This window comes from Mycobacterium sp., assembly GCF_004298145.1.
GTDB lineage: Bacteria > Actinomycetota > Actinomycetes > Mycobacteriales > Mycobacteriaceae > Mycobacterium.
Window position 1 is genome coordinate 57,672 of the sequence record NZ_SCRH01000053.1, and the last position, 109,695, is coordinate 167,366.

Genomic DNA, 109,695 nt, shown 5'->3' on the forward strand with positions numbered 1-109,695 from the left:
TCGGTCAGCCCGGAGCGTTCCTGTCTTTCCCGATAACCCAGTGGACGCGGTGGCGCCAGCCGGTGATCGGCATGCCCACGACGCCGCGGTTCCTGGGGAATGGCGAGCTGCTCGTCGCCACGCACCTGGGGCAGGTGCTGGTTTTCGACGCCCATCGCGGCCAGGTGGTGAGCAGCCCACTCGACCTGGTGGACGGTATCGATCCCACCGATGCGCTGCGCGGGCTGGCCGATTGCGCACCGGCCCGCCAGGGCTGCCCGGTGGCGGCGGCCCCCGCCTTCTCGGCGGCCAACGGGGTGGCGGTGCTCGGCGTCTGGCAGCCGGGGGCTCCCGCCGCGGTTCTGGTGGGGCTGAAGTACCACCCGGGGCAGAGCCCGCTGCTGACCAAGGAGTGGACCAGCGACGCCGTGGGCGCCGGCGTGATCGCCAGCCCGGTGCTGTCGGCCGACGGGTCGACCGTCTATGTCAACGGCCGCGACCAGCGCCTGTGGGCACTACGCGCCGCGGACGCGAAGGTGAAGTGGTCGGCGCCGCTGGGATTCCTGGCGCAGACTCCCCCCGCCGTCACGCCGCAGGGGCTGATCGTGTCGGGCGGTGGGCCCGACACCCGGCTGGTCGCGTTCAAGGACGCCGGTGACCACGCCGATCAGGTGTGGCGCCGCGACGACGTCGTCCCCCTGTCGTCCTCCAGCCTGGCCGGGGCCGGTGTCGGCTACACGGTGGTCAGCGGGCCGCCGGCCAATGGCGCACCCGGGATGTCGGTGCTGGTCTTCGATCCGGGTGACGGCCACACGCTGAACAGCTATGAGCTGCCGGCGGCCACCGGGTACCCCCTGGGGGCCGCGGTCGGCACCGACCGCCGGGTGGTGGCCGCCACCAGCGACGGCCAGATCTACGGTTTCGCGCCGGCCTGACCGGGACACACTCCCGTGGTGCCGATCGACGACCCAACAGCGCAGGGCGCCGAGACCACCAACACAGCGGCGGGCCGCCGCACCAACACGGCCGACATCGTGGCGACACTCGTCTTGCTGGTCATCCACGGAGGCCTGTTCGGGGCGACCTTCGTCGTGCTTGGCCTGCTCGTGATGAGCACCGACCCGTGCGGCTATCAGACGTGCGGCGATCCCGCCTGGATCGACCGGGCCATGGACCTGGGCACCTGGGGCGGTGCCACCGTGTTAGTCGTCGACGTCGTGGTCGCCGTGTATCTGCTGGTGCGCAAGAGAACGGCCTTCTTCGTCCCGATCATCGGTTGCGTCGCGCAGGTGGCGTTGGCGGCCGTGGCCGTGGCGATCGAGTTGCGGGCCGGGCCGGTCTGAGCCCAGGTCCGAAGGTGGCGACCCGCTGTACCCGACTACGCCGCGCTTGCGATCGCCACTCAGATGGCCAGCGGTGGGATGGCGTTACGTGGTACCTGCGCCTGTGCCGGCCCGCCGAACGCCGGCAGCATCTCGCCGGGGGCGAAGTAGAAGATCAGCTGATCATCGGTGATGGCGAAGTTCTGATAGTGCGACGGGTCATGGCCCGTGGACGGCAAAATCGCGGCACCCAAAGGGGTTTGACGTTCCAAGTCGCGCTGGACGATCGGGAAGATGGCATCCAGCGGCGTAGCGCCCGGGGGGAACAGGTTGTCGAAGGTGATGGGCTGCTTCGTGCCGAGGTTGTAGTTGAACGCCTTGTACCAGATCGACGAACGCGTACCCCCGACATCCTGGAAGAACTTGAGCACAACGCTGCGGGTGTTGTGTGGCGGCTGGCCGGCGCTGTGCTGGTCGGTGGTGGCCTCTAATTGGTAGGGCTGGTCACGGCCCCCGGAACTCTGCGCGACGTTGACGAAGCCGTCCCGGTTTTGGGTGATGTAGTCGGTCAGGGCTTGCTGGTCCGGGTAGTCGGTGGGAAACGTCATGTTGAGCATGTAGTTGACCCCGGTGGCGTGCACGCGACACATCTGGCCGGCCTCGACGCTGCCGCCCAAGCTGGCACACGACGCTGGCGCGGCCGCGGCGGGCCAACCCAACAACGCCGCCGGTACCAGCAGCGCAGCGGCTATCAGATAACGCATCGTGGAATTGTCCTCGCAAACTAACCGGGGCGGGGGTGACCGGAAAAGTAACCGCCGCCAGCGTACCCGGCGCTACCGGGAGGGTCGGCAAACGAACGCCATCGCGCGGCTGGAGGCCCGCGCACCGATGCGGGTGATGACCACCGACAGCGGCCGGCCGCCCCGCAGCCGCATCCGTTTCCGCAGCGCGTCGGGGTCGACCCGCACCCCGCGGACCAAAACCTCCAGCGACGCGCAGTCCAGCGCCGACAACGCCTGCCGAAGCCGTCGTTCATCGAAGACCAGCTGCTCGAGCACCTCGAAACCCCGCACCGCGGCCGGCAGCCGATCACCCGAGAGGTAGGCGATGTCGGGATCGAGCTGCCACAGGCCGTGCCGCGCGCCGTAGTGGCGCACCAGCCCGGCCCGGACCACGGCGCCGTCGGGGTCGACGATCCAGCGCCCCACCGGCCGGACCGGGCAGTCATCCGGGTCGGCGTCGGTGAGCTGCTCGCCGCGATCGAGGACGTTCGCCCGGCGGGTGACGCCGGGCTGCGCCAATCCCGCCGACCACAGGCATGCTTCCCGCACCGAACCCCGATAGGATGTCACCTCGATTTCCCCGTCCAGGCGGAGGCGGCGCACCTCATCGAAATCGATTCCCGGAGCGCACTTTACGGCGAAATCTCGGCCCCGGTAGGCGTCGAGCAACGCGGCCAGGCCGGGCTGATAGTCATCGGTGCGCAGGCGCCGCCGGCCCTCAACGCGGCGCGCCGGATCGGCGACGAGCACGGCGTCGCGGGTGACCGGGTGCAGCGCGTCGGCGCGGCAGAGCCCGGCCGCCCCCACGTTGTGGCGCGCCATGGCCAGCCGCACCGGATCGAGGTCGCTGCCCACGGCCGTGATCCCGCGGGCGCGCAGCGCGGCCAGCTCGGTGCCGATCGAACAGGTCACGTCGTGCACGACGACGTTCGGGCCGCCCGGCCCCTGGGCCAGCCGCCCGGCGCGGTGCAACGCCACCGGCGCCGCGGTGGCTTGCTGCAGCGCCTCGTCGGTGAACAGCCAGTCCGACACCGTGACCCCCGGGCCCAGCCCGCCTAGCTTTTCCGAGGCGCGGCGGCGCAACAGGACCGTCTCCACCAGCACCGCCGCCCGGTCACCGAATTGGGCGCGGGTGGCGGCGACGTCGGCGACCCGGGTGGCATCGGTCAGCGCGAGTTCGGCGACCGCCGCCAGCGCCGCGGCGCCCGCTTGCGAGCGCAGGTACCCGACGTCGTTTGTGCTGAACCTGATTGCCCGGCTCCTCCTCACGCCGCCGCGCGGCCTGCATCGTCGCCGCGCTGAACCTGATTGCCCGGCTCCTCCTCACGCCGCCGCGCGGCCTGCATCGTCGCCGCGCTGAAACGCAGCCCAGGATTCAGGAGGGTTTGACCCCGGTCACCATCACGTTGTAGAACCAGCCCTTCGGAACCACGCGCCGCCACACATTGGCATCCGCCCAGCTCAGCGCCTTCCAGCCGGTGAAGGCGAATTTCGCCCAGCCCCAGCCCAGCCGACCGGCCGGCACCGACGCCTCGAACGTGCGCACCGGCCAACCGAACATCGCGGCGGTGAACTCTTCACTGACGGTCCGCACCTCGGTGGCGCCCGCGCCGGCGGCCATCCGCTCGAGGTCGCCCGGCGTGAAGGTGTGCAGGTCGACGATGGCCTCCAGCGCGGCGGCCCGGGAGGATTCGTCGAGCTCGGCCTGCGGGCGCCGCCAGCTACCCAGGCCGGGCAGCTTGGTGACGCTGGTGGCGATCCGCCAGGTCAGCGTCGACAGCTCGCGGGCGTAGACGTCGCCGGCGCTGGTCGGTTCGCCGGCAAACACGAACCGGCCGCCCGGGCGCAGCACCCGGATCACCTCCCGCAGCGAAAGCTCGACGTCGGGAATGTGGTGCAGCACGGCGTGCCCCACGACCAAGTCGAAGGTGTTGTCTTCGTACGGGATGCCTTCGGCGTCGGCGACCCGGCCGTCGATGTCCAGGCCCAGCGACTGTCCGTTGCGGGTGGCGACCTTGACCATGCCCGGCGACAGGTCGGTCACCGACCCGCGGCGCGCGACCCCGGACTGAATCAGGTTCAGAAGGAAAAACCCTGTGCCACAGCCTAATTCGAGGGCTCGATCGTAGGGCAACTCTCGCAATACCTCGTCCGGCACGATCCCGTCGAAACGGCCACGCGCATAGTCGATGCAGCGCTGGTCATAGGAGATCGACCACTTCTCGTCGTAGGTTTCGGCTTCCCAGTCGTGGTAGAGCACCTGGGCCAGCTTGCTGTCGTGCCGGGCGGCCTCCACCTGCTCGGCGGTGGCGTGGGGCGTCGGAACGGCGTCGGTCGAACTCGTCATGAAGGGCAGCCTAACCGCCGCCGGGGTCCGCCCTATCGCCACCGCCCTGACCAGCGGAGAACACCTCCGCGTAGCGGCGGCGCTCGGCGGCGAGCCGCTCGGCCGGCTCCAGGTCGAACACATCGTTGATGCCGGCCTTGGCCGCGGCCAGCGCGTGCCGCGGACCGTCGAGGAAACGGCGCGCCCATCCCGCGGCGGCGTCATACACGTCGTCGGGGGCCACCATTTCGTCGATGAGGTCCAGCGCCAGGGCTTCTTCGGCGTCGAAGAACCGCCCGCTGAACACCAGCTCCTTGGCCTTGCTGGCCCCCGCCGCCCGGGTCAGGCGGGCCATCGCATCGCCGCCGGGCACCAGGCCGGCCAGGATTTCGGTCGCGCCGAACCTCACGTTGTCACCGGCGATCCGCCAATCGGCGGCCAGGGCCAGCGTGAGCCCGGCGCCCAGGGCGTATCCCGTGATCGCGGCCACGGTCGGCTTGGGGATGGCCGCCACCGCGTCGATGGCCTCCTGCCGGACCCGGGCCGCGGTCTCGGCTTCGGGGCCCCGCAGCGTCCGCAGCTCGGGCATGTCGTCGCCGGCGGAGAAGATCTCGTGACCGCCGAACAGGATCACGACGGCGACGTCGTCGCGCCGCCCCAATTCCTCGGCCGCGGCGATGACCTCCCGGTAGACCTGGCGGGTCATCGCGTTCGTCGGGGGGCGCGACAGCAGCAGCATGGCGAGGCCGGCGTCCTGCGAACCGTCGCTGACCACGACGCTGACGAACTCGCTCACAGCGGCCACTTCATGGAACCGCCCGATTCGCGCGCACGGTGATAGCGGTCGGAGTCAAAGAACTCGAAAACCCAGTTGTCGCCGCGCTTTTCGAGGAGAGGCTGCACGGTCACGATCTGGCGCTCCACGGCCAGCACCTCGGGGACGCTACGGCCGGCCAGCGAGTCCAGCTGGGTCCAGGTCGGCGGCAGCAGGATGTTGCGGCCGGCCTCGAAGTCGTCGATGGCGTCCTGCGGCAACGCCCAGCCCGCCCGGTCGGATTCGGTGTTCTCGCCGTCGGCGCGCTGCCCCTGGGGCAGGGCACCCACGAAGAAATAGGTGTCGTAACGGCGGGTGCGCTCGGCCTCCGGGGTGACCCAGTTGGCCCACGGCCGCAACAGGTCCGAGCGCAGCTCCAGGTTTTCCCGCCGCAGGAAGTCCGCGAACGACAACGTCCCGTCGGCCAGCGCCCGGCGCGCGTCGCCGTACACCGACGCATCGCCGACGATGCCGTCCGGGTCCCCCGCCGGGCCGGCGAACAGCACCCCGGATTCCTCGAACGTCTCGCGGGCCGCGGCGCAGACCAGCGCCTCGGCCAGGTCGGGTTCGATGCCGAAGCGCTGGGCCCACCACTCCGGCGTCGGGCCGGCCCACGCGATGTCGGCGTTGCGGTCGCGGTCGTCGACGCCGCCGCCGGGAAACACCATCGTCCCCGCGGCGAACTCCATCTTGGCGTGCCGGCGCATCAGGAAGACGCTCAGGCCGGGGGCGTCATCGCGGACCAGCATCACGGTCGCCGCCGGCCGGGGAACGAGCGGGGTTTCCTCGGGTGATGTCATAACTGCCTCCGGTGGGCTGCGCGGGTACGGACTCGCCGCGCGAAGTAGCGCCCGTCGACCACGTCGAGGGCGATCGCTTGGCCGAATGCGGTGGACAGATTCTCGGCGGTCAGCACGTCGGTGAGCAGTCCCGCGGCCACCACCTGGCCTTCCGCAAGCAGCATGCAGTGGCTGAACCCGGGCGGGATCTCCTCGACGTGATGGGTGACCAGCACCAGGGCGGGCGCGTCGGGGTCGGCGGCCAGGTCGGCCAGCCGCGCCACCAGCTCCTCGCGGCCGCCCAGGTCCAGGCCGGCGGCCGGTTCGTCGAGCAGCAGCAGTTCGGGGTCGGTCATCAGCGCGCGGGCGATCAGCACCCGCTTGCGCTCGCCTTCCGAGAGCGTGCCGTAGGTGCGGTCCGCCAGATGCTCGGCGCCGAGGCTCTCCAGCATGTCGATCGCCCGGCGGTAGTCGACGTCTTCGTAGCGCTCGCGCCACCTGCCCAGCACCGCGTAGCCGGCCGAGACGACGAGATCGCGCACCACTTCATCGCCGGGCACGCGCTGCGCCAAAGCGGACGAACTGAGCCCGATGCGCGAACGCAACTCCGTCACGTCGACCCGGCCCAGCCGCTCACCGAGCACGAAAGCCACACCGGACGACGGATGTTCGGCCGCCGCGGCGATCCGCAACAGCGACGTTTTGCCGGCCCCGTTGGGCCCGACGATCACCCAACGCTCGTCGAGTTCGACAGCCCAATCGAGCGGCCCGACCAGGACGTTGCCGCCGCGCTGCAGCACCACCTCGCGCAACTCGATCAGCAGATCGGGGTCGGCTGCCTCGCTGGTCTGGTCGGCTGCGCCGTCGGATTCTCTCGAATCCTCGGGCTTCACCTCCGGCTTCCGTTTTCCGGCACCCGACCATCGTGCCGTACCGCGACGCTCGAATACCTGCCGGGTTCCACCAGCGGCGCGTCGCCGGGCCCCGCCCGGTCACCAGACGCGGAATCGCATGAAAATGGCCGAGATCGTGCGCTTATCCGTCCGCTCGCGACGAGGAGGCCGCCTACTCCGGCGGGATTTCCACCCGGCGGATCTCGCCGTCGATCGCGTCGGCGGCCTCGATTTCGCCGCGGGTGATGCCCAGCAGAAACAACACCGTGTCCAGGTACGGGTGGCTCAGCGACGCGTCCGCCACTTCCCGCAGCGCGGGCTTGGCGTTGAACGCGATCCCCAGCCCGGCCGCGGCCAGCATGTCGATGTCGTTGGCGCCGTCGCCCACGGCGACCGTCTGCGCCATCGGGACCCCGGCATGCTGCGCGAATTCCCTTAGCGCCGTTGCCTTTCCGGCGCGATCGACGATAGGTCCGATCACACGGCCGGTAAGGGTGCCGTCGACGATCTCGAGCTCGTTGGCCGCGACGTAGTCCAGCATCAGCTCCTCGGCCAACGGCTCGATGATCCGCCGGAAGCCCCCGGACACCACGCCGCACGCGTAACCCAGCCGCCGCAGGGTCCGCAGCGTGGTCCGCGCGCCCGGCATCAGCTCCAGCTGGTCGGCGACCTCGTCGATCACCGTGGCCGGCAACCCCGCCAGCGTCGCCACCCGCTGCTCGAGCGATTGGGCGAAGTCCAGCTCGCCCCGCATCGCGGCGTCGGTGATCGCGGCGACCTTGCCCTCGGCGCCCGCCCGCGCCGCCAGCATCTCGATGACCTCGCCCTGCACCAGCGTCGAGTCCACGTCGAACACGATGAGCCGTTTGGCCCGCCGCTCGAGCGTGTAGTCCTCGACGGCGACATCGATGTGCTCTTCGCCGGACACCCGGTTCAGGGCGGTCCGCAACCGGCCGTCGGCTCCGGGCGGGACCGAGACCCGCAGCTCGAGCCCGGTCACCGGATAGTCGGAGACGCCGCGGATCAGGTCGATGTTGACGCCCAGCGCGGCCACCTCGCGGGCGACCGCGCCGAACGCGCCGGCGGTAATCGGCCGGCCCAGCACGAAAATGGTGTGCGTCGAGGGTTCCCGAATGATCGGCACCTCGTCGCTGCGCTCGATGCTGACGTCGAGGCCCACCTTGCGGATGGCCGACTCGACGTCGTGGCGCAGCGCGGAACCGTCGGCGACGTCCGGCGGGCAGCGCACCAGCACGCCGAGCGTCAGGCGGTGCCGGATCACCACCTGTTCGACGTTGAGCAGCTCGACGCCATGCCGCGACAACGCCTCGAAGAGGGTCGCGGTCACGCCCGGTTGGTCCACGCCGGTGACGGTGATCAGCACCGACACCTTGGGTGGTGGTGAGTTCACTCCCGACAGCCGCCCGTCAGGCCATCAGCTGCGAACCTGGACGTCGTCCAGCCTGGTGACGTCCTTGTCCGCGGGCCCGTGGGCCCGACCCACATGGGCCTCGGCGCGCAGCCGCTCCACCATGTGCGGGTAGTGCAACTCGAATGCCGGCCGCTCCGAACGGATTCGGGGCAGCTCGGTGAAGTTGTGCCGCGGCGGCGGGCAACTGGTCGCCCACTCCAGCGAGTTGCCGTAGCCCCACGGGTCGTCGACCGTGACGACCTCGCCGTAGCGCCAGCTCTTGAAGACGTTCCAGACGAACGGGAACATCGACGCGCCCAGGATGAAGGCGCCCACCGTCGACGCGATGTTGTAGGGCTGGAAGCCGTCGCTGGCCAGGTAGTCGGCGTAGCGGCGGGGCATACCCAGGTTTCCCAGCCAGTGCTGCACCAGGAAGGTGGTGTGGAACCCGATGAACGTCAGCCAGAAGTGCAGCTTGCCCAGCCGCTCGTCGAGCAGCCGGCCGGTCACCTTCGGGAACCAGAAGTAGATGCCGGCGAAGGTGGAGAACACGATGGTGCCGAACAGCACGTAGTGGAAGTGCGCGACGACGAAATAGCTGTCGGTGACGTGGAAGTCGATCGGCGGGCTGGCCAGCATCACGCCGGTCAGACCACCGAGCAGGAAGGTGAGCATGAAGCCGAGCGAAAACAGCATCGGCGTCTCGAACGTCAACTGGCCCTTCCACATGGTGCCGATCCAGTTGAAGAACTTGATCCCGGTCGGCACCGCGATCAGGTACGTCATGAACGAGAAGAACGGCAGCAGAACGGCTCCGGTGGCGAACATGTGGTGCGCCCACACCGCGACCGACAGGCCCGCGATCGACAGGGTCGCGTAGACCAGCGTGGTGTAGCCGAAGATCGGTTTCCGCGAGAACACCGGGATGATCTCGCTGACGATGCCGAAGAACGGCAGCGCGATGATGTAGACCTCGGGATGGCCGAAGAACCAGAACAGGTGCTGCCACAACAGAACCCCGCCGTTGGCGGCGTCGTAGATGTGGGCGCCCAGATGGCGGTCGGCGGCCAGGCCGAACAGCGCGGCCGTCAGCAGCGGGAACACGATCAGGATCAGGATCGAGGTCACCAGGATGTTCCAGGTGAAGATCGGCATCCGGAACATCGTCATGCCGGGTGCGCGCATGCACGCCACGGTGGTGATCATGTTGACCGCACCCAGGATGGTGCCCAGACCCGCGAGGATCAGGCCGGTGATCCACAGGTCTCCCCCGGCGCCGGGCGAGTGGATGGCGTCAGACAGCGGCGTGTAGGCGGTCCAGCCGAAGTCGGCGGCCCCACCCGGGACGAGGAAACCGGACGCCGCGATCAGCCCGCCGAACAGGAACAGCCAGTACGAGAAGGCGTTCAGCCGCGGGAACGCCACGTCGGGCGCTCCGATCTGCAGCGGCAGCACCAGGTTGGCGAAACCGAACACCACCGGTGTGGCGTACAGCAGCAGCATGATCGTGCCGTGCATGGTGAACAGCTGGTTGAACTGCTCGTTGGACAGGAACTGCAGCCCCGGAGCGGCCAGCTCGGTGCGCATCAGCAACGCCATCAGCCCGCCTATGAAGAAGAAGGCGAAGCAGGTGACGGTGTACATCACGCCGATCAGCTTGTGATCGGTGGTGGTGATCAGTTTGTAGATAAGGTTCCCTTTGGGGCCCGTGCGGTCCGGGTACGGACGAACGGCCTCGAGTTCTCCCAAGGGGGGCGCTTCGGCTGTCAACAGCTTCTCCAAACATCCGGATCGGATACTGGCCCAACATCACTATTGAGACGAATCTTAGCCGTCGATCATGGCGACGTCAGGGCTGGTCCTACAAACTGTCGTAAATGGGTCGGCGGGGTGGCTTGTCCTTCGGCGCGGCGCCGGGCGGGGCCGATCGTGGCGACCCGCTTCGCCCGGCTCCGCCGCGCTCGCGATCGCCACGAGCCCGATCGTGGCGACCCGCTTCGCCCGGCTCCGCCGCGCTCGCGATCGCCACGCTGGCCGGATGTTAGCGTCTGACGCGTGTTGTTCGGCGTGATCAGACCCGCCCGACTCGCCGCGGCCACCGCGGTGACGGCGGCGCTCGTCGCGGCATGCGCCGGCTGCGGGTCCGACACGCCCGCCGCCCGGACACCGACCCGCTCGCTGGTCACGCCCACCACCCAAATCGCGGGGGCCGGCGTGCTCGGAAACGACCGCCGGCCCGACGATTCGTGTGCCCGAGACGCCGCCGAGGCCGATTCGGGGGCCTCGAGGCGGCGCGTCCACAACGCCGCGGGGGTCGAGCCGGACGTGGTGCAGGTGGCCGCCGACCCGCAGCGCATCGTGGTGCTCTCCGGCGACCAGCTCGACGCGTTGTGCGCGCTGGGCCTGCAATCGCGGGTGGTCGCCGCCGCGTTGCCGGACGGCTCGTCGGGCCAGCCGGCCTATCTGGGCGGCGCGCTGCACGGTGTGCCCGGCGCCGGCGCGCGCTCGCACCCGGACCTGAAGGCGGTCGCGGCGGCCCACCCCGATCTCATCCTGGGATCGCAGGGGCTGACGCCCACGTTGTATGCGCAGCTGGCGGCGATCGCCCCGACCGTGTTCACGGGCGCACCGGGCGCGGCGTGGGAAGACAACCTGCGCACCGTCGGCGCAGCCACCGCGCGCGGTGGCGCGGTGGACGCATTGCTCAGCGGGTTTTCCCAGCGGGCGACCGACGTCGGCGCGCGGCATGACGCCTCCCACTTTCAGGCGTCCATCGTGCAGCTGACCACCGGATCGATCCGGGTGTACGGCGCCCACAACTTCCCGGCCAGCGTGCTCGGGGCGGTCGGGGTGGACCGGCCGGCGGCGCAGCGGTTCACCGACAAGCCCTACATCGAGATCGGCGCCACCGACGCGGACCTCGCGAAGAACCCAGATCTGTCCATCGCCGACGCGGACGTGGTGTACCTGTCGTGCGCCACCCCGGCCGCCGCCGATCGGGCCGCCACGGTCCTGGACAGCGGCCCGTGGCGCAAGCTGGCCGCCAACCGGGACAACCGGGTCTATGTCGTTAACGACGAGATCTGGCAAACCGGCGAGGGCCTGATCGCGGCCCGCGGCATCGTCGACGACCTGCGCCTGGTGAACGCCCCGATCAACTGACGGCGGGCAGCCGCTACGCAGGCATCGTCATAACGTGATGTTCGCCCCGTCAGTTGGCGGAAGAACGTTACCCTAGCTAAAATTTTGTTCGAAGCCATCACATCGAAGAGGGATATCCATGAGCACTGTTTCGGCATACGCCGCCACGTCGGCGACCGAACCGCTGACCAAGACCACCATCGAGCGGCGCGACCCGGGCCCGCGGGACGTGGCGATCGACATCAAGTTTGCCGGCATCTGCCACTCCGACATCCACACGGCCAAAAGCGAATGGGGCACACCGAAATACCCCGTGGTCGTGGGCCACGAGATTGCCGGCGTCGTCACCGAGGTCGGCTCCGAGGTCACCAGGTTCAAGGCGGGCGACCACGTCGGCGTGGGCTGCATGGTGAATTCCTGCGGTCAGTGCAGCAGCTGTCAGGCCGGGCTCGAGCAGTACTGCAAGAAGGGCGCGACCTTCACCTACAACGGCACGGATAAAGACGGCACGACGACGCAGGGCGGCTACAGCCAGGCGATCGTCGTCGACGAAAACTTCGTCTTGCGCATCCCCGACTCGCTGCCGCTGGACAAGGCGGCGCCGCTGCTGTGTGCGGGGGTCACGCTGTTCTCCCCGCTGCGGCACTGGAAGGCCGGGCCGCGCACCCGGCTGGCGATCATCGGCCTGGGTGGCCTGGGGCACATGGGCGTCAAGCTGGGCGCGGCGATGGGCGCCGAGGTGACGGTGCTGTCACAGTCGTTGAAGAAAATGGAAGACGGGCTGCGCCTCGGCGCCAAGCATTACTACGCCACCTCCGACCGCGACACCTTCAAGAAGCTGCGCAGCAGCTTCGACCTGATGCTGAACACCGTCTCGGCAAACCTGAACCTCAACGACTACCTGAGCCTGCTCGACGTCGACGGCACCCTTGTCGAATTGGGCATCCCCGAGCACCCCATGGAGGTGGGCGCGTTCTCGCTGGCGCTGGCCCGCCGCAGCCTGTCCGGGTCGAACATCGGTGGGATCGCCGAGACCCAGGAGATGTTGGACTTCTGCGCCGAGCACAACGTGACGCCCGAGATCGAGGTCATCGACCCCGACTACATCAACGAGGCCTACGAGCGCGTGCTGGCCAGCGACGTCCGCTACCGCTTCGTCATCGACATCTCGAAGCTGTAGCGGCTCAAGCGCTTTCGGATGCGGACCCGCGTGCGGCGATTTCCGCCGCCTCCCCCCACTCGTCACCGGGGATGGCTTGGCTGACGTCGATTCCGGCCAGCGGCCACCCGACGGCGGCCAACGTGGCGGCCACCCGGATCACGTTCTCGGGCCCCGCGTCGTAGTGGGTCATGTCGGAGATGAATTCGGCGATCTCGTCTCGGTCGATCACACCGTCAGCGAGCGCCGGTGATCCGTCCTTGGTGATTTCGCGCACCACGTCTTTAATCTGCGCTTCGGTCAGCGGCGTGCTGCGCAGCAGCGCGAGCAAAGGCACCCGGTCAGGTCCGGGGACACCCTCGGGGTAGCCGGCGCGCAGCCAGCGCAGCACTGAGCGGCAGAAATTGGCGGTGTGAGACGCGGCGGTATTGGTCACCTCAACAGTGTCGGGGCAGCGGTATCAACACTGCCACCGGGCCGTCGCGCCCCGGCGACAATTCACGCGGCGTTCACAAACCGCTTGGCTGAATTGCCCCGCTCCCCCGCGCCCTGCATGGTCGCAGCGCTAAAAGTCCCAGTCCTCGTCCTCGGTGTTGACGGCCTTGCCGATCACGTACGACGAGCCCGAGCCGGAGAAGAAGTCATGGTTCTCGTCGGCGTTGGGTGACAGGGCCGACAGGATCGCCGGGTTCACGTCCGTCTCGTCGCGCGGGAACAGCGCCTCGTAGCCGAGGTTCATCAGCGCCTTGTTGGCGTTGTAGCGCAGGAACTTCTTGACGTCCTCGGTCAGCCCGACCTCGTCGTAGAGGTCCTGGGTGTACTCCACCTCGTTGTCGTAGAGCTCGAAGAGCAATTCGTAGGTGTAGTCCTTGAGCTCCTGCCTGCGTGCCTCGTCGACCAGCGCCAGGCCGCGCTGGAATTTGTAGCCGATGTAGTAGCCGTGCACCGCCTCGTCGCGGATGATCAGCCGGATCACGTCGGCGGTGTTGGTCAGCTTGGCCCGGCTGCTCCAGTACATCGGCAGGTAGAACCCGGAGTAGAACAGGAAGCTCTCCAGCAGCGTGGAGGCCACCTTGCGTTTGAGCGGCTCGTCGCCGCGGTAGTACTGCATGACGATCTCGGCCTTGCGCTGCAGGTTGGGATTTTCCTCCGACCAGCGGAACGCGTCGTCGATCTCGACCGTCGAGCACAGCGTGGAGAAGATCTGGCTGTAGCTCTTGGCGTGGACCGACTCCATGAAGGCGATGTTGGTGTAGACGGCCTCCTCGTGCGGGGTCAGCGCGTCGGGAATCAGGCTGACCGCGCCGACGGTGCCCTGGATGGTGTCCAGCAGCGTCAGGCCGGTGAACACCCGCATGGTCAGCTGTTTTTCGTGGGCGGTCAGGGTGCCCCAGGACGGGATGTCGTTGGATACCGGCACCTTCTCGGGCAGCCAGAAGTTTCCGGTCAGCCGGTCCCAGACCTCGGCGTCCTTCTCGTCTTGCACCCGGTTCCAGTTGATCGCTGAAACCCGGTCGATCAGCTTCATGTTTCCGGTCACCAGAACCCCACTTCACACGCCGTTTGCCTGAGGGATGTCAGGCTCCAGACACTACCCCTGGGGTACGACAACACTGCGGAACACAAGAACTTGTGTTTGCGTGTCGCGCACGCCCGTAGGCCGCCAGATTTTTCTTCCTTATCCAGTATTGCGCGTTCGCCGGCATGACGTAGGCAAAACCCGCGCCACGATGTACCATTTGGTACATGATTACCGAGGACAGCGTCGAGATCGACGCACCGCCGCAACTGGTCTGGGAAGTCTTCAACGACGTCGAGCGCTGGCCGGAGTGGACCGCCTCGGTGACCTCCCTGACCGGGCTGGACGGCCCCGGCCTCGCCGTCGGCAAGCGGTTCGCGATCAAGCAGCCACGCATGTCGAAGCTGGTCTGGCGGGTCACCGAGATCGACCCGGGCACGTCCTGGACGTGGGTGCAACGCGCTCCCGGTGCCACGGCCAGCGCCCGCCACGACGTGATCGCCCAACCGGGCGGCGGCACCCTGGTGCGCCAGCGGATCGACCAGAACGGCGTATTCGGCGCTCTTGTCGGGCGGCTCATGGGATCGATGACCAAGCGCTACCTCAAACTCGAGGCCCAAGGCCTCAAGGCCCGCTCCGAGCAGCTCAGCCGCGCCGATGGCACGCACTCCTGACACCGAGCGGCGCCGACAACTGCTCGATGCACTCGTCGCCGAGTTCGCCGCCGGCGGCATCGGTGACCGACCGCTGCGCGCGGTGGCCGACGCGGTCGGTACAAGCCACCGAATGCTGTTGCACCACTTCGGGTCTCGGGAAGACATGCTTGTGGCGATCGTCGAGGAGGTCGAGCGCCGCCAGATGGGGCTGCTGGCCGAATTGCCCGCCGATCCCGCCGACGGCTTTGCCGCCATGTGGGCCGACCTCCGTCGGCCCGAACTGCGCCAGTCCGAGCGTCTGTTCTTCGAGTGTTACGCCCGCGCCGTACAGGGCGAAAAGCCTTTTGCCCGAATGGTTCCCGGTGCCGTCGAGGGCTGGCTGACCGAGGTCGAGGCGCTGCAGAACCCCACCGGCGGTCCGGTCGACCCCGCCGCCGTGCGGCTTGGTCTGGCCGTCATCCGGGGCCTGCTGCTGGATCTGGTCGCCACCGGCGACGATGCCGGCGTGGACGCGGCCGCGACGGCCTTCGTCGAACTCCTCAGGCGCTAGCGGTGATTCGATGTGCGGCCGTCACGAGGCGGCAGCGTGCCCGCCCGTGCTCACGCCGTAGAACTGGTATTCGGAGGGCTTGACCGAGCGGGTCGCGCGCCAATACTCCCAGGTGTAACCGCCCCACAGCACGGTGTTTTTACCATGCTCGTCCAAATACCAGCTGCTGCAGCCGCCGCTGTTCCACACCGACGGGCCCAGCCTGCGCTGCAGCTCGTCGTTGAACTCGTCCTGGGCGGCTCGGGTCGGGGCGAGCCCCTGCGCGCCCAGCTTGTCGCAGGTGGCGATCGCATCGGCGACGTAACGGATTTGGGACTCGATCATGAACACCACCGAGTTGTGCCCCAGCCCGGTGTTGGGACCCAGCAAGAAGAACAGGTTGGGCACATCGGCGACGGTGATCCCGCGGTGGGCGCCGATTCCCTCGCGGTTCCAGCGGTCCACCAGATCCTCGCCGTGCAGTCCCTTGATCTGGACGTAGGTGTAGGAGTCGGTGACGTGAAACCCGGTGGCGTACACGATCACATCGGCTTGCCGGTGCGTTCCGTCGGCGGTGACGATGCCGTCGGGTGTGATCCGCGTAATGTGGTCGGTGATCAGTTCTGTCTTCGGGTCGGCCACCGCGCCGTAATAGGTGGAGGAGTTCAGGATTCGCTTGCACCCGATGCGGTAGTTGGGAATCAGCTTGCGCCGCAACTCCCGATCCTTGACCGATCGGCGAATGTTGTATTTGCAGTAGGCCTCGATGAACTTCAGCAGGTTGGGCCGCTTGGTCATGCCGATGGCCAGCGCCTCCTGGCCCCAGTAGATGACCAGGCGCACCAGTGCGCGCAAGCCGGGCACGTTCTCCATCGCCCCGCGCACCGCCGTCGGGATCTCGGGGTTGGAGCGCGGCACCACCCACGGCGGGGTGCGTTGGTAGAGCTGAAGTTCGGCGACCTGCCCGACGATCTCGGGCACGATCTGGATCGCGCTGGCGCCGGTCCCGATCACCGCCACCCGCTTGCCGGTCAGGTCGACGCTGTGGTCCCACTGCGCGGAATGGAAAGCGGGGCCGGTGAATTCGTCGCGTCCCTCGATGTCGGGCATGGACGGGATGTGCAGCGCACCGGCACCCGAGATCAGGAACTGCGCGATGTATTCGCGACCGTCGGCGGTGAACACGTGCCAACGGTGCTCGTCATCGTCCCAGTGCGCCCGGTCCACCAACGAGTTGAACTCCATGTAGCGGCGCAGCCCGTACTTTTCGGTGACTCCCTCGAGGTAGTCCCAGATCTCGGGCTGATATGAGAACGGGTTCTTCCAGTCGGGCTTGGGCTCGAACGAAAACGAATACAGGTGCGACGGGATGTCGCAGGCGCATCCGGGATAGGTGTTGTCCCGCCAGGTGCCGCCGATGTCGTCGGCCTTTTCCAGGATGACGAAGCCCACGCCCTGCTTCTGCAGCGCGATGGCCATCCCCAGCCCGGAGAACCCGGTCCCGATGATGACGGCCCGGGTATGGACGGGCTTCGGGGCCTTGATCCCCGGCAGTGTCTCGGTTTGTGTCACGACATCGGTCACGGTCGATCGGTCTTTCTATTCAGGCCAGTGTCGGGTCGGCGCTCGCCGGCATCCTCGGCCGTAGCCACCCGGCTGGCGCAAATACCCAGTACCCAGGGTATCGGTTTGGATGAGTGTTATCGATGGCCCCGGGCGGTGTCAACGCCGCGGCTCGCTCAGCCCGCGGCCGGCTTTCTGACCACCGCGTCGTGGATCGGCTGGTCGGGATTCATCGTGATGCCCAGCGTCTCCGCGGTGCCGACGATCACCGCCATCATGATGGTCGTCAGGTGCGCGACGAACTGCGCACGGGACATCAGCCGCGGGGTCTCGGGTTCGGGGCCCAGCCACCACTCGGTGGCCGACGCGGCCGATCCGAAGGCGGCGTGCGCCGCCAGTTCGACCGCTGCGTGGTCCAACTCCATCTCGCGCAGCTCGCTGTCGAACAGGTCGGCCATGGCCAGGGTGATTTCCCGGCCTTCGTTGAGGATGGTGACCGTCGACTGCGGGGTGGCCGCCGAGCGGCCCTGGATGAACACCCGCAGGACGTTGGGGTGCTTGTCGACCAGGGTGACGTACTCCTCGACGCTGCGCCGGATCACCTCGCGGGCCGAATCGGTTTTCAGGTCGATGGACGGGAAGATCGCCGTCCACAACATGTCGCGCAGCCGCTCGCCGATCGCCTGGAACAGGTCGGACTTGTCGTGAAAATGCCGGTAGATCTTCGGTTTGGCGGTGCCGGCCTCTTCGGCGATTTCCCGCACGGACAGTTCAGGCCCCAGGCGGTCGATGGCGCGGAACGCCGCGTCGACGATTTCGCTGCGCACCTTCTTGCGGTGCTCGCGCCACCGTTCGCTGCGCGCGTCGACCTTGGCCCCCGGCTTGACAGCCGGATGGGGTCTAGCAGGTCGAGGCATTCTCACCACCTCACGCACTTTACCCCGTCGCGGCTTCTGACCTGGGCAGACTGGGTAACCTACTGCGAGTGTGAATTTCGCGGCGCGAATCCGTCGCGCAATTCACACCCGCGCAGAGGCGTCAATAAGCGGGAATTCCGGGAGAGCATGAGCGAGAACGACACGGCCACCGATCCACTGCTGTACACGGTGGACGAGGCCCCCTAACGGCCGGGCCGCGAATACCTACAGCGGATGCGCCAGTACGGGCCAATCAACCGGCCGGTCTTAACGCGAGTCTTCAATGCAGTATTGACACGTGTCCTTCTTGACTCCCCGATTTGTGTGGTGCCGCGTATGCGCACTACGTCTGCTAGAGGGCATCGGCCGTCCCTTACGCACTCCCGACATCTTCGCGCGGGTCTCCTCGCTTGCCCGCTGCCCATAATTCGGATTGCCGGGGCCTCGTCGCTGTTCAGCCAACCTTTGGCGAGCCTCTTCCGACATGGAATGCCCGAAGCTCGGATGATCCTCACCAAACTTTCCATAATTGGGATTCTCGGTTCGGGTATTCTTTCCTTTGCGTAATTTCGACCATTGCGCGCGCCGCTCGGGGCTGTGACTCCGGCCGTAAAACGGGTTGTTTTCAGCGAATCTGCTCACGCCTTTCCGACCGGTCGATCGAATGCTTGCGGCCTCCCGCATTTCGGCCGTCCACTCGACCCCCATCGGACCCAGACCCCCCTGAGACAGATTGAGCAACGGGTGCCCGTACCTCCTGAGTAGCTCGATCCAGTCGATCTCTGCCTGCCCGAGTTCTTCAATGCCTTTAACCGAATCAAGTTCGTCGGCAATGACGTCGTCGAGGTCATGCGTTCGGAGCCAATCGTAAAGCGGAGTCTTCCTTCCCGATCGGGCAATTTTGAAATGCTGCTTGAGGCGGATTTCAACCGATTTGGTCGTGAGACCGACATAGCGATAGTCGAACTCCGATCGGAGCCTGACCCCATATATGAAGCCTTCTGTCGGTAGTTCGGCGGTCACAGAATCTGCGCCGTTAGCGACGAGTCGTCATAACATGCAACTCACGCAATTTTCCACCTGGGTTCCCTCCAACGCCATCTGACGCAGCCGGATGTAGTACAGCGTCTTGATTCCCTTGCGCCAGGCGTAGATCTGCGCCTTGTTCACCTCGCGGGTGGTGGCGGTGTCCTTGAAGAACAGCGTCAGCGACAGTCCCTGATCGACGTGCTGGGTGGCGGCGGCGTAGGTGTCGATGATCTTCTCGTAGCCGATCTCGTAGGCGTCGGCGTAGTACTCCAGGTTGTCGTTGGTCATGTAGGGCGCCGGGTAGTAGACCCGCCCGATCTTGCCCTCCTTGCGGATCTCGACCTTGGACACGATGGGGTGGATCGACGACGTCGAGTGGTTGATGTAGGAGATGGACCCCGTCGGCGGCACCGCCTGCAGGTTCTGGTTGTAGATGCCGTGCGCCTGCACCGATTCCTTCAGCCGCTTCCAGTCGTCTTGCGTCGGGATGCGGATATCCGCGTCCGCGAACAACTGACGTACCTTGTCGGTCGCCGGCTCCCACACCTCGTCGGTGTATTTGTCGAAGAACTCTCCCGACGCGTACTTGGAGCGCTCGAAACCCTTGAAGTGCGTGCCGCGTTCGATCGCGATGCGGTTGGAGGCGCGCAGCGCGTGATAGAGCACCGTGTAGAAGTAGATGTTGGTGAAGTCGATGCCTTCCTCGGAGCCGTAGAAGATGCCCTCGCGCGCCAGGTATCCGTGCAGGTTCATCTGCCCGAGCCCGATCGCGTGGGAATCGTTGTTGCCCTGCTCGATTGAGGGCACCGAGGTGATGCTCGTCTGGTCGCTGACCGCGGTCAGCGCGCGGATCGCCACCTCGATCGACTGAGCGAAGTCGGGCGAGTCCATCGTCTTGGCGATGTTCAGCGAACCCAGGTTGCACGAAATATCTTTGCCCACTTTGGCATAGGACAAGTCGTCGTTGAACAATGACGGCGTCGACACCTGCAGGATCTCCGAGCACAGGTTCGAGTGGGTGATCTTTCCGTCGATCGGATTGGCCCGGTTCACCGTGTCCTCGAACATGATGTACGGGTAGCCGGATTCGAACTGCAGCTCGGCCAGCGTCTGGAAGAACTCCCGCGCCTTGATCTTGGTCTTGCGGATCCGCGCGTCGTCGACCATCTCGTAGTACTTCTCGGTCACCGAGATGTCGGCGAAGGGCACGCCGTAGACCCGCTCCACGTCGTAGGGCGAGAACAGGTACATGTCCTCGTTCTTCTTGGCCAGCTCGAAGGTGATGTCGGGGATCACCACGCCCAGACTCAGCGTCTTGATCCGGATCTTCTCGTCGGCGTTCTCCCGCTTGGTGTCCAGGAAGCGGTAGATGTCGGGGTGATGCGCGTGCAGATACACCGCGCCGGCGCCCTGACGCGCACCGAGCTGATTGGCGTAGGAGAACGAGTCCTCGAGCAGCTTCATGATCGGGATGACACCCGAGGACTGGTTCTCGATGTTCTTGATCGGGGCGCCGTGCTCACGAATATTGGTCAGCAGCAACGCAACTCCCCCGCCGCGCTTGGACAGCTGCAGCGCTGAGTTGATCGAGCGCCCGATGGACTCCATGTTGTCCTCGATGCGCAGCAAAAAGCAGCTCACCGGCTCGCCGCGCTGCGCCTTGCCCGAGTTCAAAAAGGTCGGGGTGGCCGGCTGGAAGCGGCCGTCGATGATCTCGTCGACCAGCTTCTCCGCCAGCCCGGTGTCACCGGCCGCCAACGTCAGCGCCACCATGACCACGCGGTCCTCGAAGCGCTCCAGGTAGCGCTTCCCGTCGAAGGTCTTCAGCGTGTAGGAGGTGTAGTACTTGAACGCACCCAGAAAGGTCGGGAACCGGAATTTCTTGGCGTAGGCGCGGTCCAGCAGCGCCTTGACGAAGTTGCGCGAGTACTGGTCGAGAACCTCACGCTCGTAATAGTTCTCGCGGATCAGGTAGTCGAGTTTCTCGTCCTGATTGTGGAAGAAGACGGTGTTCTGGTTGACATGCTGCAGGAAGTACTGACGCGCAGCCAGCACGTCCCGATCGAACTGAATCTTGCCGTCGGCGTCGTACAGATTCAGCATCGCGTTCAGCGCGTGGTAATCCGTTTCATCGGGCAACCCATGAGTGCCGGCGATTACAGGCTCTGCAGTGACGGTTGGTGACACGTCTGTTCCTTCCAGAAATCGGCTAAGCCCGCGCGGACGGCATCCACGTCGTCCTGGGTTCCCATTAGTTCGAAGCGGTAAAGGTACGGAACGCCGCACTTGTGCGAGATCACGTCGCCCGCGTAGGCGAATTCGGCGCCGAAGTTGTTGTTGCCCGCGGCGATGACGCCGCGGATCAACGAACGGTTGTGCTCATTGTTCAAAAAGGCGATGACCTGTTTGGGGACATAGCCGCCGGCGTTGAGGTCAGGAGTGGACCGGCCGCCGCCGTAGGTGGGCAGCACCAGCACGTACGGCTCGTCTACCTCGATACGGCCGTGTAGCGGTATCCGCGTGGCAGGAATCCCCAGCTTCTCCACGAAGCGGTGGGTGTTCTCCGACACGGAGGAGAAATAGACCAGTGGCGATCGCAAGCGCGGCGCACCCGCGCGCGACGGGTCGCCGCTCATCCGACCTGGGTTGCGCCCCGTGGTGTCCATGGTGCCGCAACCTCCTTACCTAACGTCTTGCCTTACGCGCTGAGTTCCACCCCGGCGAGCGCCTTGATGCGGTCGGGGCGGAAACCCGACCAGTGGTCGTTCCCCGCCACCACGACGGGAGCCTGCAGATAGCCCAGTGCCATCACGTAGTCACGCGCCTCGGAGTCCAGCGTGATGTCGACCTTGTCGTAGGCGATGCCCTGCTTGTCCAGCGCCTTGTAGGTGGCGCTGCACTGCACGCATGCCGGCTTGGTGTACACGGTGATGCTCATAGAATGCCGCTCCTTTGCGGAAGAGGGGGACCCAATGGACTGGCAACTACTTGTGGACTGCTTGCTTTCTAGGTTCAGCGATCCGTCCGGGCCCCAGATTCCCGTCGTGCGGCGGCCGGTGTCGAAGACCTGTCTCCGACCACTTCGCGCCGATTCCGGGGGGTTCACCGAGCCTGGCTGGCTTGGTGAACCTGGGGTCTGCCGGTGCATCGAAACACTACACCTAGTGGCTGACAAGATGTCGAGATACAAGATGTTCTGAATAACATTTCTGAAATTCCCTGGTCGTAAGGCCTGTGTCGAATAATTTCGGACACCCGCCTCGGCGTGTCGCAGATCACAGGCCAAGACGAAGGCGCCTCTGGGTATCGGTATAGCAGCGACCACCGACACTGCCGTTTTGAGCCGGTTTTGAGCGGCTGACCGCGGCGGGTCAGCCCGCGGCCAGCAAAGCCGCCAGATCAAGCTGGCGGCTTTGGCTACCCGTTGGCGACAACCTCGCTGGTCGCCTCCCGGCCGGCTTGTCGGCTTCCGCCAATCAGCCGGCTTCGGCGGCGAGCTTGCCCACCACATCACGCACGTTCGCCGACAGCTCGGCGTGCTCGGCGGGCGCCCTGCCTTCCAGCGTTGTGAACGGCACGGACAGTTTGATCGACTCGACGACCCGCGCACCGGCGATGCCGAAGGACTTGCGGGCCTCGTCGTGCGCCCACACCCCGCCGTACCGGCCGAACGATCCCCCGATGACGACCAGCGGCTTGCCTTTCAGCGCGCCGTCGCCGAATGGGCGCGACAACCAGTCGATCGCGTTCTTGAGCACCGCCGGGATGCTGCCGTTGTATTCGGGGGTGACCACCAGGGCGGCGTCGGCGTGGGCCGCCGCGGCACGCAGCGCGGCCACCGGAGCCCGGGGCGGCGCGTCGGCGGTCATCGCGTCGTCGATCTCCTCGTTGTAGAACGGCAGCTCGCCGAGTCCTTCGAAGATCGTGACGGTGACGTCGTCGGCGGCGAGCGTCCCCGCCAATTCCGCGATCTGACGGTTGATCGACGCCGCCCGCAGGCTTCCCACTAGCGCCAAGATTTTGATTGCCACTCTCGCGGTTCCCTTCGGTCGTTGGTTTACATCCTCGCATGACCTAAGCGGACTATGGTCCGATTTATTCCGGCAGCGTTAAAGTGCAGGAGTGAGCGACGTCGAGCGGTTGACTGACCTGCCCATGTGCGTCCCGCAACTGCCCGCGCAGGAGCGTGGTGACGCCGTCCGCAACCGCGCGCTGTTGCTGGACGCGGCGCGCCGCCTGGTCGCCGAGCGCGGCGCCGATGCCGTCACCATGGACGATGTCGCCGCGGCGGCCGGCGTCGGCAAGGGCACCCTGTTCCGCCGGTTCGGCAGCCGCGCCCGCCTGATGATGGTGTTGCTGGACGAGGACGAACGGGCCAGCCAGCAGGCGTTCCTGTTCGGGCCGCCGCCCCTGGGACCAGGCGCGCCGCCGGCCGACCGGCTGGTCGCGTTCGGCCGGGAGCGGATCCGGTTCGCTCACGACCATTGCGAACTGCTGTCCGCCGCCAACCGCGACCCACGAAACCGGCACAACGCACCGGCCATGGTGCTGCGCACGCATGTGCGGGTGCTGCTCAAGGCGGCCGACTCCACCGGCGACCTCGACGCCCAGACCGACGCGTTGCTCGCGTTGCTCGACACCGACTATGTGGAGCATCAGCTGCACGAGCGCGGTCACACCTTGACAACGTTGGGCGACGCGTGGGAAAGCCTGGCGCGCAAGCTCTGCGGGCGATGAACACCGGCATGCCCGCGCCGGCGCCGGATTGGATCCTGCACGTGGACCTCGACCAGTTCCTGGCGTCGGTCGAGTTGCGCCGTCGCCCCGAATTGGCCGGGCTGCCCGTCATCGTCGGCGGCAACGGCGATCCGAGCGAACCGCGCAAGGTGGTCACCTGTGCCTCCTATGAGGCCCGGGAATTCGGTGTGCGTGCGGGCATGCCGCTACGCGCCGCGGCGCGCCGCTGCCCGCCAAACTCGGGGGTGACCTTCCTTCCCTCCGACCCGGCCGCCTACGACGCGGCGTCCGAGCAGGTGATGGGCGTGCTGCGGGATCTGGGGCATGCGGTTGAAGTGTGGGGCTGGGACGAGGCCTACGTCGCCGTCAACGCGGAGGACCCCAGCAGGGCCGCACAGCAGATCCGCAGCGTCATCTCCGCGGAAACCGGGCTGTCGTGCTCGGTCGGCATCAGCGACAACAAGCAGCGCGCCAAGGTCGCCACCGGTTTCGCCAAGCCGGCCGGTATTTTCGTGCTCACCGATGCCAATTGGATGGCGCTGATGGCCGACCGGCCGGTCGACGCGCTGTGGGGTGTGGGACCCAAGACAACGGAAAAACTTGCGGCTCTTGATATTACGACGGTCTGGCAGCTGGCCCACAGCGACGCGGAGTTGTTGACGGCCACGTTCGGTGCGCGCACCGGGCTGTGGCTGCTGCTGCTGGCCAAGGGCGGCGGCGATAGCGGTGTCAGCGCCGAGCCATGGGTGCCGCGCTCGCGCAGCCACGTCGTCACCTTTCCCCGCGACCTCACCGATCGCGCCGAGATGAACACGGCCATAACGGATTTGGCCGAACAAGCCCTGGACGACGTGCTGGCCCAAGCGCGGGTGGTGACCCGGGTGGCGGTCACCGTGCGAACCGCAACGTTCTACACGCGCACCAAGATTCGCAAGCTCGACGCGCCCACCACCGATCGCGACACGATCGTCGCCGCGGCCCTGCGCGTCTTGGACTTATTCCCCCTCGACCGGCCGGTCCGCTTGCTCGGGGTGCGGCTCGAGCTCGTCATGCCGGACTGACGGCGCCGGGCTGGGCTGATTGCCCGGCTCCTCCGCAGGCCGCGCAACGGCCTGCATCGTCGGCGGGCCGGGCCGCAGCGCGCGGGTGAAGATCACGTTCACCTGGCGCATCGCGACGCTATAAGGCCACCACGCAAGCCTTTTGAAGGCGTACAGCGCCCGGATGTCGGCCGACGTGTAGATCAGGTAGCGGTTCTTGGCCACCCCGGCCAGGATCTTCTCGGCGGCCTTCTCCGGCGACACGGCGTGGCCGGCGAATCGCCCTATCCACCGGGCGACGCTGGGGTCCTCGCGGTCCACGCCGGCGATCTCCACGGTGCCCACCAGCGGGGTGTTCACCGCGCCCGGCACCACGACCGATACCCCGATGCGGTGCCGGGCCAGGTCGAAGCGCAGCACCTCCGAGACGCCGCGCAATCCGTACTTGCTGGCGCTGTAGGCGGCATGCCAGGGCAGGGCGACCAGCCCGGCCGCGGAGGACACGTTGACCAGATGGCCGCCCCGCTTCGCCGCCACCATCGGCGGCACGAAGGTCTCGATGACGTGGATCGGCCCCATCAGGTTGATGGCGATCATCTTGCTCCACTGCTCGTGGGTCAGCCGGTCGACGGTGCCCCAGGCCGAGACGCCGGCGATGTTGAGCACCAGGTCCATGGCCGGATGCGCGGCATGGATGTCGGCGGCGAACGCGGCCACCTGGTCGTAGTCGGCGATATCCAGCGCCCGATGCTTCGGGACCTGCGCGCCCAGGGCGCGGGCGTCGGCCACGGTCAGTTCCAGACCGTCGGAGTCGCGGTCGGTCAGATAGAGCTCGGCGCCCTGCGCGGCGAGCCGCAATGCCGTGGCACGGCCGATGCCGCTGGCCGCGCCGGTGACGAAACACCGTTTTCCTGCGAAATACCGTCCGGATGCCTTCTGCGCCATGGCGGTGACGATACCGCCGGTACCACCCAGTCCAGCCCTAGGGACGGCCGGCCCACAGCGCGTGCAGCCACAACCGCTCGAGCACGCGCACCCGTCGGTCACGATCGCTGTCGGATCCGGTCAGGACCGGGTCGCCGGTCAAGACCAGCGCGGTGGTACCGGTCAGGGTGCGGATCAGTGTCGGAAGGTCGTCGCTGATCGGCCTGGCGGTGCCGGCCTTCATCTCGGCCTCGACGATGGCGACGATCTGCGCCAGCACCACCTCGAACTGCTGGTCGAGCAGGTCGCGGATCTCGACGTCGGTGTGGCGGGCCTCGTTGCAGGCGGTCACCACGGGGTCGTTGTGCGCGTAGACGGCCGCGGCGCTGCCGACCATCCGCTTGGCGAACTCCTCGGGCGACTCGCCCGGCTGGCGGGGGGCGAAATACTGCGTGAGTTCTTCGAGTTCCTCGGTGGCCTCGGCCATCAGCTGCGCCAGCACCGCGTACTTGGAGTCGAAATAGAAGTAGAAGCCGGATCGGGCGACCCCGGCCCGCAGGCTGATGGTGCTGACCGACAACTCGGCGAACGGCTTTTCCTGCAGCAGTTCGCGCACCGCCTGCACGATCGCCTGGCGTTGCTTGTCGCCACGCCGTCGTGCGCCCGGCTCCGGATTGGCGGGGTGGCTGGTCACTCCCTGACCTTGCACCACGCCACGCAAAAAGCAAACTTGACAGCCGTCAAGTTTTTCAGCGAAGGTTATGGATCAGTGACTGTTGTCACCCGAGGGCACGCAAAGGAGCGTCTATGACCGCCACCATCAGCACTCCCCAGTACCTGCTGGACCAGGCGCGGCGCCGGTTCACCCCGACGCTGAACACCATCCCGGGCATGGGGGCGATCGAGAAGCGTCTGCTCACCCACGAGTGGGAGCCGAAGGTCCTGGCAGAACCGCCCGCCGGCAGCGGCCTCAAACCCGTGGTCGGCGACGCCGGCCTCCCGGTCCTCGGGCACATCATCGAGATGTTCCGGGGCGGACCGGACTACGCGCTGCATCTCTATCGCACCCGGGGCCCGCTGAGCTACCTCGATTCGCCGATCATGCCGGCGGTCACCGCACTGGGCCCCGACGCCACCCAGGCCGTGTTCTCCAACCGCAACAAGGACTTCTCGCAGAAGGGCTGGCACCCGGTGATCGGGCCGTTCTTCAACCGCGGCCTGATGATGCTGGACTTCGACGAGCACATGTACCACCGCCGCATCATGCAGGAGGCCTTCACCCGCGGCCGCCTGACCGGCTACGTCGAGCACATCGACAGGGTGGCGAGCGACATCGTCGCCAATTGGCCGACCAACGACGCGCGGTTCCTGTTCCACCCGGCGATGAAGGAACTCACGCTCGATGTCGCGTCCCTGGTGTTCATGGGACACGAGCCGGGCACCGACCACGACCTGGTCACCAAGGTCAATCAGGCCTTCACGATCACGACGCGTGCGGGCGGCGCGATCATCCGGCAGCCGGTCCCGCCGTTCAAGTGGTGGCGCGGGCTGCAGGCCCGCCAGCTGCTCGAGGACTACTTCACCGAGCGCGTCCGGGAACGTCGCAAGGCCACCGGCAACGACATGCTCACGGTGTTGTGCCACACCGAGGATGACGACGGCAACAGCTTCACCGACGAAGACATCGTCAATCACATGATCTTCCTGATGATGGCCGCCCACGACACGTCCACGTCGATCACCACCACGATGGTCTACAACATGGCCGCGAACCCCCAGTGGCAGGAGCGGGCGCGCGACGAGTCGGACCGGCTCGGCGACGGGCCGCTGGACATCGAGTCGCTGGAGAAGCTGGAAACGCTCGAACTGATCATGAACGAGTCGCTGCGCATGGTGACGCCGTTGCCGTTCAACATGCGGCAGGCCGTTCGGGACACCGAGCTGCTGGGTTACTACATCCCGGCCGGCACCAACATCACCATCTGGCCCGGCATGAACCATCGGCTGCCCGAATTGTGGACGGAGCCAGACAAATTCGACCCGGAGCGGTTCGCCGAACCGCGCTCGGAGCACAAGAGTCACCGGTATGCGTTCGCGCCGTTCGGCGGTGGTGCGCACAAGTGCATCGGCATGCTGTTCGGTCAGCTGGAGGTCAAGACCGTGTTGCACCGGCTGCTGCGCCGCTACCGCATCGAGCTGGCCCGGCCGGGCTATCAGCCGCGGTGGGACTACGGCGGCATGCCGATTCCGATGGACGGCATGCCGATCGTGCTGCGCCCGCTCTAGTTGCGTTCCCTGCGCGAGATCAGGCGATCAGCCGGTTGGCGCAGGCGATGACCGCGCGCAGTGCCGACTGCGTCGGATCGTCCGAGAGGCCCATCGCCCACTCGGTGCGGGCGCCGTTGCTGCCCCGGATGAAGGTGGCGATGTCGCTTTCCGATCGCATCTGATGGAACCTCACGATCTCGACGGCGATCCCGCGCTCGTGCAGCATCGCGGTCAAGGCCGCGACCGGCCCGCCGGCAGCCGCGGTTGCGGTGCTGATGCGGTCGCCGACGGCGATCGCGGCCTGGAAGTTGCGGGCCTGCGGGCCCGGTCGCGAGGCGTCGGTGCACCCCCACTGGCCTAGCCGCAGCGGGCCGCTGGTGCGTGCGTAAGTCGCGACGAAGGTCTCCCAGGACATGGGGTCGGCCTGCTCCCGCAGGCCGCGGGGCAACGAGACACCGAAGCGATTACCGAACCACACGGTGGCCGGGTCGACATTGGGGAGCTGATTCCGTTCGGGAAAAGTCATCGTGCCGGTCTTCTCTAGTCAACTGGAACGACCGACGGCAGTAGCTTCCGACCCACAGCGGGGGGTCGGTCAGGATCAGACCCCGCTGCGGGTGCTGGCTACTACGAAACGCGCGAGAAGACGCATGAGCGTCGACACTAGACCCCTGCCGTCGGCTCCTGCAACTTCGGCTGACCGCACAAACGGGCCGTACAAAATAATATAGAAAATAATACGAAAGGTTTGGTTTAAGTACGCTCCGCGGGGGGTATGAGCCGAGCTACAGTCAATTAGACGACTGTTGAACTACCCTCACCCGAAAGGCACGTTCATGAAGGCGGAGAGCACCAAGAAGACCCTCAAAGTTGCCGTCGCGGCCGTCGGGCTGGCCGCGACGTTGACACTACCGACCGGATGTGCGACTTCTGCAGCCACCGGCGGTACCGGGCTCGGTACGGGCGGGTGCACCGTGAGCGCGCTAGGTATCTGCATTTAAACGGTCGAACACAAGCGACCAGCCGGACCGCTGCGTGGGGGGCGGTCCCCGGCGGGCCTCTTGTTGTTATCCCGCCGGGCCCGGCGCCGGCTCGAACCGCAGATACGCCTGAATAGTCGTGCCGGTCGTGGTGGTGTGCGTGCGCACCAGGTCCGAAATGGCGTTGACCAGGTACAGGCCACGACTCGCGGGGCCGCGGGGGCCCGGGTCGAGGCGGCCCACCAGCGGATCGTCGAACTGTCCGGTGTCTCGTGCCTCGCACACCAAATGCTCGTCGTCCTTCCAGAAGGCCAACCGGCAGGCGCCCCCCGTGTACATCAGGCTGTTGGTGGCCAGCTCGGTGGCGACCAATTGCAGATCCTCAATGCTCTCCTGGGAGAGCCCCATCCAGCCCGCGTAGTCGAGGGCGAAAGACCGCGCGGGCCGAAGGTCCGCCGACTTGCGGACCATGTAGGTGACGGCCCCGGGATTGGCAGCCAACGGTTGGTTGCAACGCTGCAGGACTTGACCCGGCGCGTAGTCCGGGCTGTGCTGCAGCGCACCGCGTTTCCACAGCAGCGGGTGTGTCGCTCGCGCATCGGCCAGGACCTCATCGCCGAGCGCACTCGCGTCGTAGAGGCACAGGCTTGTCGCGGGGTACGCATCCATACCCGTGTTGACCAGCGCTTCGTGCTCGATGCAGGCGACGAACTCCTCCTCGGTGCGGCCCGGCCAAGCGAGTTGGCTGACGATCCGCACCCGCCGATCCGGGTACTCGTCGATGAACGCGCCCTCCATCGCCATCAAACGGCTCGGGTTCCGTGCGACCACGGTGATGTCGGCCAGGTGCACGTCGGCGGGCAACGCGCCACCGGCGTACAACCCGCCTTGCAGCAGGGCCAGCGTCTCGGGGGGCACGGCAAGCAGCACCGCCTCGCCCGCTGCCAAACCGTCGCCGACGAAGCGGCCCACCACGTCCAAAAACTCCTGCTGAGAGTGATAAATCAATGCGGAGTGGACGAAACCGTATTGTCTGGTTTCGGTATCCGCCGTCACTTCAGCGCTCTCGCTTTCGATCACTTACGCCAACCCCCTGCTGGATCGGCCGTCGCCTTTCCCCCCTTCCAATACCCCGGATGGGCCTTCCCTATGCGGCGCAACAGGTCACATTTGGGCACAACCGTGCGGACGGGACACTTCGATCGCGCTCGCTCGCGCGTCTAAAGCCACCAGGAGGCGGCGGCGTCGAGGTGACGACGGAGGCGATAGCAGGCGACGCTCTCGTCGGCGGCCTCGAGCGCCTCGACAATCCGCAGGTGAGCGTGGTGGACGGCCAGCGCATCCGGCCAGGTCGGTGGCGCCTGCCCCGTGGTCGACCAGTGCCGGCGGAACAACTCGACGATGATCCGAAGGAACAGATCCAGCAGCGCGTTGCCGGCGAGTTGTGCCAATCCGACGTGGAAGTTGAACTCCTCCGCGATGGCCTGCCGCACTTCTTCGGGCGTGTGTTGCGAGTTTTCCGGCAACCCGAGCCGATGCGCGGCAAGGAATGCCGCCACTTCGGGCTCGCCGAGCCGCTTGACGACCTTGGTGACGTTGTCGATCTCGATGGCGTCGCGGACGCGCCGCAAGTCTTCGCGGCTCGGGGCGCGGTACTGCAGGTACAAGGCGATCGTGTCGATGCTGGCCTGGGCCGCGGGTTCGGCGATGACGAGTCCGCCGCCGGGTCCGCGGCGCATGCGGGCGATCGAATGGTATTCGAGCAGGCGCACCGCCTCGCGGAGCACCGCGCGGCTCACCCGGTAGCGCTCCAGCAGGGCCGTCTCGGTGCCGAAAACCGACCCCACGTGCCAGCCGCCGGCGGCGATGTCGTCGCCGATGGTGACGGCCAGCAGTTCGGCCAGCTTGCCCCGGGGCGCCTCGACATCGACCCGGCGCCGCCGCTTGCGCCCCCGGCTCTTGTCGCCGGGGTGATGCTGCTGCAGCCAGGCGGTGACCGACTCGACGTGCCGCTCGGACAGCGTCTTGGCGCGCGCCGAATCGCCGGCCGTGACGGCCGCGACGATCTCGGAGTGGTGGGCGTGCAGGTGGTCGACCGCCTCGATGGCCTCGGTCGCCGAGTCCGTTCGCGACGCCAGCGCGTAGCGCGTGGTGAGCCTCATCAAGACTTTGATAAACAGTTGCAGCACCGGGTTTTTGGATTGCTCGGCCAGCGCGATGTGGAATTCGTCGCGCGGAGCCGGTAGACCGGGCTTCCACTGTTTCTCGGCGTCCAACACCGCTCGCAGCCGCGCGATGCCGGCTTCGTCGATGCGCTCGGCGGCGAGCGAGGCCGCCAACGGCTCGAGCACGAGTCGCGCGTTGAGCAGATCGCCCAGTGTCGTGCCCCGGTATTCGAGATAGATGACGACGGCGCGGGTGGCGGGCCCGGCGTCGGGCTCACAGATGTACAAGCCCCCGCCCCGGCCGCGGCGCATCCGGGCGACCTGGTGGTGTTCGACCAGGCGAACGGCCTCGCGCAGCACCGACCGGCTCACACCGAAGCGCTGTTGCAGAGCGGGTTCGGATCCCAGCGACTCGCCGACGGCCCAGCCGCGGCGGACGATGTCCGCTTCGATGTCCCGCGCGAGGATCGAAGCCAGTTTGTCCGCGCGGCCGGTTTTCGGCTCCCCACTCATTTGAGCTCAACCACGCTCTGGCTCAACAGGTGAGCAGCATGCACCCCGCGACGGGCCCACCGCCGACGGACACCACACCGACCTCCGGGCGGCGCGACACCTGACGCTCCCCCGCGTCACCGCGCAATTGCAGGCACCCTTCGTGCAGTGCCCAGTAGCCGTGCATGCGCCCCGCCGAGAGTTGACCGCCGTAGGTGTTCAGCGGCAGCACGCCGTCGCGGGCGATCCGCTCCCCGCCCTCGACGAAGGGTCCGGCCTCGCCGTCGCCGCAGACCCCGAGGGCTTCCAGCCACGCCAGCGTGAGAAACGTGAATCCGTCGTACAACTGGGCGACGTCGAGGTCGGCCGGTTTCAGCTCGGTCCGTGACCACATCTGCGCCGCGGCATCCGACATCGCCATCTTCGGGTAGTCGGCGCGGTGAAACCAGCCACCGGCGCCGTCGGATCCGCCGATCGCCGCCACTTTCACCGCGCGGTGCGGACAGTCGGCGGCGTACTCCGCATGGGACACCACCACCGCGATCGAGCCGTCGATCGGGACATCGCAGTCCAGCAGCCCCAGTGGGGTGGATACCAGTCGCGCGCCCAGGTAGTCGGCCATCGTCATCGGGTCGCGGTACACCGCACGGGAATTCAACGCGGCGTTGCGCCTGCCGTTCAGTGCCACCCACCCGAGCTGCTCTTTGGTGGTCCCGTACAGCTCCATGTGGCGACGGCAATTGAGCGCCAGCCAGTTGGCGGCGGAGTAGGCGTGGGCCGCCACCAGATCGTTGACGTCGTCCATCGCGCCGACGGCGGGCTTCGGCTCGCCTTCGGGTGTCTCGAACATCCGCGCCAGCGGCGGGGCGGGGGCGTTCTCGTCCTGCTTGACCGGGACGGTGCCGCCGAGCATCTGGATCGTCCGATACACCACCACGTGCCGGGCGCGGCGTTCGGCGACCGCGCGACATGCCGACATCACCGGGGAAAGCAGGCCGCCGGTGCCGAAACCAGACCCGCAGTCGGCGGCCTCGATGCGCAGCCGGGCGTTGACGTCTTCGGCGGGTGTGTCGCCCAGCGTCGCGATGCCATCGATGTCGGTCGCGGTCAGTCCGGCGTCCTCGATGGCCGCGCGCACCGCCTCCATCGTCAGCTCCACACCCGGGATGCCGGTGCGACGGCCGATCCGGGAGATCCCGATGCCGGACAAGATCGCGTCCTTTTCGAAATGCGTCATGTACACCGCCCGTCAGACCACACCGTCGCCGTGTCGAATCTATTGAGTGTACTGTATTCGTCGTGTCAGACGGGCCGCTGCTCATCGAGTACTGCGACGACTGTGCGCGCTGGGTGCACCCGGCGAGCGGCGAATGCCGCGAGTGCGGGAGATCGCTGGTCGCGCGAGAGGTCTCCGGGCGCGGCACGGTATTCACCTACACCGTCAACCATCACCCGTACAACCCGGAGATCCCCACCCCCTACGTCATCGCCATCGTCGAACTCGCCGAACAGAACGGCCTGCGAGTAGCCGCCAATATCGTTGGCTGCGAACCGGATTCGGTGACCTGCGGGATGCCGGTCACGCTCCGTCCGGAGCGGGACGGCGGCGGCGCACCGCAGTTCGCGCCGGTTTGATCTGCGCGGGCAGCCAGGAACCGGAAGTTAGTTGATCAGCGGGTCACGCGGCATACCGAGAATCCGCTCGGCGATCTGATTGCGGGTCACCTCCGAGGTGCCGCCGGCGATCGCCATGCCGCGGGCCCCCATCATCAGCCGGCCGGCCAGGGCGCCCGGCCCGTCGAGCAGTGCGACCTCGGGGCCCAGCAGCGCCGCCATGATCGCGGCGCCTTCCACCATGTGATCGGCCAGCTTCAGCTTGGTGACGTTGCCCTCCGGCCCGGGGCCCGCTCCCTCGACACTCCGCGCGACGCGACGCAGATTCAGCAGGCGCAGTGCGGATTCCCCGGCGAGGTACGCCCCCACCCGAACTTCCCCGCCCGCCAACCGATCCGGTCGTTCCCGGGTCAGCTGCACCAGTTGCGCGGCCAGCCCTTCGTAGAACGACCCGCTACCACCGATGCTGACCCGCTCGTTGCCCAGCGTCGCGCGTGCGACCGTCCAACCGGAGTTGGGCGTTCCGACGACGTCTTCGTCGGGCACGAACAGGTCGTTGAAGAAGACCTCGTTGAAGTCCGAACCGCCGGTGATCTGTCGCAGCGGCCGCACCTCGACCTCGGGCGCCTTCATGTCGACGATCACCGTGGTGATGCCGGCATGCTTGGGGGCGTCGGGGTCGGTGCGCACCGTGGCCAGACCGCGCGCGCAGTAGTGCGCACCGCTGGTCCACACCTTCTGGCCGTTGATCTTCCAGCCACCGTCGACCCGGGTGGCACGCGTCTTGATGGACGCCGCGTCCGAGCCGGCGTCGGGCTCGGAGAACAGCTGGCACCAGATCTCGTCCTTGCGCAGCGCCTTCTCCACGAATCGTTCTATCTGCCAAGGCGTTCCGTGCTGGATCAGGGTCAGGATCACCCAGCTGGTGATCCCGTAGTCGGGCCGCTTGATACCGGCCGCGCGGAACTCCTCCTCGATCACCAGCTGCTCGACGGCGTCGGCCGCGCGCCCCCATGGCTTGGGCCAGTGCGGCATCACGTAGCCGGTCTCGATCAGCTTGTCGCGCTGGGCATCCTTGTCCAGGGCGGCGATCTCGGTGGCGTCGGCGCGGACGCGGGTGCGCAATTCTTCAGCCTCGGGCGGCAGGTCGAGGCTGTTCTCGCGGACGGCGCCGGCGGCGGTGCGCTCGAAGACGTCGCGGGCCGGGGCCTGAGGGCCACTGCCACCGAACAGCGCCGTGGTCACCACCGCGCGGCGCAGGTGCAGATGCGCGTCGTGTTCCCAGGTGAAGCCGATGCCGCCGTGCACCTGAATGTTCAGTTCGGCGTTGCGGACGTAGGCCGGCAACGCCAGCGCCGCGGCCACCGCGGCGCTGAGGCGGAATTGCGCCTCCTCCTCCGAGGTGTCCTCGCCCGCCGCGCGGGCGGCGTCCCAGACGGCGGCGATCCCGGACTCCGCGCCCACCAGCATGTTCGCGCAGTGATGCTTGACCGCTTGGAATGTGGCGATGGTGCGCCCGAATTGCTGCCGCACCTTGGCGTAGTCGACGGCGGCGTCGACGCAGTCCGATGCGCCGCCCACCGCCTCGGCGGCCAGCAAGGTTCGGGCCCGGGCCAGCGCCGATTGCCGCGCCCCCGCCAGGATGTCGTCGTCGGACACCCGCACGTTCTGCAGACGAACCCGCCCGGATCGCCGTGTCGGATCGAAGTTTTCCGGCACGTCGACCGAGACGCCCTCGCGGCCGCGTTCGAGCACCAGCACGTCGTCGCCCGCGGCGATCAGCAGCAGCTCGGCAAGCCCGGCGCCCAACACGATTCCGGCCTCGCCGTTCGCGACACCGTCGGCGATCTGTACCTGGCCGTCCAGGCCGGTGCCCGCGGTGACGGTTCCGTCGACCAGGCCGGGCAGCAGTCGCGACTTCTGTTCGGCCGTACCGTCTTTGGCGATCACGGCGGAGGCGATCACGGTGGGCACGAACGGTCCCGGCGCTACCGCGCGACCGAGCTCTTCGATCACGACCACGAGTTCGGGCAGCCCGAACCCTGAGCCGCCGTACTCCTCGTCGACGTGCAGGCCGAGCCACCCCAGCTCGACGAGGTTCTGCCAGAATCCGGGGCGGGGCTCGTCGGTGGCGTCGAGCAGCGCTCGCGCCGCCCAGCGCGCCTTCTGCGCGGTCAAGAACCCGCGAGCCACCTCGGCGAGTTCACGATGGTCGTCGGTTAATGCGATACCCATGAGGGCCCTCCTCGCGCCGCATGCCAGCCGGGTGTGATCGCCCCGCTCCCCCTCGAACCGCTGCGCGGTCCGCGGAGCCGAAGCTGGGTGCCTGCCCCGCTTCGAGGGGAAGCGGGGCGGCTGCCTAAAGAGTGTACTTAATGCGGGGAGGGCCCCAACGGGGGGCGGCTACTTGGGCGCGAACCGCTGCCCGGCGTCCAGCCGCAGGCATTGGCCGTTGAGCATCGGGTTGTCCACGATGGCGGCCACCAGCTTGGCGTACTCCTCGGGACGGCCCAGGCGCTTCGGGAAGGCCGCGTCCTTGGTCAGCGCCGCCGCGAATTCGTCCGGAATGCCCTGGGTCAGACCCGTCGCGAAAAGGCTCGGGGCGATCCCCAGCACCCTGATGCCCACCGAACCCAGGTCACGCGCCATGGTCAGGCACATCCCGGCGATCCCCGCCTTGGCGGCGGTGTAGGCGACCTGCCCGATCTGCCCTTCGAAGGCCGCGATCGAAGCGGTGTTGATGATGACGCCACGCTCCCCCGTGTCGGGGTCCTCGGGCTCGTTCTTCGCCATGTGCGCGGCGGCCAGCCGGCTGATGTTGAAGGTGGCGATCAGGTTGAGGTCGATCACCGACTGGAAGGATTCGAGGTCGTGCGGGCCGGACTTGGTCAGCGTCCGCTTGGCGATGCCGCCACCCGCGGTGGTGATCACGACATGCAGGCCGCCGAGCTTGTCGACCGCGGCCTGCAGCGTCTCCTCGGTGCCGGTGAAGTCGGTGACGTCGACGGGGTAGAAGGTACCGCCGATGCCCTCGGCAACCGTCTTGCCGTCGGAGCCCTCGCGGTCGAGCACCGCGACGTCCGCGCCGCGTTCGTGCAGCAGCTCGGCGCTGGCACGACCCATTCCCGACGCGCCGCCGATGACGACGACCTTCTTCCCGTTGATCTCCATCCGGACCTCCCATTTTTAGGCTTGTCAGATTCCATGCAATCTGTAACGTTACGTAGGCACGCTAGCGCGTCCGCTCCGGACGCTTGTCACCGAGCCATGCCAAGCTGGCAAACGTGCTCCTTCTCGACGTGGCGACGACGTCAATCGACGTCGGGAGCACGTCGTCGCGACTGAAAAAGGTCGCCCGCATCGCCGACCTGCTCGGGCGGGCCGCCCCCGATGCCAGTCTGGTCACGATCGTCGTGTCCTGGCTTTCCGGCGAGTTGCGGCAACGTCAAATCGGTGTCGGCTGGGCGGCGTTGCGTTCGCGCCCGCCGCCGGCCGCGAACGCCGCGTTGACCGTCGCCGGCGTCGACGCCACCTTCTCCGGGATCGGCGCCGTGTCCGGCAAAGGCGCACAGGCTCGCCGCGCCACACTCCTGGCCGCCCTGTTCGCCGCCGCCACCGAAACCGAGCAGACGTTTCTGGTCCGACTGCTGGGCGGCGAACTGCGCCAGGGCGCGCTGGCCGGAATCATGGCCGACGCCGTAGCCACGGCCGCCGGTATCCCCGCCGCCGAGGTGCAGCGGGCCGCGATGCTGGGCGGGGACCTGCCGGCGGTGGCGGCGGCGGCGCTGTCCGGCCCCTTGTCCGGCTCCGCGACCGCCCTGCACACCTTCACCCTGCGGGTCGGCCGGCCGGTCGGCCCGATGCTGGCGCAGACCGCGGCCAGTGTGGCCGATGCGCTCGAACGCCACGGCGGGCAGGCGATTTTCGAAGCAAAGCTGGACGGGGCGCGCGTACAGATTCACCGCGCCGGTGACGAGGTCACCGTCTACACCAGAAGCCTCGACGACGTCACCGCCCGGCTGCCCGAAGTGGTGCAGGCGACGCGGGCACTACCGGTCACCGACCTCATCGCCGACGGCGAGGCGATCGCGCTGCGCCCGGACAACCGGCCACAGCGCTTCCAGGTCACCGCATCGCGGTTCGGCCGCTCAGTCGATGTCGCCGCAGCCGTTGCCGCGCAGCCACTTTCGGTGTTCTTCTTCGACATTCTGCACCGCGACGGCGTTGACCTGATCGACGCGCCGACCACCGACCGGCTGGCCGCCCTGGACGCGTTGGTCCCACCCGCGCAGCGCGTCGATCGGCTGCTCACCTCCGACCCGGTCGAAGCGGGCGGGTTCCTGGACGCGACGCTGGCCGCCGGCCACGAGGGCGTGCTGGCGAAGGCGCCGGACGCGCCGTATCAGGCGGGTCGCCGCGGCGCGGGCTGGCTGAAGATCAAGCCGGTGCACACGCTGGACCTGGTGGTGCTCGCCGTGGAGTGGGGATCGGGGCGCCGCCGCGGCAAACTCTCCAATATCCATCTGGGCGCCCGGGACCCGGCCACCGGCGAATTCATCATGGTGGGAAAGACTTTCAAGGGTATGACCGACGCCATGCTGGACTGGCAGACCGCCCGGTTCGGCGAACTGGCCGTCGGCGGCACAGACGATTACGTGGTGCGCGTGCGACCCGAGCAGGTGGTCGAGGTGGCCCTGGACGGCGTGCAGAAGTCGTCGCGCTACCCCGGCGGGCTGGCGCTGCGGTTCGCCCGCGTCGTGCGGTATCGCGACGACAAGAGCCCCGCCGAAGCCGACACGATCGACGCCGTGCGCGCGCTGTATTGATCCACTCGGGGACTACACTCTTGCGAATCGTGCTTTGTCGTCGGTGAATTCGGCCAGGATCGCAGCGGTCAGCGTCGGCCGGATGTCGCCGATGGCCGCCAGATGATCTGCCGTGGTCGGAGGCTCTCCCGTGCCATGCCGCATTTCACGATCGAACGCCACCTGCGCGCCCTTGCGGGCGGCGAACTCGATGTCGGCGGGGGTGAACAGCTCGGTCGCCGCGACCAACTGGTCGACATCAATGCCCGAATCACCCTCGCCGAGATAGCGTTTCCATACAGCCGCGCGAGCCGGCTCATCCGGAGGACCGACCGGAATGACGTAGTCGAAGCGCCCGGGCCGCAAGAATGCCGAGTCCAGCGACCGGACCGAATTGGTGGCGCACACCAGCAGACACCGGTCGTGCTCACGAAACGACGGGATGAGTTTCAACAGTTCATTGGTGACGCCGGTTTCGGTGGTGCTGGCACCGGCGCGCGCGATCGCGATTTCCTCGACTTCGTCAATGAACAGCACCAGCTCATCGAGCTCGGCCAGATCTGAGAACACTTCGCGAAGCGACGCCGCCAGTCCGCCATCTGCCACCGCCGCCAGCCGGGACGGAAAGAGCTCGATGAACGGCCAGCCGAGCCGCGACGAAATGCCTTTTGCGAAGCTGGTTTTCCCCGTCCCGGGCGGGCCGAACAAGATGACCGCCTTAGGGGGGCGGACCCTATAGCGGTTCGCGATGTCGGGGTGGGCCAGCGGGGCGATGATGCACTGTTCGATCAATCGCTTCTCTCGCTCCATGCCGGCCAGTTCCTGCCACAGCCCCGGCGGCAGCAGCCGCCCGCCGAGTTCGGCGAGCAGATTGGCTTGATCGGGCCGCAGGTGTTCGACCATCTCGTAGTACACCAGCCCGTCACGGCGGGTGTAGCCGGAGTTTTCCAGCGCCGCCGAACCGGTTGCACCCTCGGGAAGGAGGGTGCAGATTTTGCGCACCCCAACCGACCGCAGCCGTCGTTCGAGATCGGCCAGCAGTGCGCTGCCGATACCGCGATGACGCCACCGTGCCGCCAGGGCGACCAGCAACACCCACGCCCGCTCGCCGTCGGTCCGCGCGACGGCCATGCCGACCACTTCGTCGCCGATCTGGGCGACCACCGCCGGCTGCCCGCCCCGGGCGGCCGCCATCACTTCGGCGACCGCGAACACCGGCTCCGCCGATCCCGGAGTACGACTTTGATCCCAGATCTGAATCGCCTGATCCAGGTCGTCGTCGTCGTAATCACGCAGTCGCCATAACGACATCAGACAACGGTAATGCCCTCGTCCCGTTATGGCCATCGACGTTCTGCGGCCCGCTCCACCAAAACAGGCGTCATTGGTTTTGCGCGCGTAGGGTTTCCGCCGTGGCTCTCAAAGAGGACGGCAGAGACGTCAGCTACATCCGCACCGACGAAGACCTGCCACCCGTCGCCATCGTCGACCGCTCCCCCATCACGCCGCGGCACAAGGTCATGTTCGCGATCATCGCGGTGATCGGCGCCGTCGCCTGGGCGATCATCGCGTTCGCACGGGGCGAGACGGTGAACGCGGTGTGGTTCGTGGTCGCGGCGATCTGCACCTACCTCATCGGATTCCGCTTCTATGCCCGGCTGATCGAACGCAAGATCGTCCGTCCGCGCGACGACCACGCCACGCCGGCCGAAGTTCTCGACGACGGCACCGACTACGTGCCGACCGACCGCCGGGTGCTGTTCGGCCATCACTTCGCCGCGATCGCCGGGGCCGGACCACTGGTCGGTCCGGTGCTGGCCACCCAGATGGGCTATCTGCCGTGCAGCATCTGGATCGTCATCGGCGCGGTGTTCGCCGGCGCCGTGCAGGACTACTTGGTCTTGTGGATCTCTACCCGGCGCCGCGGCCGTTCGCTGGGCCAGATGGCCCGCGACGAGCTCGGCGCCACCGGCGGCGTGGCCGCACTGCTCGGGGCGTTCGTCATCATGGTGATCATCATCGCGGTGCTCGCACTCGTGGTGGTGCGAGGACTGGCCCAAAGCCCCTGGGGCATCTTTTCCATCGCCATGACGATTCCCATCGCCCTGTTCATGGGCTGCTATCTGCGGTTCCTGCGTCCGGGCCGGGTGGCCGAGGTGTCGCTCATCGGCGTCGCGCTACTGCTGGTCGCCGTGGCCTCCGGCGCGTGGGTCGGCGAAACCTCTTGGGGCACATCCTGGTTGAGCTTATCCGCGGTGACGGTGTCCTGGTTGATCATCATCTACGGTTTTGTCGCGTCGGTGCTGCCGGTGTGGTTGCTGCTGGCGCCGCGTGACTACCTGTCGACGTTCATGAAGGTCGGTGCCGTCGCGCTACTCGCCGTCGGTATCTGCATCGCGCGGCCGGTCATGCAGGCGCCCGCAGTGTCGCAATTCGCGTCCCGCGGCGACGGGCCGGTGTTCCCCGGCGCGCTGTTCCCGTTCCTGTTCATCACCATCGCCTGCGGCGCGCTGTCCGGGTTTCACGCGCTGATCTCGTCGGGGACGACGCCCAAGCTGCTGGAGAAGGAAAGCCAGATGCGGCTGATCGGCTACGGCGGCATGCTGACCGAGTCGTTCGTCGCCGTCATGGCGCTGGTCAGCGCGGCGATCCTCGACCAGCACCTCTACTTCACCCTCAACGCCCCGGCCGCGCGGACCGACGGCACCGCGGCCACCGCCGCGCACTACGTCAATGGACTCGGGTTGAGCGGGGCCCCGGCGACCGCGGAGCAGCTCAATCAGGCCGCCGCCGGGGTGGGCGAGAAGTCGATCGTGTCGCGCACCGGCGGAGCGCCGACGCTGGCGGTCGGGATGTCCGAGGTGCTGTACCGGGTGTTCGGCGGCGCCGGCCTCAAGGCGTTCTGGTACCACTTCGCGATCATGTTCGAGGCGCTGTTCATCCTCACCGCCGTCGATGCGGGCACCCGCGTCGCACGGTTCATGCTCTCCGACACGCTGGGCAACTTGGGTGCTCCGCTGGTCAAGCTACGCAACCCGAGCTGGCGCCCGGGCGTCTGGTTGTGCAGCCTGGCCGTGGCCGCAGCGTGGGGCAGCATCCTGCTGATGGGCGTGACCGATCCGCTGGGCGGGATCAACACGCTGTACCCGCTGTTCGGCATCGCCAACCAGCTGCTCGCCGCGATCGCGCTGACCGTCATCACCGTGATCGTCATCAAGAAGGGCCTCCTGAAGTGGGCGTGGATTCCCGGGGTTCCGCTGCTGTGGGATCTGGTCGTCACGATGACCGCGTCCTGGCAGAAGATCTTCTCCGCGGATCCGGCCGTCGGCTACTGGACCCAGCATTTCGGATACCTGGCCGCCAGAAGCGCCGGTAAGACGTCGTTCGGATCGGCCAAAAACGCCCACCAACTCGACGACGTCATCAGGAACACCTTCATCCAAGGCACGCTGTCCATCCTCTTCGCGGTCGCCGTCGTCATCGTGGTGATCACCGGAATCGTCGTCGCGCTCGGGGTAATTCGCGGGCCAGGCCGGCCATTGACCGAGGACGAGCCGGTGCCCTCGAAGTTCTTCGCGCCGTCGGGTCTGATCGCCACCGCCGCCGAGCGAGAGTTGCAACGGCGATGGGACGCGCCGGGGAAAAAGGTTGTGCCCAAGGCCACGGCGCGGTCCTAAACTTGCGCGATGAGGGTCGGTATCGACTTTGGCACTACCCACACCGTGGTCGCAGCCGTCGACCGAGGCAATTATCCCGTCGTCTCCTTCGACGGCGTGGACGCGTGGCCGTCGATCATCGCCGCCAACACCGCCGGGGAGCTGCGGTTCGGCGCGGACGCTGCCGCCGTCCGCCACGAGCCGGGGTGGTCGGTGCTGCGCTCGTTCAAACGTCTGCTCAACGACGCCGGCCCCCAGACCGAAGTAAACATCGCCGGCCGTGACCATCGACTGGCCGACCTGCTCACCGGGTTTCTGGCCCAGCTGAAAACCGATCTGCAGCGTCATTCGAACGTCACGCTCGCCACCGGAGAAGCCATCGAAGCCGCGGTCAGCGTGCCGGCCAATGCCTCGAGCGCCCAGCGCCTGCTGACCCTGGATGCCTACGTGGCCGCCGGGTTTCACGTCGTCGCGCTGCTCAACGAGCCGTCGGCCGCGAGCCTGGAATACGCCCATCGGTATCGCTCGACCATCACCGCCAAACGCGAATACGTCCTCATCTACGACCTCGGCGGGGGAACGTTCGACGCGTCGCTGCTGAAGATGACCGGGCACGCGAACGAGGTCGTCATCAGCGAGGGTATCCAGCGCCTCGGTGGTGACGACTTCGATGAGGCGATCGTCGGGCTCGTGCTGGCCGGCGCGAACCTGCCCGGCCTCGACGCCGCCACCCGCGACGCGCTGGCCGAAGAATGCGCCGCCCGCAAGGAGGCCGTCGGGCCGCAGACGCGCCGCTTTCTGGTGGACCTGTCCCCGTTCGATCGGCCGCCGTTCTCCTGCCCCATCGACGACGTCTACTCGGTGTGCGCGCCGCTGGTCGATCAGACGATGGAGCCGCTCAACCGGGTCCTGCGCGACCCGGCCCGCCGCCGCGACGACGTGGACCTCTCGGAGGTGGCAGGCATCTACGTCGTCGGCGGTGCCGGTGGTTTCCCGCTGGTATCCCGGATGCTGCGCGGCAACTTCGGCGACAAGCGGGTGAAACGCTCACCGCACCCCTTCGCCGCCACGGCCATCGGTCTTGCCGTTTTCCTCGACAAGGAGTCCGGTTTCGCGCTGTCCGAACGCTTTTCGAGGAATTTCGGGGTTTTCCGGGAAGCCGAAGCCGGCGCCGGGGTCGTCTTCGACCCGATCGTGTGCAAAGACGTTTCACTGCCCGCCGACGGGCAATCCCCGCTAGTGGTGAAGCGGAAATATCGAGCGGCACACAACATCGGACACTTCCGGTTCGTGGAATGCAGCCGCCTGGTCAACGGGCGGCCCGACGGCGACGTCACGCCGTATGACCCGGTGCTGTTTCCGTTCGACCCGGCCCTCCACGACCGCGACGACCTCGGGCGCCAGCCGGTCGGCCGCTGGAAGGACGGACCCGATGTCGAGGAGCACTACGTCATCGCGCCCAGCGGTGCGGTGGAAGTGACCCTGACGACGCAGCCGGCCGGGTTCAAACGCACCTTCCGGCTGGAGCGGTGCGCGCCGGCGAGTTGATGAGCCCTCCTGACATGCAGCTGTATGACGTGATGCGAACCTCTTTCGCGGCACGGGAATTCACCGACGATCCCCTGCCCGACGAGGTGCTGGCGCGCATCTTCGACAACGCCCGGTTCGCTCCCAGCGGGGGCAACAGGCAGGGCGCTCACGTCACCGTGGTGCGCGATCCGACGGTGCGCCGCCAGTTGGCCGAGCTCGGGGTGCCCGCGGCGCGCCGCTACTTCGCCCAGCTGCAGGCGGGTGAAAACCCCTGGAACTCAATTTATCCCAGTCGGGTGCCGCGAGAGGTCATCGACGAGACGGAGATCCCCGACACGTTCATGGCCCCGATCGCGAAAGCGCCTGTGGTACTTGTGGTCTCGGTTGACCTGACCGTTGTCGCCGCCCTCGATCAGCATCTCGACCGCGTCGGGATCGCCGGCGGGGCGTCGGTATATCCGCTGATTTGGAACATCTTGCTCGCCGCGCGAAGCGAGGGCTACGGCGGCACCATCACGACGATGGCCATCGCGGCCGAACCTCAAGTCCGCCGACTGCTCGGCATCCCCGAGCTGCACGCGGTGGCCGCCGTCGTGCCTCTCGGTAAACCGGTGCGGCAGCTGAGCAAGCTGCGCCGCAGGCCGGTCGCCGAGTTCATCACCCGTGATCGATTCGACGGCCCGGCTTTTGACGGGTAACGGATCTTATGACCGATATCGATCTGGACGCTCTGTCGACCCCCGAACACGGATACACCGTCGACGACCGGGATGACGACGATCCGATCCTGCTCGACCGGCAGACGTGAAGGGAGACATTCTGATGTCCACGTGGCTCATCACCGGCTGTTCGACCGGACTCGGTCGCGCATTGGCCGAGGCTGTCGTCGCCGCCGGCCACAACGCCGTCGTCACCGCGCGTGACGTCACCGCGGTCGGCGACCTGGCCGAGTCCGCCCCCGAGCGGATGCTCGCCGTAGCCCTCGATGTCACCAAACCGGCGCAGGTCGCCTCCGCCGTGCAGCAGGCACAGGTGCGGTTCGGCCATGTCGACGTGTTGGTCAACAACGCCGGTTACGGTTATCGCGCCGCGGTCGAGGAAGGCGTTGACGCCGATGTCCGCACGCTGTTCGAGACGCACTTCTTCGGCACGGTCGCCATGATCAAGGCCGTCCTGCCCGACATGCGGGCACGCCGCCGCGGTGCGATCGTGAACATCTCTTCGATCGGCGCCCAGTTGACCCCGGTGGGGTCCGGCTACTATGCGGCGGCCAAGGCCGCGATCGAAGGCATGAGCGGAGCCCTTCGCGGTGAGCTTGTCCCGCTGGGTATTTCGGTGACCATCGTCGAGCCCGGTGCGTTCCGCACCGACTTCGCCGGACGCTCGTTGAGCCAGTCGGCCGCCGTCATCGACGACTATGCCGCAACCGCCGGGCGGCGTCGCAAGGAGAACGACACCATGGATGGCAACCAGCCCGGCGATCCCGCCAAGGCCGCCACCGCGATCATCGCGGCCGTCGAGTCGCCCGAGCCGCCGTCGTTTCTGTTGCTGGGGCCCGATGCGCTGGCCGCCTATCGCTACGCCGCGGAGGTGCGGGCAGCCGAGATCAACAAGTGGGAAGAGCTGACGAGCGGCACTAATTTCGGGCCGTAACCGCCTGCCGCAGCTTGTTTTTCGCGAGTTTGCCGGTCGGTGTCCGGGGCAGGTCGTCGACGAACTCGACCGAGCGGGGCGCCTTGTAATGGGCGATCCTGTCGCGAACGTAGTCGATGAGCTCTGCTGCGAGGGCATCGGTTCCACTCACCCCCGGTGCCGCCTGCACGAAAGCTTTGACCTCCTCGCCCATTTCGGGGTGGGGAACGCCGATGACAGCGACATCGAACACCGCGGGGTGCAGCGCTAGGGCGTTCTCCACTTCCTGCGGGTAGATGTTGACCCCGCCGGAGATAATCATGAACGACTTCCGGTCCGTCAGGTACAGGAAGCCATCAGGGTCGAGATAGCCGAGATCGCCGACGGTCGTCCAGAACGGATGTTTCGGGTGGCAGGCCGCGGCGGTCTTGTCGGGATCATTGTGGTACTCGAACGGAAGGTGATCGCGTTCGAAGTACACGGTGCCGACGGCACCCGCGGGTACCTCGTCCCCGTCGTCGTCGCAGATATGCAGCGCCCCGAGCACGCTTCGCCCGACCGACCCCGGATGGGCGAGCCATTGCTGCGAGTCGATGAACGTCAGGCCGTGCGCCTCGGTGGAGCCGTAGAACTCGTAGAGAATCGGGCCGAGCCACTCGATCATCGCCCGTTTGACATCCGCGGGGCAGGGCGCGGCGGAATGCATCAGCATCCGCAGGCTCGACAAGTCATGGCGTCGGCGGACGGTTTCGTCGAGTCTGAGCAACCGTACGAACATGGTGGGAACCAGCTGCGCGACGGTGACCCGGTACTGCTCGACGTAGCGCAGGGTGGCTTCGGCGTCGAACTTCTTGGCCAGCACCACCGTGCCCCCGAGCGCCTGCACCATGCCGCACCATCGCAGGGGTGCGGCATGGTAGACGGGCGCGGGAGACAGATAGATGTCGGTGGCTTTGATTCCGTAGAACTGGCTGGCCATCGCGACGATCGGATCACCCGGTTCGTCGATACGGCGGCTCGGCAGCGGGGGCTTGATGCCCTTCGGGAATCCCGTTGTGCCAGAGGAGTACAGCATGACGGCGCCTGATGGCTCCGCGGGCAGGCGGGGGCCGGCCTCGGCGATGGCGGTTTCATAGCAGGCGAAGCCGGGAACGTCGCCGCCGAATGCCAGCCGCAGCGCGGGGTTGCCGGCCTGCGCGGCGGCTTCGGCTGCCAGGTCGGCCAGTGCGGCCGAGACGATCACCGCGCGCGCACCCGAGTCGCGCACGATGTAGGCGGCCTCCCGCGCCGTGAGGTGGTGATTGACGGCGGTGATGTACAGGCCCGATCGCTGCGTGGCCCAGTAGACCTCCAACACCTCGGCGGCGTTGTCGGACAGCAGGGCGACGACATCGCCGGGGCGGAGTCCGGCGTCGTACAGCACCCGCGCCAGCGCAGCGGAGTTGTCGTCGAGTTGCCGGTAGGTCAACGCATGTCCGGATTCCGCAAGGATCACCGCGGGGCGGTCAGGCCCATTCTCGGCGTGGGTGGCCGGATACACCGATCAGGTCGCTTCCGCGGCGGCGGCCGACACGACTACGGCATAGACCCGCTTGGCGCGGTCATTGGTCATGTCGACATGGACGAACTTCTGCTCGGTGTACTCGTCGAGGGCGCCGGGTCCGAGCTCACGCCCGAGACCGCTTTGCTTCATACCGCCGAAGGGGAACATCGCGTTGACCATGTGCCAGTCGTTGATCCACACCGTGCCGGACTCCAATTCGCGCGCGATCGCCAACGCGCGTTCGTTATCCGCGGTCCACACGCCCGCGGACAATCCGTACTCGCTGTCGTTGGCGATCGCGACCGCCTCGGCGTCGTCGGCGCATTTGATCACGACGAGCACCGGCCCGAAGATCTCCTCCCTGGCCACCCGCATGTCGTTGGTGGCCCCGGTCAGGATCGTCGGCGCGACCCAATGACCATCGGCGAACCGGGCTTCGGCGGGGACGGTGCCCTGGAAGGCGATCTGGCATCCCTCCTCCTGCCCGAGCGCGACGTACTTCTCCACCCGCGCTTGCTGTTTGGCGGATATCAGCGGTCCGATGTCCGTGGCCGGGTCCATCGGATCGCCCACGACGAGGGTGGACGCGCGGGCCACCAGCCGTCGCACGAACTCGTCGTGAATCGATACATGCAGCAGCAGCCGCGTTCCGGATTCGCAGGCCTGACCGGCCATCAGCAAGAATCCGAACAGCGTGCCGTCGACGGCCAGATCCAGGTCGGCGTCATCGCAGACGATGTTCGCGCCCTTGCCGCCCAGCTCGAGGGTGACCTTCTTGACGTTGCCGGCGGCGGCGCGCATCACGGTCTTGCCGACTTCCGTCGAGCCGGTGAAGGCCACCTTGCGAACATCGGGGTGTTCGGCGAGCCGGGCGCCGACGACCGGGCCGGGTCCGGTGACCACGTTCAGCACCCCCGCCGGCAGCCCGGCTTCGTCTGCCGCCCTGGCCAATTCGAGTAACGTCAGCGGCGTCTGGTCATCGGGCTTGAGCACTATCGTGTTGCCTGCCGCTAACGCGGGACCCAGCTTCCACACCGCCAGCAGCAACGGGAAGTTCCACGGCACGATGCCGGCGCAGACGCCGACCGGCTCACGGCGAAGCACCCCGGCGGCCAGCGTGGGCGCTTGGATCAATGGTCCGGTTTCCTCGAAAGCATATGAGCGCGCCAACGAGGCGAAGTATTTCAGGTGGGCGATCGAGTAGCCCAGCAGGAACGCGCCCGCCGACCTTGCGGTCGCGCCGTTTTCGCGCACCTGCAGGGCGGTCAACTCGTCGAGCCGCGCGGCGAGGTTGTCGGCGATCGCGTCGAGGATGCGGGCGCGTTCGGTGGCGGGCGTCGACCGCCAGACACCGGAGGCATGTGCCGCGTGCGCCGCGGCGACGGCCTCGTCGGCCACGGTTACGTCGCCCTGGGCGACGGTCGCGACCACTTCATTGGTCGCGGGATCGCGCACCTCTAACCTGCTCGAGGCGTCGCGCCACCGCCCGTCGATGTACATCGGATAGTGCGCAATGCCGGTCATGTCGTCCTCGCTCTTGTTCATCGGATCCGTCGGCGCCATCGCGCGGAGCTCCTGAATCGGCCGGCGGCGTGGTGCGCCACGCTGACCCCGGCCGGGATGCCCAGCGGAGCAGCAAGAATGGCCACGATGGTGATGAGATTCATGGGCGGTTCAGAACCGGATCAGTCCGCGGAGATTCACGCCGGCGTGCATGTCGGCGTAGCCCGTGTTGATCTCCTCCAGGGTGTACTCGCGGGTGACGAGTTCGTCGAGCTTCAATCGACCGGCGCGGTACAGGTCGAGCATCCGGGGTATGTCGTGGCGGGGATTGGACGATCCGAAAAGTGATCCGCGGACCTGCTTTTCGTACAGGGTCAGGTCGAACAGCGACATGTCGACGCGGGTGTCGGCCGGGTGCGGGATCGCGGTCATCACCACCCTGCCGCGCTTGCCGACCAGGCTCAGCGCCTGCGCGACATAGGTTCCCTCGGCCGAATCGGTGCTGACCACGCAGACGTCGGCCAGCTGGCCGCGCGTCAGGTCGGTGATCAGGGCCTGCGCCTCGTCCACCGTCGCCGCCGTGTGGGTGGCGCCGAACTCGACCGAACGATTCCGTTTGTACTCCACGGGATCGAGGGCGACGATGACGCGTGCGCCCGCGATCCGCGCGCCCTGCACCGCGTTCATCCCGATCCCGCCCACACCCATGACCACCACCGTGTCGCCGTCCCGGGCCTCGCCGGTGCGCACCATGCTGCCGTAGCCGGTGGTGACCCCGCAGCCGACCAGCGCGGCGGTGTCCAGCGCGGTGGCGGGGTCCACCTTGATCACCGACGCCAGCGGCACCACCGTGTATTCGGAAAAGGTTCCCAGCACGCACATTTGGCCCAACCCCTGGCCTTTGGCGTGGAACCGGAAGGTGCCGTCGAGCTGCGGTCCGGCGATGATGGCGGCGCCGAGTACGCACAGGTTGCTCATGCCCCGCGAACACGGTCCGCAACGACCGCAGGCCGGAATGAAACTCAACGCCACCGAATCCCCCTCGGCGACGTCGGTGACACCCGGTCCGACGTCGACGACGACGCCGGCGCCCTCGTGCCCACCGACCACCGGTAGCTGCATCGGCATGTCGCCGGTGATCAGGTGGTCATCGGAATGACACAGCCCGGCCGCGGCGATCTTGACCAGGACCTCGTTCTCCTTGGGCCCGTCGAGGTCGACCTCTTCGATCTCCCACTTCTGGTGCAGCCCCCACAGCACCGCCGCTTTGGTCTTCATCCGAAACTCCTTCGGGTCAGCGCTTCTCGGGTGTCCAGGTCGCCGGCAGGCTGTTGACGCCGTTGATGAAGTTGGCCAGCGCGTAGTGCGGCTCCGGTGCCGAGATGTCCGGAATGCGTGTGTAGACCTCGGTCAGCAACGCCTTGAGCATGGTGCGGGCCAGCGCCGCGCCCAGGCAGAAGTGCGGGCCGCCCCCGCCGAAGGCCATGTGCGGGTTCGGGTTTCGCAGGATGTCGAACGAATGGGGATTTTCGAAGACGTCCTCGTCGCGGTTGCCCGAGTAGTACCACAGCACGACCTTGTCGCCCGCCTTGATCTCCGAGCCGCGCACGGTGATGTCCTGGGTGGCGGTGCGGCGCATGTGCAGCAACGGCGATCCCCAGCGCAACACCTCCTCGAGCGCGGTGCCGACCCGGCCGTCGACGTCCTCGACCAGCAGTGCGCGCTGCTCGGGGAACTTCGAGAGGGCCGCGATGGCGTGGGCCGAGGCGTGCCGCGTGGTGTCGTTGGACGCGACGCCCATCAACACGAAGAACGCCTTCAGCTCGTCGTCGGTCATCTTCTTGCCGTCGAACTCGGCCTGCACCATCCAGGTCATCAGATCGTCACCGGGGTTGGCCCGCCGCTCGGGGATCAGCACCGTCGCGACCTCGTGCAGGTCCATCACGGCGCCCATGAACAGTTCGAGTTCGCTCTGCTCACCGCGGATGTTCGGGTCTGTCCAACCCACCAGCCGTTGGGCGGCGCGAACGGCCGTGTCACGCAGCTCACCGTCGGGCAACCCGAAGAAGCTGCCGAAGATGCGACCGGGCAGCTTGACCGACACGAGCTGGACGAAGTCGCCTTCACCGAGGTGCGCCATCTCGCTGACCAGGTCGTGGGCGTGGCCGCGGATCCAGCCTTCCAAGCGGCGCACGTTCCTGGTCTTGAAGGCTTCCGTCGTGATCCCGCGCAGCTGGGTGTGGCGCGGGGCGTCCATGGCGATGAACGACTGCGCGATCGCCACCGCCTCGGGGGCGAAGTCCTCCATCGTGATGCCCTGCGCGGAGGAGAAGATCTCCGGGTGGCGGCTGGCCATGCGGATGTCGTCTTGTTTGGTCAGCGACCAGAATCCCCTGGTGTTGAGCTCGGGGGGCAGCAGATCAGACTCCGCGGGGCGGCTCCACGGCACGGGGTTCTCCGCGCGCAGGACGGCGAAGCCGGCGTCGCGCTCTTCCGGGGGTCTCGCCCAGAACTCGCGGGCACTGAGATCGATGTCTTTGTGGGTGGGCGCGGTCGTGGATGCGGTCATCGGGGGCCCTTTCTGGCAATGTGCGGTGGCGCGCGTCACCGCGGCGTTGCACCCATGCTGGCCAGCGCGGCGGCGGTACGGCACAGGCGCGAGTGCCATCCACTGGCCTGCGCGGGCCAGCGCGTGGAACCGGCGATCAGGCGATCGGGGCGCGGAAGGTGGCGACCAACCCACCGCCGTCGCGCGCACTGAAGCCCACCCGGCCACCCATCGCCTCGGCGATCTGCTGCACGATCCACAGGCCCAGCCCGGCGGTGCCGCGTTGCCCGCCGACGCTGACGTACTTGGTGGTCAGCTCGCCAAGACTCTCGGGCGGGATGCCCGGACCCCGGTCGGCCACCGTGAGGACCAACTCCTCGCCGTCCCGGGAGCAGGTCATGTCGACCGGTTCGCCCCGGCCATGCCGGGAGGCATTCTCCAGCAGGTTGGTCAGCACGCGGCGCAGCCCCTGAGCGTTCACGGCCACGGCCCCGACGTCGTCGCTCACGGACAGCCGCAACCGCGGTGGTGCCAGGCCGACCGCGTCGGCGGCGGCAACGATGAGGTCGGCCACGTCGACGCGGCGGACCCGGCCCGCCGAGAATGTCGGGCGGCGACTGAGCGCGACGTCGGACAGGGCGTCGAGCATGTCGGCGAGGTGGTGCACGTGCCGGGCCACCAGCTGCAGACTGGTGTCCCGGTCGGCCTGCGACATCGGCTGGGTCGACGTCAGCGCCTCGGTCAGCGCCTCCAAGGACGTGACGGGAGTGCGGAATTCGTGCACCAGCACCTGGAGTCCATCCTGTTGCGACTGGTAGGACCGCAGCAGGCGCGCCCGCAGGTCTCGCTCCTCTTCGGCGGCGGCGTGTTCGGCCTCGGCATCTACCAGCGCCCGCAGCCGCGAGCGGTGTTCGCGTTCGGCGAGCGCGGACAGCCCCGCGGTGATGATCGCGATGAAGATCAGATACAGCGCCGACCAGCCGGCCTGCAGCGCCGGAGCCGCCGGGCTGACCGGATGTTCTGGCGACGAGATCAGCGCCACGGGGATGTAGGCGGCGCCCAAAAGGATTGCGACCAGCAGGGTTTCGTTGAACGACAGCCGCGCCGCCGAGGCGATGACCGCGAGCGCCAACACGGCGACCACGGGGCTGTAGACGCCCCCGCTCAGCGCGATGAGCGCCAGCGTGAATGCCGAGTCGAAGCCGGTGACCAGCCACGCGTACCGGGTGCGCCGGACCTCCAGCTGGGGATAGGCCATCGCGACGGCCGCGTAGACGATCGCGCCCCCCAGCACCGCCACAGTGGCCGGCGCGTGCTGGCGGACCCACTGGGGTCCGATGGCCAGCAGCACGCCGATCGAGATAACCACAGCGACCCGCACCGCGACGACGGTGCGGGCCAGCCCGTAGTCCTCGCCGTCGAAGTCCACCGTGGTTCGGAGCTGATCGAGCGGTCTCACCCAGCTGACCATAGGGTTGGGGCTAGCATCGCGGCAATGACTCGCTCGCCGTATGTCGTGGTGATCGTGGACGACCATGAGCTGTTCGCGCAGGGCCTGGCCCTGTTGCTCACCCGCGAATGGGGCGAACTGTTCACCGTCGGCGGCCAGACGACGTACGTCGAAGAGGCCGCCGACCTGGTGGCCCGCTGCGCCGCCGATGTCGCGATCATCGACCTGTCGATGCCCCCGCTGGGCGGCGTCGCCGCCATCCGGCACATCAAGGCGCGCCACCCGAAAACCCGGATCCTGGCGCTGTCGGGGACCGACGACCTGGCGCTGGCCGAAGAGGCGTTGCGGGCCGGCGCCGACGGCTTTCTGCCCAAGACCGCGCGGCCCGAGGCGCTGGCGGGGCCACTATGGACGATCGCGGAGGGCCTGCGCGTCATCGACAGTGCGCTGCTCGATGCGCTGCTGAGCAACACCCGCAAGCCGCCGTCCGAGCTGCTGGACAACCTCAGCGCCCAGGATCTCCAGCTATGGACCCTGCTCGCGACCGGCATGGAGACCGGCGACATCGCCCAGCGGATGCTGGTGTCGGAGCGCACCGCCAAACGCATGGTGGCCGCGCTGCTGCACAAACTCGGGGTCGGCAACCGCATCGCCGCTGCCGCGCTGGCCGGACGCTACCGGTTGCTCGACGATGTCGCCGAAACCGGCCGCATCAGTTGAGGATTCGGATCGCTTGCGCGGGACACATTGCGGCTGCCCGAATCACCGCTTCACGGTCGGCTTCGGGCGGGTCCGGCTCGAGCACCACCACTTGTTCGGCGCCGTCGGGAATGTCGAAGACGTCGGGAGCGGCCAGTAGGCACTGCCCGTGCCCCTCGCACAGGTTGTAGTCGACGGTGATGTGCATGAGCGCCAGTATCGGCGCCGGCCGCCCCCGGCCGGGCGGCCCCGCTGCGCCAGATTTGGCCTGCCCGGGCCAGCAGCAGGTCGATGCGGCGTTTTCAGTCCGGCCTCGGGCATCGCCAGGACATACCCGGCTCCGATGCGCCCGGCCGGCTCGGCGCCCCGCTGCCAGCCATGGTGGCTCACGTCGTCACCGCGGTGCAGCAACCGTCCCGCGCCCACCCCCCAAGCGAGAACAGCTTCGCTATTTTAGAGAAGGTAGTTCTTCGCTGCCGAGAGACGAATTACGATCGCTGGTGACCTGTGCCGGGTCCCGCGTGGCCCCTGACGATCGGAGTCCATCATCGACGCCTGGATTCTCGACGCGGTACGCACGCCCCGCGGGCGAGGCCGCCCCGACGGCGGACTGCACGCCGTTCACCCACAGGCCCTGCTCGCCCGCTGCCTCACCGCGCTGGCCGAGCGGATCGACTTCGATCCGGTCGACGTCGATGACGTGATCGCCGGCAACGGCATCCTCAGCGGGGACCATGGCGACGACATCGCTCGCTTGACGGTGTTGTTGGCCGGCTGGCCGGAGACCGTTCCCGGGATGACGTTGAGCCGGTTCTGCGGCTCGGGCCAGCAGGCCGTCACCGTTGCGGCGGCGGGCATTGCCGCCGGCACCGAGGATTTGGTGATCGCCGGCGGCGTCGAGTCGATGTCGCGGTGGGGCGTCACGGCGGGAGTCCCGACGATCGACGGCAACAACCCCGACCTTCGCGCCATGTATCCCACTGTCCCGCAGGGTATTTCGGCCGATCTGATCGCCACCCTGGAGGGGTTCGGCCGCGAGGCCGTCGACGCCTACGCCGCACTGAGCCAGAGCCGCGCCGCCGCGGCCATCGAGGAGCGCCGCTTCGATCGCTCCCTCGTCGACGTGCCGACGCCGCACGGCCGGGTGGAACGCGACGAGCATCCCCGCCCGGGCACCACCGCCGAGACGCTGTCCCGCCTCAAGCCGGCCTTCGAGGCGATGGGAGCGACGTGCGCCGACGGCGAGCAACGCACATTCGACCAGATATGCCTCGAGCGTTATCCGGGCATCGACCACATCGATCACGTGCACCACGCGGGCAATTCCTCCGGCGTGGTCGACGGCGCGGCGGCCGTGCTACTGGCCTCCTCCAACTGGATGCACACCCACCGGGTAACCCCACGCGCGCAGATCCGGGCCACCGCGGCCATCGGCAGCGAACCGATCATCATGCTCACCGCGCCCGGCCCCGCGGCTCAGCGATGCCTGCGACGCGCGGGCATGACGGTGGCCGACATCGACCTCTGGGAGATCAACGAGGCCTTCGCCGCCGTCCCGCTCAAGACGATGCGCGATCTCGACATCGATCCCGACGTGGTCAACGTCAACGGCGGCGCGATTGCCCTCGGACACCCGATCGGCGCCACCGGCGCCATGCTGATCGGCACCGTGCTCGACGAACTTGAACGCCGTGATCTGACAACGGGACTGGTAACCATGTGCACGGGCGGCGGGATGGGCACCGCAACGATCATCGAGCGGGTATGACCATGCCGAGCACCCTCGAGCTCGACCGGCCCTGCGACGGTGTCGCGGTGCTGCGGCTGAACCGCCCGCAGCGGCTCAACGCCATCAACGAGGCGATGCAGGCCGAATTGCGCCAAGTATTCGGCGATTTGGCCGTCGACGCCGCGGTGCGCGCCGTCGTGCTGACCGGTGCCGGACGCGGGTTCTGCGCCGGCATCGACGTGCGCGACTTCGGGCCCTCGATGCTCGAGGCCGGCGCGCCTGCGCTGGACCGGATGCGCTTCCAGGAGAGGATGGCCGCCCTCGCCGGGGCGGTGCGCGCCTTGCCGCAGCCCGTCATCGCCGCCGTCAACGGGCCCTGTGTCGGGGCTGGACTCGCCCTGTGTCTGGCCGCGGACATCCGAATCTGCTCGGCCGCCGCATCATTCGGCAACGCCGCCATCCTGCTGGGGCTCTCGGGTGCCGAGATGGGCATGAGCTATCACCTGCCGCGCATCGTCGGCACCAGCGTGGCCGCCGATTGGATGCTCACCGGCCGCACGGTGCCGGCCACCGAAGCCGACCGGCGCGGTCTGGTCAGCGAGGTCGTCGAGCCGGACCGGCTGGCCGACCGCGCGGTGGAGTTGGCCTCGCTGGTCGCAAGCCATGCCCCGCTCGGTGCGCAACTGACCAAGCGCGCCCTGCAGGTCAACACCGACGCCCCGAGCCTGACGTCGGCGATGGAACTGGAGAACCGCAACCAGGTGATCTCCCACGCGACCGACGAGGCGGCGCAGCGCCGCAAGAAGTGGTCTTCATGACCGGAGTGACCGGAGTGGCCGGACCCCTGCGCGGCGTCCGCATCGTCATGATGGGCGGGCTGGGGCCGGCACCGTTTTGCGGAATACTGTTGGGCGACTTGGGTGCCGAAGTTATCCGCGTCGATGCCCTGACCGGCGTCGACGGACCGCTCCCGATCGACTACACGGTCCGGCGCAGTCAGCGGTCGCTCGCCGCGGACGTCAAGGATCCCCGTGGCCGGGACCTGGTTCACCGTCTGGCCGCGGGCGCGGACGCCTTCGTCGACGTGTACCGCCCGGGGGTGGCCGAACGCCTGGGCATCGGGCCGGACGCGCTGACCGAGCGCAATACTCGCCTGGTCTACGCCCGCATGACCGGCTACGGGCAAGACGGACCACTGGCCGGCCACGCCGGTCATGACATCAACTACCTTGCGCTCACGGGCGCCCTGCACGCCATCGGCACCGCCGAATCACCGGTACCGCCGCTGAATCTGATCGGCGACTACGGCGGCGGCGGAATGCTTTTGGCGGTCGGCCTGCTCAGCGCGATCCTCGAGGCCCGCGAGTCCGGTGTGGGTCAGGTGCTCGACGTCGCGATGGTCGACGGAGTGGCGGCGCTGCTGGCACCCTATTTCGGGATGCTCCCGGCGGGTACCTGGCGCGACCAACGCGAAGCCAATCTCCTCGACGGCGGCGCGCACTTCTACGGCGCATACGCCACCGCCGACGGCGGCCATATCGCCGTCGGCGCCATGGAGCCGAAGTTCTACGCCGAACTGTGCGATCGCCTTGGCGTCACCGTGCCCCAGGACGATGACGCGCCGGCCGCCTGGGCCGCGCACCGCGCCTCGGTGGCCGCCCGTTTCGCCGAGAAGCGCCGCGACGAGTGGGAGCGGATCCTCGACACGCCGGGATGCTGTGCAACACCGGTGCTTTCGCTGACCGAAGCACCGCGGCATCCGCACCACGTCGCGCGGCGGACATTCGTCGAGCTCGACGGCATCACCCAGCCCGCACCGGCGCCACGCTTCTCCCGAACTCGTCCGGCGACGCCCGCGTCACCGTCGCTACCGGGCGATCACACGCGCGCAGTGCTACGCGACATGGGACTGGACGCCACCGCCGTCACCGCGCTCGAGGACGCCGGCGTGGTGGCCCAAAGCAGTTCGTAGATAACGACTTTAGAGAGGATAGCGTATGTCGTGGGACTTCTCCACCGACCCGCAGTGGGCGCAACAGCTGGACTGGGTCGAAGACTTCGTCCGCGAAGAGTGCGAGCCGATCGACCTGATCGTCAAGGAATCCCACGATCTCGGTGACCCGGTGCGTCAGGCGCTGATCCCGCCGCTGCAGGAGATCGTGAAACAGCGCGGGCTGTGGGCCACCCACCTCGGTCAGCACCTGGGCGGTCCGGGGTACGGCCAGGTGAAGCTGGCGCTGCTCAACGAGATTCTGGGCCGCTCGGAGTGCGCGCCGATCGTCTTCGGCTCCCAGGCGCCCGACTCCGGCAACAGCGAAATCCTGGCGCACTACGGCACACCCGAGCTCAAGGCCCGTTACCTCGAGCCGCTGCTGGACAACCGCATCATTTCCTGTTTCTCGATGACCGAGCCGCAGGGCGGCGCCGACCCGAAGGTGTTTCGCACCACCGCGGTGCAAGACGGTGATCACTGGGTCATCAACGGGGAGAAGTGGTTCTCGTCGTTTGCCTCCATGGCGTCGTTCCTCATCGTGATGGCGATGACCGATCCCGAGGCAGCGCCCTATGAGCGCTACTCCATGTTCGTCGTTCCGGGCGACACCCCCGGCATCAACGTGCTGCGCGACGTGGGACTCGGCTACCAGCCGACGGGCGGTGGACGCGAGGGTTATGTCCGCTACGAAAACGTCCGCGTGCCGGCGGATCACATGCTGGGCCCGCGCGGTGGGGCGTTCGTGGTCGCCCAGACCCGCCTGGGCGGCGGTCGCATTCACCACGCGATGCGCACCGTGGGCCTGGTCCGCCGGATCTTCGACATGATCTGCGAACGGGCGGTGTCCCGCCACACCCAGGGCGAGGTGCTGGCCAACAAGCAACTCGTGCAGGAGATGGTCGCCGACTCGTGGATGGAGGTCGAGGCGTTCCGGCTGCTGACTCTGCAAACCGCTTGGAAGATCGACCAATTCAACGACTACAAGGCCGTTCGGGCCGACATCTCGGCGGTGAAGGCGATGATGCAGAAGGTGCTGCACGACGTGTCCTCACGGGCGCTTCAGCTGCACGGGTCGTTGGGCACCACCCACGAGATGCCCTTCGTGCAATACCTGGTGGAGTCGTTCGTGCTCGGGTTGGCCGACGGTCCCACCGAAGTGCACAAGGTGACGCTGGCCCGGCTGTTGCTGAAGGACCGTGCGCCCGCGCCCGACCTGTTTCCCTCCGAGCATTTGCTGCGGCTGCGCGCGGCGGCGGAGGCGAAGTTCGCCGACAAGCTGGCGGGTATCCCGCGCGGCTAGACCGATTTCGTGACGCCGACGTAGGACAGCACCACGTCGGACAGGTCGGTCACCCGGGTCAGCACCGCGTAGGAGCGGATGAACGACTGGCCCACGCATCCGTCGATCTTGACGTGGAAGTTGCTGATCATCACCCAGGGGTTGGCACCCTTGAACTGCTTCTTGATCACCGGCACCACGATCACCAGGCCGGGCTTGAGTCCCACGCTCATCACGCCGTTGATGGGCGTCGAAACGAACGGCAGCAGGGCCGGCAGCGTGCCGGTGGTGTCGAACGTCGGGGTGACACCCGGGATGACGCCGACGCCACCCTCCATGATCACGCCGTTGGAGGTGCTCATATCGATCCCGCAGCCGATCTGGTAGCCGACTTCCAGGACGCCGCGGGGCTCTTCGGATCCGCTGAGTGACCCGACGTAGATGCCGCTGGATATGTATTCGCGCGACGAGATCGCGGTGGTCAACGGTGCCACCGGAACCTGCATCTCGTCCCGTGCGCCCAGCCCCAGAGTCCAGCCGTCAGGGGTGTTGATTGTCACGGGGGGATTCGAGGGCACCGCGCCCCCGCCCGGGGCCGCCGCATCGGGAGGCGCGGGACCCAACTGGGGTTCGGAATCGGCCGAGGGCGCCATGATCACCGACGTGGCGAGGCAAACGGCGATAGCCACGGCACGACGAACGACGACGGCTACCGGCCTCACGGCCAAAACGGTACGCAGGATCCGGTTCGGCGCGTGAAATTTGCTGGCCGGCAAACCAAATTTGTTGTTCGTTCGTGACTGTTGTGCAATGTAGAATCGGCATTAGCGTTTCGACAATCTCCAGTATTCGCCTGAATTGCGGAGAGGGTGGCGATGATATTTCGCAGGTGCGCTCGCCTACTGGTCGCGGGTTCGACGATCCTTGCAGCTTTGACCGGCGGCACCGGCACAGCGCTCGCGTCTCCGGATCCTGGCCAGCAGCCCGACATCCCGACGATCGACGAATGGCAGATACAGTTCCCAGCAACGTTGACGAATCCGCTCGATGAGAGCCGCCTAACAGACGACTGGGGTGGTGTCGGTATGTGGTGCGAAAATCTCCACGCCAATTGCAGCTGACCACCTACGCCGTTAATCCAGCCGTGACCGTGTCCGATCCAGCAATCTCGGCAAAGCGGCTGCCATGGCCTCCAATTCGGCTCGCGGCGAATTCCTCCGGCGGTTGTGCTTGACGATCAGCGACCACGTCGCCACCGATTTGAAGCACGCCAGCGCGGTGAACCAGGCCAAATCGGTGACCTCGCAACCCAACTCGCGCCGGTAGACCTCGGTGAGTTCGGCGGTCGGCGGCGCCATCACCTCCGGCTCCGGGACCCTCCGGTAGGTTTCCGGGTCGCAGTTGATCAGGAACCAGCCGGCATCGATGCGCGGATCGCCGATCGACCAGATCTCCCAATCGATGATCGCGTTGACGTGCGACCCGGTGGCGAGCAGGTTACCCAACCGGAAGTCACCGTGCACCACGCGGGGCGCCATCGCGCCTGGCGCGCAATCCAATAGGGCGTCGCGCACCGCCGGCCAGCCGGGCGCCAGCGCCGGATCGACGGTGCGCAGGGTGTCGGACCACCGGTGAACTTCGGCGACCGGATCGACGACCGGCTCACAGCCCAGCCCGAGGTCGGCTGGTGAGAGGCGGTGCAGCGCGGCCATGGCGCGGCACGCGTTCCGGTACCGGTCGGGCAGCCAGTGGGTCGGCGGGCACCCGTCGAATAAGGGCTCGACACAGTCGCCGTCGACGTGCGACATGACATACAGCGGGGGCGTGCCCGGCGGATTCCCCGGGTCCTCCGCGAGCACATCGGGAACCGGAACGCTGGTCGCGGCAAGCGCCTTGAGGATGCGGGCCTGGCGCAGCACGTCGCGATGTGCGACCGGTTCGACACCCGGTGGAGCGACCTTGATCACCACGCGCCGGCCATCCAGGACGCCCGCGAACGTCAGGCTGGAGGCGCCCCCGGACACCGCGGCGACGGCGGTGACGCCCGCGCCGGCGAGGCGGTTGCGCAGCTCGCTCAGATCGAGCTCGGCTCGGCTCATCCAGTCAGCCCGCCGGCGCGGTCCAGCCGACTTCGGCGAGGAAGGGCTGGGTGTGCGCGATGCGCCCGGTCAGGGTCTTCGGATCACCCGTGCACAACCGGAACGCCGTTTCGGTGATCAGTGCGATGTCTTCGGTGTCGGTCTTGGCCAAATCGAGGGTGCCGGCGCCGGGTGTGGCCACGGGATTGGACGGAGCGGCCGCGTTCACCGCGATCCCGTCGTCGTACAGTTCGGCCGCAAGGCTTTTCGTCAACCGATTGAGCGCGGCTTTGGCCGTCCCGTAGATGCCGAAGCCCGCGGTCCGGTCGAACTCGGAGAAGGGCGGCCCGGGCGGCAGGTCGCCGCCCACCGAGGTGAGGTTCAGGATCCAGCCGCGCCCGCGCTCGCGCATCGCGGGGATCGCCAACTGGCACAGGTGCAGCGGGCCGAGGACGTGCATCTCCATCATCAGGCGGGCCCGCCGTTCGGGAAACCCGTCCAGGGGCCGCAGGAAGGTCACGGCGGCGTTGTTCACCAGGATGTCCGGTGCGCCGACGGCGCCGGCCACCTCGGCGAAAAGCCGTTCCCTGTCTTCGGATTGGGACAGATCCGCTTGGACCGCAATGGCTTTCCCGCCGGCGGCCACGATCTCCTCGCGCGTCTGGCGCAGCGACCCATGGTATTTGGGGTCGGGGTCCATCGTGCGGGCGGTCAGCGCCACGGTGGCTCCGCGTTCGGCGAGCCGCGCGGCGATTGCCTTGCCCAGGCCCCGGCTGCTTCCGGTGACGAGAGCCACCATCCCGTCGCACCGTGCAGCGCTCATCGTCGACCTCCTCCGGAGCCGCCCACCGCTGGAAACGGCTTCTCCGTATCAGAGAATGCCATTATCGCCGGTCGAGGGGAAGCCTCATCCGGCGTAGCGCGTCGATCGAGAGGCTGCCCCCGCCGGTGAAGACGAGCAGGAAGAACGCGAAGCAGAACAGGATCGACAGCGCTCCGCCGTTGCCCGACGGTGGATCGGCGACCGGCCACAGCGCCTGGGGTTGATGCATCCAGAAGTAGGCGACCGCCATCTGCCCCGAGGCGATGAACGCGGCGGCGCGGGTGAACAATCCGACCGCGATGAGCAGGCCCGCGACGATCTCGAACAATCCGGCATACCAACCGGGCCACGATCCGAACTCGACGAAAACCGGCGAGGGGACCGGCCAACCGAAAAGGCTCCTCGACCCGTACGCGGCGAACAGCAAACCATAGACCAGGCGAAACACGCTCAACACGGCGGGAGCGTGCCGGGCCAGGCGGCGGTCGAGCTCCTTCGTCACGTTCGACACGTTACGGTCGCGGTCCAGTCGAGCAGTCGCCGCCACAGGCGGTGCCGGCTCGACGCCATGTTGTGGCAGTGCGCGCTGTCGGCCACAACCACGGTGGTGATGTCGGGGCTACTCCGGTACAGGCCCGCCTCGGCGCGGGGATCCGGTGAGACGTCGACGATGCCGAAGCCGACGAGCACCGGGACGTCGATCCGCGCCGCGTGCTCGGCCACCACGCCGGGGATCATCGCCGTGCCGAACACGCGCGGCACGACCGACTTGGCGGTGACGGAGTCGGCCGCGACGACGTCGGCGGGAACGTCGGCAAGGTGAAACCAGCTCTGCAGGTGCTCGCGGGGGCCCTCGAAATACGGCTCCGGAAGCGCGGAAAGGATCTCCCCGGCGAGCTCGGCGCGGCCTTGCGGGGTCGCGGCGCGCGCGAGGAACGCCGCGTCCAGGTTCAACGGCGCGACGTGTTGATGGGTGCACCCGAGAATCGCCATGCCGGCGTAACCACCGAACAGCGCTTGCTGGGTGATGGCGAGGTATCCGCCCAGCGAATGCGCCACGGCCACCGGCGGCGCGTGGATGCCGATGGTGTCCGGCAGCCCGGCGACGGCGCGGGCCAGCGCGGCGCCGATGTCGGTGAAATCGAAATCACGAGCCGGTTGCGAGCTTTCGCCGGTGCCCAAGGGATCGATCGTCACGACGGCGTAGCCGTCCTCGGTGGCGAAGTCGGCGAAGCTGTACCCGTCGTGGCCGGCAATGTTGAGGTCCCAGTACTCGCGGCTGTAGGTGCCGCCCGGCAAGCAGACGAGCACGGCGGCCGCAGCGCTGGTGCGCGCGGGGTAATACGTCGCCGCCAGCGATGCCCGCTCACCGACCACGTCGCTGACGTCGAGGCGCAACACGTGAGCGGGAAAGGCCATCGCACACAACTCCTTTCCGACTCGCCGCCGCACCAGGGTGATCAGTCTGTCAGGTCCGGCTCGCCCGCGGCTAGCGTTGTCGGGCATGTTGACCTACCTGTATCTGCTCGGCGCGATCTTCGCGGAGGTGGTGGCGACCAGCCTGCTCAGGAGCACCGAGGGTTTCTCCCGACTGTGGCCGACCGTGGTTTGCCTGATCGGTTACGCCATCTCCTTCGCGCTGCTGGCGGTGTCGATTTCGCGCGGTATGCAGACCGAAGTCGCCTACGCGCTGTGGTCGGCCATCGGTACGGCCCTCATCGTGTTGATCGCCGTGTTGTTCCTGGGTTCGTCGATATCGCTGACCAAGGTCGTCGGCGTCGGTCTGATCATCGCCGGTGTGGTCACGCTGAACTTGACTGGCGCCCATTGAGCGCCGTAGCCGGAGACCCCACGACCCGTGGTAGGAAGCGTCGATGAAATGATGAATCAGTCGGCCAACGATCACGGAACCGGTCCCTACGCCGCGGTCAGTGCGTTCGTCGGCAACCGGCCGGGGTCAATGTGGCCTCCACCGGGCCGGTGATCACCCCTCCCGCCGACCACGAGAAGCACGACGACTTGGCCTGGCTGAAGGTGACGCCGGCGTTGCGCTGGCGATGGCCGTCCGCTCTGGTTCGCCGTGAGCCGAAATCGCAAGCACCGCAAGGCCCATCGAGAAGTGAGGTTTGCCGAATGAGTACGGACAAGATCAATCGCGGCATCCTGCTCGCCATGGTGCTGATCGGTGGGATCGCCTATGGCTTGCTGTACAGCCACGCGTCCATCATCTTCAAAGTGCTCGTGCCGCTAGCGCTGCTCGTCCTGTTGGGGCTGGTCATCCGCGACGTGATCAAGGGCCGGGACTCCGGAAAGCGCTGAGCCTCGACGCAATGATTGCGGTAGCGTTCTCCCAGAGTTTTCGTGAGTCCGACGCCCGAGCAAGGACTGGAGAATGAGTTCAAGTTTATATGGCCTTCTGACCGTAATTTTTCTCGCGCTGGTGCTGGTGTTCGCCTCCGTTGCTGCCGTATTCGTAAAACGGCTGGGCGATCGAGAGACCACTCCGATAGGCGAGGAAATCCGGAGTGCCAAAGTGGTTGTCGCCAAAGTACGTAAACGCCAACCGATGTCGGAAGACGAATTCTCTTATGCGAAGCGCATATTGACGGACCGTAGCTCGCCGATGGCGTTCTGCATCCCCGGCGCTTTGTTCTCGGTGGGCTGCTTCTATGTGTTCGGCAGCCTTTACCACTTGCACGGAGCCACACCTTCCGAGCGGACATTTCTCGGGGTATTTCCCATGCTGGCCTCCCTGAACTTCACGACACAGCTGCTCCGCCACGCACGGCTGAAACGGCGCCTGCAGAATTCCGGGTGACGCAGGCCAGGCGTCCGGCGCGGGCGGGTGGGTAGGCACTGTCCATTGGGCACATGAGCGTCTACTATTTGCGTTGGCGTGAGGCCGGGAGCGGGGGCGAGAAGGCGATGTCCGGACGGGGTTCGGCAAAGGTGGTCGGGTGAGCCCTCGTTCAGTGGGCAGGACTCTCTTGGCGCGAGCCTGGATGCCGCTGGTCGCGGTCGTCGCGCTCACGTTGGGTGCGGTCGGCATGTGGAAGGTGCACCAGTTCTCCGCTCCCCCGCCGGTCATCACGGTCAACGGCCCGGCGGCCCCCGAGCAATCCACTCCCAAATACCTCACCTACGAGGTGTTCGGGTCCATCGGCGGCAGCGGGATGCTCGTCTACCTGGACATCGACGGACACCCGCATCAGGTCGATCTGACGGCGCTGCCGTGGTCCCACACCGAGACGACGACGCTCACCGTGGTGTCCGGCAGCGTCTCGGCGCAGGTCCATGGCGGTCACGTCGGCTGCCGGATGCTGGTGAATGGCGTTGTTCGTGACGAACAGTCCGATACCCACGGGGATGCGCACGTCATGTGCAGGGTGAAGTCCGCATGAGCGAGCCTCTCGACGAGCCCCTGCGCGAGCATCGGCCGAAACGGCCCTTCGTTCCCAGGATGGTCCGCGTCCTGGCAATACCGATCATCGCCTTCTGGGCCCTCCTCGCCGTGTCGACGACCACCTTCATGCCGCAGGTCGAGCGGGTTGCAGAAGAACTCGCCGGGCCGATGGTCCCGCACTATGCGCCGTCGCAGCGGGCGTTGCTGCACATCGGCGAGAAGTTCCACGAGTCCGATTCGACCAACCTGACCATGCTCGTGCTGGAAGCGAACCGGCCGTTGGGCGACGCGGACCATCGGTACTACGACGACTTGGTGCGCCGGCTCAAGCAAGACCGCACGCACGTGCAGTACGTGATGGATCTGTGGGGGAAGCCGATCACCGCGGCGGGGGCGCAGAGCGTCGACGGCAAGGCCGCGTACGTGCTGTTGCGTCTCGCGGGCGACATCGGCCAGATGCAGGCGAACGAGTCCGTCAACGCCGTTCGGGACATCGCCGCCAAGGTCTCGCCGCCGCCCGGGCTCAAGGTCTATGTCAGCGGCGCCGCGCCGCTCGCCTCGGACACCCTGGCCATCGCGAATTCCAGCTTGAACGACATCACAATCGTGACGATCTTCCTCATCGTCGGGATGTTGCTGCTGGTGTACCGCTCCATCAGCAACCTGCTGGTGCCCCTGCTCGGAGTTCTGATCGAGATGCTGGTCGCGAAGGGGGTCATCTCCACCCTCGGGCATTTCGGGTATATCGAGCTCTCGTCCTTCGCCGTCAATATCGTTGTCGCGCTGACCCTGGGGGCGGGGACGGATTACGGCATCTTCCTGATGGGGCGCTATCACGAGGCGCGACAGGCCGGCGAAAGCAGGGAGGACGCTTTCTACATCGCGTACAAGGGTGTCACGCCCATCATCATCGGCTCGGGGCTGACGATCGCGGGGGCCTGTTACTGCTTGACCTTTGCGCGACTCAACTACTTCCACACCATGGGGCCGGCGGTCGGCATCGCCATGCTGTTCACGATCGCCGCGGCGTTGACGCTCGGCCCGGCCATCTTGACCGTGGGCAGCCTGCTGGGACTCTTCGACCCGAGACGGGCCGCCAAGGCGCATCTGTATCGGCGGATCGGGGCAAGCGTGGTGCGCTGGCCGGTGCCGATCCTCGCGGCCAGCGCCACCGCCGTCGTACTCGGGGCGGTCTTCGTGCCGACCTACCGGCAGAACTACGACGACCGCTCCTACCAACCGCACAATGCCCCCGCCAATCAGGGTTTCGCGGCGGCGGATCGGCATTTCCCGAAGAGCAAATTGTTTTCCGAGATGCTGATGATCGAGACGGATCATGACATGCGGAACTCCGCGGATTTCATCTCATTGGACCGGGTGGCCAAGAGTCTCATTCGCCTTCCCGGCGTCGCCATGGTGCAGAGCATCACCAGGCCTTTGGGTCGGCCACTGGAACATGCCACCCTGCCCTATTTGTTCACCACGCAGGGCAGTGGGAACGGTCAACAGCTCCCGTTCAACAAGCAGCAAAACGCCAATACGGACCAGCAGGCACAGATCACGGAGCACACCGTCGCGGTCTTGCGAAAAGAGATCGGCTTCTTTCAAAGGATGTCGGATGAGATGCATAAGACGGTCCTCACCATGGAGGACATGCAAAAGGTCACCGATGAGTTGAGGACGGATCTGTCGAATCTCGAAGATTTCTTCCGACCGATCCGCAGCTATTTCTATTGGGAAAAGCACTGTTTCGATATTCCCGTGTGCTGGGCATTCCGGTCGTTGTTCGAGGCGGTCGACGGCCTCGACAAGATGGCCGACGACATCACGGACGCCGTGACGTCCCTCGAGGTGATCGACAAGACCTTGCCGCAAATCATCACGCAGCTGAAACTCACGGCCGACGACTCGGAGGCCCTGGCCGCTCTTTTGGTCGGTACCTACGGCCAGTCTTCCCTGCAGTCCACGCAGACCGACCAGACGTTCGACGACCTGATCAACGTGGGCCTGGACTTCGACCGGTCCCGCAGCGATGACTTCTTCTACATCCCCCGCGAAGGTTTCGACAACGACGACGTCAAGACGGGCATGCAGCTCCTGATGTCGCCGGACGGCAAGGCCGCTCGCTTCATCGTCACCCACGAGGGGAACGCCATGGGCCCCGAAGGCGTGGAACATGTCGAAAGGTTCCCCGGGGCGATCACCACGATCCTGAAAGAGACGTCGTTGGCCGGTGCGAGGGTCTACATCGGTGGCTCGGGGTCGAACGACAAGGACATCAAGGAATATGCGGCATCCGATCTGCTGATCGTGGCGATCGCCGCCTTCGTGCTGATCTTCCTGATCATGCTGTTCCTGACCCGAAGTCTGATGGCCGCCTTGGTGATTCCCGGCACGGTGGCCTTCTCGTACGCGGGGGCATTCGGGCTTTCCATCCTGGTCTGGCAGCACCTGATCGGCCTGCCCCTGCACTGGCTGGTGTTGCCGCTGACGTTCATCATCCTGGTGGCGGTGGGTTCGGACTACAACCTCCTGTTGATCGTCCGTGTCAAGGAGGAGCTGCACGCCGGGTTGCACACGGGCCTCATCCGGGCGCTCGGTAGCACGGGTGGGGTCGTGACGTCCGCGGGTTTGGTGTTCGCGTTCACCATGCTGGCCATGCTCACCAGCGATCTGCGCACCATCGGTCAGGTGGGTTCCACCGTGTGCATCGGCCTGCTGCTCGACACGCTGATCGTGCGTTCGTTCGTCGTGCCGTGCATCCTGCGCATCCTCGGGCCGTGGTTCTGGTGGCCGACGCTGGTGCGTTCCCGCCCCTTGCCGCCACACAAATTCCCGCTGACAAGGGCTACCTGAAGATCTGATGAGAGAGAGCATCGCCGCCGACGGGCATAATCGTGTCGTGAGGGGGCCAGGCGCGGCGATGCCGAAACTGCGGGGTGGATCCCTGCGACCCAGTGAACTGGCGCAGGCATCGGTGATGGGCGCCCTGTGCGCGGCGATCGCGATCATTGCGGTCGCCCTGCCGCATGCAGGGGGCCTGGGATTGCTGGGCGCCGTGCCGATGGGCCTGCTCGCCTATCGCTACCAGGTCCGCGTGCTGATCACCGCGGCGGTCGCCGCCGGTGTGATCGGCTTCCTGGTAGTCGGCTTGAGCGGTTTCATGACGGTCCTGCTCTGCGCCTATGTCGGCGGGCTGGCTGGAATCGTGAAACGCCGCAACCGCGGCACGCCGACCGTGATCGCCGTGTCCTTTGTCGCCGGTGTCACCGTCGGTGCCGCGGTGGTCATCGCGCTGACCGTCCTGGTGCGGTTCCGGAAGCTGGTGTTCGGCGCGATCACCGCCACCGCGGACGGAGTCGCGGCAGTCATGGCGCGGGTGCCGCACCTGCAGGCGCCGGCGCAGGAGTTCAAGCGGTTGTTCGCCGAAGCGTTGAATTACTGGCAGTGGCTCGTCCTCGGATACGCCGCCATTGCGATCACGGTCGCATCGGTGATCGGTTGGTGGGCGCTGTCGCGGGTGCTGCAGCGGCTCCGCGGCGTTCCCGATGTGCACAAACTGGACGCGCTGACCGAAAGCGGGCCGATCGGACCGGTGCCGGTGCGGCTGGACGAGGTGCGCTTCCGCTACCCGCAGGCCGACCATGATGCGCTGCGTGCGGTCAGCCTTGACGTGCGGGCAGGCGAATACGTCGCGGTCACCGGCGCCAACGGCTCCGGGAAAACCACACTGATGCTGATCCTGACCGGCCGCGAACCGACATCGGGCACTGTTGAACGCCCCGGTGCGGTGGGGCTCGGTCAGGTCGGTGGCACCGCGATCGTGATGCAGCACTCGGAAAGCCAGGTGCTGGGCACGCGGGTCGCCGACGATGTGGTCTGGGGGCTGCCCCCCGGCAAGACCACGGACGTCGACCGGCTGCTTGGTGAGGTCGGCCTCGACGGCCTCGCCGAACGCGACACCGGTGGCCTGTCCGGCGGTGAACTGCAGCGACTGTCGGTGGCCGCGGCGCTGGCGCGGGAACCGTCGCTGATCATCGCCGACGAGGTCACCGCCATGGTCGACCAGAAGGGCCGGGACGCACTGCTGGCCGTGCTGTCCGGTCTGACCGACCGGTACGGCACCACCCTGGTGCACGTCACCCACTACAACGACGAGGCCGAAGCCGCCGACCGCACGATCAACCTCAGCGCTTCGCTGGACAACACCGCGATGGTCGAGACCGCGGCCGCGCCGACGCCGACGGTCGCGGCAGGCGACCATTCCCACGCGCCGGTGCTCGAACTCGTAGGTGTCGGCCACGAATACGCCAGTGGCACCCCCTGGGCGAACACCGCGCTCCGCGATGTCAGCTTCAGGGTGTATGAGGGCGACGGGCTGCTGATCCACGGCGGCAACGGCTCCGGAAAGTCGACGCTGGCGTGGATCATGGCCGGATTGACGAAGCCGACCACCGGTACCTGTCTGCTTGACGGGCGCCCCGTCGCTGAGCAGGTCGGCGTGGTCGCACTCAAGTTCCAGGCGGCCCGGCTGCAATTGATGCGCAGCCGGGTAGACCTGGAAGTGGCTTCTGCGGGTGGCTTTTCACCTAACGATCACGCCCGGGTGACCGCGGCGCTGGCGGTCGTCGGCTTGGATGCCGCGCTGGCGAAGCGGCGCATCGACCAGCTCAGCGGCGGCCAGATGCGCCGCGTGGTCCTGGCCGGGTTGCTGGCGCGGTCGCCGCGGGTATTGATCCTCGACGAGCCACTGGCGGGGCTGGACGCCGCCAGCCAGCGCGGCCTTGTTCAGCTGCTCGCGGACCGGCGCCGGGACACGGGCCTGACCGTGGTGGTCATTTCGCATGACTTCGCCGGGCTGGAAGAGCTGTGCCCGCGCATCCTGCACCTGCGCGACGGTCTGCTGGAACCGGCGTTGGCAGCGACCCCCGAGGATGGTGTGACTGCGACCTCGCCGGCGAAGCGCCCGACCCGCCGCCCACCTCGCCCCGTTGTCATGCTGCGCCCGGTGCCCGGACGATCCGCCATACACGAGCTGTGGGCCGGCACCAAACTGATTACCGTTTTTGGTATTTCGGTGTTGTTGGCGGTGTACCCAGGATGGGTGGCGATCGGACTGGCGGCCGCGCTGATGCTGGCGGGAGTGTGGGTAGCACATATTCCCCGAGGCGTGCTGCCGTCGGTACCGCGCTGGCTATGGATCCTGCTGGCCATCGTCGGTCTCACTACGACATTTGCCGGCGGGAGTCCGGTGATCCACGTGGGCACCGTCTCCATCGGCGTCGGCGGTCTGTTGGACTTCCTGCGCGTCACCACGATGTCGGTCGTGTTGCTCGGCCTCGGCGCGATGGTGTCGTGGACCACCAATGTCGCCGAAATCGCGCCCGCGGTGGCCGCGTTGGGTCGCCGGCTGCGACTATTGCGGATCCCGATCGACGACTGGTCGGCCGCCTTGGGGCTCGCACTGCGCACCTTCCCGATGCTGATCGACGAATTTCGGGTGCTCCAAGCCGCTCGCCGGTTGCGGCCCAAACACACACCGCGGACCCGCAGGGCCCGTGTGCGGCGACGGGTGGCAGACGTGACCGACCTGGTCGTCGCGGTCATCACCGTCACGCTGCGCCGCGCCGACGAGATGGGCGATGCGATCACCGCCCGGGGTGGCACCGGCCAGATCTCGGCGGCGCCGTCGCGCCCGAAACTGAATGATTGGATTGCACTTTCGATCGTGTCGGCGGTCTGCGGGGCTGCCGTGGCGATGGAGCTGGCGGTGTTCGCCGGCCGCTGATCCGGATGTGCTCAGAACCGCACCAGTGCCGGCACGTCCGCCAGCGCGCAGTCCGGGATACCTTCCGCCGCACGCAGCAGGAAGTTGAGCTTCTCGATGCGCTCACCCGACCGCGGTGCACCGTTCTTCTGGAACGGCGCTCCCAGTCCCACCGCCAGGTCCATCACTACGTCGTCGATCACACCACCCGCCCGGCCCGACGGGATCGCCAGAATAGCGTGCCGCGTGGCGTATTCGAAGCAGTCCAGCGCCTCGGCGATGGTCCCGACCTGGTTGGGCTTCAGGATGAAACCGTCTACGGCCGACGTCTCGACCGCCCGCTGTAAACGATCGCGGTTGGTGACGATCAGATCGTCGCCCAGTATGAGCGAACGGCTCACGGTCCGCACCGTTTTGGAGAATCCGGCCCAGTCATCGCCGTCGAGCAGGTCCTCGATGAACACCATCGGAAACTCCCGCGACAGTCCCCGCGCATAGTCGATCAACGCCTCCGCGTCCACCCGCGCGCCGTTGAATGCGTAGGTCGCAGAGCCTTTGTCGTACACCTCGCTCGACGCGCAGTCGAGCGCGAACGCGACAACGTCGGCGTACCCGGTGCGCTCGACGGCCTCGGCCAGCACCTCCATGACGACATGCGGGTCACTGGACGGCGCGATGTATCCGTATGACGACGCCAGCATCGGCGCGCGGCCGAGCCGCGCGGCCAGCACCTCGCCCAGCGCTTCGAACAAAGTCACACCCGTTTCGACCGCCGATTGGATGGAGTCCGCCCGATACGGCACGACGAGGAACTCGCTGAACGTCTGGCAGACATCCCCGTAGTGACCACCGTTGATCATGTTGAAGCTGGGCACCGGGACCGTGGTCGCGGGTTTGAGCCCGAGCAGGGCACCGACGTAGGTGTAGGTGGGCATGCCCGCCGCCGCGGCCGCCGCGCGCAGCAGCGCGACCGACGTGGAGTAGATCGCATTGCCGCCAAGCCGGTGTTTGTCCGACGTGCCGTCGAGTTCGATCATGATCCTGTCGAGGGACCGTGGGTCGTCGAGCTCCGCGCCGACCAGGACGGGGGAGATTTCGTCGGTCACGGCGGCGATGGCGCGATGCACACCGAGCCCGTTGTAGTGGCTTTCGTCTCCGTCACGCAAGACGAACGCCTCGTGCGTGCCGACCGAAGTGCCGGTCGGTGACGCACCGCGGCCAACATGGCCGGTGTCAGTGGTGATTTCAACCTCAACCAGCGGCCGGGCCTTGCAGTCCAGCAGTTGGCGGGCGATGACGGATGCGATCTTCATCATCAACCTCCCGAAACCATAAGAAATGTTGAGGTCTATTCGAGAACGCCAGCGTAAGCCAGTGGCCGCTGAAAAATCGCTGAGAAGAAGACAGCGGGAGCCGCACGGCTCCGGGAGTCACACCAACACCATGGGCCCGACCCCGGGATGGGTCGGTCGTCGAGACACCTCAGTGGCGCGTCTCGTCCTGGACGCCGAACGTGTTGACGGCCAGGGCCAGCAACAGGTAACCGCCGATGGTGAAGGTCAGGTCCATGCATTGCTCATGCGTGAACAGCCCGCACAGTTCATCCCAGGTTGCTTGGCTGATCGTGCTGGCGCTGGTGAGGTCATCGACGGCCCGGATCACGGCACGGTCGGTCCGGTCGGCGCAGCGGCCGGACCGAATGTCGTCGATTTCGGATTCGGACAGGCCGGCTCGCAGGGCGATGGGGATGTGGTGCGACCACAGGTAGCCGCAATTGCTGCGATGCACCACGCGAAGCAGCGCGACTTCTCGTACCCGCGGCGACAGCGTCGACCGGGTGAGCAGGTACGCATTGAACGGCAGGTAGGCCGCGGTCAGATCGGGATGGCGGACCAGGGTCGACAAAACATTGCCTGCGCCAACGGGATTCGCCCGCTCGGTGGGGATCAGGGACGCGATCGCGGCGCGGGCGCGCTCGTCCCACTCGTCAGCGGGCAGCGGCGTCAGGCGCAGCGGACGTTGGTCGGCGGTGGTCATTCGATCGGCTCGTCGCCGAGCACCGTGGTGCGCAGCATCTCGCGTTGTGAGTCCGGATCGTACGGGGCGGCGCGGTGCAGCACCCCCCGGTTATCCCAGATGACGGTGTCCCCGACCGACCAGCTGTGGCTGTAGATCTTCTCGGACACCGTCGCGCGCTCCAGGAGCTCCTGCAAAAGGGCACGGCCCTTGTCGAGATCCATGCCGACGACGTAGTCGGCGGAGGCACCCAACACGAGTGATTTGCGGCCGCTGCGGTGTGTCCACACCAGAGGATGTTCATGTGTGCGCCGAGATCGCCAGCGCTGCACCTGTTCCGGCGAGGGATCGGGGTACACGCGGCGCTGCGAGGCTTCCAGCGAGTGCACCACACGCAAGGTACCGAACCGCTCCTGCTCCGCATCGGTCAGAGCGTCGTACGCGGCGTAAGAGTTGGCGAACTCGGTCTCCCCGCCCCATTCGGCGACCTGCACCGCCGACAACACCGTGGCCTTCTGGGGGCATTCGTCGCCCAGCGGTGTGCAGCCGTCGATGTGCCAGTCGAAGGTGGCCTTCAGGTAGGCGGCCGAGGCGTTCTTGGACTTGTCCAGGGTGATCGGGTAAATACCGGGCACCGGGTGGTGGCCGTCGGAGGAGTGATCGACCTCGCCGAGGCGGCGGCAGAAGCCGACCTGGGCCGCCGGGCCGAGTCGCAGGCCTCGGAAGACCAGAACTCCGTTGTCTTCCAACGCATCCAACACCGCCGCACCGACCGAGTCGTCACCGGCCAGCGCGGTTGGCTCCAGGCCCGCGACCTCGGCGCCGACGGACTCGGTGAGTTTCGTGATGGTGAGCAGACCCATGGTCGCTCCTTTCCGGGGAGGGGTGAAAGAGGTTTCAGGGCAACGGCCAGCCGGTCCGGGTCATGACCGCGTCGGCGGCGTCGACCGGGGCCGGTTGATGCATGATCTCCACCGCCATGGCGACCATGATCAGCGAATAGATCATGTGCAACAGGTTGAGTGCGTCGTCGGGCAGGCTGTCGAGCGGAAACTTGTCGCAGTAGTCGATCGCCTCTTCGAGGCGCGGGAAGAACGCGCCGTAGAAGTCGCGCAGCTCCGGCATCGATGCGCTGACCCGGGCATTCCAGCGTTCGGTTTCGGTAGCCAGGCACCAGGTTTGGGCGTAGTCCTCCAGCTCGGCGAATGCGCTGGGCAACCGGCTCTGCATGGTCACACTCCCACCGGGTCCTGTTCGCGGCGATAGGCTTCGACCCAGTCCACAACGACCTTGTGCAGATGGCGCACCAGGATCTCCTGGTCGCCCAGGGGAAAGTCGTCGACGATCCCGTATTCCAGTGCCGCCTGTGTTCCGCCGAGCATCCCGGCGTCTTGCAGCGCAAACTCTTTCAGCACCACCGAGGCGACTTCGTGTTCGATGCGCTCCCGCACGGTGCGCGCCGGGTGGAAGTAGGTGTAGGCCTCGAATCGGTGCGTGTTGTGCGAGGTGGGCCAGTACCGGTACAGCAGATACCACCCGCCGTAGATCAGAATCTCGATGTTCGGGAAGATCTGGAAATTGCTGATACCCCAGGGCTCGATCCCTCCCGGGTTGAGCCCGGCCGGCAACTCGCCGATGTCGGGGGTCCGCCAGGGTCCCACGAGCCCGCTGCGGGTGGCCCGCTCGATCGGATACATGTATTCCGGTGGCAGCAGCCAGCGGCGGCGCCCGGCGGTCGAGACCAACCGGTGCGGGCCGTCGAGTTGGAAGTGCCCACACGTGAATCCGGCGTTGGGGTCGCGGACCTCCGAGGGCACTTGTTGTGAGTGCAGTGAGGGTACGTGGTAGTACTCCTGGAAGGCGTCGGCGAAGATCTTCCAGTTGCTGTTGTTGTGGGCCACCCAGTCGTAGCGTTCGGTCAGCTTCGCGAACGGATAGTCGTCGAGTCCGGTGATCATCGGACCGAGGAACTCGCGCAGGGTCTGGCGCGGTTCGGCGTCGAAGTTGATGAAAATGAAGCCGTTCCACACGTCGCAGTGCACCGGACGCAACCCGTATTCGGCCCGATCGAGGTCGAAGAACTCCGATTCCTGCTGAACGAATGTCAAGGCACCCTGCAGGTCGTAGCGCCAACCGTGGTACTTGCAGGTGAACTGCCGGCACGTCCCGCGGGTCTCACCACCGGGAAAGTCGTTCCACACCAACTTGTTCCCGCGATGTCGGCACACGTTGTAGAAGGCACGGATCTGCTCGTCTTTGCCTTTGACCACGATCACCGAAGCGCCGACGACTTCGATCTCCTTGGTCAGATAGCTGCCGACTCTAGGCAGCTCCTCCACCCGGGCGACGTTGAGCCAGGCCCGTTTGAAGATCGCCTCACGCTCGAGTTGGTAGAACTCCCGAGACGTCGAATCTCTGAAAGAGACTGGACCGGTTCCCAATTCGGGGTAGTGCTCGGTCCAGGAGCCCTCCGGGGGCCGGCCTGTTCGCGTCATCGCATCCTCACTTTCACATCACCGCTCCGCCGTTGACACCCAAGACCTGACCGGTGATGTACCGGGCTTCTTCCGAACATAAAAACCCCACCGCTGCAGCGATATCGGCCCCGGTACCCAGGTAGCCCAACGGGATATTGCTGGCGATCTGCTCGTTGGAGGGCAGGTAGCCCGCCGCCTGGCCCTGATGCTGCATGGGGGTCTCGATGCCCGAGGGCGGAATGTTGTTGACCGTGATTGCGTGCGGCGCGTATTCGCGGGCCAGCGACTTGGTCAGCGTGATCACCGCGCCTTTCGACGCCGCATAGTGGGCGGCGAACGGAGATCCACGCTGGGCGCTCGACGACGAGATCATCACGATCCGGCCCCAGTTCGCCTCCACCATGTCCGGCAGCGCGACCTGGCAGCAATGAAAGGTACCCGTGAGATTGACGTCGATGATCCGCGACCAGGATTCGGCGGTGATATCCAAAAAGGCCGAAAAGTCGAACATGCCGGCGCTGGTCACCAGCACCGTCACCGGGCCCAGCTCGCCGCGCACCTTCGCGAAGGCCTGTTCGACGGCGGGCCGATCGGTGACGTCGGCGCCCACCGCGAGCGCGGTCACACCCTTGGCGCGCAGGTCGTCGGTGACGCGTTGCGCCGCATGCTCGTTGGCATCGAGGACCGCTACTTTCAGACCGCGGCGGCCCAATTCATGGCACGTCGCTTCGCCCATGCCCGAAGCGCCGCCGGTCACCACTGCCACCCTGGTCATCGAATCCGCTCCACCGTGGACCGCCTTATCGCTCACTCGTAGACCACCCGCAGCGTGGGGGTGGTGGGCAGGGCCTGACACGTCAGCACCCAGCCGTCCTCGACCTCGTCCGGATCGAGCGCGTCGTTGTTGATCATCCGGGCGCCACCCTCGGTCAGGCGGGCCATACACGTTCCGCAGGAACCGATTTCACACGAGGACGGCGCCCGCAGGCCCGCCATACGGGCCGTCTGCAGCAAGGTATTGCCCGCATAGTACGGCGCCGTGGTCGTCGATCCGTCCAACACGATGGTCACCTCATCGGTGACCACGTCGGTATCGGGCGGCGCCACCGCGGCTACGTCGTTCACGTCGAAGTGCTCAATATGCAGGCGGCCGGTCGGCACGCCCGCCGCGCACAGGGCGGTCCGCACGGTGTCCATGAACTCGTTCGGACCGCAGATGTAAAAGTCGGCGTCATCGACGTTGTGGACGAACGCGGCGATGTCCGCCGGGGTGGCGAAGCCGTTTTGGTCGTCGAGATGGTGGTGCCGGACGAAGCGGTCAGTGTGTCGCCTTTCCAGCGACTCCAGCGCCCCGTCGAAAATCACCGCCTCGCGGTTTCGGTTGGCGTAGAACAGTCGTGCGCTGCGCGTGCCAGACGCTAGCGCGGTACACAACAGCGAAAACACCGGTGTGATGCCGCTTCCGCCGGCGAACGCGACCAGATGCCGATCGCTGTCGTTCAAGACGAAGCGGCCCTGCGGCGGCAAGGCGTACAGCTGGTCGCCGGGTGCGGCGGTGTCGTTGAGCCAGTTCGACACCAGGCCGTTGCGGTCGCGTTTGACCGTGATGCGCAGATCTTCGTCCACCGCGGGTGAAGACGACATCGAGTAGCAGCGCCGGTACTCGCGTCCGTCGACGCAGACCAGCAGCGTCAGGAATTGCCCGGCTTGGTAGCCGAACTGTCCCGCGCTGCTCTGCGGGACATCGAGAACGATCGACACGGCGTCGCGGGTCTCGGGTACCACGCGCTGGATCCGAAGCGGCACAAAGCCATCCGGTAGATCAGCCATGTCGACAGCGCCCGCTGCATCGCCGGTCACCGGCACCGGACCGACATTCGTTGCCATGCGGTTTTCACCCATCCCCGCCAGAGTATCAACTACTTGCGATTGGTCTCAAGTACTAGACACAGCCCGTGGCACGGTGTCACGCCGAAGGCGGTGTCAGCCGTCGATGTGATCGGCGAACAGTTCATGGCCGGTGCCCTTTTCGACCACGCGGCCCAGCAATTCGCGCAGCGTCTGTTGCTCGTGGTCGGTCAGCACACCGAACACTTCCTGGTGTGCGGCGATCGCGTCATTGACGACCGTCTCGGCGACCTTGCGGCCTTCGCCGGTCAGGTAGGCCCGCAGGATCCGGGCGTGCCGGGGGTCTTGTTTTCTTTCCACGAGGCCGCGGCGTTCCAGGGCGGTGAGCGCGAGCTGAACGCCTTGCGGGCTGATCAGCAGGCGCCGGGCCAATTCGGCACCGGACAGGCCGGGTTCGTTGGTCAATTGGCGCAGCACACCGATCTGGGCGGTGCTCACACCGTGTTGCCGCATCGCCTCGTTAATGGTGGTCAGCGAGTAGTAGAAGGCCTGCTTGAGCAGCCACAGGATGTTATCGGTGAGTTCCATGACTGCCTCCGTCAGGCCGCGGGGGTCTTGTAGATCTGTCCATTCTTCATGACGAAGCGGACGTCGAGGGTCGCAGCGATGTCGTCGAAGGGATCTCCCGGCACGGCGATGATGTCCGCAAGGTAGCCCGGCGCCAGCCTGCCCAACTCGTCGTCGGCGTCGATCAGCTCGGCGGCCACCACCGTGGCCGCCCGGATTGCCTGTGCGGGAGTCATGCCCCGCTCCACCAGCGCGCCCAGTTCTTTGGCGTTCTGGCCATGCGGGATGGCCGGCGCGTCGGTACCGCACGCGATCCGGACGCCTGCGTTAATCGCCTTGGGCAGCATGGCTTTTGCGCGTGGGAACACCTCGAGCGCCTTCTTGCGCAGCTCCGGTGCGATGCGGTCGATGGCCATGGCGTCGGTCAAATACGTCGTCGAGACCAGGAAGGTGCCGTGGTCGACCATCATCTGAATTGTCTCGTCGCTGGCCAAAAAGCCGTGTTCGATACAGTCGATCCCGGCGCGAATGCAGGCTTGTATCGCGGTGTCGCCGACGGCGTGTGCGGCCACCCGGACTCCGGCCCGGTGGGCTTCGTCCGCGATCGCGGCGAACTCGGCATCGGAGTACTGCTGCGCACCGGGTGCGGTGCTGTGCGACATCACCCCGCCGGAGGCGGACACCTTGATCAGCTTGGCGCCGTGCCGGATCTGGTAACGCACGCAGGCGATCACGTCGGGCACACCGTTGGCGATGCCTTCGGCCACCGACAGCGGCATGACGCCGGGAGCCAAGCGCTGGAATACCGTCGGGTCCAGATGACCGCCGTACGGGGTGACGGCATGGCCGGCGGGATAGATGCGGGGTCCGATGTGCCAACCCTGGTCGATGGCGCGCTGCAGCGCTACGTCGAGCAGATATCCCCCGGTCTTGACCATCAGCCCGAGGTTGCGCACCGTGGTGAACCCCGCTTCCAGGGTGGTCCGCGCGTTGACCGCGCCGCGCAGCGTGCGGTAGGCCGGGTCGTCCTGCACGCCATGCATGGGCGACGGCAAACCCTCCGGACCGCCGGGCCCGCCGATGAGCAGGTTGAGTTCCATGTCCATCAAACCCGGCAGCAGCGTGACGTCGCCGAGGTCGACGATGGTGGCCGAATCCGGTAGTGGCTCTTTGGGATTGACCGCGGTGATGCGCTCGCCGTCGACCACCACCACGGCCGGCGCGTGGATCTGGCCGGTCACGGCGTCGGCCCATCGCGCCGCCCGCAGGACGGTTACATCGGTCACGGAACCGGCTCGGATACGCAGTCCAGGGTGGAAGCACCCGAATCCGGGACGCGGGGCTGCTTCCAGCATTCCACCGGGAACGACACCATGATCATCGAATAGAGCAGGTGCATCAGGTTCGCGACGTCGTCGGGTAACTCGTCGAGAGAGAACTTGTCGCAGAACGACAGCGCTTCCTCGGCCCGCGGGGTGATCGCGTCGTAGAAGGCCTTCATCTCGACCATGGAACTGGCCAGCCTCTTGGCATACCGTTCGGGTTCGCTGGGCAGGCACCAATCGGTGAACGGTTCGAGGTCGGCGAACTCGGCGGGCAGCATCGTGGGCATCGTGTTCACACTCCCGCCGTGGACGTCCGGCGATAATCATCGATCCAGGCGGCGGTCTCCTTATGCAGATGCCGGATCAAGATCTCCTGGTCGCAGAGCAAGAATCCGTCGATCACCTGGGATTCGATCATGCTCTGGGTCGCCTCCAGCGTGTTGGCGTCCTGCAGCCCGTATTCCTTGAACGACACCGCCGCCAGTTCCTGCGCCACCCGCTCGCGGGGGGAGCGCGGCGCCGGGAAGTACAGCGTGCCCTCGAAGATGTGACTGTTGTACGACGTCGGCCAGTAGTGGTAGGTCAGATACCAGCCCTGACCCCAGAACAGGATGACGAAGTTGGGGAACAGCTGGAACGAATCCAGGCCCCACGGGTCACATTTCGCGGGGTTGAGCCCGTCGGGCATCGGCCCGAGATCGGGCTTGTCCCACGGGCCGAACAGGCCGCTCTGACAGATGTCCTCCATGGGTTTGCGCATCTCGGCCGCCATCTCCCAGGCCCGCACCCCCGAGGTGCTCACGAGCCGGTGCGGCCCGTCCAACCGGTAGTGCGGGGCTTCAAAACCCGCCTCGGCGGCCGCCTTCGAGTACGCGGTCGGCGACTGGTTCGCGTGTAACACCGGCGCGTGGTAGAACTCCTGGAACGCGTCCATGTAGAGCTTCCAATTCGCCTTGACTTCCGAGCGATAGGACCAGCGAGACGTCATCTTGTCGAAGGGATAACCTTCCAGCCCGGTGATCATGGGCCCCAGGAACTCTCGCAACGGCTGTTCGGGCGTCTTGGCGAAGTTGACGAAAATGAAGCCTTCCCAGACGTCGCAGTGCACCGACACGAGCCCGTAGCGACTCTTGTCGAGGTTGAAGAACTCCTCCTCTTGCTGCACGAAGGTGAGGTTGCCGTCCAGGTCGTAGCGCCAGCCGTGGTACTTGCACGTGAACTGCCGACACACTCCCCGCGTTTCTTCCTCCGGCATGTCGTTCCACACCAACTTGTTGCCCCGATGACGGCACACGTTGTGATAGGCCTTGATATCGCCAGATCCCGTGCGGACCAAAATGATTGAGGTCTTGACGACCTTCAGCTCCCGGGTGAGGTAGCTTCCCTTGCGCGGAAGCTGTTCAACGCGACCGACATTGAGCCAGGCCCGTTTGAAGATGGCGTCACGTTCCAATTCATGGATCTCGGGACTGATGGAGTCCTCGTACGACACCGGTTCGGTGCCCAATTCTGGGTAGTGCTCGGTCCAGCTACCCTCCGGCGGTTTGGGGAATCGAGCCATCATCGCTCCTTAAGCAGTCCAACGTCGGGAAAATCCCTGGGCGCCCAGCCACTCACTACGGCGTTGCCCGCGCGAAACAACCACCTGCGCACCGGTTTCACCGATCCCTGAGAGCTCCGTCACGGCCGACGGTATATCCTCGAACCATCAATAGCAAGTAGTTGATATTGGTCGCAGGAGGCGCGGATGGACCACAACCCCGCAGCACAAACCACCGGGAGCGACGGGGCACGGCCACAGGCCGGCGTCATGCAGGTCATCTCGCCGCATACGGAGGAACCCATCGCCGAGGTCAACGCGGCCGGGCCCGACGACGTCGACTCGGCTGTGGCCGCGGCGCGTGCAGCCTTCGAACCCTGGGGCCGCAGCGAGCCGGCACAACGGATCGCCACGATCCTGCGCCTGGCCGACATCTACGACCGACGTCGCGCCGAGATGGCCACCACCATCACGGCCGAGATCGGCGCCCCGATCAGCTTCGCCCAGCGCGCCCAAGTCGGCCTGCCGGCATTCATGATGCGCGCGTTCTGCGACCTGGCTGAAAGACATCCGTGGCAGGAGACGAGGCCCGGCTTCTTCGGGAGCGACGTGCACGTCCGCAGGGAGCCCGTCGGCGTCGTCGCGGCGATCGTGCCCTGGAACATGCCCCAGTTCCTGATCGTCACCAAACTCGTGCCCGCGCTGTTGGCCGGCTGCACCGTCGTACTCAAGCCCGCACCCGAAAGCCCTTTGGACGCACTGCTTTTAGCCGAGATGATCGCCGAGGCCGGCCTGCCACCCGGCGCGGTCAGCATCCTCCCGGGCGACGGCACGCTCGGCGCCTACCTCGTCGCCCACCGTGGCGTGGACAAAGTGTCGTTCACCGGGTCCACCACCGCGGGGCGCGCCGTGGCCGCATCCTGCGCGCCCAACCTCACCAAAGTCAGCCTCGAACTCGGGGGGAAATCCGCGGCCCTGGTGCTCGACGACGCATCGCCGGACAAGGTGGCCGCCGGGGTGCGATCCGCGAGCCTGTCCAACAGCGGCCAGATCTGCAACGCGCTCACCCGCGTTCTGGTGCCCCAAGCGCGCCACGACGAATACGTGGACGCGCTCGCGGCGGAAATGAGCGGCCTTCGCGTCGGCGATCCCAACGACCCCGACACCCAGCTCGGCCCGCTGGTGTCCCGGCGCCAGCAGCAACGCGTTCGCGACTACATCCAGATCGGGCAAGACGAGGGGGCGCGCGTCATCGTCGGCGGCACCGACATGCCCGACGGACTCGACCGGGGCTGGTATGTCCGGCCCACCCTGTTCGCGTCGGCCAACAACACCATGCGCATCGCCCGGGAAGAGATCTTCGGGCCCGTCATCACCGTCATCCCCTACCGCGATGACGAGGAGGCGCTGGCGATCGCCAACGATTCCGATTACGGCCTGGCCGGATCGGTGTGGAGCAACGACGCCGACCGCGCGCTGGCAGTCGCCACCCACATCCACACCGGCACCGTCGGCGTCAACCAGGGCTACACGATGGATCCCTTCGCGCCCTTCGGCGGCGTCAAAGCCAGCGGCTACGGCCGCGAGCTCGGGCCCGAAGGGCTCGACAGCTACCTGGACACGAAATCGATCGCGATCGCGCCGAAATCCTAAATCCCTTGCCGCTCTTAACATTCAGTGGTTGTGATGGTGGCTCCCGGCTGCCATGCTGTAGGGTTGCCGGTAGTTCCCCGGGTTTCTGTAGAAGCCACTTGGGGATCTAGAGGCCGGGCTGCTACAGCGGCGCCGGCCTTGTCCATACCCAGCGGTTGACCCGGGCCTGGGCCGTTGTCATGACGCTTTGGCGTATCTGCGAACCAGGTCGTCCTCGCCGAACGTGCTCGTGCGCTGCTGGCCGTTGTCGTCGCGGCTGAAGAATGTCCACTGCCGCGGACCGCTCTGCGGACCACTGATCATCTTGACGGTCAGGCGTAATTCGGTGGGGCGCCGCGTGCCGATGACGTCGCCGACTTGGATCTTCGACGGGTGGATCTCGGGTGCGTCGCACCAGTTCTGTGTGGACATGACTCCCATCCTCCTCTTGTTCGCGCCGAATGCGATTTCCAGGGCGCGTCGGGCAGGCGGCGGCTGGGTTCCGCGGTGTCTCCCTCTCGCATGGCGGGCAAGAACCGCTGGTGGAGTAGCCTTGAGCGTGAGCCGTTTCGTTGTCAGCGGTGTTCCACCGCGATCTGTGCGGACGGCACTCCGGGCAATGTGATCCTCCACTCGCCACGCGGCCGCGGACGAGCGATGCCGAACTGAAGGAACGATCTGTGTATCGCACAGCGCTGACGGTGGCGTTGATCCCGACCCGATTTGTCACGCGATGACTTATCTGCGGGCGGGCCGGCGCCCGGCCGTTCCCGTACGGCTCTGCGTGGCTCACCAGTTGGGTGGCGACATCGACGGGGCGTGGTGGCCACGCGCGGACCGCATAACCAACGAATTGCCCGGCCTTGTCGCCGCACTGACACCCCTGCTGGGCGGCATCTCCTCTATCAACGTCAACTGGCCGCCCCTACAACGACCGCCCGACTTCAACTGGCACGGATGGGAACATAGGCGCCAGCACGTGATGACGTTCAACGGCGGCGAGGCGCGGGTGAACCTCTTGATCGTCCCTTATGCGACGTACAGTGCGCTTGCGCTGATGGTGCTGCGCCGCGCGGCGAGTCTGCCCGTCGCCCCCGGGGACCGCGACAAACCCGCGTTTCTGACCGCCGGGTCGATCCTGCAGGCCGCCCGGGAACAACGCGCGGCCGACTGCCACTGATACGAGATTCGCCGTTAGCGCGTCTCGCTCACGACGAAAACGGCGACATAGCCGATGGGGATGCCGGTCCAGGTCGCGATGCATTCCCGCGCGGCCAGTTCCACAGTGGCCCGGCTGGTGGCGCGGGTGGAGCCGCCGGTCTCGGGGATCCGGACCATCCATCCGTCCCCGTCGCGAGTGATTTCGATATCGAAGCACTGACCGACCATCGGACGCTTCACGCGGGGTGCGACGCGCTGTCGACGGGCACCGCGCAACGCTCGTCGGCGCAGCAAAGTGGGCTGAACAGGCATGGCTGCTTTCCTGAGTCGCAATCGAACCGCGGGCTAGAGTAATGCGCCTCGAGACGAAAACCTAATCGGCGGGTCTCCGCCAGGTAACGATGTCGTCGCCGATCAGTGCGTATCGCGCCTCGCTGTGTTGCCGAACCCGGTGCGGCGGCGGATCAGGGGCAGGTCTGCCCTCGTCGCGAAGCCCGCAGGCGCGGCGCACACCGCCTGCGCCGCGTTGAGAACAGAAGTGGGCGCGCATCGACGGATCGCCGTCGATGGTCAACGTCCAGCCGTTGCGTCGAAATCCACCTTGGCGCGAAGAAGCGCCAGTTAACTGCACGCTCGCGTCGATTCGGCGGCCAGGCAATGGACCATCGGTTTACGCCGGTCGGGTCTGGGCCGAGTTCGGGTCGCCGTAAAAGCAATATGCCGCGTAGCTGTCCTCGGGATCACGGCCCTCGTAGGCCAATTTGCGGATTTCCCGCATCGCCTCGCTGAACGGCAGGGTGGGATCGCCCTTGATTTGTGCATAGAACTTGCGCGCGACCTGGGCGGCAACGGAGTCGCGCACACCCCAGATCGGGGCGACGACCGCCCGTGCTCCCAGGTTGGTGAATACGGCCGGAAACCCGGCGGGGCCAACGAGAGCGGGAATGATCTGCCCCACCGCACAGGCGTTGAGGAAAACAAACGGCTTGTGCTTGTCCAAAGCCGTCACCAGTCCTGGGAGGCCCTCGACTTGGATGTCCGTCAACTCCTCGTCGGGATCCAACTGCAAAATCTGAATGGCGTCATCGCTACTGCCGTGGCAGATGAAGTGCAGCAGCGAAGCGCCGCGGGCACCCAGCTCCTGGTCGATGGTGTCAACCAGTGCGGGCTTGAGTTGTTCGCCATTGAAAGCGTCCTTCACGAAACGGGCTTCCTCAGCGGAGAAATTCAGCGGTGGCAGGTATTCCGGTGCGATGACCCAGCTGTCGTCGAACCGAATGGTCTGTTCGGGCGACACCAAGTTCGGGTGCACCCAGCGGCCCATCGCAAATTCCACACCGAGTGCCGGACGGAATTTCCCGTTGCGGACGTCGGGGACCATCAGCTCCCACGGGATGTACGGTTCGTCGGTAACGACCAAGAGCGTTTTGGTTCGCTGCGGCTGGGACGCGAAGTGATCGACCAATTCCCAGTACGCGTCGCGGAATTCTTGTGGTGTCGCGTCGAACAGCCGCCTGCCAGCGCCGATCAACGCGGACAGTCGTCCACCGCGAGTTTTCAGGAACCTACCCACCATCGTTTGCACCATCTCTTTGGTGGCTGACGGGAGGTTCCATCGCACGGTGATGCCGTCGATGAAGCGGGCCAAATGAGGCGAGGCAACGGTGACGTCGAACTTGCGTTCATCGCCACCCGGTGCTTGTCGGACGGTGACCGTCAGGTCGGGGGGGATCGCGGCTGGGTCGATGGCGACCTCGCCCGCAACCGGCTCCATGCGGCCCAGCGGTTGTGACGAGATCACTTCCGCGCCTTCGACTTCGAGTTGCCGAGCAACCCTGCCCACGGGACGCCAGCCGTGGTAAAAGGTCGCCGCGATGCCCGGGTTGGGCGCATCCGCCGGCACGCATCTGAGGGTGAACCGGGCAAGCGTCGACTGCGGCTCGGCGGATGTCACCAGGATTTCACCGCGCCCGTCACCCTCGATCACGAAATGCGGCGACGACGTCAGTACCACGCCCAGGCGCAGTTCGCTGACTTCGGACATGACGATCGGCTCGCCGACTTCGCCCATCTCGAAGGGTTGCTCGTTGAGAAACACCGACACCACAAATGTCGCACCGACGTGAATCGGGGTGTGTTCTCCGACGGTGATATGTGGGATGCGGTGGATTGTCGCGGGCGCGGCCGGAGGAGCTGTGGGCTCTGCGCCGTCGTAGGGCGCCCACTGCTCGGGATGCCCATATTCGACCGGCTGACCGTAGCCGCCGTACTCGTCCGTCTCGGCGTAGCCGCCGTACCCGCCCGGGTACGCGACACCCACCGGCTGGCCGTAGCCGCCGTATTGGCCGTACTGGCCGTATTGGCCGTACTGGCCCGGCGGCCAGGGCTCCGCGCCCCACCGGCGCAACCTGCGGGTGCGCAAGCGCGGTAACCCAAGCCGACGCCACCTACGGATTCGGCCGACGAATACATCTGCTCGTGTTCGCTGAGGAAACGGCGGAGCGCTCCGAACGGCCGGCGAATCACTGGGTGGGCCCCAGCTGCGCACCCGTGGGGCCTTCAGCCCCAGCCGCAGAACCTGTGGCCTCCCCGCCGTTGTCACCTTCACTTTGATCAAGCGGCTGTTTTGTGAGTCCGGACCGGGTAGGACGTCGACGACCCACCCGACCCAGACACCCGGCCGGTCATCAGGAATTGCGCTCAACTCGATCCACTGGCCATCGCCCGTCGCGACGTCCAGATCGACGTCCGGCAGACCCGCGATCTGAGGCCTCAGATCACCGGCCTCGAGCATCACCAGCAACTCACGGACCAGGGGATGGGAAGCCTCGAAGTCGGCGGCCGACAGTTTGTCGAGCAACACCCTTGTGCGCAGGCCGAACTGCGGATCCTGGACAAGCCACTCCCCCAACGCGACCAGCTGCCTGATGAATTCGTCATCCTTCACTGCACTCACCCCTCAAATGTTTTCGCTGTGATGCACCACGCCGCGCTCGTTGACGTAGCGGATCGTCATCGCGGTCTTGTCGAGGTCGATCACCGCGAAGCCGAAGGTGTTCCATGGCTCGGGTCCCTTGCCGAATCGCTCGCGGTAGTCATAGCGCAGCCCCGCCAGCAGCGGGTCACTGTCAGACCGGACCAGGTATTGGGGTATGCCGCCGTGCCCGACGCACGACGCGAATTTCACGCCGTGTTGCGGTTCGTATGTCAGACAACGGTGCTCGTGCCCCCAGAACCAGGCATCGACAGAATCGTTGTCCAACAGCGGCTTTAGCTGCGTGCGAAGTTGCTCGCCGGAGTTCTGATAGGCGCTGAAGAGCTGGTGGTGCGACATGAGCGCGGTTCGCCGGGTCGGTGCGTGATCAACCTGTTGCCCAATCCATTCCACCTGTCCATTCGACAGCCGCTTGTCTTCGTACGCCGTGTCGAGCCCGAGGAACTGCCAGTACTTGTTTCGCAGCGCGAAAACGCTTTTCCCCTTCTGCCGTTCAAACCTGGGGTCCGCCAGCGCGGTGCGGTAGAACTCGTGACCGCCCCGGTACATGTCGTGGTTACCACACAGGGTGTACGAACCGATCTCTTCGGCTTCCCGGACGGGCCAGTGGGCGAGGAAGTGTTCGGTGTATTCCTTCTTCGACCCGCTGTAATAGACGTCGCCGAGGTGTATGACGTGCTGTTCACGACCCTCCTCGATTCCTTCGTTCAGGGTCGCGCGGATGTGGCTCGCGACGGCTTGGGCTCGCGGCAATCCCGATCCCCAATCTCCCACCAAGATGATGCGAGCGTCCTCCGCGATGGCTACCGCCTGAGGAGGCAACCCTCCGAATTCCACCTTCTTCTTGAACCCGTACCAGGCTTTGATGACGCCGAGCCACAGCCAGCGCGGATCACCGAGGATCCACGGCGTGGTTATCTCGAACGGACCAAATGCCCTGCGCCCGTCGCTCTCTCGGACGCCCTGGTCACCCTCGATACGGCGTGTGACGACACCGTCGGTGTCATCAACCAGCTCGGCGGGCCCCTCCTCGAGCAGCCTGGTCAGTTCGGTTTGCAGAATGGCGAGGATCGGTTCGCGCGGCATCCACATATCCGAGGACATCGGATCCTGCTCCTGGACCGCGGCCTGGCTGGCCCGCAGCAGTTCGTCCACGACTTCCTGAATTTGCGCATCTGTGTAGTCGGCCAGCCCCCCTTCATCGACCGGCGTGGTCCGGCGATCCCGGTCGTCGACCAGATCGCTGAGGCCACTGCGGGTCTCGGTGGCAGCGCCGAGTAGAAAGCCCATGTTCAGCACCTGCGAAATCATGTGTCCTTACCTCCCATACCGTCCGGAATGTCTGCTACTTTCGCGATCCAGCCGGTCTCCCAGCCGATCACAGGACCGCTCGGCGATAGCCGCGATCGTCTTCGACGGATTTCGTCCGATGGCCCTGGGGATCACGGCGCCGTCCATCACGAAAAGGTTCTTCTGACCGAATACCTCGCCGGTGTGGTCGACCACGCCGACGCCTGGGGCCGAGCCCATGTTGCACCCGCCCAGCGGATGCGGGGTGACGAGCATCCGCAGGCGCTTCCACGTCAACAGCGGTATCGGGACTCCTCCGGTCGCCAGGGTCATGGCGACGTGCATGTCGCCGAAGGTGTCCAGCGCCTGCATCGACAGTTGCGGATTCCAGTCGAGCCGCAGCCGCCCTCGCCAGAAGGCATGCCTGCTGCGCAGGGAGAACTCACCGTCGGCGGCGTCGATCGACTGGCCGAACCAGGGAATCATCGATTGGAAACGGGTTTTCTCACAGGCGTTTTCGTAGATCCGCTGCTTCCATCCGCCGGCACTCTTCCAACTCGCCAGCAGGGCTTCGGCGATGTTGGGCAGCCCGCCGTCTTCGACGTAGAGCTGGCCGTCGACACCGTCGAGGTTGTCATCGGGTTGGTCGACGCCGGTCAGGAAATCGATCGCCGCGCCAATCGTGGGGCCCTTCGTCGGCGCAAGTTCGCGGCCCGGGTAGCGCGCCAGCGTCAGAAAGTCTCCGTTGGGACTCCAACCCCGGCCCAGGGCGCGGGGCAGACCGGACACGGTGCCGAACTCGTCGCGGGTCCGCAGCAGGATCTCGGTAGTTCCGAGCGATCCGGCCGCCAATATCACGACCCGGCAGGTGATCTCCCGGCGCTGCCGCCGGCCGTCACTGATGTCGAGATAGTGCACCCGCCATCTGCAGTCACGCTCTTTGGAGAGATGGGTGACCATTGACAACGGCTGGATATGGACACGCTGCGCCTCCGCCTGGCGCAGATAGTTCTGGTCGAGGGTCTTCTTGGCGCCGGTATGACAGCCGATGCAGCAATTCCCGCAATGCACACACGTCCCGGCCGCGTAGCCGTTCGGGTGCTTCCAGGGCTCCCCCGGAACGCGACCGGTGGCGTGCCGATCGAAGTTGACCGCCAAGGGCAGCGCGGTGTAGCGATCCGCGGCATCGATCTTGTCCGCGGCGGCACGCAGCAGCTGCATCCGGGGGTTGTGCTGATTACGAGGGATAAGTTGCGGGGCAAGCATTTTCGTTACCGCGTTGTAGTACGGCAGCATCCCGCGGTGGGTGATCTGCGACGGCCAGCCGGTACGAAAGAACTCTTCGGGCGCGTCGACGCAGACGTTGGCATACACCAGCGAGCCGCCGCCCACCCCGGCGCCGCAGCCGATGACCATCCGCTGCAGGATCCGTATGTCCAGCCAGCCGTTCAGACGGTGCGGAATCCTGCTGGAGTAGATGAAGTCCGAGGGTTTGTGCGGGAGCGCGTCAGAATGCCAGCGCCGGCCGCGCTCCAGCACCACCACCGAGCGGTTCGGAGCCGCCAACCGGCAGGCCGCGACCGCGCCACCGAAGCCACTTCCGACGATGACGACATCGGCTTGCGCTGCGGTACTCACCAACGCCGCCTGAGTAGGTAGGTTCGCACCAGCGAGCCGGCGAAGAACCGGAAGAAAAGACCCAGAAAGTGCAACTCGTCCACCAGCGAAAGACCGCCGGTGACTCTCATCGTCGTCAACTGACGCAGGAATCCGCCCAGGCTGAGCCGCAGGATACCCGCGGCGACAGGCGGTCCGGCGGTGTTGCCGAGGTCGAAGAACCGCACGTACATCGTCGTCGTCGCGGTCCAGGCCCGCCAGAGCGGTCCCGGCTCGATGACCTTGAACCCACGCAACAGATAGGTCTGCCCACCGACGGTGACGAATGTGTCGTACACCATCTCCCGCACCGGCTTGCCGTTCTGTCCGACGGTGCGCCGGAAAAGCCGGAAGTCGCCGTCGGCCCCGCTGGTGATCGGGCCACCCCACACGGGCAGCTCGCCGGCTGCCGCCCAGCGACCGCGGTGGTGTGGATCCCGCAGCAACGCAGGCAGATTCGCGATGTCGACGACGGCAGTGAGCGACATCGCGACGGCCGCCTCGTTCTCATATCCTTCGATGGGATCGGTGGAGCCTTTGGTGATCATCCCCGTCATCACTTCGCTGAAGGTCAGTCCGGGCCTGACCGCGGCATTGAGGGCCCGCCGTCCAACCTCGGTGGTCGGAAATGGCTTCGGGTCGTTGCCTTTCTTTGCACGGGCGCGCATCAGCATGACTTACTCAATTCGTCAATGATGAACGGGAAGACATCCTCGTGTGCGTTTTGCCCGAGGAAGACGTCGAGATGCCCGTAGTTGGCGATCTTCTGGTAGGTGTGCCGGCCGGGGGCGTAGCGGTCGAAGTACTCATAGGTCCGGCCCATCCCCACCGGCAGGAAGGTTTGGTTGCGGTCCCCGGTCATGAACACGAACCGCGCGTCAGTACAGGGCGCCTGCGTGGTGAAAAGCATTGGCAGTTCGGCGTATTTCCCTGTCGAGACCATTTCGCCGGCCGCTGAACAGTCGGCGATGTGGTCGTAGTAGGTCATCGGAACCTGTCCGAATTCGCCCCTGATCCACTCGTGGGTGGCCTCGCTGAGGTTTTCGTGCCTCCACAGCGTGGGGAAACCCCACCCGTAGATGAAGCTGCAGTGCTTGCACACGCTGTTGCGGCATTCGTGGTGTGTCGCGCGGATGGTGGCGTCGAGCAGCTTCGGCCATACCCGAGGGGCGTGAATACCCCACTGCGGGTTGATAGTCGCGACGCGGCGTGCGAGCAACCCGACCGCCAACGGCAGCTTGACCCTCGCCATGCGGGGCATGATCGGATGCAGCGCAGAGGAATTGGAGATGACAACGGAGACACCGGGAAGAAGCCCGGCGGTTATCGCCATCATGAACGCGCACGAACCCTGGCAGTGGATGACGGCTTTGACGGTGTCAGCTTCGGTACGCCTCCGGACTTCGTCGACCGCGGCCGGCATGTCGAGCACGGCGGCGTCGTCGAGCGTGTAAGGAACGGCCGGAAGGTCGATGCTGGATCGCCAATTCAGCGCCCAAACGTCGAAGCCGTGCGTGTGCAGCATCATCGGCAGGGTCTTCGGCGTCGGCGGATTGAACAGGTTGGCCCGCGTACCCGTCCCCGCGACCATGAGCACCGGACCACGAGTGGGTTTCGGCGCCGGCGTCAGGTGTTTGAGGTTCAAAGCCCACCCGTCGCGGGCTGTGAACCCTATCGTCTCGAAGACCGGCGCGTCGGCGGCCGCCGAAGGCACCGGGTGCCCATCGGTGGGGATCGCAGTGGTCAAGGCGACCTCCTCTGCGGGATCAATGAGATCTACAGCGTGCTGGCTGACGGCCGCTTCGTCTCGCGTAGTGCACTACCTGATTTCGTACCGGCCACCGCGTACCCGAGGGTGGCGCGGTCGGGCGCGTCAACCTTGGAGCATGCCCGGTAAATGTGGCCTTCCACGGTGCGCACCGACACGCACAGTCGTTCGGCGATGGCCTTGTTACTAAGCCCTTCGGCCACCATGACGCCGATCTGGAGCTCCCGCTCGGTCAACGGCAGCGCACTCAGCACCCGCTCGAGGACCGGTGTGGCGGCGTCACCGCGCAATTCGGCGGCGCGTGCCTTGGCCCGCAGCTCGCCCTTGCGGTCGTGGCGGGCCGAGTATGCCATCGCAGCCTGCGCCGAGGCGTCGGCCGCTGCGCAGCGCATGCCCAGATCGGCGAGCTCCAGTGCCACCCGATCCAAGGTGGGCGCGTCGGCGGCCGCCACCGCGCGTGCGTGCGCCAACGCGATCCGTCCCGCTGTACAGTCCACCGCCTTCAGCACCTCGGCGATTGCGCCGACGGCGTCGCCATCTCCCAGGCGAACCGAATCGTGCAGTGCGTGCAGTGCGATCGCCAACTGTCCGGACTGCTGCGCCGTCCGCGCGGCGGCGCGGGCCGCGGCCACCGCTCCATTCAGGTCGTGCGCGGCGGCCAGTGTCCACGCCTTGGCCAATCCCAGCTCCGGGGCGTACAGCTGTGACCTCACGCTGTGCCGTGCTTCCGCTCGCGCGAGAACCTGGGCGGCCGCGGCCGCATCACCGCGCTGGCCCGTCGCTTGCGCCAGGTACATCAGCGCCAGCGGGCCCCACGAATAGCCGGTCTGGATAAGGGCCGCGGCAGACTCGCGCAATAAGAAGGTCGCCCTCGTCAGCTCGCCGCTCGCCATCAATGTCCGTGCCAGCAGCACTTCTCCGATCGCGCGACCCGGCTCCTGCAGTCCGGAGAACTCCATGAAGTTGCGCGCTCGCCGCTGGGCGCGCATTACCGTCTCTGTCATCAACGACGTCGTGATTTCACCGAGGCCGATGGTGAAACGCAACAAACCCGGGTGCTGAGCCGACAACCCACGGTTGGCCAGCGCGCCGACGTCGCCGAAACGGCCCAGCCGGGCGCTGGCCAGCGTCGCGGTCGCGGCCGCCCACGCGATGGCCAACTCCGGCGCCGACGGCGACGCGAGGACCGCGGCAGCGAGTTCGACCGCGTGCTGGGGATCCCCGGCATTCATCACAAATGTGGCCGCCAACGCGTCAAAGGTGTGCACCGCGATGGGATCGGTGACCCTGGCGCCCATTTCGGTCAAAAAGTCCATCGCCTGTTCCGGCTCATCGAGCATCCAGAACTGATTGGCCGCCTTGGGAAGCGTCCACGACGTCAACTCCCACTCCGAGAGCTGTGCCGGATCGACAGGCACAAGCACGTCGTCGGCCTCGCGGCCGCGACCCAGCCACGCCAATGCGTGGGCCAGCGGTAGCCTGGCGGCGAGGCCGCCCGACCGGCCAAGTGCGTTGCGCGCCAATCGCTCACCAAGCACGAGGTCACCCAGCCGCATGGCCTCATAGGAGGACTCGATGACGTTGTCCACCGGCGGCGGATTCTCGCTGTCGATGGCCAAGTCCGCCAGGCGCAACCGGGAGCTGACGTTTCTCGCCGGGCGTGACGACAGCTGCGCGACAACGTCTGTCCGCAGCCGCCGCGCCGCGAGCCGTCCCAGCGACACCCTTATCCCTTCGGTGTAAACGGGGTGCGCCGAGTGCACGACCAGGTCGTCGTTGCGGGCGCGCACCTCGACCGCATTGACTTTCTCCGCTTCTTCGATCGAGGCGCGACTCGTGAGCGCCGTCAGGTCCGCGAGAGTCAGTGGTTCCTCCACGGACAAATACTCGAGTACCGATTTCACTTGTGGCGGAAGGGTTTTAAGATGGTCACCGATCAGCGTGGAAAGGTGGGGTGTCAGCACTATTTCACCGCGCAGCTGCCAGACACCCTCGACTTCGCGCAGCGTGCCGGATTTGACCGTGCCTTCCACGAGGTGCCTCAGGTATAGCGGATTTCCCTGGCTGACATCGAAAATCTTGCTCGCGCTTGCTGATTCCAACGGCCCGCCCAACGCCGCCTCGATCAGCTGCGTGGTTTCGACGCGATCGAACGGCTCGATGTCGACCCGCGAAAGAATGCCGTCCTTCCACAACGCCGTGATCGCATCGGGTGCCGGTTCGCCCGTCCGCACGGTGATGATCAGCCGCGCCGAACTGGTAAGCGCGAGTTGGTGAGCCAATGTCGCCGACAAATTGTCCAGGTGATGGGCGTCGTCGATGCCCACCAGCAGACCCTCACCGTAGTGGCGGAGTAACGACTCTCGGGCCGCCCGCACCAGCGTTGCCGAGTCGCCCACGCCGGCGACTTCGACGAGATGGCTGAACGACCCGAAGGGGACCTGGCTCGCTGAGGCGGTGCAGGCCACCCAGCGGACCGGCGGCTTGGTCTTCTGTGCCGCAAAGCGCTGCACCACGCTGCGCGCGAGAACTGTTTTCCCTACCCCCGCGGAGCCCGCAAGAACCGCGCCCCGCTGCTTCTTGCTTTTCAGCGTGGCTTCAAGCAGCCCCAACGATGAGCCGCGTTCAGCGGTCCGCCATTGCAATGGCACCTGCAGATGTTATATCCACGCCAATTGTTTGACTCGTTATTGTGAAGATCGCCCAGGCGTCGTTTGCAACAGCAGATCAGGACCTGTGCCGTCACGGGCGGTGCAACTGACTTGGAATGCGTAAGCCGTTGGTTGTCGCGCGACTCGAATGCCGAAATGCACCAAATTCTTTGGTTCTGACAGCCATTCCACGACCGCACTTCGCCCGTGCCTCCCGGGCTCACCGAGACACAGGAGTTTCGTCTCTCAAATTGACGGATAAGTAACATGATCTAACTCAAAGTTGCCTAATTCTGCGAACCCTCGTAAGCAGACTCGGGGCCGTTCACTGCCCCGCGCTCACATCGTTGACAGGCATCGCCGCGACAGCGGCGGGCGAAACCGGCGACCGATGGTGCAGGTTCGGTGCACTTCGACGGGCCTGGACCAGATGAAGCCCGACCTGGTCGCTCATTTACTAACTGTGACAACGAAATTAGTCAGATAACACGACACTTCGACACTGTCGCCGGATTGCGCGTTTTCGGAGGCGGGTTCGCAATGAGTGCGGCGACTACGCCACAGCGAATTGTTCGGTATTTTGCATGCTCGCTAATTTCGAACAGGGCAAAATACCGAACGCTCATACCCGGGGCTCGTCATGAGCATGGACCCCCGAGCTGGCAAGCGCCTCTGAGTGCGGGCGGGACACCAGGATTGGGCATGTTATGCATCGGCGGTGGTGCTGGGTCCTCGATGATTGGCCCTCCCATTGCTATGCACTGCGCATACGCGTGGGGATTGAACGCAAGGAAGGCGCAATCCGCCGGATTTCTGCCCTGCGCCGCTGGTGCTTGCGACATCAGGGTGGTGGCCGCTACCCCGACCACCCCTGCGATCAGTAATCTCCTCATTTCGACGCCTCCCTGGTCAGGAGCGGTAAGGAACGGCGGTGCAGGGGTCCGGCCCGATGCAGTCATGCGGATCGCCGGTCTTCCACCCGCTGTGGGTGCCTATCCCGCCTTGGGCGTTGCCGCCGCTGGCATCCACGTAGCCCGGCGGAATATGGCCTGCCGGAACACAAATGGGTGATGGCAGGCGACCATCGGACATGGCGACGGCGGGCACCTGACCCTGGGGGCAGCCGGCGTGCGCCAGCGGTGCGTAGGTGACCCCTGCCGCCAACACGGCGGGTATGGCCACCAGGACCCGCATCGAGGTCGAGATCATTGCTTTCTCCATTTCACGGGTGACGAACCGGACAAGTCGCCGGGGAAAATCGGCCAGCTCTTGACGAAAACAAGCGAACCTGGCGCTCTCTGAGACGTAGACGAAAGCGACCACCGGCACACAACCGGTCAGGCAGCCGTTTGCTCATCACGCACCGCAATCAGCGCGGTTGACCGGGCTGCCGCCGACGTATTTGCAGAACGGGAAGTTGGTGTCCCCACCGCCGGCGCTGAACAGCATCCCGTTACCGCCGTCGACCAGTTGTATCGTCACAAAGCTCCCGGCCGGGCCGTTGCCGCCGCTGATGACGCTGCCGTAAGCGGTTTGGGGCTGCTGCACGCTGCTCAGCTTGAACATCATCGTGCCGCCGCTGTAGGTTTCGGTGCCGCTGCCGTCGGAGTTCACGACGACCCTTTCCTTATGGGCACCCCAATCACCGACGAACGGGCCACCGGCCTGCGAGAAGGGTTGGCTCAGGCCGGCCTGTCCCGGATCTGCCTGTCCCACTGGGGCGCAGGCGATGCCCGCCGCCAATACGGCGGGCACCATCACTGCCTTCATCATGTCCGCCCCTCACTGGTCCGGGGTGTAGGTCATCGACGGGGGCATCCCGACCGCCTTCTGGCCGTTGTGGACTATGCAGCCGAACGAGTACCGGCCTGCGCAAGGGTCAGGAGCCTGTTGCCCGGGGAGGCTGCCGCTGCCGGTGGCCGTGGCGATCGGCCCACAGCCCAACTCGCCGGGATGCGTGAGGCATTCGATGTTGGCGCCCGCGGTGTCCGGGTCGGGTCCGGTCAGCTGGTTCATCGTCCGGGCGTAACAGTCAGGATCGGCACCCGAACCGCATTCCGATTTCGCGACATCCGTCGCGCGGATGAACATGCCGGGATGCTGTGCGTCCGGTACCCAGCCGGCTTGCGATGTCCCGTCGGGGTTCTGCGGTACTTGGGACACCGTGGTGCCGACCGGGAGGCTGTCGATCGGCGCGGGCGGCGCTGCGGATGCCGCCGCCGGCACCGGCGCCGCCAGCGGATCTCCTCCGGTGCCACCCGTCAAGGTGTCTGCGCCACCGGCGCCGGTCAGTGGTGGCGCGCCGGCCGCGGCCGCGGGCGGTCCCGCGATGGCCACGCTGTTGTCGGGTGTCAATGGTGGTGCGGCGTTGGCTCCGTTGATGATCGCCTGCATGTCCGGGCTGGGGTTGTCGGGCATCGCCAAATTTGGCGGCAGGATGGCGGGCGGCAAAGGCAGGCTCGCCTCCGGCGCCGGCGGCGACGCGATCGCCGGTGGCGCCGCGGAAGCTAGCGGCTGGGCCGGTGCAAGAGGTTCTGCGGGAGTTGCTCCGTCAAGTGGAGCGCACACGCCGATCGATGCGCAGTAGTCGCCGGTCGGCGATGCGGCGGCCGGAGCACCGGTGTCCGCCGGTGGTATGGCCCCCGGCTTCAGCGCGGGGTTGCTCAACGATGTTCCGTTTTCGTACGGGTTGTTGGCCAGTTGCGGTGCGCCGGGCGCGGCCGCGCAGAACATGTTGTAGTGCGCCGCATAGACGGCGTTGCCGCAGTCAGCGGCGACGCCACCCGGCCACGTGGACACATCACCGGGGGACATGACGCCCGGCGCCGGCGCACCAGCGGCCGGTGCGGACGCAGCCGGCGCCGGCTGTCCGAGCACCGACTCCGGGGTCGGTTGCGGCCCCAGTTGCGGGGTGCCGTTCTGCAGGATCTGCGGCAGGTCGTGCAGCACCTGATCCTCGCCGGCTATCGGCGGCTTACAACCGGGGCATATCGGTGTCCCACCGATCGGTTCATGAGGCGCTGCTACCGGGGCCGGGGCTTCCGGGGCCGGCTGGCCCAACCCTGGCATGTCCTGAAGGTCATGCAGCAGGGGCTGCATCGGCGCGGCGATCCGAGGGTTCATCCCCGGTGGGTTGATGAACCCGGGCGTGCCGGGCGCCGGTAGCGGAGCGGCCGGCGCGGGAGCCGGTGCGCCGAGGATCGACGGCAACTGCTGGACGACCGGGGGCTCCGGTGGTGCGGCCGGCACCGGCGGAGCGAGTGCTTTCGGAAGGTCAGCGGCCAGTTGCGGCTCAAGCTGAGTGAACAGGTTCGGCGCTGGGGCCGCGGGCACCGGTGGTGCGACCAGCGCGGGCGGCGGGGCGGCCAAGGCCGGTAGCGGCGGAGGGACCATCGCGGGCGGAGCCATCGGCGGAGGCGCCATCGGAGGTGCTGCCATGTGCGGCGGCATCGCCGGCATCGCCGGCATCGCAGGCACGTGCGGCATCGCCGGCAATCCGGGTATCCCGGGCTGCCCCGGCGCCGGGACGGGCACATTCACGCAGCCGACGAACGGCAGACAATAGGCGTTCGCCACCCCGGACGCGACCATCGTCGACAAGGGAGCGAAACCGATGGCGGAGGCGGCCGCCGCGATGAGCACCTTGTTCATTTCTTCCTTCTTTCACTTGCCCCCGAAGCCTCGGTCCCCCCTTGAGCCATGCATGGTCTGTCGAGCGAAGACGGATGCCGACCGCTGAGCGGATTCACCTGCGTGCCGTCGCCCCTGGACCGTCTGCATTGCCATTGCTCAGTTCCGAGTTCTCAGACCGGCAGCGGGCCCAGGCAGGCCTGGCCCGTCAGCGTCCTCACTCGGTACGAACCGCACCGCCGGTGGCCGGCGCCGGCTACCCCAAGGCTGTGCACGACATCGATTACCGCGGTCTTGACCCTGGCCGGTCGCCCGGGAATGAGGACCACGGTCGGCACCAGCAGGGTCGCAATCGTCGATTCGGCGGCCGCAATTGTCTCGATGGTCACCGTCACGCAGGTGCCGAAGTTGGCGATCGGGACGACGTTTGCCTGTTCACCGCGAAATGCCAATGATCGTTGGGAATCCTTGTACACCAACATGATTGGGATGCCACCGCGTGAGAAATAGTCGATACTCACGCCAGCGCCGCGCAGCCGATATTGGTTGGGTGAATTCGTGTCGGCACCGGCCTGAAGCGCGGTCGGAGCGAACTGTAAAGCCGACATCGCAACCTCCGTGTCCATCGCTTGTGGGCTTCGCCGTCGGCGGAAGATCGGGCTGCCGCCGATCAGCAGCATTGACCGGCACATGCCGGCACGTCGCGAGTAGTCCACTACCCGAAGGCCGACGGTCGGCTTCAACTACGTGCTGCTGGTTGGCCATGGAGGCAGGGACCGCGGTCGCCTAGATCATCTGGGACACGAATCGACAGCTCAGTTCAAGATCGGCGGCGATGTGTGATGCAGACCACATTTAAGCGTGGTATGTTGCGGACGTCACAACCTAGGAGATCTCATGGCTGGCATGGATCGTTCGAGCAAGGCCGTGGTCGCGCCCCGTGCCGGGGCAGCGGTCAATTCACACCGGCTGCTCATGGCGTTTTTGGCTGTCACCATATTTATCTGCGCGATCGCCGGCATCGTCGCGGCCGCGACCACGGGACACGGCACCGCCGCCCTCATCATCGCGCTCGTGGCTGGTGGGAGTTTCTCGGCCGCGGCCTTCTGCTAACCCGAAGTCGGCCGGCGCGATGCGGTTATCTTGGCGGAGCTAAGGGGACTCGACCCCTGGCCCCCACACCGCCAGGAGCGAGCAGGGCCCGTGACCAAGCCCGATAGGCCCATTTACCGGCTGTCGCCGGCGTTGTTGGGCGTGCAACTGTCGTCAAGAGGGGCGGGAGGGGTCAGGGGGCGCCCCGAGTTGGCGTATTGCCTCCTGCGCTTGTTCCAGTATCGGAACCTCCTTCACCCGAAATTCTCTGGCGCCGAAGTCGATTCGTCCCGCCTTCATCGTGGCCATGGGTGTCCTCGCACTTGATGAGGAAGATGGTCTACACCCCTCGCCCGCTGGGCACCGCAGACCCCTTCCATTGAAGCAAACAACGAAATGACATTGTGTCAATAATTGCTGACAGTGTGTAGTATGGAGCCACGCAGACACCGCTATTCGCTTCTCCCCCATGCTTATCACCCAGGAGGCAAGTACGTGCGCGGATGGCAATTCGACTCCCCCGCAACTGGCCTCGAATACATCGAACCGCAGGCGCCGGGGCCTGGGCCCCGGCAGGTTCTCATCGACGTCGAGGTCCCCACCCACCTTCTCGTGACGAAGGACGTGCAGCTGCGCGGATCTCGCGGTGCCGGCCTCGGGGATCTGCAGGCCGCGCCAAACCTCCTCGCCCAGAAGGAACTCGCTCCCGTGATCGAGGAAGAATCCTTCACCGACATTCCCACCGCTCCGAAGAGGCCGGGGGCCGGGCAGGTGCACGGACGCCTGGTGACTCGGCCTGGACCGTCGGCACGCGAACGCTAAGGTGGAATCTCATGCCGAAACCAGCGTCCGGCGCGGGCGGTGACGACGCCGTCCTGCTTGGAGACCGACGACTGCCAAGCAAGGGCGAGCGGCAACGGCGCGCCATCCTCGACTGTCTACCGGAGTTGCTGGTAACTCGACCGGTCGGTGAACTGACCGTCGGCGAGATCGCCGACGCCGCCGGTGTGCGACGCTCAGGCTTCTACTTCTACTTCGAGTCGAAGTACGCGGCGCTCGCCGTCATCACATCGGAGATCTGGTCGAAGCTCATGGACCGGGCGCAGGTATTCGCCCGCTCCGGTGACGAGTCCGTCGCCGACTTCATCGAAAGGTCCGCGGACATCGCGCTCGACTTGTGGCATGAGCACGAAGGTGTCCTGATGGCTTCGGTGGAGGCGATCCCTCTCGACGAGCAGCTGGCGGCGCTATGGGAGGAATGGATCCTGCGGCTGAGCGCGATTATTACAGAACAGGTGCTGAAGGATCAGAAGCGCGGTCTGGCACATCCCGTGTCGCCCGATGTGCCCGCGCTCATCTCGACGCTGTTGGAGATGACCATGCACATGTTCTATCTCGATCGACTGCGGCGACATAATCGAAGCCAGACGCGTAAGACGCGGGAGATGGTGCTGTCGATCTGGTTCGCTTCGTTGACGGGTAACCAGACTGTGGCAGTGGACAAGCCGACCAGGCAGTCCTCGTCGGGCCGTCGGCGAACCGGCGACTGACTCGGGTACCCGTCAGAATCTGATAAGGCCGCGGAGGTTTCGACCGTTCTTCAGGTCTTCGTACCCCTGGTTGATGTCTTCCAGCGAGTACTCACGCGTGACGAGTTCGTCGAGCTTGAGTCGCCCGGACTGGTAGAGATCGAGCATCCGGAAGATGTCCTCGCGCGGGTTGGACGATCCGAAAAGGCAACCGCGGACCTGCTTCTCGTACAGAGTGAGGTCGAACAGCGACATGTCCACGCGAGCGTCGGTGGGGTGTGGGATCGCGGTCATGATCACCCGCCCGCGCTTACCGACCAGACTTAGCCCCTGGCCGACGTACGCCCCTTCAGCACTATCGGTGGTCACCACGCACACCTCTGCCATCCGGCCGCGAGTCAGTTGGGTGACGATGCGATGGGCTTCTTCGACGTCGGCGGCGGCATGGGTGGCACCGAATTCCGTTGACCGCGTGCGCTTGTACGCCACCGGGTCGAGCGCCACGATATGTCGTGCCCCGGCGATGCGGGCGCCCTGAATGGCATTCATGCCGAGGCCGCCGGCACCCATGACCACGACCGTGTCACCGTCGCGCACCTCACCGGTACGCACCGCAGCGCCATAGCCCGTGGTCACGCCGCAGCCCACGAGAGCCGCCTTGTCCAGCGCAATGTCCTTGTCCACCTTGACCACTGAGGCAATCGGCACGACGGTGTACTCAGAGAAGGTGCCGAGTACGCACATCTGGCCGAGATCCTTGCCGCGGGCATGGAATCTGTGCGTACCGTCGAGCTGCGGGCCGAGCACGATCGCCGCACCCAATTCGCAGAGGTTGCTCATACCGCGGGCACACTCCCGACACCTCCCGCATGCCGGGATGAAGCTCAGTACGACGTGGTCACCGACCTCGACCTCGGCGACTCCAGGGCCGACCTCCACCACCACGCCGGCGCCCTCGTGTCCACCGACCGCCGGCAGTTGCATTGGCATGTCCCCGGTCACGAGGTGATCATCCGAATGACATAGTCCGCTGGCCGTCAATTTGACCAGGACCTCACGTTCCCTCGGGCCGTCGAGGTCCACCTCCTCGACTTCCCACTTCTGGTTCAGTCCCCACAACACAGCTGCCTTGGTTTTCATCAACCCTCCTCCCGTCGTTGTCGTGGTGACCCTGCCGCCAAGGCGTTGGTCACTTCGAGCACCGTCTGCGCCACGAGGTGTGGGTCGTCGTACATGGGTACGTGTCCGACGCCGGGCAGCGTGGTGAACTCGGCGTTGGGCACCAGCGCCGGGAACCGCAGGCCGTAGGGCTCATACGGGATCAAGGCGTCGCGTTCCGACCAGGCGATGCGCACCGGGCACTCGATTGCGCCGAGTTGGTGCTGGGTGCCCACGACGTCGTCGATCAGCTCGAAGTAGACCTCGCAGCGCAGGTTGTCGTTCACGAACGCGGCGGCATCGGTGGGCGACATCGCGTCGGTGTGCGCAACCGCCGCGCCCAGCGCCAACCGCCGCAGCGATGGCACCCGAAGGGCCTGCGGGGCAATCGGATCCAACACGGTGAACAGCCGGCGCGCCATCGCCAGTTTCCATTTCACCATTCGAACGTGTCTGCCCGCGTACCACCCGAGGGCCGGTGACAGCGCCACCACGGACAGCGCGCGCCCGCGGGTCGCCATCTCCAGCGCCAGCCACCCGCCCAGTGAATTGCCGACCAGGTGCGCCTGTTCGATACCACGCGCGTCGAGATCACGTTCAAGATGATCGGCCAACGTTGCGACGGTGGCTCTTTCCCCATCGGCCAGCGGTGCTCCACCGGCATGCCCGGCCAGCGACACCACGTGGACATCATGGTGCTCTGCCAGCATCGGCAGGATCGGCTGCCAGTGCCTGGAGCTTCCGCTGAAGCCGTGGATGCACGCCAGTGGGGTCATGGTCGTCACCCCTGCAGCTCCAGCTCGGCGGCGTTCAACTGCAGCCCCTCGAGAGAGCCTTCCTCCCACCATTTTTCGATCATGTCCCAGTACTCCACCTCGCTGTTTCTGTAGACGTCGCCGAAGAAGCCGCGCTGCAGATCACCCTGGCCGCTGTAGTAGCCCGGGGTGCACGCCGACAGATAGAACAGCCACGGCAGACCGGACTCCCGGGTGCGCTGGACCCAGTCCGCTTGTGCGGCGTCGTCGGGTTCGATGGTGCTGATTTGGTGGTCGAGGGCGTGACCGATGACGCGGGCGGCGTGTCTGGCCTTGCGGTCGAGCATGTAGCTGAAGTTGATGAGGTAGGCGTTCTGGCTCAGCCCCAGTTCGACGAAGTTCGGGAACCCGACGGAGAAGAACCCGTGCAGTGTCTTGGCGCCGTCGGTGAACTGTTCGCGCATGGACAGTCCGTTCCGGCCGACGATGTCGTAGCCGTACCGGTCAGTGCTGGACGAGCCCGTTTCGAAGCCGGTCGCGAAAATGATGCAGTCGACCTCGTAATGCTCGCCGTCGACCACCAATCCGGTCTCCGTGAACTTCTCGACGCCGTTCGCGGAGGCGACCAGGTGCACCGAGGGCCGGTTGAAGGACTGCAGGTACTCGTCGTTGAAGGTCGGGCGTTTACAGATGGCGCCGAACCACGGTTTGAGCGCGTCGGCTGTTGCCGGGTCCTCGACGATCCCCTCGATTCGCTGGTGCATGGAGCGCATGAATTGCATGTCGGCGATCTCGGCGAGTGCGACCTGATCCTCCAGCGCAAGGGTTTCCACCGGCGCCTCGATGAGATGCCGGCCGGTGACAGCGGCAAAGATCGTGGTCCAGATGTCGCCGACCAGGTTCTCCTGCTGCGGATGACCGTTCGCCAGCGAGTTGAAGTTGTGGTGGCGTCGCTGCTGCCAACCCGGTTCCAGGCCGGCCGCCCAGTCCGGGTCGGTCGGCCTGTTGTCCCGCGGACCGACCAGGCTGGGCGTGCGCTGGATGACGAACACCTCGGCGGCGTCTTCGGCCAGGAACGGGACGGCCTGAATCCCGGTGGCGCCGGTGCCGATGATGGCCACCCGCTTGTCGCGAAGATTCGTCATACCGCCGTGTTGGTCACCGCCGGTGTAGCCGTAGTCCCAGCGGCTGGTATGGAACATCGCACCCGTGAAGTCCGCGATGCCGGGTACCCGCGGGAACTGCGGCTTGTTGAGCGGCCCGTTGGCGCGGACCACGAACCTGGCGGTCAGCACATCACCGCGGTCGGTGCGGATCTCCCAGCGCTGCAAGGTCTCCGACCACGTCGCCGATGTCACCGACGTTCCGAACAGCGCCGCACGGTAGAGATCGAAGTGCCGACCGATGCGCTGTGCATGGCCGAGGATCTCGTCGCCGTCGGCGTAGCGCTGCGTGGGCAGGTAACCGGTCTCCTCCAGCAGCGGCAGGTAGATGTAGGACTCGACGTCACACTGCACCCCCGGATATCGGTTCCAGTACCAGGTCCCGCCGAAGTCGCCGGCCTGCTCGACGATCCGGAAGTCGGTCACGCCCTGCCGGGTCAGATACGCGCCGGCCAGCAGTCCGCCGAACCCGCCGCCGAGGATGACGACGTCGTGCTCGGCCGCGATGGCGTCGCGTTCGATCGGCGCGCTGAAGGGGTCGGTGTCGTCGATAGCGCGCACGTCGGCGAACCCTTGGAACTGTTCGAGGTTGTCCTCCCGCAGCCGCCTCTGCCGCTCCTCGGCGTAACGCTGCCGAATCGGCGCCGGGTCGAAGTCGATATCGATCTGGGTACCGCAGATCGGGAGGGTGGTGGTCATGGCGCTCCTTCCGGCCAGAGATATTTTTGACATAGCGTCGATTTATAATGACAGTCTGTCATATTGTAAGGTGAATCACAAGCACACCGGTTCGACAGCGGGAGGTTCTGCAGTGCTCAACGCCGACGCGTCCTACGCCAAGGGCGATACCGCCACCCCCCTGCTCACCGAGACGGTCGCGCAGAACTTCGACCGCACCGTCGCGGGATTCGGTGACCGGGAAGCCCTCGTCGATGTGGCCGGCGGACGGAGGTGGACCTACCGCGAGTTCGCGACGGACACGCGGCGGATCGCCAGCGGGTTGTTAGACACAGGTGTTCGACCAGGCGATCGCGTCGGACTCTGGTCTCCGAACACCGCGGAATGGACCCTCGTGCAGTACGCAACGGCTCGAATCGGAGCTGTCCTGGTCACCATCAACCCCGCGTACCGAAGCGAGGAACTCGAGTTCGTGCTGAACCAGGCGGGTATTCGCACCGTCGTCGCGGCCGCGTCGTTCAAGACCTCCGATTATGCGGCCATGCTGGAAGTTGCAGCCAAACGCTGCCCCACAGTGCAGGACGTGATCATCGTCGGATCGCCGCCATGGGAGGAGCTCCGCACCGCACAGATCGACGACACCGCTCTGGCAGACATCGCGAACCGACTCCGGCCAAGCGATCCGATCAACATTCAGTACACCTCGGGCACAACAGGTTTGCCTAAAGGTGCCACCTTGACCCACACCAACATCCTCAACAACGGGTACTTCGTGGGGGAAGGTCTGGGCTACGACGAACACGACCGGGTGTGCATTCCGGTACCGTTTTATCACTGCTTCGGCATGGTGATGGGCAACCTGGCGTGTACCTCACACGGTTCGACGATGGTCATCCCAGCCCCCGGGTTCGATCCCGCCGCGACCCTGGCAGCTGTGGCCCAGGAACGCTGTACCTCGCTCTACGGTGTGCCGACGATGTTCATTGCCGAACTTGCACTCAACGACCTTCCCTCATTCGACCTCAGCAGCCTTCGCACCGGGATCATGGCGGGGTCTCCGTGCCCGGAAGTGGTTATGCGCCAGATCATCGATCGGATGAACATGCGCGAGGTCGCCATCTGTTACGGCATGACAGAGACGTCACCGGTATCGACGCAAACCCGACCCGCCGACACACTGACCCATCGGGTCGGCACCGTCGGAACGGTCGGCCCGCATCTCGAGATCAAAGTCGTCTCAACGGAATCAGGGGAAACGGTGCCCCGCGGTGAACCCGGCGAACTGTGCACACGCGGATACAGCGTGATGTCCGGTTACTGGAACAACCCGCAGAAGACATCGGAAGCCATCGATCCCGATGGCTGGATGCACACCGGGGATGTCGCGGTCATGGACGAACTGGACTACGTCGCCATCACCGGCCGGATCAAGGACATGGTGATTCGCGGCGGGGAGAACGTCTATCCGCGCGAGATCGAAGAGTTCCTTTATCAGCACCCGGATATCGTCGATGCGCAGATAGTCGGCGTGCCCGACGAACGCTATGGCGAAGAACTGATGGCATGGCTGCGGATCAGAAAGGGTGCTGAAGAACCGACTGCCGAGTCGATTCGCGACTTCTGCGCAGGCCGAATCGCACACTACAAGATCCCCCGATATGTCGTAGTGACCGACGACTACCCGATGACTGTCACCGGCAAGGTGTGCAAAATCGACCTACGCGTACGCGGTACTGAGCTCATCGCCGGCGATGGGGCACAGCAGCCGGTCTGAAGATCTCGACGGGATGTCACTGCCGGTGCGCGAGTAGGCGGGCCTCAAGGCGATCACGCTCGGAAAGCTGAGGCACTCCAATATCTCTCGGATGCGTGCTGCGGCCTTCTCCCGACCCCGGCCGGCTATCTGGCGACCGCGCTGGCCCAACTGCGGGCGCTCTGCCGCTTGTACACCGGGATTTGTCGCGCCGGATTGGCCACGACATGGGAACGCAAGTATCGCCGCGGAACCCGAGTAACAGAACGTCAATTCCACGACGACCTCTTTGAACGTCTGCTCGCCGACCCGGAACTCAGCGGCCGACGGTAGGACACTCGGGCGGGTTGGGACACCCGCCCGCAAATCAAGCAACCCGCCCCGACCAGTGGTCGGAGCGGGTTAGGTGTCAAGTGGAGCTAAGGGGACTCGAACCCCTGACCCCCACACTGCCAGTGTGGTGCGCTACCAGCTGCGCCATAGCCCCAAGTCGTGCCAATCGAAGCTACACCACCGGTAACCGTCCTTCAAAGTTGCTGATCACACCGGCTCGACGTCCGCCTCGGACGCCATCAGATCTGCCTCCAGATCCAGCGCGACCCGCGTCTCCGGCGCCACCACCCAACCGATCGCAGCGATCAGCAGAACGACCCCGCTGATGGCGAAGCCCAGGCTGTAGCTGAACTGCTCGGCGGCCCAACCGACCGCCATGGACCCGATGATGGCACCCAGATCCGACATCATCTGCACCGCCGCCACCGGCAGGCCCGCGCGCGCCTCATTGCCGAGGATGTCGGCGACCGCGGCCTGCAGCGGCGACATGAAAATGCCCGTCATCGCGCCGACCACGCCCGCCGCGACCATAAACACCGACAACGAGGACACCAAGCCCAGCCAGATCGTCGCCACCCCGGACGTCACCAGGCCGATGATCAACAACATGCGCCGCCCCATCCGGTCGGACAGGTAGCCACTGGGGATGACGGCCAGCGCATTGCCCCCCGCGAACGCCGCGAGCACCACGCCGATGGTGCCGATGCCCCGGCCCATGACGTCGGAGATGAACAGCGGAACCAGCGCGACGCGAAGCCCGAACGCGGACCATCCGGTCGCGAAATTCGACAGCAGCGCCGACCGGTACGCGCGCACGCGCAGCGCCTCTCGCATCGTCACCGTGGATCGCGTCGGGGGTGGCGGTGCGGCCAGCGCCGAATTCCGCAGGCTGTAGAACAGCACCACCGCCACACCCAGCATGGCGACGCCGTATACGACGAACGGAGCGGTCAGCCCCCAACCCGCCGCCAGGCCGCCGACCGCCGGACCGCCGACTGCGCCCACCATGAACGAGGTGGTGAACAACCCCGCGATCCGCCCGCGCGCGTCGGGCGGGCTGATGTGGATCATCAGTCCCAGCGCCGAGACATAAAACATCGTCGACCCGATGCCGCTGAAAACACGGAAAAGCATCAGCTGCCAATAGGCATGCGAAAACGCACACGCGGCGGTGGCCACCGCCACAATCAGCAAACCCCCGATATAGATGCGCCGCTCACCCAAACGCTCGGTGAGTAAGCCGCTCATGGGTGCGAAACACAACCGGCTCAACGAAAAGACGGTGACCAAGAAAGTCACGGCCTTGATGCTGACCCCGAAGGTACGTGCAAAGGTCGGCAGGGTCGGCGAGATGACACCGTAACCCAGCGCGATCATGATATTCGCCCAGCTCAGGATCCAGACTTCGCGCGGCAGTCGAGCGGAACGGGACCCGCGGCCCCCCGCGCGGGCAAGACGGAGGGAAAAAGTCACCCAATGACTTTATTAACTACCTCGCGCGCCGTTTCCTGCACCTGGGCCAAATGCTCGGGCCCATTGAAGGATTCCGCGTAAATCTTGTACACGTCCTCGGTGCCCGACGGTCGCGCGGCAAACCACGCGTTGGCCGTTGTCACCTTCAATCCGCCCAATGCGGCGCCATTGCCCGGCGCCTCGGTCAGCTTGGCGGTGATCGGCTCCCCCGCCAATTCCGTCGCGGTCACCTGGTCGGCGGACAGCTTGGCCAGCCGGGCCTTCTGGTCGCGGTCGGCGGGCGCGTCGACCCGCGCGTAATACGGCGTGCCGTACCGAGCGGTCAGCTGTTGATAGCGCTGGGAGGGACTCGCGCCCGTGACGGCCTGAATCTCGGAAGCCAGCAGCGCCAGGATGATGCCGTCCTTGTCGGTGGTCCACACCGAGCCGTCGCGCCGCAGGAACGACGCCCCGGCCGACTCCTCGCCGCCGAAGCCGATGGTGCCGCCGAGCAGGCCGTCGACGAACCATTTGAATCCGACCGGCACCTCGATCAGCTTGCGGCCGATGCCGGCGACCACCCGGTCGATCATCGACGAACTGACCGCGGTCTTGCCCACGGCGATGCCGCCCGGCCACGACGGCCGCTGTGTGTAGAGGTAGTCGATGGCCACCGCCAGGTAGTGGTTCGGGTTGAGCAGCCCCGCATCGGGGGTGACGATGCCGTGGCGGTCGGCGTCGGCGTCGTTGCCGGTGGCGATCTGGTAGCGGTCGGGGTTGCCGGACATCGTGCGGATGAGCCCGGCCATCGCGTCCGGCGAGCTGCAATCCATCCGGATCTTGCCGTCGTGGTCGAGCGTCATGAACCGCCACGTCGCATCGACCAGCGGATTGACCACGGTCAGATCCAGGCGATGCCGTGCGGCGATCTCGCCCCAGTAGTCCACGCTCGCCCCGCCCAGCGGATCGGCGCCGATCCGCACCCCGGCCGCGCGGATGGCATCGATGTCGACGACGCCGGGCAGGTCGTCGACATAGTTGCCGAGGTAATCGTGGCGCTGTGCGGCCTGCAGCGCACGGGCCAGCGGGATGCGCCGCACACCCGACCCGTCACGCAGGATCTCGTTGGCGCGCTTGGCGATTGCGTTGGTCGCGTCGCTGTCGGCCGGGCCGCCGTGAGGCGGGTTGTATTTGAAGCCGCCGTCCGAAGGCGGGTTGTGCGACGGTGTCACGACGATCCCGTCGGCCAGCGCATCGGTGCGACCGCGGTTGTAGGTCAGGATGGCGTGGCTGACCGCCGGGGTCGGCGTATACCGGTCGCGGGAGTCCACGACGGCCACCACATCATTGGCGGCCAGCACCTCCAGCGCCGAGACCCAGGCCGGCTCGGAAAGACCGTGCGTGTCCCGGCCGATGAACAACGGGCCCGTGGTGCCGTGAGCGGCGCGGTACTCGACGATGGCCTGGGTGATCGCCACGATGTGAGCCTCATTGAACGCCCCGTCGAGCGACGACCCGCGATGACCCGAGGTGCCGAATGCCACCTGCTGGGCGATGTCGCCGGGATCGGGCTGAATCGAGTAATAGGCCGTCACCAGGTGGGGCAGATCGACAAGGTCTTCGGGTTGGGCCGGCTGACCGGCGCGAGGGTTGGCCACCATGGTTACCAATTCTGCCCGTGTCCGGGTCCCCCCGGCCTGCGCCGGCCTGGACTTCGGCCATACGCTGCGTAGCGCACCGGCAAACGAAGGGGACCGACCCAGTGGTTCAACGGGACTATCGCGAATTGGCCGCGGTGTTTGCCGGTGGGGCGCTGGGCTCGCTGGCCCGCGCCGCACTGAGCGGCCTCGCCGGCGGCGACCCGGCACGCTGGCCCTGGCCGACATTCACGGTCAACATCGTCGGGGCATTTCTGGTGGGTTACTTCACCACCCGACTGCTGGAGCGATTGCCGACGTCGAGCTATCGGCGCCCCCTGCTCGGCACCGGATTGTGCGGTGGTTTAACCACTTTCTCCACGATGCAGGTCGAGACGGTGACGATGATCGAACACGGCCATTGGAGACTGGCCGTCGGCTACACCGTCACCAGCATCGTGCTGGGGCTGCTGGTGGCGCACGTGGCCACCAAATTGGTGCGCAGGGTACGGGTGCGCCGATGACCGCCACCGTGGCGACGACCGCGTTGGTCTGGGTGGGCGTCGCGCTGATCGGGGGCATTGGATCGGTACTTCGCTTTGTCGTTGACCGTGCGGTGGCGCGGCGGGTTTCCCGGCCATTTCCGTTCGGCACGCTCGTCGTGAATGTCAGTGGCGCAGCGCTTCTCGGCTTTCTGGGCGGCCTGGCGCTGAACAAGGAGGCTGCCCTGCTCGCCGGCACCGCCTTCGTCGGCGCCTACACCACGTTTTCGACCTGGATGCTGGAAACGCAGCGACTCGGCGAGGAGCGACAACTGCGCGCCGCGCTCGCCAATATCATCGTCAGCGTCACGCTCGGTTTGGCAGCGGCGTTCATCGGGCAACGCATTGCCGAGCTGATCTGAGTCACGCGTGCGGGATGTCGTCGGGGGTGCGGGGCAGCACGTACAGCGCCATGCGCCGATTCGCCATGTCGTGCTCGCCGAGGAATGTGCAGCCGCCACGCTCACAGAACTTGCGCGCCAACGCATTGCGGTGGTCGGGGTCGAACATGATTCGGCGACAACGCGGGTCGAGGGTGAAGATGCTGCCCACCAAATATGGCAGCAGGTAACCGACGTGTCCCCGCTGGATGTAGTCCAAATCGGCGACCGCGACATGCAGGCCCAGATCGTGGGGATCATGGTTGTAGCGGATCGCAATGGAATCCTTTGCCGCCCTGTATAATTCGATATACGCGCGGTCTACCACGTCGTGCAGCGCGAGGAACGGACGAGAGAAGCCGCCCTCCAGCTGGGCCCGCAGGTAACGATGCCACCGCGCCACCGGCCAGTTCGACTCCCACGCCTCGATCAGGTGCGGGCGGCTCATCCACTCGGCGATCATCACGGCGTCGGCGTCCGGTTCGGCAAGTCGCAGACCGTACGGCTCGGGTAGGTCCGGGATGGGCGGCGGCGGGACGCAACGGATCTCCTCGGGAAGGTCAGCCAGTTCCCGCGGGAGGATGGGTTCGGCGTCACTCATTTCTGCGTCCGAGGGCGAAACGTGGTTCAGCGTGCTTTGAGGAGCTTCGCCAGCACGGCGGCCTGGCTGATGTCCACCTCGCGAGTTGCGGTGACCAACGTGACCGGACCCCGCTTGGCGAGCGTGCGCAGCTCCCCCAGCGCGGCGCTGTCGCGCAGTTCCGCCTTGTAGCGCGAAGCGAACTCGTCGAACCGCTCGGCCCGGTGTTGATACCACTCGCGGAGGTCCTTCGAAGGCGCGACCTCCTTGCACCAGATACCCACCCGCGGGTCGTCTTTGCGGACTCCGCGGGGCCAGACTCGATCGACCAGCACCCGCTGGCCCTCGTCGGGGCTGACGTCGTCGTAGACCCGCGCCACCCGGATCCGGCCCTTGGCGCTCACATTTCCAGGGTAGCCACGGGCGCTTGTCCGTGGCATACTCGAACACATGTTCGAAGAATTGGCCGCCATCGACCCCGCGGCCGTGTCATCTACCAAGACATCGGTGACAGTTCTGTGTCAGGACATCGGTGATAGTTTGGGCGGTTTTGGTGGTGACACTTCTGCCCCAGGGTTCGGGTGGTGGCTGTTAATGAACCCATCGA

General features: G+C 66.5%; 102 protein-coding genes, 1 tRNA gene and 1 pseudogene (1 of these 104 cut by a window edge). 34 read left to right on the forward strand and 70 right to left on the reverse strand.

Features of this window, described 5'->3' with window-relative positions; all coding sequences use genetic code 11:
• Together EPN51_RS22525 and EPN51_RS22530 are read left to right on the forward strand one after the other, a co-directional pair.
• On the forward strand, nt 1-914 hold the 3' portion of the coding sequence (locus EPN51_RS22525) for a PQQ-binding-like beta-propeller repeat protein (RefSeq protein WP_293047092.1). The gene continues 364 nt to the left of window position 1, outside the view; 914 of the gene's 1,278 nt are visible here — the last part of the coding sequence; its start codon lies off the left edge, out of view; its stop codon occupies nt 912-914.
• A gap of 24 nt (nt 915-938) precedes the next feature.
• Nucleotides 939-1,322 carry a DUF6264 family protein gene (locus EPN51_RS22530; protein ID WP_293047277.1) on the forward strand — a complete coding sequence of 128 codons (384 nt, stop codon included), beginning with the start codon at nt 939-941 and terminating at the stop codon, nt 1,320-1,322.
• A 59-nt stretch (nt 1,323-1,381) separates the two neighbouring features.
• On the opposite strand, the gene EPN51_RS22535 is transcribed toward EPN51_RS22530, so the two are convergent.
• The 8 genes from EPN51_RS22535 to ctaD all read right to left on the reverse strand — a co-directional run bounded on the left by EPN51_RS22535 (nt 1,382) and on the right by ctaD (nt 10,079).
• Nucleotides 1,382-2,065, reverse strand: coding sequence for an esterase (locus EPN51_RS22535; protein WP_293047094.1), 684 nt, complete (start codon nt 2,063-2,065; stop codon nt 1,382-1,384).
• A 72-nt stretch (nt 2,066-2,137) separates the two neighbouring features.
• On the reverse strand, nt 2,138-3,355 hold the full coding sequence (locus tag EPN51_RS22540; RefSeq protein WP_293047096.1) for a class I SAM-dependent methyltransferase: 1,218 nt from the start codon (nt 3,353-3,355) through the stop codon (nt 2,138-2,140).
• A 106-nt stretch (nt 3,356-3,461) separates the two neighbouring features.
• Nucleotides 3,462-4,433 carry a class I SAM-dependent methyltransferase gene (locus EPN51_RS22545; RefSeq protein ID WP_293047098.1) on the reverse strand — a complete coding sequence of 324 codons (972 nt, stop codon included), beginning with the start codon at nt 4,431-4,433 and terminating at the stop codon, nt 3,462-3,464.
• A 10-nt stretch (nt 4,434-4,443) separates the two neighbouring features.
• Nucleotides 4,444-5,208: an enoyl-CoA hydratase gene (locus EPN51_RS22550; protein ID WP_293047100.1), complete on the reverse strand. Its 765-nt coding sequence runs from the start codon at nt 5,206-5,208 to the stop codon at nt 4,444-4,446.
• Entirely contained in the window at nt 5,205-6,026 is an 822-nt protein-coding gene (locus EPN51_RS22555) for an NUDIX hydrolase (protein WP_293047102.1), read from the reverse strand. Before EPN51_RS22555 ends, EPN51_RS22550 begins: the two co-directional genes overlap by 4 nt.
• Complete coding sequence (locus EPN51_RS22560; protein ID WP_293047104.1) at nt 6,023-6,898, reverse strand: ABC transporter ATP-binding protein; 876 nt, start codon at nt 6,896-6,898, stop codon at nt 6,023-6,025. The genes EPN51_RS22555 and EPN51_RS22560 overlap by 4 nt, the downstream gene beginning before the upstream one ends.
• Before the next feature lie 172 nt (nt 6,899-7,070).
• Complete coding sequence (gene serB / locus EPN51_RS22565; protein ID WP_293047106.1) at nt 7,071-8,309, reverse strand: phosphoserine phosphatase SerB; 1,239 nt, start codon at nt 8,307-8,309, stop codon at nt 7,071-7,073.
• Nucleotides 8,310-8,333: 24 nt separating this feature from the next.
• On the reverse strand, nt 8,334-10,079 hold the full coding sequence (gene ctaD / locus EPN51_RS22570) for a cytochrome c oxidase subunit I (RefSeq protein ID WP_293047108.1): 1,746 nt from the start codon (nt 10,077-10,079) through the stop codon (nt 8,334-8,336).
• A 285-nt stretch (nt 10,080-10,364) separates the two neighbouring features.
• Between ctaD and EPN51_RS22575 the strand changes: the two genes are divergently transcribed.
• Together EPN51_RS22575 and EPN51_RS22580 are read left to right on the forward strand one after the other, a co-directional pair.
• Nucleotides 10,365-11,471 carry an iron-siderophore ABC transporter substrate-binding protein gene (locus tag EPN51_RS22575; protein ID WP_293047110.1) on the forward strand — a complete coding sequence of 369 codons (1,107 nt, stop codon included), beginning with the start codon at nt 10,365-10,367 and terminating at the stop codon, nt 11,469-11,471.
• Between the two features lie 118 nt (nt 11,472-11,589).
• Complete coding sequence (locus EPN51_RS22580) at nt 11,590-12,630, forward strand: NAD(P)-dependent alcohol dehydrogenase (RefSeq protein WP_293047112.1); 1,041 nt, start codon at nt 11,590-11,592, stop codon at nt 12,628-12,630.
• Between the two features lie 4 nt (nt 12,631-12,634).
• Here EPN51_RS22580 and EPN51_RS22585 read toward each other — a convergent pair whose 3' ends face one another.
• Together EPN51_RS22585 and nrdF are read right to left on the reverse strand one after the other, a co-directional pair.
• Complete coding sequence (locus EPN51_RS22585; RefSeq protein WP_293047114.1) at nt 12,635-13,045, reverse strand: DUF3349 domain-containing protein; 411 nt, start codon at nt 13,043-13,045, stop codon at nt 12,635-12,637.
• Nucleotides 13,046-13,174: 129 nt separating this feature from the next.
• A complete protein-coding gene (gene nrdF, locus EPN51_RS22590; protein ID WP_293047115.1) occupies nt 13,175-14,149 on the reverse strand; it encodes a class 1b ribonucleoside-diphosphate reductase subunit beta in 975 nt (324 codons plus the stop codon).
• Between the two features lie 206 nt (nt 14,150-14,355).
• Here nrdF and EPN51_RS22595 point away from each other — a divergent pair, with 206 nt between their 5' ends.
• Together EPN51_RS22595 and EPN51_RS22600 are read left to right on the forward strand one after the other, a co-directional pair.
• Nucleotides 14,356-14,802: an SRPBCC family protein gene (locus EPN51_RS22595; RefSeq protein ID WP_293047117.1), complete on the forward strand. Its 447-nt coding sequence runs from the start codon at nt 14,356-14,358 to the stop codon at nt 14,800-14,802.
• Nucleotides 14,786-15,334: a TetR/AcrR family transcriptional regulator gene (locus EPN51_RS22600; protein WP_293047119.1), complete on the forward strand. Its 549-nt coding sequence runs from the start codon at nt 14,786-14,788 to the stop codon at nt 15,332-15,334. The genes EPN51_RS22595 and EPN51_RS22600 overlap by 17 nt, the downstream gene beginning before the upstream one ends.
• Before the next feature lie 21 nt (nt 15,335-15,355).
• On the opposite strand, the gene EPN51_RS22605 is transcribed toward EPN51_RS22600, so the two are convergent.
• The 7 genes from EPN51_RS22605 to EPN51_RS22635 form a co-directional block, all read right to left on the reverse strand.
• On the reverse strand, nt 15,356-16,897 hold the full coding sequence (locus EPN51_RS22605; RefSeq protein WP_293047121.1) for an NAD(P)/FAD-dependent oxidoreductase: 1,542 nt from the start codon (nt 16,895-16,897) through the stop codon (nt 15,356-15,358).
• A 155-nt stretch (nt 16,898-17,052) separates the two neighbouring features.
• Complete coding sequence (locus EPN51_RS22610) at nt 17,053-17,802, reverse strand: TetR/AcrR family transcriptional regulator (protein WP_293047123.1); 750 nt, start codon at nt 17,800-17,802, stop codon at nt 17,053-17,055.
• Between the two features lie 258 nt (nt 17,803-18,060).
• On the reverse strand, nt 18,061-18,816 hold the full coding sequence (locus EPN51_RS22615; protein ID WP_293047125.1) for an NUMOD3 domain-containing DNA-binding protein: 756 nt from the start codon (nt 18,814-18,816) through the stop codon (nt 18,061-18,063).
• A 27-nt stretch (nt 18,817-18,843) separates the two neighbouring features.
• Entirely contained in the window at nt 18,844-21,009 is a 2,166-nt protein-coding gene (nrdE, locus tag EPN51_RS22620) for a class 1b ribonucleoside-diphosphate reductase subunit alpha (protein ID WP_293047127.1), read from the reverse strand.
• On the reverse strand, nt 20,979-21,458 hold the full coding sequence (gene nrdI / locus EPN51_RS22625; protein WP_293047278.1) for a class Ib ribonucleoside-diphosphate reductase assembly flavoprotein NrdI: 480 nt from the start codon (nt 21,456-21,458) through the stop codon (nt 20,979-20,981). The genes nrdE and nrdI overlap by 31 nt, the downstream gene beginning before the upstream one ends.
• A gap of 62 nt (nt 21,459-21,520) precedes the next feature.
• Nucleotides 21,521-21,760 carry a redoxin NrdH gene (locus EPN51_RS22630; RefSeq protein WP_293047129.1) on the reverse strand — a complete coding sequence of 80 codons (240 nt, stop codon included), beginning with the start codon at nt 21,758-21,760 and terminating at the stop codon, nt 21,521-21,523.
• A gap of 538 nt (nt 21,761-22,298) precedes the next feature.
• Complete coding sequence (locus EPN51_RS22635) at nt 22,299-22,853, reverse strand: NAD(P)H-dependent oxidoreductase (RefSeq protein ID WP_293047131.1); 555 nt, start codon at nt 22,851-22,853, stop codon at nt 22,299-22,301.
• A gap of 91 nt (nt 22,854-22,944) precedes the next feature.
• Between EPN51_RS22635 and EPN51_RS22640 the strand changes: the two genes are divergently transcribed.
• The gene (locus EPN51_RS22640; RefSeq protein WP_293047133.1) at nt 22,945-23,559 is read left to right on the forward strand and encodes a TetR/AcrR family transcriptional regulator; all 615 of its coding nucleotides are present in this window, start codon (nt 22,945-22,947) and stop codon (nt 23,557-23,559) included.
• Between the two features lie 8 nt (nt 23,560-23,567).
• Nucleotides 23,568-24,620, forward strand: coding sequence for a DNA polymerase IV (locus EPN51_RS22645; RefSeq protein ID WP_293047280.1), 1,053 nt, complete (start codon nt 23,568-23,570; stop codon nt 24,618-24,620).
• Here the strand turns inward: EPN51_RS22645 and EPN51_RS22650 are convergent.
• Together EPN51_RS22650 and EPN51_RS22655 are read right to left on the reverse strand one after the other, a co-directional pair.
• Nucleotides 24,555-25,544 carry an SDR family oxidoreductase gene (locus tag EPN51_RS22650; RefSeq protein ID WP_293047135.1) on the reverse strand — a complete coding sequence of 330 codons (990 nt, stop codon included), beginning with the start codon at nt 25,542-25,544 and terminating at the stop codon, nt 24,555-24,557. The genes EPN51_RS22645 and EPN51_RS22650 overlap by 66 nt on opposite strands.
• A 37-nt stretch (nt 25,545-25,581) precedes the next feature.
• On the reverse strand, nt 25,582-26,217 hold the full coding sequence (locus tag EPN51_RS22655; RefSeq protein WP_293047137.1) for a TetR/AcrR family transcriptional regulator: 636 nt from the start codon (nt 26,215-26,217) through the stop codon (nt 25,582-25,584).
• Nucleotides 26,218-26,330: 113 nt separating this feature from the next.
• Here EPN51_RS22655 and EPN51_RS22660 point away from each other — a divergent pair, with 113 nt between their 5' ends.
• Nucleotides 26,331-27,809 (forward strand): cytochrome P450, encoded by a 1,479-nt coding sequence (locus tag EPN51_RS22660; protein ID WP_293047139.1) that lies wholly within the window; start codon nt 26,331-26,333, stop codon nt 27,807-27,809.
• Nucleotides 27,810-27,828: 19 nt separating this feature from the next.
• On the opposite strand, the gene EPN51_RS22665 is transcribed toward EPN51_RS22660, so the two are convergent.
• The 4 genes from EPN51_RS22665 to EPN51_RS22680 all read right to left on the reverse strand — a co-directional run bounded on the left by EPN51_RS22665 (nt 27,829) and on the right by EPN51_RS22680 (nt 32,665).
• On the reverse strand, nt 27,829-28,317 hold the full coding sequence (locus EPN51_RS22665; RefSeq protein WP_293047141.1) for a homocitrate synthase: 489 nt from the start codon (nt 28,315-28,317) through the stop codon (nt 27,829-27,831).
• Nucleotides 28,318-28,858: 541 nt separating this feature from the next.
• Nucleotides 28,859-29,851, reverse strand: a complete 993-nt coding sequence (locus EPN51_RS22670) for a sensor histidine kinase (RefSeq protein ID WP_293047143.1) — start codon at nt 29,849-29,851, stop codon at nt 28,859-28,861.
• A gap of 140 nt (nt 29,852-29,991) precedes the next feature.
• Entirely contained in the window at nt 29,992-31,449 is a 1,458-nt protein-coding gene (locus tag EPN51_RS22675; RefSeq protein WP_293047145.1) for an FCD domain-containing protein, read from the reverse strand.
• Nucleotides 31,450-31,471: 22 nt separating this feature from the next.
• A complete protein-coding gene (locus EPN51_RS22680) occupies nt 31,472-32,665 on the reverse strand; it encodes a thiolase family protein (RefSeq protein WP_293047146.1) in 1,194 nt (397 codons plus the stop codon).
• A 62-nt stretch (nt 32,666-32,727) separates the two neighbouring features.
• Between EPN51_RS22680 and EPN51_RS22685 the strand changes: the two genes are divergently transcribed.
• Nucleotides 32,728-33,063, forward strand: coding sequence for an OB-fold domain-containing protein (locus EPN51_RS22685; protein ID WP_293047148.1), 336 nt, complete (start codon nt 32,728-32,730; stop codon nt 33,061-33,063).
• 27 nt (nt 33,064-33,090) lie between these two features.
• On the opposite strand, the gene EPN51_RS22690 is transcribed toward EPN51_RS22685, so the two are convergent.
• Both EPN51_RS22690 and EPN51_RS22695 read right to left on the reverse strand, forming a co-directional pair.
• Nucleotides 33,091-35,277, reverse strand: a complete 2,187-nt coding sequence (locus EPN51_RS22690) for an acyl-CoA dehydrogenase (protein ID WP_293047150.1) — start codon at nt 35,275-35,277, stop codon at nt 33,091-33,093.
• Nucleotides 35,278-35,445: 168 nt separating this feature from the next.
• Complete coding sequence (locus EPN51_RS22695; RefSeq protein WP_067246748.1) at nt 35,446-36,213, reverse strand: SDR family NAD(P)-dependent oxidoreductase; 768 nt, start codon at nt 36,211-36,213, stop codon at nt 35,446-35,448.
• Nucleotides 36,214-36,326: 113 nt separating this feature from the next.
• Between EPN51_RS22695 and EPN51_RS22700 the strand changes: the two genes are divergently transcribed.
• Nucleotides 36,327-37,868 carry an ATP-dependent DNA ligase gene (locus EPN51_RS22700; protein WP_293047154.1) on the forward strand — a complete coding sequence of 514 codons (1,542 nt, stop codon included), beginning with the start codon at nt 36,327-36,329 and terminating at the stop codon, nt 37,866-37,868.
• 12 nt (nt 37,869-37,880) lie between these two features.
• Here EPN51_RS22700 and EPN51_RS22705 read toward each other — a convergent pair whose 3' ends face one another.
• Nucleotides 37,881-39,158, reverse strand: coding sequence for a GNAT family N-acetyltransferase (locus EPN51_RS22705; RefSeq protein ID WP_293047156.1), 1,278 nt, complete (start codon nt 39,156-39,158; stop codon nt 37,881-37,883).
• 101 nt (nt 39,159-39,259) lie between these two features.
• On the opposite strand from EPN51_RS22705, the gene EPN51_RS22710 reads away from it, so the two are divergent.
• The 4 genes from EPN51_RS22710 (at nt 39,260) to EPN51_RS22725 (ending at nt 44,686) form a co-directional block, all read left to right on the forward strand.
• Nucleotides 39,260-41,524 carry a carbon starvation CstA family protein gene (locus EPN51_RS22710; RefSeq protein ID WP_293047158.1) on the forward strand — a complete coding sequence of 755 codons (2,265 nt, stop codon included), beginning with the start codon at nt 39,260-39,262 and terminating at the stop codon, nt 41,522-41,524.
• Nucleotides 41,525-41,533: 9 nt separating this feature from the next.
• Nucleotides 41,534-43,051 (forward strand): Hsp70 family protein, encoded by a 1,518-nt coding sequence (locus tag EPN51_RS22715; RefSeq protein WP_293047160.1) that lies wholly within the window; start codon nt 41,534-41,536, stop codon nt 43,049-43,051.
• A gap of 14 nt (nt 43,052-43,065) precedes the next feature.
• Complete coding sequence (locus EPN51_RS22720; protein ID WP_293047282.1) at nt 43,066-43,731, forward strand: nitroreductase family protein; 666 nt, start codon at nt 43,066-43,068, stop codon at nt 43,729-43,731.
• Nucleotides 43,732-43,855: 124 nt separating this feature from the next.
• Nucleotides 43,856-44,686: an oxidoreductase gene (locus EPN51_RS22725; RefSeq protein ID WP_293047162.1), complete on the forward strand. Its 831-nt coding sequence runs from the start codon at nt 43,856-43,858 to the stop codon at nt 44,684-44,686.
• Here the strand turns inward: EPN51_RS22725 and EPN51_RS22730 are convergent.
• The 5 genes from EPN51_RS22730 to EPN51_RS22750 form a co-directional block, all read right to left on the reverse strand.
• Nucleotides 44,670-46,205, reverse strand: coding sequence for an AMP-binding protein (locus EPN51_RS22730; RefSeq protein ID WP_293047164.1), 1,536 nt, complete (start codon nt 46,203-46,205; stop codon nt 44,670-44,672). The genes EPN51_RS22725 and EPN51_RS22730 overlap by 17 nt on opposite strands.
• A gap of 3 nt (nt 46,206-46,208) precedes the next feature.
• A complete protein-coding gene (locus EPN51_RS22735; protein ID WP_293047284.1) occupies nt 46,209-47,732 on the reverse strand; it encodes an aldehyde dehydrogenase family protein in 1,524 nt (507 codons plus the stop codon).
• A 150-nt stretch (nt 47,733-47,882) separates the two neighbouring features.
• On the reverse strand, nt 47,883-48,989 hold the full coding sequence (locus tag EPN51_RS22740) for an NDMA-dependent alcohol dehydrogenase (protein WP_293047166.1): 1,107 nt from the start codon (nt 48,987-48,989) through the stop codon (nt 47,883-47,885).
• Nucleotides 48,990-49,005: 16 nt separating this feature from the next.
• Nucleotides 49,006-50,280, reverse strand: coding sequence for a cytochrome P450 (locus EPN51_RS22745; RefSeq protein ID WP_293047168.1), 1,275 nt, complete (start codon nt 50,278-50,280; stop codon nt 49,006-49,008).
• 136 nt (nt 50,281-50,416) lie between these two features.
• Complete coding sequence (locus EPN51_RS22750) at nt 50,417-51,718, reverse strand: HAMP domain-containing sensor histidine kinase (protein WP_293047170.1); 1,302 nt, start codon at nt 51,716-51,718, stop codon at nt 50,417-50,419.
• 36 nt (nt 51,719-51,754) lie between these two features.
• Between EPN51_RS22750 and EPN51_RS22755 the strand changes: the two genes are divergently transcribed.
• Nucleotides 51,755-52,429 carry a response regulator transcription factor gene (locus tag EPN51_RS22755; RefSeq protein ID WP_293047172.1) on the forward strand — a complete coding sequence of 225 codons (675 nt, stop codon included), beginning with the start codon at nt 51,755-51,757 and terminating at the stop codon, nt 52,427-52,429.
• Here EPN51_RS22755 and EPN51_RS22760 read toward each other — a convergent pair.
• Complete coding sequence (locus EPN51_RS22760) at nt 52,422-52,616, reverse strand: ferredoxin (RefSeq protein WP_293047174.1); 195 nt, start codon at nt 52,614-52,616, stop codon at nt 52,422-52,424. The genes EPN51_RS22755 and EPN51_RS22760 overlap by 8 nt on opposite strands.
• A gap of 351 nt (nt 52,617-52,967) precedes the next feature.
• Between EPN51_RS22760 and EPN51_RS22765 the strand changes: the two genes are divergently transcribed.
• From EPN51_RS22765 to EPN51_RS22780, 4 genes are read left to right on the forward strand one after another with little or no spacing between them, the layout of a single operon-like run.
• On the forward strand, nt 52,968-54,176 hold the full coding sequence (locus EPN51_RS22765) for an acetyl-CoA C-acetyltransferase (protein WP_293047286.1): 1,209 nt from the start codon (nt 52,968-52,970) through the stop codon (nt 54,174-54,176).
• A complete protein-coding gene (locus EPN51_RS22770; RefSeq protein WP_293047176.1) occupies nt 54,173-54,955 on the forward strand; it encodes an enoyl-CoA hydratase/isomerase family protein in 783 nt (260 codons plus the stop codon). Before EPN51_RS22765 ends, EPN51_RS22770 begins: the two co-directional genes overlap by 4 nt.
• Before the next feature lie 14 nt (nt 54,956-54,969).
• Entirely contained in the window at nt 54,970-56,109 is a 1,140-nt protein-coding gene (locus tag EPN51_RS22775) for a CaiB/BaiF CoA-transferase family protein (RefSeq protein WP_293047288.1), read from the forward strand.
• Between the two features lie 25 nt (nt 56,110-56,134).
• Nucleotides 56,135-57,430, forward strand: coding sequence for an acyl-CoA dehydrogenase family protein (locus tag EPN51_RS22780; protein WP_293047178.1), 1,296 nt, complete (start codon nt 56,135-56,137; stop codon nt 57,428-57,430).
• Here EPN51_RS22780 and EPN51_RS22785 read toward each other — a convergent pair.
• From EPN51_RS22785 to EPN51_RS22805, 5 genes are all read right to left on the reverse strand, one after another.
• Entirely contained in the window at nt 57,427-58,062 is a 636-nt protein-coding gene (locus EPN51_RS22785; RefSeq protein ID WP_293047290.1) for an MspA family porin, read from the reverse strand. The genes EPN51_RS22780 and EPN51_RS22785 overlap by 4 nt on opposite strands.
• A 480-nt stretch (nt 58,063-58,542) precedes the next feature.
• The gene (locus EPN51_RS22790) at nt 58,543-59,508 is read right to left on the reverse strand and encodes a phosphotransferase family protein (RefSeq protein WP_293047180.1); all 966 of its coding nucleotides are present in this window, start codon (nt 59,506-59,508) and stop codon (nt 58,543-58,545) included.
• Between the two features lie 4 nt (nt 59,509-59,512).
• The gene (locus tag EPN51_RS22795) at nt 59,513-60,310 is read right to left on the reverse strand and encodes an SDR family NAD(P)-dependent oxidoreductase (protein ID WP_293047182.1); all 798 of its coding nucleotides are present in this window, start codon (nt 60,308-60,310) and stop codon (nt 59,513-59,515) included.
• Between the two features lie 61 nt (nt 60,311-60,371).
• A complete protein-coding gene (locus EPN51_RS22800; RefSeq protein WP_293047184.1) occupies nt 60,372-60,812 on the reverse strand; it encodes a DoxX family protein in 441 nt (146 codons plus the stop codon).
• Nucleotides 60,809-61,729, reverse strand: a complete 921-nt coding sequence (locus EPN51_RS22805) for an alpha/beta fold hydrolase (protein WP_293047186.1) — start codon at nt 61,727-61,729, stop codon at nt 60,809-60,811. The genes EPN51_RS22800 and EPN51_RS22805 overlap by 4 nt, the downstream gene beginning before the upstream one ends.
• An 88-nt stretch (nt 61,730-61,817) precedes the next feature.
• Between EPN51_RS22805 and EPN51_RS22810 the strand changes: the two genes are divergently transcribed.
• The 6 genes from EPN51_RS22810 to EPN51_RS22835 all read left to right on the forward strand — a co-directional run bounded on the left by EPN51_RS22810 (nt 61,818) and on the right by EPN51_RS22835 (nt 69,501).
• The gene (locus tag EPN51_RS22810) at nt 61,818-62,141 is read left to right on the forward strand and encodes a multidrug efflux SMR transporter (protein ID WP_293047292.1); all 324 of its coding nucleotides are present in this window, start codon (nt 61,818-61,820) and stop codon (nt 62,139-62,141) included.
• 302 nt (nt 62,142-62,443) lie between these two features.
• Complete coding sequence (locus EPN51_RS22815) at nt 62,444-62,629, forward strand: hypothetical protein (protein WP_293047188.1); 186 nt, start codon at nt 62,444-62,446, stop codon at nt 62,627-62,629.
• 73 nt (nt 62,630-62,702) lie between these two features.
• Nucleotides 62,703-63,128: a hypothetical protein gene (locus EPN51_RS22820; RefSeq protein WP_293047190.1), complete on the forward strand. Its 426-nt coding sequence runs from the start codon at nt 62,703-62,705 to the stop codon at nt 63,126-63,128.
• A gap of 139 nt (nt 63,129-63,267) precedes the next feature.
• Complete coding sequence (locus EPN51_RS22825; RefSeq protein ID WP_293047192.1) at nt 63,268-63,711, forward strand: MmpS family transport accessory protein; 444 nt, start codon at nt 63,268-63,270, stop codon at nt 63,709-63,711.
• Nucleotides 63,712-63,770: 59 nt separating this feature from the next.
• Entirely contained in the window at nt 63,771-66,569 is a 2,799-nt protein-coding gene (locus EPN51_RS22830) for an RND family transporter (protein WP_293047294.1), read from the forward strand.
• A 67-nt stretch (nt 66,570-66,636) separates the two neighbouring features.
• On the forward strand, nt 66,637-69,501 hold the full coding sequence (locus EPN51_RS22835) for a DUF2232 domain-containing protein (RefSeq protein ID WP_366509470.1): 2,865 nt from the start codon (nt 66,637-66,639) through the stop codon (nt 69,499-69,501).
• A gap of 11 nt (nt 69,502-69,512) precedes the next feature.
• Here the strand turns inward: EPN51_RS22835 and EPN51_RS22845 are convergent, their stop codons facing one another.
• The 11 genes from EPN51_RS22845 to EPN51_RS22895 all read right to left on the reverse strand — a co-directional run bounded on the left by EPN51_RS22845 (nt 69,513) and on the right by EPN51_RS22895 (nt 79,274).
• Complete coding sequence (locus tag EPN51_RS22845) at nt 69,513-70,796, reverse strand: enolase (protein WP_293047194.1); 1,284 nt, start codon at nt 70,794-70,796, stop codon at nt 69,513-69,515.
• A gap of 166 nt (nt 70,797-70,962) precedes the next feature.
• Complete coding sequence (locus tag EPN51_RS22850) at nt 70,963-71,517, reverse strand: carboxymuconolactone decarboxylase family protein (protein WP_293047196.1); 555 nt, start codon at nt 71,515-71,517, stop codon at nt 70,963-70,965.
• Nucleotides 71,514-72,359 carry a TauD/TfdA family dioxygenase gene (locus EPN51_RS22855; protein ID WP_293047198.1) on the reverse strand — a complete coding sequence of 282 codons (846 nt, stop codon included), beginning with the start codon at nt 72,357-72,359 and terminating at the stop codon, nt 71,514-71,516. The genes EPN51_RS22850 and EPN51_RS22855 overlap by 4 nt, the downstream gene beginning before the upstream one ends.
• 34 nt (nt 72,360-72,393) lie before the next feature.
• Nucleotides 72,394-72,732 (reverse strand): hypothetical protein, encoded by a 339-nt coding sequence (locus tag EPN51_RS22860; RefSeq protein ID WP_293047200.1) that lies wholly within the window; start codon nt 72,730-72,732, stop codon nt 72,394-72,396.
• Nucleotides 72,729-73,991, reverse strand: coding sequence for an aromatic ring-hydroxylating dioxygenase subunit alpha (locus EPN51_RS22865; RefSeq protein ID WP_293047201.1), 1,263 nt, complete (start codon nt 73,989-73,991; stop codon nt 72,729-72,731). The genes EPN51_RS22860 and EPN51_RS22865 overlap by 4 nt, the downstream gene beginning before the upstream one ends.
• A gap of 13 nt (nt 73,992-74,004) precedes the next feature.
• The gene (locus EPN51_RS22870) at nt 74,005-74,748 is read right to left on the reverse strand and encodes an SDR family NAD(P)-dependent oxidoreductase (protein ID WP_293047208.1); all 744 of its coding nucleotides are present in this window, start codon (nt 74,746-74,748) and stop codon (nt 74,005-74,007) included.
• 32 nt (nt 74,749-74,780) lie between these two features.
• Nucleotides 74,781-75,803 (reverse strand): ferredoxin--NADP reductase, encoded by a 1,023-nt coding sequence (locus EPN51_RS22875; RefSeq protein ID WP_293047298.1) that lies wholly within the window; start codon nt 75,801-75,803, stop codon nt 74,781-74,783.
• A gap of 153 nt (nt 75,804-75,956) precedes the next feature.
• Nucleotides 75,957-76,409: a MarR family transcriptional regulator gene (locus tag EPN51_RS22880; RefSeq protein WP_293047209.1), complete on the reverse strand. Its 453-nt coding sequence runs from the start codon at nt 76,407-76,409 to the stop codon at nt 75,957-75,959.
• A gap of 11 nt (nt 76,410-76,420) precedes the next feature.
• Complete coding sequence (locus tag EPN51_RS22885; protein WP_293047211.1) at nt 76,421-77,674, reverse strand: amidohydrolase family protein; 1,254 nt, start codon at nt 77,672-77,674, stop codon at nt 76,421-76,423.
• Nucleotides 77,671-78,009: a hypothetical protein gene (locus tag EPN51_RS22890; RefSeq protein ID WP_293047212.1), complete on the reverse strand. Its 339-nt coding sequence runs from the start codon at nt 78,007-78,009 to the stop codon at nt 77,671-77,673. The genes EPN51_RS22885 and EPN51_RS22890 overlap by 4 nt, the downstream gene beginning before the upstream one ends.
• Nucleotides 78,006-79,274 (reverse strand): aromatic ring-hydroxylating dioxygenase subunit alpha, encoded by a 1,269-nt coding sequence (locus EPN51_RS22895; RefSeq protein ID WP_293047214.1) that lies wholly within the window; start codon nt 79,272-79,274, stop codon nt 78,006-78,008. The genes EPN51_RS22890 and EPN51_RS22895 overlap by 4 nt, the downstream gene beginning before the upstream one ends.
• Nucleotides 79,275-79,460: 186 nt before the next feature.
• Between EPN51_RS22895 and EPN51_RS22900 the strand changes: the two genes are divergently transcribed.
• Nucleotides 79,461-80,906: an aldehyde dehydrogenase gene (locus tag EPN51_RS22900; protein ID WP_293047215.1), complete on the forward strand. Its 1,446-nt coding sequence runs from the start codon at nt 79,461-79,463 to the stop codon at nt 80,904-80,906.
• Between the two features lie 177 nt (nt 80,907-81,083).
• Here EPN51_RS22900 and EPN51_RS22905 read toward each other — a convergent pair whose 3' ends face one another.
• A complete protein-coding gene (locus EPN51_RS22905) occupies nt 81,084-81,317 on the reverse strand; it encodes a hypothetical protein (RefSeq protein ID WP_293047217.1) in 234 nt (77 codons plus the stop codon).
• Between the two features lie 301 nt (nt 81,318-81,618).
• Here EPN51_RS22905 and EPN51_RS22910 point away from each other — a divergent pair, with 301 nt between their 5' ends.
• Nucleotides 81,619-82,065, forward strand: a complete 447-nt coding sequence (locus EPN51_RS22910) for a DUF5994 family protein (RefSeq protein ID WP_293047218.1) — start codon at nt 81,619-81,621, stop codon at nt 82,063-82,065.
• Nucleotides 82,066-82,079: 14 nt separating this feature from the next.
• On the opposite strand, the gene EPN51_RS22915 is transcribed toward EPN51_RS22910, so the two are convergent.
• The 13 genes and pseudogenes from EPN51_RS22915 to EPN51_RS22975 all read right to left on the reverse strand — a co-directional run bounded on the left by EPN51_RS22915 (nt 82,080) and on the right by EPN51_RS22975 (nt 96,644).
• Nucleotides 82,080-82,274, reverse strand: a complete 195-nt coding sequence (locus EPN51_RS22915) for a long chain fatty acid-CoA synthetase Faa4p (RefSeq protein WP_293047300.1) — start codon at nt 82,272-82,274, stop codon at nt 82,080-82,082.
• Nucleotides 82,275-82,460: 186 nt separating this feature from the next.
• A pseudogene (locus EPN51_RS22920) lies at nt 82,461-82,635 on the reverse strand (dihydrodipicolinate reductase); the annotation flags it as partial.
• Between the two features lie 81 nt (nt 82,636-82,716).
• Nucleotides 82,717-85,002, reverse strand: a complete 2,286-nt coding sequence (locus EPN51_RS22925; protein ID WP_293047220.1) for a CHAT domain-containing protein — start codon at nt 85,000-85,002, stop codon at nt 82,717-82,719.
• Between the two features lie 3 nt (nt 85,003-85,005).
• Nucleotides 85,006-86,352: a metallophosphoesterase gene (locus tag EPN51_RS22930; RefSeq protein WP_293047222.1), complete on the reverse strand. Its 1,347-nt coding sequence runs from the start codon at nt 86,350-86,352 to the stop codon at nt 85,006-85,008.
• 6 nt (nt 86,353-86,358) lie between these two features.
• The gene (locus EPN51_RS22935) at nt 86,359-87,969 is read right to left on the reverse strand and encodes a GMC oxidoreductase (protein WP_293047224.1); all 1,611 of its coding nucleotides are present in this window, start codon (nt 87,967-87,969) and stop codon (nt 86,359-86,361) included.
• Nucleotides 87,966-88,655, reverse strand: a complete 690-nt coding sequence (locus tag EPN51_RS22940) for a hypothetical protein (protein WP_293047226.1) — start codon at nt 88,653-88,655, stop codon at nt 87,966-87,968. The genes EPN51_RS22935 and EPN51_RS22940 overlap by 4 nt, the downstream gene beginning before the upstream one ends.
• Nucleotides 88,655-89,734: a hypothetical protein gene (locus tag EPN51_RS22945; protein WP_293047228.1), complete on the reverse strand. Its 1,080-nt coding sequence runs from the start codon at nt 89,732-89,734 to the stop codon at nt 88,655-88,657. The genes EPN51_RS22940 and EPN51_RS22945 overlap by 1 nt, the downstream gene beginning before the upstream one ends.
• A gap of 29 nt (nt 89,735-89,763) precedes the next feature.
• Nucleotides 89,764-92,406 carry a LuxR family transcriptional regulator gene (locus EPN51_RS22950; protein WP_293047230.1) on the reverse strand — a complete coding sequence of 881 codons (2,643 nt, stop codon included), beginning with the start codon at nt 92,404-92,406 and terminating at the stop codon, nt 89,764-89,766.
• 325 nt (nt 92,407-92,731) lie between these two features.
• The gene (locus tag EPN51_RS22955; protein WP_293047232.1) at nt 92,732-92,860 is read right to left on the reverse strand and encodes a hypothetical protein; all 129 of its coding nucleotides are present in this window, start codon (nt 92,858-92,860) and stop codon (nt 92,732-92,734) included.
• Nucleotides 92,861-93,315: 455 nt separating this feature from the next.
• A complete protein-coding gene (locus EPN51_RS22960) occupies nt 93,316-93,615 on the reverse strand; it encodes a hypothetical protein (protein WP_293047234.1) in 300 nt (99 codons plus the stop codon).
• A 147-nt stretch (nt 93,616-93,762) separates the two neighbouring features.
• Nucleotides 93,763-94,179, reverse strand: a complete 417-nt coding sequence (locus tag EPN51_RS22965) for a hypothetical protein (RefSeq protein ID WP_293047236.1) — start codon at nt 94,177-94,179, stop codon at nt 93,763-93,765.
• A gap of 9 nt (nt 94,180-94,188) precedes the next feature.
• Nucleotides 94,189-96,057: a hypothetical protein gene (locus tag EPN51_RS22970; RefSeq protein WP_293047238.1), complete on the reverse strand. Its 1,869-nt coding sequence runs from the start codon at nt 96,055-96,057 to the stop codon at nt 94,189-94,191.
• Between the two features lie 152 nt (nt 96,058-96,209).
• Nucleotides 96,210-96,644, reverse strand: coding sequence for a hypothetical protein (locus EPN51_RS22975; protein WP_293047240.1), 435 nt, complete (start codon nt 96,642-96,644; stop codon nt 96,210-96,212).
• A gap of 289 nt (nt 96,645-96,933) precedes the next feature.
• Here EPN51_RS22975 and EPN51_RS22980 point away from each other — a divergent pair, with 289 nt between their 5' ends.
• From EPN51_RS22980 to EPN51_RS22990, 3 genes are all read left to right on the forward strand, one after another.
• Nucleotides 96,934-97,149, forward strand: a complete 216-nt coding sequence (locus tag EPN51_RS22980) for a hypothetical protein (RefSeq protein ID WP_293047242.1) — start codon at nt 96,934-96,936, stop codon at nt 97,147-97,149.
• Between the two features lie 474 nt (nt 97,150-97,623).
• Nucleotides 97,624-97,950: a hypothetical protein gene (locus tag EPN51_RS22985; RefSeq protein ID WP_293047244.1), complete on the forward strand. Its 327-nt coding sequence runs from the start codon at nt 97,624-97,626 to the stop codon at nt 97,948-97,950.
• Nucleotides 97,951-97,961: 11 nt separating this feature from the next.
• Complete coding sequence (locus EPN51_RS22990) at nt 97,962-98,678, forward strand: TetR/AcrR family transcriptional regulator (protein WP_293047246.1); 717 nt, start codon at nt 97,962-97,964, stop codon at nt 98,676-98,678.
• A gap of 12 nt (nt 98,679-98,690) precedes the next feature.
• On the opposite strand, the gene EPN51_RS22995 is transcribed toward EPN51_RS22990, so the two are convergent.
• The 3 genes from EPN51_RS22995 to EPN51_RS23005 are packed head-to-tail and all read right to left on the reverse strand — an operon-like array spanning nt 98,691 to nt 102,432.
• Complete coding sequence (locus tag EPN51_RS22995; RefSeq protein ID WP_293047248.1) at nt 98,691-99,797, reverse strand: NDMA-dependent alcohol dehydrogenase; 1,107 nt, start codon at nt 99,795-99,797, stop codon at nt 98,691-98,693.
• A complete protein-coding gene (locus EPN51_RS23000; RefSeq protein ID WP_293047250.1) occupies nt 99,797-100,591 on the reverse strand; it encodes an alpha/beta hydrolase in 795 nt (264 codons plus the stop codon). The genes EPN51_RS22995 and EPN51_RS23000 overlap by 1 nt, the downstream gene beginning before the upstream one ends.
• A gap of 5 nt (nt 100,592-100,596) precedes the next feature.
• On the reverse strand, nt 100,597-102,432 hold the full coding sequence (locus EPN51_RS23005; protein WP_293047252.1) for an NAD(P)/FAD-dependent oxidoreductase: 1,836 nt from the start codon (nt 102,430-102,432) through the stop codon (nt 100,597-100,599).
• On the opposite strand from EPN51_RS23005, the gene EPN51_RS23010 reads away from it, so the two are divergent.
• Entirely contained in the window at nt 102,431-104,185 is a 1,755-nt protein-coding gene (locus EPN51_RS23010; protein WP_293047253.1) for an AMP-binding protein, read from the forward strand. The two genes, EPN51_RS23005 and EPN51_RS23010, sit on opposite strands and share 2 nt — an antisense overlap.
• A 393-nt stretch (nt 104,186-104,578) precedes the next feature.
• On the opposite strand, the gene EPN51_RS23015 is transcribed toward EPN51_RS23010, so the two are convergent.
• The 3 genes from EPN51_RS23015 to pgm form a co-directional block, all read right to left on the reverse strand.
• A tRNA-Ala gene (locus EPN51_RS23015) sits at nt 104,579-104,651 on the reverse strand.
• A 53-nt stretch (nt 104,652-104,704) separates the two neighbouring features.
• The gene (locus EPN51_RS23020) at nt 104,705-105,874 is read right to left on the reverse strand and encodes an MFS transporter (protein WP_293047302.1); all 1,170 of its coding nucleotides are present in this window, start codon (nt 105,872-105,874) and stop codon (nt 104,705-104,707) included.
• A 92-nt stretch (nt 105,875-105,966) separates the two neighbouring features.
• Nucleotides 105,967-107,610 carry a phosphoglucomutase (alpha-D-glucose-1,6-bisphosphate-dependent) gene (pgm, locus tag EPN51_RS23025; protein ID WP_293047255.1) on the reverse strand — a complete coding sequence of 548 codons (1,644 nt, stop codon included), beginning with the start codon at nt 107,608-107,610 and terminating at the stop codon, nt 105,967-105,969.
• Between the two features lie 101 nt (nt 107,611-107,711).
• Here pgm and crcB (EPN51_RS23030) point away from each other — a divergent pair, with 101 nt between their 5' ends.
• On the forward strand, nt 107,712-108,110 hold the full coding sequence (gene crcB / locus EPN51_RS23030) for a fluoride efflux transporter CrcB (protein ID WP_293047257.1): 399 nt from the start codon (nt 107,712-107,714) through the stop codon (nt 108,108-108,110).
• Nucleotides 108,107-108,490, forward strand: a complete 384-nt coding sequence (gene crcB / locus EPN51_RS23035; RefSeq protein ID WP_293047259.1) for a fluoride efflux transporter CrcB — start codon at nt 108,107-108,109, stop codon at nt 108,488-108,490. Before crcB (EPN51_RS23030) ends, crcB (EPN51_RS23035) begins: the two co-directional genes overlap by 4 nt.
• 1 nt (nt 108,491) lies before the next feature.
• Here the strand turns inward: crcB (EPN51_RS23035) and EPN51_RS23040 are convergent, their stop codons facing one another.
• Both EPN51_RS23040 and EPN51_RS23045 read right to left on the reverse strand, forming a co-directional pair.
• A complete protein-coding gene (locus EPN51_RS23040) occupies nt 108,492-109,109 on the reverse strand; it encodes a GNAT family N-acetyltransferase (protein WP_293047261.1) in 618 nt (205 codons plus the stop codon).
• A gap of 26 nt (nt 109,110-109,135) precedes the next feature.
• The gene (locus tag EPN51_RS23045; protein WP_293047263.1) at nt 109,136-109,492 is read right to left on the reverse strand and encodes a DUF488 family protein; all 357 of its coding nucleotides are present in this window, start codon (nt 109,490-109,492) and stop codon (nt 109,136-109,138) included.
• Nucleotides 109,493-109,695: the final 203 nt, after the last annotated feature.

Bases quoted from the DNA above. Each gene is read 5' to 3' on its own strand.
- EPN51_RS22535 (WP_293047094.1), bottom strand. From the start codon at position 2,065: ATGCGTTATCTGATAGCCGCTGCGCTGCTGGTACCGGCGGCGTTGTTG.
- EPN51_RS22545 (WP_293047098.1), bottom strand. From the start codon at position 4,433: ATGACGAGTTCGACCGACGCCGTTCCGACGCCCCACGCCACCGCCGAG.
- EPN51_RS22555 (WP_293047102.1), bottom strand. From the start codon at position 6,026: ATGACATCACCCGAGGAAACCCCGCTCGTTCCCCGGCCGGCGGCGACC.
- EPN51_RS22580 (WP_293047112.1), top strand. From the start codon at position 11,590: ATGAGCACTGTTTCGGCATACGCCGCCACGTCGGCGACCGAACCGCTG.
- EPN51_RS22595 (WP_293047117.1), top strand. From the start codon at position 14,356: ATGATTACCGAGGACAGCGTCGAGATCGACGCACCGCCGCAACTGGTC.
- EPN51_RS22600 (WP_293047119.1), top strand. From the start codon at position 14,786: ATGGCACGCACTCCTGACACCGAGCGGCGCCGACAACTGCTCGATGCA.
- nrdI (WP_293047278.1), bottom strand. From the start codon at position 21,458: ATGAGCGGCGACCCGTCGCGCGCGGGTGCGCCGCGCTTGCGATCGCCA.
- EPN51_RS22630 (WP_293047129.1), bottom strand. From the start codon at position 21,760: ATGAGCATCACCGTGTACACCAAGCCGGCATGCGTGCAGTGCAGCGCC.
- EPN51_RS22645 (WP_293047280.1), top strand. From the start codon at position 23,568: ATGCCCGCGCCGGCGCCGGATTGGATCCTGCACGTGGACCTCGACCAG.
- EPN51_RS22650 (WP_293047135.1), bottom strand. From the start codon at position 25,544: ATGGCGCAGAAGGCATCCGGACGGTATTTCGCAGGAAAACGGTGTTTC.
- EPN51_RS22660 (WP_293047139.1), top strand. From the start codon at position 26,331: ATGACCGCCACCATCAGCACTCCCCAGTACCTGCTGGACCAGGCGCGG.
- EPN51_RS22665 (WP_293047141.1), bottom strand. From the start codon at position 28,317: ATGACTTTTCCCGAACGGAATCAGCTCCCCAATGTCGACCCGGCCACC.
- EPN51_RS22675 (WP_293047145.1), bottom strand. From the start codon at position 31,449: ATGAGTGGGGAGCCGAAAACCGGCCGCGCGGACAAACTGGCTTCGATC.
- EPN51_RS22680 (WP_293047146.1), bottom strand. From the start codon at position 32,665: ATGACGCATTTCGAAAAGGACGCGATCTTGTCCGGCATCGGGATCTCC.
- EPN51_RS22690 (WP_293047150.1), bottom strand. From the start codon at position 35,277: ATGGGTATCGCATTAACCGACGACCATCGTGAACTCGCCGAGGTGGCT.
- EPN51_RS22695 (WP_067246748.1), bottom strand. From the start codon at position 36,213: ATGGAGATCAACGGGAAGAAGGTCGTCGTCATCGGCGGCGCGTCGGGA.
- EPN51_RS22705 (WP_293047156.1), bottom strand. From the start codon at position 39,158: ATGTCGTTATGGCGACTGCGTGATTACGACGACGACGACCTGGATCAG.
- EPN51_RS22715 (WP_293047160.1), top strand. From the start codon at position 41,534: ATGAGGGTCGGTATCGACTTTGGCACTACCCACACCGTGGTCGCAGCC.
- EPN51_RS22720 (WP_293047282.1), top strand. From the start codon at position 43,066: ATGCAGCTGTATGACGTGATGCGAACCTCTTTCGCGGCACGGGAATTC.
- EPN51_RS22725 (WP_293047162.1), top strand. From the start codon at position 43,856: ATGTCCACGTGGCTCATCACCGGCTGTTCGACCGGACTCGGTCGCGCA.
- EPN51_RS22735 (WP_293047284.1), bottom strand. From the start codon at position 47,732: ATGACCGGCATTGCGCACTATCCGATGTACATCGACGGGCGGTGGCGC.
- EPN51_RS22740 (WP_293047166.1), bottom strand. From the start codon at position 48,989: ATGAAGACCAAAGCGGCGGTGCTGTGGGGGCTGCACCAGAAGTGGGAG.
- EPN51_RS22745 (WP_293047168.1), bottom strand. From the start codon at position 50,280: ATGACCGCATCCACGACCGCGCCCACCCACAAAGACATCGATCTCAGT.
- EPN51_RS22755 (WP_293047172.1), top strand. From the start codon at position 51,755: ATGACTCGCTCGCCGTATGTCGTGGTGATCGTGGACGACCATGAGCTG.
- EPN51_RS22760 (WP_293047174.1), bottom strand. From the start codon at position 52,616: ATGCACATCACCGTCGACTACAACCTGTGCGAGGGGCACGGGCAGTGC.
- EPN51_RS22770 (WP_293047176.1), top strand. From the start codon at position 54,173: ATGACCATGCCGAGCACCCTCGAGCTCGACCGGCCCTGCGACGGTGTC.
- EPN51_RS22780 (WP_293047178.1), top strand. From the start codon at position 56,135: ATGTCGTGGGACTTCTCCACCGACCCGCAGTGGGCGCAACAGCTGGAC.
- EPN51_RS22785 (WP_293047290.1), bottom strand. From the start codon at position 58,062: ATGGCGCCCTCGGCCGATTCCGAACCCCAGTTGGGTCCCGCGCCTCCC.
- EPN51_RS22790 (WP_293047180.1), bottom strand. From the start codon at position 59,508: ATGAGCCGAGCCGAGCTCGATCTGAGCGAGCTGCGCAACCGCCTCGCC.
- EPN51_RS22795 (WP_293047182.1), bottom strand. From the start codon at position 60,310: ATGAGCGCTGCACGGTGCGACGGGATGGTGGCTCTCGTCACCGGAAGC.
- EPN51_RS22805 (WP_293047186.1), bottom strand. From the start codon at position 61,729: ATGGCCTTTCCCGCTCACGTGTTGCGCCTCGACGTCAGCGACGTGGTC.
- EPN51_RS22815 (WP_293047188.1), top strand. From the start codon at position 62,444: ATGAGTACGGACAAGATCAATCGCGGCATCCTGCTCGCCATGGTGCTG.
- EPN51_RS22820 (WP_293047190.1), top strand. From the start codon at position 62,703: ATGAGTTCAAGTTTATATGGCCTTCTGACCGTAATTTTTCTCGCGCTG.
- EPN51_RS22830 (WP_293047294.1), top strand. From the start codon at position 63,771: ATGGTCCGCGTCCTGGCAATACCGATCATCGCCTTCTGGGCCCTCCTC.
- EPN51_RS22835 (WP_366509470.1), top strand. From the start codon at position 66,637: ATGCCGAAACTGCGGGGTGGATCCCTGCGACCCAGTGAACTGGCGCAG.
- EPN51_RS22845 (WP_293047194.1), bottom strand. From the start codon at position 70,796: ATGATGAAGATCGCATCCGTCATCGCCCGCCAACTGCTGGACTGCAAG.
- EPN51_RS22850 (WP_293047196.1), bottom strand. From the start codon at position 71,517: ATGACCACCGCCGACCAACGTCCGCTGCGCCTGACGCCGCTGCCCGCT.
- EPN51_RS22855 (WP_293047198.1), bottom strand. From the start codon at position 72,359: ATGGGTCTGCTCACCATCACGAAACTCACCGAGTCCGTCGGCGCCGAG.
- EPN51_RS22865 (WP_293047201.1), bottom strand. From the start codon at position 73,991: ATGACGCGAACAGGCCGGCCCCCGGAGGGCTCCTGGACCGAGCACTAC.
- EPN51_RS22870 (WP_293047208.1), bottom strand. From the start codon at position 74,748: ATGACCAGGGTGGCAGTGGTGACCGGCGGCGCTTCGGGCATGGGCGAA.
- EPN51_RS22875 (WP_293047298.1), bottom strand. From the start codon at position 75,803: ATGGCTGATCTACCGGATGGCTTTGTGCCGCTTCGGATCCAGCGCGTG.
- EPN51_RS22880 (WP_293047209.1), bottom strand. From the start codon at position 76,409: ATGGAACTCACCGATAACATCCTGTGGCTGCTCAAGCAGGCCTTCTAC.
- EPN51_RS22895 (WP_293047214.1), bottom strand. From the start codon at position 79,274: ATGGCTCGATTCCCCAAACCGCCGGAGGGTAGCTGGACCGAGCACTAC.
- EPN51_RS22900 (WP_293047215.1), top strand. From the start codon at position 79,461: ATGGACCACAACCCCGCAGCACAAACCACCGGGAGCGACGGGGCACGG.
- EPN51_RS22905 (WP_293047217.1), bottom strand. From the start codon at position 81,317: ATGTCCACACAGAACTGGTGCGACGCACCCGAGATCCACCCGTCGAAG.
- EPN51_RS22910 (WP_293047218.1), top strand. From the start codon at position 81,619: ATGACTTATCTGCGGGCGGGCCGGCGCCCGGCCGTTCCCGTACGGCTC.
- EPN51_RS22915 (WP_293047300.1), bottom strand. From the start codon at position 82,274: ATGGTCGGTCAGTGCTTCGATATCGAAATCACTCGCGACGGGGACGGA.
- EPN51_RS22930 (WP_293047222.1), bottom strand. From the start codon at position 86,352: ATGATTTCGCAGGTGCTGAACATGGGCTTTCTACTCGGCGCTGCCACC.
- EPN51_RS22940 (WP_293047226.1), bottom strand. From the start codon at position 88,655: ATGCGCGCCCGTGCAAAGAAAGGCAACGACCCGAAGCCATTTCCGACC.
- EPN51_RS22955 (WP_293047232.1), bottom strand. From the start codon at position 92,860: ATGAGCGACCAGGTCGGGCTTCATCTGGTCCAGGCCCGTCGAAGTGCA.
- EPN51_RS22960 (WP_293047234.1), bottom strand. From the start codon at position 93,615: ATGATCTCGACCTCGATGCGGGTCCTGGTGGCCATACCCGCCGTGTTG.
- EPN51_RS22965 (WP_293047236.1), bottom strand. From the start codon at position 94,179: ATGATGAAGGCAGTGATGGTGCCCGCCGTATTGGCGGCGGGCATCGCC.
- EPN51_RS22970 (WP_293047238.1), bottom strand. From the start codon at position 96,057: ATGAACAAGGTGCTCATCGCGGCGGCCGCCTCCGCCATCGGTTTCGCT.
- EPN51_RS22975 (WP_293047240.1), bottom strand. From the start codon at position 96,644: ATGTCGGCTTTACAGTTCGCTCCGACCGCGCTTCAGGCCGGTGCCGAC.
- EPN51_RS22980 (WP_293047242.1), top strand. From the start codon at position 96,934: ATGGCTGGCATGGATCGTTCGAGCAAGGCCGTGGTCGCGCCCCGTGCC.
- EPN51_RS22990 (WP_293047246.1), top strand. From the start codon at position 97,962: ATGCCGAAACCAGCGTCCGGCGCGGGCGGTGACGACGCCGTCCTGCTT.
- EPN51_RS22995 (WP_293047248.1), bottom strand. From the start codon at position 99,797: ATGAAAACCAAGGCAGCTGTGTTGTGGGGACTGAACCAGAAGTGGGAA.
- EPN51_RS23000 (WP_293047250.1), bottom strand. From the start codon at position 100,591: ATGACCCCACTGGCGTGCATCCACGGCTTCAGCGGAAGCTCCAGGCAC.
- EPN51_RS23010 (WP_293047253.1), top strand. From the start codon at position 102,431: ATGGCGCTCCTTCCGGCCAGAGATATTTTTGACATAGCGTCGATTTAT.
- EPN51_RS23005 (WP_293047252.1), bottom strand. From the start codon at position 102,432: ATGACCACCACCCTCCCGATCTGCGGTACCCAGATCGATATCGACTTC.
- EPN51_RS23020 (WP_293047302.1), bottom strand. From the start codon at position 105,874: ATGATCGCGCTGGGTTACGGTGTCATCTCGCCGACCCTGCCGACCTTT.
- pgm (WP_293047255.1), bottom strand. From the start codon at position 107,610: ATGGTGGCCAACCCTCGCGCCGGTCAGCCGGCCCAACCCGAAGACCTT.
- crcB (WP_293047259.1), top strand. From the start codon at position 108,107: ATGACCGCCACCGTGGCGACGACCGCGTTGGTCTGGGTGGGCGTCGCG.
- EPN51_RS23040 (WP_293047261.1), bottom strand. From the start codon at position 109,109: ATGAGTGACGCCGAACCCATCCTCCCGCGGGAACTGGCTGACCTTCCC.